This window comes from Mycobacterium sp. NGS63 (assembly GCF_059812295.1).
In genome coordinates this window covers 110,521-221,353 of the sequence record NZ_JCALCJ010000009.1, presented here as the reverse complement: position 1 = coordinate 221,353, position 110,833 = coordinate 110,521, and the positions used below count along the sequence as shown (strand labels likewise).

Annotated in this window: 109 protein-coding genes and 2 pseudogenes (2 of these 111 running past the window's edge); 62 read left to right on the top strand and 49 right to left on the bottom strand. The window is 69.8% G+C overall.

Annotated features, from left to right (window positions below; genetic code table 11):
• Positions 1–232: the 3' end of a type VII secretion protein EccB gene (gene eccB, locus AC5Y4Z_RS22225; protein WP_499967025.1), read on the top strand. 1,139 nt of this gene lie to the left of the window's left edge; only the last 232 of its 1,371 coding nucleotides appear in the window; its start codon lies beyond the left edge, outside the window; the stop codon is at positions 230–232.
• On the opposite strand, the gene mycP is transcribed toward eccB, so the two are convergent.
• Positions 197–1,477: a type VII secretion-associated serine protease mycosin gene (gene mycP / locus AC5Y4Z_RS22220; protein WP_499967023.1), complete on the bottom strand. Its 1,281-nt coding sequence runs from the start codon at positions 1,475–1,477 to the stop codon at positions 197–199. The genes eccB and mycP overlap by 36 nt on opposite strands.
• A 2-nt stretch (positions 1,478–1,479) precedes the next feature.
• Entirely contained in the window at positions 1,480–2,826 is a 1,347-nt protein-coding gene (gene eccD / locus AC5Y4Z_RS22215; protein ID WP_499967022.1) for a type VII secretion integral membrane protein EccD, read from the bottom strand.
• 133 nt (positions 2,827–2,959) lie between these two features.
• Between eccD and eccCb the strand changes: the two genes are divergently transcribed.
• The 9 genes from eccCb (at position 2,960) to AC5Y4Z_RS22170 (ending at position 12,742) form a co-directional block, all read left to right on the top strand.
• On the top strand, positions 2,960–6,568 hold the full coding sequence (eccCb, locus tag AC5Y4Z_RS22210) for a type VII secretion protein EccCb (protein WP_499967020.1): 3,609 nt from the start codon (positions 2,960–2,962) through the stop codon (positions 6,566–6,568).
• A complete protein-coding gene (locus tag AC5Y4Z_RS22205) occupies positions 6,565–7,830 on the top strand; it encodes a type VII secretion-associated protein (RefSeq protein WP_499967018.1) in 1,266 nt (421 codons plus the stop codon). Before eccCb ends, AC5Y4Z_RS22205 begins: the two co-directional genes overlap by 4 nt.
• 49 nt (positions 7,831–7,879) lie before the next feature.
• Positions 7,880–8,191, top strand: coding sequence for a WXG100 family type VII secretion target (locus AC5Y4Z_RS22200; protein ID WP_499967016.1), 312 nt, complete (start codon positions 7,880–7,882; stop codon positions 8,189–8,191).
• Between the two features lie 14 nt (positions 8,192–8,205).
• On the top strand, positions 8,206–8,502 hold the full coding sequence (locus AC5Y4Z_RS22195) for a WXG100 family type VII secretion target (RefSeq protein ID WP_499967015.1): 297 nt from the start codon (positions 8,206–8,208) through the stop codon (positions 8,500–8,502).
• Positions 8,503–8,720: 218 nt separating this feature from the next.
• Positions 8,721–9,164 carry a 50S ribosomal protein L13 gene (rplM, locus tag AC5Y4Z_RS22190; protein ID WP_499967014.1) on the top strand — a complete coding sequence of 148 codons (444 nt, stop codon included), beginning with the start codon at positions 8,721–8,723 and terminating at the stop codon, positions 9,162–9,164.
• Positions 9,161–9,643, top strand: a complete 483-nt coding sequence (gene rpsI, locus AC5Y4Z_RS22185; protein WP_499967013.1) for a 30S ribosomal protein S9 — start codon at positions 9,161–9,163, stop codon at positions 9,641–9,643. Before rplM ends, rpsI begins: the two co-directional genes overlap by 4 nt.
• Before the next feature lie 138 nt (positions 9,644–9,781).
• Positions 9,782–11,119: a phosphoglucosamine mutase gene (gene glmM / locus AC5Y4Z_RS22180; protein WP_499967012.1), complete on the top strand. Its 1,338-nt coding sequence runs from the start codon at positions 9,782–9,784 to the stop codon at positions 11,117–11,119.
• 46 nt (positions 11,120–11,165) lie between these two features.
• Positions 11,166–11,453: a hypothetical protein gene (locus tag AC5Y4Z_RS22175; RefSeq protein WP_499967011.1), complete on the top strand. Its 288-nt coding sequence runs from the start codon at positions 11,166–11,168 to the stop codon at positions 11,451–11,453.
• A gap of 2 nt (positions 11,454–11,455) precedes the next feature.
• On the top strand, positions 11,456–12,742 hold the full coding sequence (locus AC5Y4Z_RS22170) for a hypothetical protein (protein WP_499967010.1): 1,287 nt from the start codon (positions 11,456–11,458) through the stop codon (positions 12,740–12,742).
• A gap of 4 nt (positions 12,743–12,746) precedes the next feature.
• Here the strand turns inward: AC5Y4Z_RS22170 and AC5Y4Z_RS22165 are convergent, their stop codons facing one another.
• The 3 genes from AC5Y4Z_RS22165 to AC5Y4Z_RS22155 are packed head-to-tail and all read right to left on the bottom strand — an operon-like array spanning position 12,747 to position 14,912.
• Entirely contained in the window at positions 12,747–13,790 is a 1,044-nt protein-coding gene (locus AC5Y4Z_RS22165; protein ID WP_499967009.1) for an LLM class F420-dependent oxidoreductase, read from the bottom strand.
• A 46-nt stretch (positions 13,791–13,836) separates the two neighbouring features.
• Complete coding sequence (locus AC5Y4Z_RS22160) at positions 13,837–14,676, bottom strand: dienelactone hydrolase family protein (RefSeq protein WP_499967008.1); 840 nt, start codon at positions 14,674–14,676, stop codon at positions 13,837–13,839.
• Between the two features lie 59 nt (positions 14,677–14,735).
• Complete coding sequence (locus tag AC5Y4Z_RS22155; protein ID WP_499967006.1) at positions 14,736–14,912, bottom strand: Rv1535 domain-containing protein; 177 nt, start codon at positions 14,910–14,912, stop codon at positions 14,736–14,738.
• Positions 14,913–15,099: 187 nt separating this feature from the next.
• On the opposite strand from AC5Y4Z_RS22155, the gene glmS reads away from it, so the two are divergent.
• Both glmS and AC5Y4Z_RS22145 read left to right on the top strand, forming a co-directional pair.
• Positions 15,100–16,962: a glutamine--fructose-6-phosphate transaminase (isomerizing) gene (gene glmS, locus AC5Y4Z_RS22150; protein ID WP_499967004.1), complete on the top strand. Its 1,863-nt coding sequence runs from the start codon at positions 15,100–15,102 to the stop codon at positions 16,960–16,962.
• A gap of 12 nt (positions 16,963–16,974) precedes the next feature.
• A complete protein-coding gene (locus AC5Y4Z_RS22145; RefSeq protein ID WP_499967003.1) occupies positions 16,975–17,682 on the top strand; it encodes a rhomboid-like protein in 708 nt (235 codons plus the stop codon).
• On the opposite strand, the gene AC5Y4Z_RS22140 is transcribed toward AC5Y4Z_RS22145, so the two are convergent.
• Positions 17,683–18,603, bottom strand: coding sequence for a class I SAM-dependent methyltransferase (locus AC5Y4Z_RS22140; RefSeq protein WP_499967002.1), 921 nt, complete (start codon positions 18,601–18,603; stop codon positions 17,683–17,685).
• A 65-nt stretch (positions 18,604–18,668) separates the two neighbouring features.
• Here AC5Y4Z_RS22140 and AC5Y4Z_RS22135 point away from each other — a divergent pair, with 65 nt between their 5' ends.
• The 8 genes from AC5Y4Z_RS22135 to tsaD all read left to right on the top strand — a co-directional run bounded on the left by AC5Y4Z_RS22135 (position 18,669) and on the right by tsaD (position 26,403).
• Positions 18,669–20,084 (top strand): NAD(P)H-hydrate dehydratase, encoded by a 1,416-nt coding sequence (locus AC5Y4Z_RS22135; RefSeq protein ID WP_499967001.1) that lies wholly within the window; start codon positions 18,669–18,671, stop codon positions 20,082–20,084.
• 20 nt (positions 20,085–20,104) lie between these two features.
• On the top strand, positions 20,105–21,487 hold the full coding sequence (gene gad, locus AC5Y4Z_RS22130; RefSeq protein ID WP_499967000.1) for a glutamate decarboxylase: 1,383 nt from the start codon (positions 20,105–20,107) through the stop codon (positions 21,485–21,487).
• A gap of 105 nt (positions 21,488–21,592) precedes the next feature.
• Positions 21,593–22,759, top strand: a complete 1,167-nt coding sequence (alr, locus tag AC5Y4Z_RS22125) for an alanine racemase (protein ID WP_499966998.1) — start codon at positions 21,593–21,595, stop codon at positions 22,757–22,759.
• A 52-nt stretch (positions 22,760–22,811) separates the two neighbouring features.
• Complete coding sequence (locus tag AC5Y4Z_RS22120; protein WP_499966997.1) at positions 22,812–23,861, top strand: alpha/beta fold hydrolase; 1,050 nt, start codon at positions 22,812–22,814, stop codon at positions 23,859–23,861.
• Positions 23,854–24,315, top strand: coding sequence for a tRNA (adenosine(37)-N6)-threonylcarbamoyltransferase complex ATPase subunit type 1 TsaE (gene tsaE / locus AC5Y4Z_RS22115; protein WP_499966996.1), 462 nt, complete (start codon positions 23,854–23,856; stop codon positions 24,313–24,315). Before AC5Y4Z_RS22120 ends, tsaE begins: the two co-directional genes overlap by 8 nt.
• Positions 24,312–24,926: a tRNA (adenosine(37)-N6)-threonylcarbamoyltransferase complex dimerization subunit type 1 TsaB gene (tsaB, locus tag AC5Y4Z_RS22110; RefSeq protein ID WP_499966995.1), complete on the top strand. Its 615-nt coding sequence runs from the start codon at positions 24,312–24,314 to the stop codon at positions 24,924–24,926. Before tsaE ends, tsaB begins: the two co-directional genes overlap by 4 nt.
• Positions 24,923–25,381: a ribosomal protein S18-alanine N-acetyltransferase gene (rimI, locus tag AC5Y4Z_RS22105; protein ID WP_499966994.1), complete on the top strand. Its 459-nt coding sequence runs from the start codon at positions 24,923–24,925 to the stop codon at positions 25,379–25,381. Before tsaB ends, rimI begins: the two co-directional genes overlap by 4 nt.
• Entirely contained in the window at positions 25,378–26,403 is a 1,026-nt protein-coding gene (tsaD, locus tag AC5Y4Z_RS22100; RefSeq protein ID WP_499966993.1) for a tRNA (adenosine(37)-N6)-threonylcarbamoyltransferase complex transferase subunit TsaD, read from the top strand. The genes rimI and tsaD overlap by 4 nt, the downstream gene beginning before the upstream one ends.
• 8 nt (positions 26,404–26,411) lie before the next feature.
• Here the strand turns inward: tsaD and AC5Y4Z_RS22095 are convergent, their stop codons facing one another.
• Positions 26,412–27,056: a C39 family peptidase gene (locus AC5Y4Z_RS22095; RefSeq protein WP_499966992.1), complete on the bottom strand. Its 645-nt coding sequence runs from the start codon at positions 27,054–27,056 to the stop codon at positions 26,412–26,414.
• Between the two features lie 257 nt (positions 27,057–27,313).
• Between AC5Y4Z_RS22095 and groES the strand changes: the two genes are divergently transcribed.
• The 3 genes from groES (at position 27,314) to AC5Y4Z_RS22080 (ending at position 29,563) form a co-directional block, all read left to right on the top strand.
• On the top strand, positions 27,314–27,616 hold the full coding sequence (gene groES / locus AC5Y4Z_RS22090; protein ID WP_007167930.1) for a co-chaperone GroES: 303 nt from the start codon (positions 27,314–27,316) through the stop codon (positions 27,614–27,616).
• A gap of 80 nt (positions 27,617–27,696) precedes the next feature.
• Positions 27,697–29,340 (top strand): chaperonin GroEL, encoded by a 1,644-nt coding sequence (gene groL / locus AC5Y4Z_RS22085; protein ID WP_499966991.1) that lies wholly within the window; start codon positions 27,697–27,699, stop codon positions 29,338–29,340.
• Positions 29,312–29,563 (top strand): hypothetical protein, encoded by a 252-nt coding sequence (locus tag AC5Y4Z_RS22080; protein WP_499966990.1) that lies wholly within the window; start codon positions 29,312–29,314, stop codon positions 29,561–29,563. Before groL ends, AC5Y4Z_RS22080 begins: the two co-directional genes overlap by 29 nt.
• Here AC5Y4Z_RS22080 and AC5Y4Z_RS22075 read toward each other — a convergent pair.
• The 3 genes from AC5Y4Z_RS22075 to AC5Y4Z_RS22065 are packed head-to-tail and all read right to left on the bottom strand — an operon-like array spanning position 29,558 to position 30,528.
• On the bottom strand, positions 29,558–29,959 hold the full coding sequence (locus AC5Y4Z_RS22075) for a styrene oxide isomerase (protein ID WP_499966989.1): 402 nt from the start codon (positions 29,957–29,959) through the stop codon (positions 29,558–29,560). The genes AC5Y4Z_RS22080 and AC5Y4Z_RS22075 overlap by 6 nt on opposite strands.
• A gap of 42 nt (positions 29,960–30,001) precedes the next feature.
• Complete coding sequence (locus tag AC5Y4Z_RS22070; protein WP_499966987.1) at positions 30,002–30,304, bottom strand: toxin; 303 nt, start codon at positions 30,302–30,304, stop codon at positions 30,002–30,004.
• A complete protein-coding gene (locus tag AC5Y4Z_RS22065; protein ID WP_499967117.1) occupies positions 30,301–30,528 on the bottom strand; it encodes a ribbon-helix-helix protein, CopG family in 228 nt (75 codons plus the stop codon). The genes AC5Y4Z_RS22070 and AC5Y4Z_RS22065 overlap by 4 nt, the downstream gene beginning before the upstream one ends.
• A gap of 187 nt (positions 30,529–30,715) precedes the next feature.
• Between AC5Y4Z_RS22065 and AC5Y4Z_RS22060 the strand changes: the two genes are divergently transcribed.
• Positions 30,716–31,138: a Rid family hydrolase gene (locus AC5Y4Z_RS22060; protein ID WP_499966986.1), complete on the top strand. Its 423-nt coding sequence runs from the start codon at positions 30,716–30,718 to the stop codon at positions 31,136–31,138.
• A gap of 182 nt (positions 31,139–31,320) precedes the next feature.
• Positions 31,321–31,590 (top strand): hypothetical protein, encoded by a 270-nt coding sequence (locus AC5Y4Z_RS22055; RefSeq protein WP_499966985.1) that lies wholly within the window; start codon positions 31,321–31,323, stop codon positions 31,588–31,590.
• A 7-nt stretch (positions 31,591–31,597) separates the two neighbouring features.
• On the opposite strand, the gene AC5Y4Z_RS22050 is transcribed toward AC5Y4Z_RS22055, so the two are convergent.
• Positions 31,598–32,323: a superoxide dismutase family protein gene (locus tag AC5Y4Z_RS22050; protein WP_499967116.1), complete on the bottom strand. Its 726-nt coding sequence runs from the start codon at positions 32,321–32,323 to the stop codon at positions 31,598–31,600.
• 132 nt (positions 32,324–32,455) lie between these two features.
• Between AC5Y4Z_RS22050 and AC5Y4Z_RS22045 the strand changes: the two genes are divergently transcribed.
• Positions 32,456–32,869 (top strand): nuclear transport factor 2 family protein, encoded by a 414-nt coding sequence (locus AC5Y4Z_RS22045; protein ID WP_499966983.1) that lies wholly within the window; start codon positions 32,456–32,458, stop codon positions 32,867–32,869.
• Between the two features lie 30 nt (positions 32,870–32,899).
• On the opposite strand, the gene AC5Y4Z_RS22040 is transcribed toward AC5Y4Z_RS22045, so the two are convergent.
• From AC5Y4Z_RS22040 to AC5Y4Z_RS22030, 3 genes are all read right to left on the bottom strand, one after another.
• Positions 32,900–33,310, bottom strand: a complete 411-nt coding sequence (locus AC5Y4Z_RS22040) for a PIN domain-containing protein (protein WP_499966981.1) — start codon at positions 33,308–33,310, stop codon at positions 32,900–32,902.
• Entirely contained in the window at positions 33,307–33,561 is a 255-nt protein-coding gene (locus AC5Y4Z_RS22035; RefSeq protein WP_499966980.1) for an AbrB/MazE/SpoVT family DNA-binding domain-containing protein, read from the bottom strand. The genes AC5Y4Z_RS22040 and AC5Y4Z_RS22035 overlap by 4 nt, the downstream gene beginning before the upstream one ends.
• Before the next feature lie 173 nt (positions 33,562–33,734).
• Positions 33,735–34,043, bottom strand: coding sequence for a WhiB family transcriptional regulator (locus AC5Y4Z_RS22030; RefSeq protein WP_499966978.1), 309 nt, complete (start codon positions 34,041–34,043; stop codon positions 33,735–33,737).
• A gap of 365 nt (positions 34,044–34,408) precedes the next feature.
• Here AC5Y4Z_RS22030 and AC5Y4Z_RS22025 point away from each other — a divergent pair, with 365 nt between their 5' ends.
• The 3 genes from AC5Y4Z_RS22025 (at position 34,409) to AC5Y4Z_RS22015 (ending at position 36,682) form a co-directional block, all read left to right on the top strand.
• The gene (locus AC5Y4Z_RS22025; protein WP_499966977.1) at positions 34,409–35,218 is read left to right on the top strand and encodes a hypothetical protein; all 810 of its coding nucleotides are present in this window, start codon (positions 34,409–34,411) and stop codon (positions 35,216–35,218) included.
• 92 nt (positions 35,219–35,310) lie between these two features.
• The gene (locus AC5Y4Z_RS22020; RefSeq protein WP_499966976.1) at positions 35,311–35,886 is read left to right on the top strand and encodes a sigma-70 family RNA polymerase sigma factor; all 576 of its coding nucleotides are present in this window, start codon (positions 35,311–35,313) and stop codon (positions 35,884–35,886) included.
• On the top strand, positions 35,873–36,682 hold the full coding sequence (locus AC5Y4Z_RS22015; RefSeq protein ID WP_499966975.1) for an anti-sigma-D factor RsdA: 810 nt from the start codon (positions 35,873–35,875) through the stop codon (positions 36,680–36,682). The genes AC5Y4Z_RS22020 and AC5Y4Z_RS22015 overlap by 14 nt, the downstream gene beginning before the upstream one ends.
• A 1-nt stretch (position 36,683) precedes the next feature.
• Here the strand turns inward: AC5Y4Z_RS22015 and AC5Y4Z_RS22010 are convergent, their stop codons facing one another.
• Positions 36,684–37,094, bottom strand: a complete 411-nt coding sequence (locus AC5Y4Z_RS22010; protein WP_067323130.1) for a DUF5319 domain-containing protein — start codon at positions 37,092–37,094, stop codon at positions 36,684–36,686.
• A 161-nt stretch (positions 37,095–37,255) separates the two neighbouring features.
• Between AC5Y4Z_RS22010 and guaB the strand changes: the two genes are divergently transcribed.
• From guaB to AC5Y4Z_RS21995, 3 genes are all read left to right on the top strand, one after another.
• Positions 37,256–38,860: an IMP dehydrogenase gene (guaB, locus tag AC5Y4Z_RS22005; RefSeq protein WP_499966973.1), complete on the top strand. Its 1,605-nt coding sequence runs from the start codon at positions 37,256–37,258 to the stop codon at positions 38,858–38,860.
• Between the two features lie 14 nt (positions 38,861–38,874).
• On the top strand, positions 38,875–40,002 hold the full coding sequence (locus AC5Y4Z_RS22000; RefSeq protein WP_499967115.1) for a GuaB3 family IMP dehydrogenase-related protein: 1,128 nt from the start codon (positions 38,875–38,877) through the stop codon (positions 40,000–40,002).
• Positions 40,003–40,109: 107 nt separating this feature from the next.
• Complete coding sequence (locus tag AC5Y4Z_RS21995) at positions 40,110–40,322, top strand: type II toxin-antitoxin system CcdA family antitoxin (RefSeq protein ID WP_499966972.1); 213 nt, start codon at positions 40,110–40,112, stop codon at positions 40,320–40,322.
• Between the two features lie 26 nt (positions 40,323–40,348).
• Here AC5Y4Z_RS21995 and AC5Y4Z_RS21990 read toward each other — a convergent pair whose 3' ends face one another.
• Entirely contained in the window at positions 40,349–40,765 is a 417-nt protein-coding gene (locus AC5Y4Z_RS21990) for a TA system VapC family ribonuclease toxin (protein ID WP_499967114.1), read from the bottom strand.
• Positions 40,766–40,772: 7 nt separating this feature from the next.
• Positions 40,773–40,994 carry an antitoxin gene (locus AC5Y4Z_RS21985; protein ID WP_499966971.1) on the bottom strand — a complete coding sequence of 74 codons (222 nt, stop codon included), beginning with the start codon at positions 40,992–40,994 and terminating at the stop codon, positions 40,773–40,775.
• Between the two features lie 192 nt (positions 40,995–41,186).
• Here AC5Y4Z_RS21985 and AC5Y4Z_RS21980 point away from each other — a divergent pair, with 192 nt between their 5' ends.
• A complete protein-coding gene (locus AC5Y4Z_RS21980) occupies positions 41,187–42,923 on the top strand; it encodes a GMC oxidoreductase (RefSeq protein ID WP_499966970.1) in 1,737 nt (578 codons plus the stop codon).
• Between the two features lie 7 nt (positions 42,924–42,930).
• Here AC5Y4Z_RS21980 and AC5Y4Z_RS21975 read toward each other — a convergent pair whose 3' ends face one another.
• Positions 42,931–43,830, bottom strand: coding sequence for a TauD/TfdA dioxygenase family protein (locus AC5Y4Z_RS21975; RefSeq protein ID WP_499966969.1), 900 nt, complete (start codon positions 43,828–43,830; stop codon positions 42,931–42,933).
• A gap of 63 nt (positions 43,831–43,893) precedes the next feature.
• Between AC5Y4Z_RS21975 and AC5Y4Z_RS21970 the strand changes: the two genes are divergently transcribed.
• Positions 43,894–44,460 carry a TetR/AcrR family transcriptional regulator gene (locus AC5Y4Z_RS21970; protein ID WP_499966968.1) on the top strand — a complete coding sequence of 189 codons (567 nt, stop codon included), beginning with the start codon at positions 43,894–43,896 and terminating at the stop codon, positions 44,458–44,460.
• Here AC5Y4Z_RS21970 and AC5Y4Z_RS21965 read toward each other — a convergent pair.
• From AC5Y4Z_RS21965 to AC5Y4Z_RS21945, 5 genes and pseudogenes are all read right to left on the bottom strand, one after another.
• Complete coding sequence (locus tag AC5Y4Z_RS21965; RefSeq protein WP_499966967.1) at positions 44,454–46,820, bottom strand: glycoside hydrolase family 65 protein; 2,367 nt, start codon at positions 46,818–46,820, stop codon at positions 44,454–44,456. The genes AC5Y4Z_RS21970 and AC5Y4Z_RS21965 overlap by 7 nt on opposite strands.
• Positions 46,817–47,612, bottom strand: a pseudogene (locus AC5Y4Z_RS21960) (beta-phosphoglucomutase family hydrolase). The gene AC5Y4Z_RS21965 and the pseudogene AC5Y4Z_RS21960 overlap by 4 nt, the downstream one beginning before the upstream one ends.
• A 23-nt stretch (positions 47,613–47,635) precedes the next feature.
• Entirely contained in the window at positions 47,636–48,457 is an 822-nt protein-coding gene (locus AC5Y4Z_RS21955; protein WP_499966966.1) for a class I SAM-dependent methyltransferase, read from the bottom strand.
• Positions 48,454–49,266 carry a class I SAM-dependent methyltransferase gene (locus AC5Y4Z_RS21950; RefSeq protein ID WP_499966964.1) on the bottom strand — a complete coding sequence of 271 codons (813 nt, stop codon included), beginning with the start codon at positions 49,264–49,266 and terminating at the stop codon, positions 48,454–48,456. Before AC5Y4Z_RS21950 ends, AC5Y4Z_RS21955 begins: the two co-directional genes overlap by 4 nt.
• Positions 49,263–50,780 carry an MFS transporter gene (locus tag AC5Y4Z_RS21945; RefSeq protein WP_499966963.1) on the bottom strand — a complete coding sequence of 506 codons (1,518 nt, stop codon included), beginning with the start codon at positions 50,778–50,780 and terminating at the stop codon, positions 49,263–49,265. Before AC5Y4Z_RS21945 ends, AC5Y4Z_RS21950 begins: the two co-directional genes overlap by 4 nt.
• An 80-nt stretch (positions 50,781–50,860) precedes the next feature.
• On the opposite strand from AC5Y4Z_RS21945, the gene AC5Y4Z_RS21940 reads away from it, so the two are divergent.
• On the top strand, positions 50,861–51,502 hold the full coding sequence (locus AC5Y4Z_RS21940; protein ID WP_499966961.1) for a winged helix-turn-helix transcriptional regulator: 642 nt from the start codon (positions 50,861–50,863) through the stop codon (positions 51,500–51,502).
• Between the two features lie 7 nt (positions 51,503–51,509).
• Here the strand turns inward: AC5Y4Z_RS21940 and AC5Y4Z_RS21935 are convergent, their stop codons facing one another.
• The 3 genes from AC5Y4Z_RS21935 to AC5Y4Z_RS21925 are packed head-to-tail and all read right to left on the bottom strand — an operon-like array spanning position 51,510 to position 53,751.
• Complete coding sequence (locus AC5Y4Z_RS21935) at positions 51,510–52,109, bottom strand: TetR/AcrR family transcriptional regulator (RefSeq protein ID WP_499966959.1); 600 nt, start codon at positions 52,107–52,109, stop codon at positions 51,510–51,512.
• Positions 52,110–52,121: 12 nt separating this feature from the next.
• Positions 52,122–52,958, bottom strand: coding sequence for an SDR family oxidoreductase (locus AC5Y4Z_RS21930; RefSeq protein WP_499966958.1), 837 nt, complete (start codon positions 52,956–52,958; stop codon positions 52,122–52,124).
• Positions 52,951–53,751 (bottom strand): SDR family NAD(P)-dependent oxidoreductase, encoded by an 801-nt coding sequence (locus AC5Y4Z_RS21925; RefSeq protein ID WP_499966956.1) that lies wholly within the window; start codon positions 53,749–53,751, stop codon positions 52,951–52,953. Before AC5Y4Z_RS21925 ends, AC5Y4Z_RS21930 begins: the two co-directional genes overlap by 8 nt.
• 206 nt (positions 53,752–53,957) lie before the next feature.
• Between AC5Y4Z_RS21925 and AC5Y4Z_RS21920 the strand changes: the two genes are divergently transcribed.
• The 4 genes and pseudogenes from AC5Y4Z_RS21920 (at position 53,958) to guaA (ending at position 59,195) form a co-directional block, all read left to right on the top strand.
• Positions 53,958–54,386, top strand: a complete 429-nt coding sequence (locus AC5Y4Z_RS21920) for an MmpS family transport accessory protein (RefSeq protein ID WP_499966954.1) — start codon at positions 53,958–53,960, stop codon at positions 54,384–54,386.
• Positions 54,365–57,222, top strand: a pseudogene (locus tag AC5Y4Z_RS21915) (MMPL/RND family transporter). Before AC5Y4Z_RS21920 ends, AC5Y4Z_RS21915 begins: the two are co-directional and overlap by 22 nt.
• Positions 57,219–57,608: an SRPBCC family protein gene (locus tag AC5Y4Z_RS21910; RefSeq protein ID WP_499966952.1), complete on the top strand. Its 390-nt coding sequence runs from the start codon at positions 57,219–57,221 to the stop codon at positions 57,606–57,608. The pseudogene AC5Y4Z_RS21915 and the gene AC5Y4Z_RS21910 overlap by 4 nt, the downstream one beginning before the upstream one ends.
• A gap of 9 nt (positions 57,609–57,617) precedes the next feature.
• The gene (guaA, locus tag AC5Y4Z_RS21905) at positions 57,618–59,195 is read left to right on the top strand and encodes a glutamine-hydrolyzing GMP synthase (RefSeq protein ID WP_499966951.1); all 1,578 of its coding nucleotides are present in this window, start codon (positions 57,618–57,620) and stop codon (positions 59,193–59,195) included.
• Between the two features lie 10 nt (positions 59,196–59,205).
• Here the strand turns inward: guaA and AC5Y4Z_RS21900 are convergent, their stop codons facing one another.
• Together AC5Y4Z_RS21900 and AC5Y4Z_RS21895 are read right to left on the bottom strand one after the other, a co-directional pair.
• Positions 59,206–59,619: a type II toxin-antitoxin system VapC family toxin gene (locus AC5Y4Z_RS21900; protein ID WP_499966950.1), complete on the bottom strand. Its 414-nt coding sequence runs from the start codon at positions 59,617–59,619 to the stop codon at positions 59,206–59,208.
• Positions 59,604–59,849, bottom strand: coding sequence for an antitoxin VapB family protein (locus tag AC5Y4Z_RS21895; RefSeq protein ID WP_499966949.1), 246 nt, complete (start codon positions 59,847–59,849; stop codon positions 59,604–59,606). Before AC5Y4Z_RS21895 ends, AC5Y4Z_RS21900 begins: the two co-directional genes overlap by 16 nt.
• A gap of 169 nt (positions 59,850–60,018) precedes the next feature.
• Between AC5Y4Z_RS21895 and AC5Y4Z_RS21890 the strand changes: the two genes are divergently transcribed.
• Genes AC5Y4Z_RS21890 through AC5Y4Z_RS21880 form a run of 3 tightly spaced genes read left to right on the top strand, consistent with a single transcriptional unit; the run spans position 60,019 to position 63,051 of the window.
• Positions 60,019–61,218, top strand: a complete 1,200-nt coding sequence (locus AC5Y4Z_RS21890; RefSeq protein ID WP_499967113.1) for a DUF1214 domain-containing protein — start codon at positions 60,019–60,021, stop codon at positions 61,216–61,218.
• Positions 61,215–62,360 carry a sulfotransferase family protein gene (locus AC5Y4Z_RS21885; RefSeq protein WP_499966948.1) on the top strand — a complete coding sequence of 382 codons (1,146 nt, stop codon included), beginning with the start codon at positions 61,215–61,217 and terminating at the stop codon, positions 62,358–62,360. The genes AC5Y4Z_RS21890 and AC5Y4Z_RS21885 overlap by 4 nt, the downstream gene beginning before the upstream one ends.
• A gap of 55 nt (positions 62,361–62,415) precedes the next feature.
• Positions 62,416–63,051 (top strand): TetR/AcrR family transcriptional regulator, encoded by a 636-nt coding sequence (locus AC5Y4Z_RS21880; RefSeq protein ID WP_499966947.1) that lies wholly within the window; start codon positions 62,416–62,418, stop codon positions 63,049–63,051.
• Here the strand turns inward: AC5Y4Z_RS21880 and AC5Y4Z_RS21875 are convergent.
• Positions 63,011–63,571 carry a carboxymuconolactone decarboxylase family protein gene (locus AC5Y4Z_RS21875; RefSeq protein WP_499966946.1) on the bottom strand — a complete coding sequence of 187 codons (561 nt, stop codon included), beginning with the start codon at positions 63,569–63,571 and terminating at the stop codon, positions 63,011–63,013. The genes AC5Y4Z_RS21880 and AC5Y4Z_RS21875 overlap by 41 nt on opposite strands.
• 4 nt (positions 63,572–63,575) lie before the next feature.
• Positions 63,576–64,388 carry an SDR family NAD(P)-dependent oxidoreductase gene (locus tag AC5Y4Z_RS21870; RefSeq protein ID WP_499966945.1) on the bottom strand — a complete coding sequence of 271 codons (813 nt, stop codon included), beginning with the start codon at positions 64,386–64,388 and terminating at the stop codon, positions 63,576–63,578.
• An 83-nt stretch (positions 64,389–64,471) separates the two neighbouring features.
• Here AC5Y4Z_RS21870 and AC5Y4Z_RS21865 point away from each other — a divergent pair, with 83 nt between their 5' ends.
• The 5 genes from AC5Y4Z_RS21865 (at position 64,472) to AC5Y4Z_RS21845 (ending at position 69,777) form a co-directional block, all read left to right on the top strand.
• Positions 64,472–65,476 carry an NAD-dependent epimerase/dehydratase family protein gene (locus AC5Y4Z_RS21865; RefSeq protein ID WP_499966943.1) on the top strand — a complete coding sequence of 335 codons (1,005 nt, stop codon included), beginning with the start codon at positions 64,472–64,474 and terminating at the stop codon, positions 65,474–65,476.
• Complete coding sequence (locus AC5Y4Z_RS21860; protein ID WP_499966941.1) at positions 65,442–66,089, top strand: TetR/AcrR family transcriptional regulator; 648 nt, start codon at positions 65,442–65,444, stop codon at positions 66,087–66,089. Before AC5Y4Z_RS21865 ends, AC5Y4Z_RS21860 begins: the two co-directional genes overlap by 35 nt.
• Positions 66,086–67,285: a cytochrome P450 gene (locus AC5Y4Z_RS21855; protein ID WP_499966940.1), complete on the top strand. Its 1,200-nt coding sequence runs from the start codon at positions 66,086–66,088 to the stop codon at positions 67,283–67,285. The genes AC5Y4Z_RS21860 and AC5Y4Z_RS21855 overlap by 4 nt, the downstream gene beginning before the upstream one ends.
• A 254-nt stretch (positions 67,286–67,539) precedes the next feature.
• The gene (imuA', locus tag AC5Y4Z_RS21850) at positions 67,540–68,211 is read left to right on the top strand and encodes a DnaE2-dependent mutagenesis accessory factor ImuA' (RefSeq protein ID WP_499966939.1); all 672 of its coding nucleotides are present in this window, start codon (positions 67,540–67,542) and stop codon (positions 68,209–68,211) included.
• Positions 68,212–68,250: 39 nt separating this feature from the next.
• The gene (locus tag AC5Y4Z_RS21845) at positions 68,251–69,777 is read left to right on the top strand and encodes a DNA polymerase Y family protein (RefSeq protein WP_499966938.1); all 1,527 of its coding nucleotides are present in this window, start codon (positions 68,251–68,253) and stop codon (positions 69,775–69,777) included.
• Here the strand turns inward: AC5Y4Z_RS21845 and AC5Y4Z_RS21840 are convergent.
• The 6 genes from AC5Y4Z_RS21840 to kasB form a co-directional block, all read right to left on the bottom strand.
• Entirely contained in the window at positions 69,768–70,925 is a 1,158-nt protein-coding gene (locus AC5Y4Z_RS21840; RefSeq protein WP_499966937.1) for an alpha-hydroxy-acid oxidizing protein, read from the bottom strand. The two genes, AC5Y4Z_RS21845 and AC5Y4Z_RS21840, sit on opposite strands and share 10 nt — an antisense overlap.
• Positions 70,926–70,935: 10 nt before the next feature.
• Positions 70,936–74,019, bottom strand: coding sequence for an FAD-binding and (Fe-S)-binding domain-containing protein (locus tag AC5Y4Z_RS21835; RefSeq protein ID WP_499966936.1), 3,084 nt, complete (start codon positions 74,017–74,019; stop codon positions 70,936–70,938).
• 65 nt (positions 74,020–74,084) lie between these two features.
• Positions 74,085–75,896: a thiamine pyrophosphate-requiring protein gene (locus tag AC5Y4Z_RS21830; protein WP_499966935.1), complete on the bottom strand. Its 1,812-nt coding sequence runs from the start codon at positions 75,894–75,896 to the stop codon at positions 74,085–74,087.
• A gap of 128 nt (positions 75,897–76,024) precedes the next feature.
• The gene (locus AC5Y4Z_RS21825; protein WP_499966933.1) at positions 76,025–77,809 is read right to left on the bottom strand and encodes a glycoside hydrolase family 15 protein; all 1,785 of its coding nucleotides are present in this window, start codon (positions 77,807–77,809) and stop codon (positions 76,025–76,027) included.
• Positions 77,810–77,826: 17 nt separating this feature from the next.
• The gene (locus AC5Y4Z_RS21820; RefSeq protein ID WP_499966931.1) at positions 77,827–78,564 is read right to left on the bottom strand and encodes a cutinase family protein; all 738 of its coding nucleotides are present in this window, start codon (positions 78,562–78,564) and stop codon (positions 77,827–77,829) included.
• A gap of 122 nt (positions 78,565–78,686) precedes the next feature.
• Positions 78,687–79,940 carry a 3-oxoacyl-ACP synthase KasB gene (kasB, locus tag AC5Y4Z_RS21815; RefSeq protein WP_499966929.1) on the bottom strand — a complete coding sequence of 418 codons (1,254 nt, stop codon included), beginning with the start codon at positions 79,938–79,940 and terminating at the stop codon, positions 78,687–78,689.
• Between the two features lie 229 nt (positions 79,941–80,169).
• Here kasB and AC5Y4Z_RS21810 point away from each other — a divergent pair, with 229 nt between their 5' ends.
• Positions 80,170–81,030, top strand: coding sequence for a cyclopropane mycolic acid synthase family methyltransferase (locus AC5Y4Z_RS21810; protein ID WP_499966927.1), 861 nt, complete (start codon positions 80,170–80,172; stop codon positions 81,028–81,030).
• Here AC5Y4Z_RS21810 and hadA read toward each other — a convergent pair.
• The gene (hadA, locus tag AC5Y4Z_RS21805; RefSeq protein ID WP_499966926.1) at positions 81,023–81,556 is read right to left on the bottom strand and encodes a (3R)-hydroxyacyl-ACP dehydratase subunit HadA; all 534 of its coding nucleotides are present in this window, start codon (positions 81,554–81,556) and stop codon (positions 81,023–81,025) included. The genes AC5Y4Z_RS21810 and hadA overlap by 8 nt on opposite strands.
• A 144-nt stretch (positions 81,557–81,700) precedes the next feature.
• On the opposite strand from hadA, the gene AC5Y4Z_RS21800 reads away from it, so the two are divergent.
• The gene (locus AC5Y4Z_RS21800) at positions 81,701–82,810 is read left to right on the top strand and encodes an enolase C-terminal domain-like protein (protein WP_499966924.1); all 1,110 of its coding nucleotides are present in this window, start codon (positions 81,701–81,703) and stop codon (positions 82,808–82,810) included.
• Here AC5Y4Z_RS21800 and AC5Y4Z_RS21795 read toward each other — a convergent pair.
• The 3 genes from AC5Y4Z_RS21795 to AC5Y4Z_RS21785 are packed head-to-tail and all read right to left on the bottom strand — an operon-like array spanning position 82,773 to position 86,526.
• A complete protein-coding gene (locus AC5Y4Z_RS21795; RefSeq protein WP_499966923.1) occupies positions 82,773–83,762 on the bottom strand; it encodes a nucleoside hydrolase in 990 nt (329 codons plus the stop codon). The genes AC5Y4Z_RS21800 and AC5Y4Z_RS21795 overlap by 38 nt on opposite strands.
• Positions 83,763–83,769: 7 nt before the next feature.
• Positions 83,770–85,776: an SDR family oxidoreductase gene (locus AC5Y4Z_RS21790; RefSeq protein WP_499966921.1), complete on the bottom strand. Its 2,007-nt coding sequence runs from the start codon at positions 85,774–85,776 to the stop codon at positions 83,770–83,772.
• A gap of 45 nt (positions 85,777–85,821) precedes the next feature.
• A complete protein-coding gene (locus AC5Y4Z_RS21785; protein WP_499966919.1) occupies positions 85,822–86,526 on the bottom strand; it encodes a histidine phosphatase family protein in 705 nt (234 codons plus the stop codon).
• Positions 86,527–86,618: 92 nt separating this feature from the next.
• On the opposite strand from AC5Y4Z_RS21785, the gene AC5Y4Z_RS21780 reads away from it, so the two are divergent.
• Genes AC5Y4Z_RS21780 through AC5Y4Z_RS21770 form a run of 3 tightly spaced genes read left to right on the top strand, consistent with a single transcriptional unit; the run spans position 86,619 to position 88,199 of the window.
• Positions 86,619–87,491 carry a MaoC family dehydratase gene (locus tag AC5Y4Z_RS21780; protein ID WP_499966918.1) on the top strand — a complete coding sequence of 291 codons (873 nt, stop codon included), beginning with the start codon at positions 86,619–86,621 and terminating at the stop codon, positions 87,489–87,491.
• A 40-nt stretch (positions 87,492–87,531) separates the two neighbouring features.
• Positions 87,532–87,807: a type II toxin-antitoxin system Phd/YefM family antitoxin gene (locus tag AC5Y4Z_RS21775; protein ID WP_499966917.1), complete on the top strand. Its 276-nt coding sequence runs from the start codon at positions 87,532–87,534 to the stop codon at positions 87,805–87,807.
• Positions 87,807–88,199 (top strand): type II toxin-antitoxin system VapC family toxin, encoded by a 393-nt coding sequence (locus AC5Y4Z_RS21770; protein WP_499966916.1) that lies wholly within the window; start codon positions 87,807–87,809, stop codon positions 88,197–88,199. The genes AC5Y4Z_RS21775 and AC5Y4Z_RS21770 overlap by 1 nt, the downstream gene beginning before the upstream one ends.
• Before the next feature lie 20 nt (positions 88,200–88,219).
• On the opposite strand, the gene AC5Y4Z_RS21765 is transcribed toward AC5Y4Z_RS21770, so the two are convergent.
• From AC5Y4Z_RS21765 to AC5Y4Z_RS21750, 4 genes are all read right to left on the bottom strand, one after another.
• A complete protein-coding gene (locus AC5Y4Z_RS21765; protein WP_499966915.1) occupies positions 88,220–90,661 on the bottom strand; it encodes a PE family protein in 2,442 nt (813 codons plus the stop codon).
• A gap of 107 nt (positions 90,662–90,768) precedes the next feature.
• The gene (gene otsB, locus AC5Y4Z_RS21760) at positions 90,769–91,845 is read right to left on the bottom strand and encodes a trehalose-phosphatase (protein WP_499966913.1); all 1,077 of its coding nucleotides are present in this window, start codon (positions 91,843–91,845) and stop codon (positions 90,769–90,771) included.
• A 53-nt stretch (positions 91,846–91,898) separates the two neighbouring features.
• Positions 91,899–92,204, bottom strand: coding sequence for a type II toxin-antitoxin system PemK/MazF family toxin (locus AC5Y4Z_RS21755; RefSeq protein WP_499966912.1), 306 nt, complete (start codon positions 92,202–92,204; stop codon positions 91,899–91,901).
• Entirely contained in the window at positions 92,201–92,431 is a 231-nt protein-coding gene (locus tag AC5Y4Z_RS21750; RefSeq protein ID WP_499966910.1) for a hypothetical protein, read from the bottom strand. Before AC5Y4Z_RS21750 ends, AC5Y4Z_RS21755 begins: the two co-directional genes overlap by 4 nt.
• A gap of 85 nt (positions 92,432–92,516) precedes the next feature.
• Between AC5Y4Z_RS21750 and AC5Y4Z_RS21745 the strand changes: the two genes are divergently transcribed.
• From AC5Y4Z_RS21745 to AC5Y4Z_RS21735, 3 genes are all read left to right on the top strand, one after another.
• On the top strand, positions 92,517–95,801 hold the full coding sequence (locus tag AC5Y4Z_RS21745; protein WP_499966909.1) for an error-prone DNA polymerase: 3,285 nt from the start codon (positions 92,517–92,519) through the stop codon (positions 95,799–95,801).
• Positions 95,802–95,934: 133 nt separating this feature from the next.
• Entirely contained in the window at positions 95,935–96,282 is a 348-nt protein-coding gene (locus AC5Y4Z_RS21740; protein ID WP_499966908.1) for a hypothetical protein, read from the top strand.
• Between the two features lie 101 nt (positions 96,283–96,383).
• Complete coding sequence (locus AC5Y4Z_RS21735) at positions 96,384–97,028, top strand: nitroreductase family protein (RefSeq protein ID WP_499966907.1); 645 nt, start codon at positions 96,384–96,386, stop codon at positions 97,026–97,028.
• Between the two features lie 3 nt (positions 97,029–97,031).
• On the opposite strand, the gene AC5Y4Z_RS21730 is transcribed toward AC5Y4Z_RS21735, so the two are convergent.
• A complete protein-coding gene (locus AC5Y4Z_RS21730) occupies positions 97,032–97,496 on the bottom strand; it encodes a tRNA (cytidine(34)-2'-O)-methyltransferase (protein WP_499966906.1) in 465 nt (154 codons plus the stop codon).
• 254 nt (positions 97,497–97,750) lie between these two features.
• Between AC5Y4Z_RS21730 and AC5Y4Z_RS21725 the strand changes: the two genes are divergently transcribed.
• The 4 genes from AC5Y4Z_RS21725 to AC5Y4Z_RS21710 are packed head-to-tail and all read left to right on the top strand — an operon-like array spanning position 97,751 to position 101,932.
• A complete protein-coding gene (locus tag AC5Y4Z_RS21725) occupies positions 97,751–100,564 on the top strand; it encodes a sensor histidine kinase (protein WP_499966905.1) in 2,814 nt (937 codons plus the stop codon).
• Complete coding sequence (locus tag AC5Y4Z_RS21720) at positions 100,561–100,986, top strand: roadblock/LC7 domain-containing protein (protein ID WP_499966904.1); 426 nt, start codon at positions 100,561–100,563, stop codon at positions 100,984–100,986. Before AC5Y4Z_RS21725 ends, AC5Y4Z_RS21720 begins: the two co-directional genes overlap by 4 nt.
• Positions 100,987–100,992: 6 nt before the next feature.
• On the top strand, positions 100,993–101,367 hold the full coding sequence (locus tag AC5Y4Z_RS21715; RefSeq protein WP_499966902.1) for a DUF742 domain-containing protein: 375 nt from the start codon (positions 100,993–100,995) through the stop codon (positions 101,365–101,367).
• Complete coding sequence (locus AC5Y4Z_RS21710) at positions 101,348–101,932, top strand: GTP-binding protein (protein ID WP_499966901.1); 585 nt, start codon at positions 101,348–101,350, stop codon at positions 101,930–101,932. Before AC5Y4Z_RS21715 ends, AC5Y4Z_RS21710 begins: the two co-directional genes overlap by 20 nt.
• On the opposite strand, the gene AC5Y4Z_RS21705 is transcribed toward AC5Y4Z_RS21710, so the two are convergent.
• The 3 genes from AC5Y4Z_RS21705 to AC5Y4Z_RS21695 all read right to left on the bottom strand — a co-directional run bounded on the left by AC5Y4Z_RS21705 (position 101,929) and on the right by AC5Y4Z_RS21695 (position 108,429).
• Positions 101,929–104,442: an ATP-binding cassette domain-containing protein gene (locus AC5Y4Z_RS21705; protein WP_499966899.1), complete on the bottom strand. Its 2,514-nt coding sequence runs from the start codon at positions 104,440–104,442 to the stop codon at positions 101,929–101,931. The genes AC5Y4Z_RS21710 and AC5Y4Z_RS21705 overlap by 4 nt on opposite strands.
• A 58-nt stretch (positions 104,443–104,500) precedes the next feature.
• Positions 104,501–107,125, bottom strand: coding sequence for an ATP-binding cassette domain-containing protein (locus AC5Y4Z_RS21700; RefSeq protein ID WP_499966898.1), 2,625 nt, complete (start codon positions 107,123–107,125; stop codon positions 104,501–104,503).
• 95 nt (positions 107,126–107,220) lie between these two features.
• Positions 107,221–108,429 (bottom strand): NADH:flavin oxidoreductase, encoded by a 1,209-nt coding sequence (locus AC5Y4Z_RS21695; protein WP_499966897.1) that lies wholly within the window; start codon positions 108,427–108,429, stop codon positions 107,221–107,223.
• Between the two features lie 25 nt (positions 108,430–108,454).
• Between AC5Y4Z_RS21695 and AC5Y4Z_RS21690 the strand changes: the two genes are divergently transcribed.
• Entirely contained in the window at positions 108,455–109,303 is an 849-nt protein-coding gene (locus AC5Y4Z_RS21690) for a bifunctional methylenetetrahydrofolate dehydrogenase/methenyltetrahydrofolate cyclohydrolase (RefSeq protein WP_499966895.1), read from the top strand.
• A gap of 3 nt (positions 109,304–109,306) precedes the next feature.
• The gene (locus tag AC5Y4Z_RS21685) at positions 109,307–109,582 is read left to right on the top strand and encodes a DUF3017 domain-containing protein (protein WP_499966894.1); all 276 of its coding nucleotides are present in this window, start codon (positions 109,307–109,309) and stop codon (positions 109,580–109,582) included.
• Here the strand turns inward: AC5Y4Z_RS21685 and AC5Y4Z_RS21680 are convergent.
• On the bottom strand, positions 109,579–110,061 hold the full coding sequence (locus AC5Y4Z_RS21680) for a DUF732 domain-containing protein (protein WP_499966893.1): 483 nt from the start codon (positions 110,059–110,061) through the stop codon (positions 109,579–109,581). The genes AC5Y4Z_RS21685 and AC5Y4Z_RS21680 overlap by 4 nt on opposite strands.
• A 280-nt stretch (positions 110,062–110,341) precedes the next feature.
• Between AC5Y4Z_RS21680 and AC5Y4Z_RS21675 the strand changes: the two genes are divergently transcribed.
• Positions 110,342–110,833, top strand: partial view of an FAD-dependent oxidoreductase gene (locus AC5Y4Z_RS21675; RefSeq protein ID WP_499967111.1) — the 5' end (the start) only. The gene runs 942 nt beyond the window's last position; 492 of the gene's 1,434 nt are visible here — the first part of the coding sequence; it begins with the start codon at positions 110,342–110,344; the stop codon falls past the right edge of the window.

The window sequence follows — 110,833 nt, the reverse complement described above, 5'->3', positions numbered from 1 at the left end:
GCCCCCCGGGCGCAGCGCCTACGCTCGCGGCAACGGCCGGGTCGGCACGCGCTACCTCGTCACCGACACCGGAGTGCGGTTCGCGGTCCGCGACGACGACGCCGCGCACGATCTGGGTCTTCCCGCGCCGATCCCGGGCCCGTGGCCGCTGCTGGCGGTGCTCCCGTCGGGACCCGAACTGAGCAGACAGAACGCGTCAGCCGCCCGGGACACGGTCCCGGGCACCCCGTAACCGGCCGGCCCCCCAGACGGCCGCCAACGCGAGGAGGCAGATGCCTGCGCCGCGCAACGCCATGGCGCGGGCGTGCGAATCGGGCGGCTTCAAGGGCGGCGCCGTGCCGATCGGCAGGGGCACCGGTTTGGAGGTGGTGGGCGGGACGGGGTCGGTGCTGACCGCGGCCAGCGCATCCACGGCGCCGTTGCCGACGAGCGGATCCCATCCGGCGGGCGGGTGGTGCGCGGTCGACTCGATGCGCTGCATCACCTGCCGCGCGGTGAGGGCCGGGAACCGGGCCCGGATCAGCGCGGCCAGCCCGCTGACGACGGGCGCGGCGTAACTGGTGCCGGAGACCGGCTGCGAACCCAGCGCCGTCACCGCCTCGCCGGTGGCCGCGACATCCACCCAGGGTCCGGCCAGGGTGAAAGCCGACGGCGTCTCGTCAGCGTTGACCGAACCGACCGTCAGCACATAGTCGTCGTACCAGGCCGGGCTGGCGACGACCGTGATCGTCTGCCAGGACGCGTCGGCGCGCTGCGGCGGGCACCGCCCGGCGCCGCCGGTGTTGCCCGCCGCGGCCACCACGACCGCATTCTTGACGTCCACCGCGTACGCGAGCGCCGCCCCCAGCGCGCGGTCGTCGGGCGCCGACGCGATTGGAACGCAGGCCACGGACGACACGTTGATCACCGACGCGCCGAGATCGGCCGCCGTCCGGATGGCCTTCGCCATGGTGTCGACGTCCCCGACCCCGCCGCCGGAGCGGTTCGCGGCGGGCGAGAATTTGGCGCTGGACTGGCGGATCGCGATCACCGTGGCCTCGGGCGCCACCCCGGCGAGGCCAGCGGCGCTTGAATCGGCTGCGGCAGCGATGATTCCGGCCACCAGGGTGCCGTGCGCGTCGCAGTCCTGGGTGCCGTCGCCGCCGGACACGTAATCCCCTCCCGGCACTACATCGGGCAGCCTGGGATGGCGCGCGACGCCGGTGTCGATGACCGCGACCCGCTGCCCGGCACCGCGGGTCAGCTGCCAGATCCGGGGCAGGTCGGCGAGGCGGGGTGTCCGGTCGCGGCCCGGCGCCGGGTCCGCCGTCAGCGTCGCGCAAACCTCGCGTTGCAGCGTGGGCCACGGCGGCGCCGGCAACGCCGGTGTGGGCAGCCATTTGTCGTCGACCTGGGGCGGCGAAACCGCCTGTGCCGCCGGTGTTCCCAGCTGGACCGCCACCGCGAGCGCCGCCAGTACGCGCGTTAGGCTGGCCACGCTCACCTGAACGTCAACCCGCGGACCGCGCCGTAGAGGCCGCACACCCAGCAGGCCATCGGGACCAGCGCGACCAGCGCCGCGCGCTCCAGCGCCGTTACGGCGCGGCCCCACAGCGGTGACAGCGACATCCGCGGGGCGACGAAACCCAGGTAAACCGCCGCGGCCACCAGGGCTGCCGTCATCGCGGCCACCCACGCGTCCTGCTGGGACAGGTTTAGGGCGATGACACCGAAAGTCGTTGCAATGGCGGTGATTCCGCCAGCGACCAATGCGGGCGTCGCCCGCCCGCCCGTCGACCGAGCGCGCAGCAGCAGCAGCGCGCCGGTCAGGGCGCCGAACGCGACGCAGCACGGGCGATGTGCACCGGCCAGCACGGTGACGACGGCACCGACCGCGGCCGTGCAGGAGAACCCCGCGCGCAGGCTGGTCAACCATTCCTCGGCGCGGGTCGCCTTGCTGTCCAGGTCCGGTGCCGGCGGCAGCTGCGGCGATAAGCGCGCCAGCGCGATCGAGACGCGGGGCGCCCCCTCGAGCAGGCCGACCGAGATCAGCGCCGCTACCGCGCCGATGGCGCGCACCGGTGCCGCGGTGACGACGCCCACCAACGCGCCGCCCCCGACGACCGCCGCCGCGCACGCCAGCGCGGTCAACGACACGACGCCGCAACCGGATACGCGCATCGCCAGCACCGCGGTCACGACCGCGGCCGCCGCGGCCAGCACCAGGTGCGGCAGGCCGGGGATGCCGGGCACCGATAGGCAGCCGGCTACCGCCGCGAACGCGGTCGCGATCAGGCCCAGCGCCAGCCCGGCGGTCGCATCCCCATACGTGCGGCGTGCGGCCGCCGCAAGAAGCAGGGCCGCCAATCCGGCCGAGGCCACGACGGCGACGGTGACATCGGTGACCCCGGTGCTGAACGCATGCCGGACAAGCGCCGCGGCACCGATCGCGGTGAGGCAGCCCGCCGAGGCCCCGCCGGCAAGCCGGGCCCCGTGCCGGCGGTTGCGGGCCCAGCTGCGGCTCGTCGCGGCCAGCGTCGCCGCCACGGCCTCCGCGACGTCGTCGTGCCGGGGCGTGGACGGCGGTATGACGTCCTGCGTCAGCACGAGAACGGTGCCGTCCCGGATCCCGTTCTGCGCCAATGTGGCCGATGCGCTCAGCGGGGCCGCTCCGGGCAGCGCCAGCCGGTAGTGCCTCGCCTCGCCCGAGCCGCCGGTGGCGCCGAGGATGTCGATGATCGACGGAATCAGCACCGCGACGGGAACGCCGGCGGGCAGGGCCAAATCGGTGACCGCGCCAGCGGCATGGACCGCCACGCGACGCAATCCCGGATCGGAGACAGGCATCAACGGCGACCCCCTTGAGTCGGATTGCCGCCACGCTAGCCAGCTTTCGGCCCTCCCGTGTCCGGTTGTCCACAGGTGAGTTGCCGCCGTTTCCGAGCGCTGCTTACCGTCTCCTCCCTGTAGGAGGGACGAGATGACTGAGTGCGTCGTGCCCGCGGTACGGCGGTCGCCGCCGACGTTCGCAACCGCGGACATCGCCGTCGAGGCACCGCAGGGCCTGCCGCCGCCGAGGTCATCACGGTGGGTGCCGGTTGCCGTGTCGGTCGTGACGCTCGGGGTGATGGCGGCGGTCTTCTTCTCCGGGTCGCCCGTGCCCCGCAACCCGATGTTCCTGGCATTCCCCGCGATGACCCTGGTTTCGATGGTGGTGACGCTGGCCGGGCATGGTCGGAGCTCACACCGCGGCATCGACGCCGACCGGGCCGACTACTTCGGATACCTCGGCCGGCTTCGCGCCGTCGCCACCGAAACGGCGGCCGCGCAGCGGCTTTCCCTCACCTGGACCCACCCCGATCCGGACACGCTGTGGACGTTGATCGGCGGCCCGCGAATGTGGGAGCGGCGAGCGTCCGACCCCGACTTCTGCCTGGTTCGTGTCGGCGTCGGGACGCAGCCGCTTGCCACGCGCCTGGTGCTCCCGGACCTCTCGTCCTCCGTGCGTCCGGATCCGGTCACCACGACGGCGCTGCATCGCTTCGTGGGCGCGCATTCGGTTGTTGCCGACGTGCCCGTCGCCATCGGCCTGCGCGGCGCCGGGCGGGTAACCGTCGGCGGAGATCCGGCGTCGGTCCGCGCCCTGCTGCGCGCGATGATCTGCCAACTGGCCGTGCTGCACCCTCCCGACCAATTGTTGATCGTCGGCGCGATTAGCGACGAGAATCGAGGCCATTGGGATTGGCTGAAGTGGTTGCCGCACAACCAACATCCGATCGCGGCCGATGCGGTGGGCCCCGCCCGCCTGGTGTATCGCAGCTTGGCGGAGGCGCGGCGCGCCCTCGCCGGCGTGCAGCCGGACGTGATCGCGCTCGCCGACCTGCACGACCGCGCCGCCTGCGGTGACTTCCCCGGTGCGACCCTCCTCGAGATCGGCGCTTGTGCCGACGGCGCGCCGGTGACGGTGGCTTGGCCCGACGAAACTCGACCCTTGGCGCGTCCCGACCGGATGGAACCGGTCGACGCGTTGGTGTGCGCCCGCCGGCTGGCCGGCTACCGCGTCGTCGGCGCGGCCGGTGCATCGGGCGGGTGGCCGGAACTGGCGGGGCTGGGTGGTCTCGCCGACTTCGACCCAATCGCCTTGTGGCGCGGCCGAGACCACCGCGACCGGCTGCGCGTTCCCCTCGGGACCGCGGCCGACGGCACGCCGCTGCATCTGGACATCAAGGAGGCCGCCCATGGCGGGATGGGTCCGCACGGGCTCTGCGTCGGCGCCACCGGATCGGGGAAGTCGGAGCTGTTGCGCACCATCGCCCTGGGGATGATGGCACGGAACTCCCCCGAGGCGCTCAACCTCTTGCTCATCGACTTCAAAGGCGGCGCAACGTTTCTCGACCTGGCGGCGGCGCCGCACGTGGCCGCCGTCGTCACCAACCTCGCCGACGAAGCGCCGCTGGTGGCCCGGATGAGCGACGCGCTGGCCGGGGAGATGGACCGGCGGCAAGGGCTACTGCGAAGGGCGCGCTGCGCCGGCGTCACGGCCTACGAAAGCGCGCGCCGGGCGGGCGCCCGGCTGGTCGCGCTGCCGACACTGCTGATCGTCGTGGACGAGTTTTCCGAAATGCTCAGCCAGCACCCGGAGTTCGCCGACGTGTTCGTCGCGATCGGCCGGTTGGGCCGGTCGCTGGGCATGCACTTGTTGCTGGCCAGCCAGCGGCTCGAGGAGGGCCGGCTGCGCGGGCTGGACGCCCACCTCTCCTATCGGATCTGCCTGAAGACGCTGTCCGCCGCCGAATCGCGGGCCGCCCTGGGAACGCCCGACGCCTATGAGTTGCCGAATACCCCCGGCGCCGGCTACCTGCGGCCGAACAGTGGTGAGCCGGTTCGCTTTCAGTCCGCGTTCGTGTCGGGACCGCAGCCGGCTGGCGGGCCCGCGGGTGGGCCGTCGCTAGCGGTGCGGGCTTTCGACACCGAAGTGGCCGGGCCGGTCGCCGGGGCGGGTGGCCAGCCGGCCGGGACCATCCTGCAGGCCGCCCTGGACCGGCTGGCCCGGCACGGACCGCCGGCGCACCAGGTCTGGCTGCCGCCACTGGGCGCGTCACCCGCGCTGGACACCCTGCTCGGCGATGCCGCGCCGGGCGACCTGAGCGTGCCGATCGGTGTCGTCGATCGTCCGTTCGAACAATGCCGCACGCCGTTGATGGTCGACTTGTCCGGAGCCGCAGGCAATGTCGCGGTCGTCGGAGCCCCACGATCGGGCAAGTCGACCGCGCTGCGCACCGTCGTCACCGCTTTGGGGGCCACCCACGATCCCGGGCGGGTGCAGTTCTACTGCCTGGACTTCGGTGGCGGGGCGCTGGGCGCGCTGCGGGCCCTGCCGCACGTGGGCGCCGTCGCCGGCCGAGCCGAGCCGGAGCTGGTCCGGCGCCTGGTCGCCGAGGTGGGATCCATCGTCCGGGCCCGGGAGGCCGACCGGTCCCAGGCGGGGCGCGCTGACGTCTTCCTCGTCGTCGACGGCTGGGCAAACCTGCGCCAGGAGTTCGAGGAACTCGACGCGCCGATCACGGCCCTGGCGGCACAAGGGCTTTCGTTCGGCGTGCATGTGGTGCTGTCGGCGTCGCGGTGGGCGGAGATCAGGCCGTCGCTCAAGGACCAGATCGGCACCCGCATCGAGTTACGGCTGGGCGACCCCGCGGACTCCGAGACCGACCGCAAGCGGGCGCACCAGGTGCCCCGCGACCGGCCGGGGCGCGGGCTGTCCTGCGACGGGCTGCATATGGTCGTCGCCCTGCCCACCGACCGGGTCGCCCCTGGCGAAAAGGTCGCACCGCCGATCCGGCTGCTTCCCGCGCGCGTAGACCACGAGGAGGTCGTGAACCGGGCGGGGCGGCTCGGCGCGCGCATCCTGCTCGGTCTGGGGGAGCGCCGCCTGCAGCCTGTCGCAGTCGAATTCGACCAACATCCGCACCTGTTGGTGCTCGGGGACAACGAGTGCGGAAAGACCGCCACGCTGCGCACCCTGTGCCGCGAGATCGTCCGGACGAAGAACGCCGCGGAGGCCCGACTGCTGATCGTCGACTTCCGCCGCAGCCTGCTCGGTGTCATCGAGTCGGAACACCTTGGCGGCTACACCATGTCGCCCGCCACGGTGGACGCTCTGCTGGCGGGTCTCCTCGACACCCTGCGGCGGCGAATCCCGCCGCCGGACCTGAGCCAGGCACAGCTGAAAGCCGGGTCGTGGTGGTCCGGGCCGGACATCTACCTGCTGATCGACGACTACGACCTGGTGGTCACACCCGCGGGCAATCCGTTGGCGGCCGTCGTCGAATTCCTGCCTTACGCCAGGGAACTGGGGCTGCACGTGGTCGTCGCTCGGCGCAGCGGGGGCGCCGAGCGCGCCTTGTTCGAGCCGCTGCTGGCGGGCCTGCGCGACCTCGGCTGCTTGACACTGACGATGAGCGGGCGCCCGGGCGAGGGCGCGCCGTGGGACTCGCGGCGCGCGGCGCGCTTGCCGCCGGGCCGCGGCCTCCTGGTCACGCGCGCCGGCGACGAAGAGCTGGTGCAGGTGGCGTGGAGCCCGCCGCCGTGATCAGGCACCGAGCCATCCTCGAGGCCGGCCCCGGCACGATCCGCCGATTGTGTTGCGGCACAGGCGTGGTTGCAGATGGCGACACATTTGAGATCGTGCGGGAGGCGCTGGGCGCGATCGACGATCCGGTGGCTTTGGTCGGAGGCCGCCCGGTGGCCGTCGACTCGCTGTGGTGCACGGCGCTGCGATCAGTGACCTGCGCGGACTGCGCGGGTCTGATCGTCGTGCATCCGTCGTGGTGGTCACCCGCGCGCGTCGGCGTGGTGACCGCGGCGGCCAGGTCCCTGGCCGGCGACGTGGCGACGCGTCCCCGATCGAGGCTGCTGAGCCAGGCCTGGGATGGCGGCGCGGCGGTGGTGGTGGAGATCGCCGAGCGGTTGGTCGCGGTCACCGAGGACTGTGCGGTCGCGGCGATCCCGCGCGGCGTGGAACCGGATTCCACAGCCGGGGACGCCGAGGAGGTCGCACGGGTCATCGCCGGGATGACGCGGCAGGCGGCGGCGCTCGTCGTGATCGACGCGCCCAGCGGAGTCGTCGGGGCGCCACAGCTGGCGGCGTCGCTCGCCGGGAACCTGCGCGGCAGCGGCCGGGCGGCGGTCGAGATCGGCGACGCCCGGCTGGCCGCCCTGGCGCGGTCGGCCCTGTCGGTGCCCGACGAACCCCCCGAGCCGCCGCTCGGCACCGATCATCGATCCCGCGCGCGCCTCACCACGGCTGCGCTCGCGGGCGTCGCCGCCGCGCTGACCGCGCTGCCCCTGGCGTTATCGGCCGTGGCTCCGTCCGGCCGCCATCACGCGCCGGCCCCGGCGGCGCTGCAAACGGCGGCGCCGGCCCCACCGACCTTTCTGGTCGAGGGCCGGGTCGCGTTGACGGTGCCCGCGGGCTGGGCCACCCAGCGCGTGGTCACCGGGCCCGGGTCGGCGCGAGTGCAGGTGACGTCGCCGTCGGATCCCGAACTGGCGCTGCACATCACGCAGTCGCCGGTGGCCGGCGAGACGCTCGGTGACACCGCCGAGCGGCTGAAACGGGCGATCGGCGCCGAGGCGGCGGGCGTATTCGTCGACTTCGACCCGGCGGCGATCAGCGCCGGGCGGCCCGCGGTGACCTACCGCGAAGTGCGCGCCGCGCACCACGTGCGATGGACGATCCTGCTGGACGGGCCGGTGCGGATCAGCATCGGGTGCCAAAGCCGTCCCGGCGACGACGAGTCCATCCGGGGGGCGTGCGAACAGGCGGTGCGTTCCGCGCACGCGATCGGGTGAGCCCCGAATCGGGCGGAACCAAACGGGGATCGGCACGGTCCAACTTCATATGGCGAACATCCTGAGCACCGACTTCGAGCTGATGCGTTCGGTCGCGGCCACGACGGACGCCCGCAACGACGAGATCCGGGCGATGCTGCAGGCCTTCATCGGCCGCATGGGCAGTGTCCCGCGCTCGGTGTGGGGTGGGCTCGCCGTCGCGCGCTTCAACGATGTCGTGGATCGCTGGAACGCCGAGTCGACGCGGCTGTATCACGCCCTGCACGCGATCGCCGAGACCATTCGGCACAACGAGGCCGCGCTGTCGGGGGCCGGCCAGGACCACGCGCGGCAGATCGCCGCCGCCGGCGGGAACCTGTGAGCGGGGGATCCAGGGTGGACCCGGTCCTGTCGTACAACTTCGGCGAAATCGAGTACTCGGTACGCCAGGAGATCCACACCACGGCGGCCCGTTTCAACGCGGCGCTCGACGAGCTCAGATCGCAGATCGCCCCGCTGCGGGAGGGTTGGACCAGCGAGGCGGCGGCCGCCTACCAGGCCGAACAGCTCAGATGGCACCAGTCGGCCACCGCGCTCAACCAGATACTGGTCGACTTGGGCAACGCGGTGCGCGACGGCGCCGACGAGGTGGCCGACGCCGACCGGCGGGCGGCGGGCAGCTGGGGACGTTAGGACGCAATGGCCCCTGTGTGGTCCCGGCGGGGGAGAGCCGCCGGGACCACACAGTCATTTTGACCTGCGGGGACGCGCATCGGTAAGCTGCTCGGTTGGCGTGCGGTACGCCGGGGCCTCGGGTCAATGTCGGTCGCCGAGATTCAGCCCCACCGCAGACCGCCTGACCGGCACCCGGCTCGACCCGGGATCCACCTCGAGAAGAGAAGGTAAGCGCTGTGCCCACCTACGCGCCAAAGGCGGGTGACACCACGCGGTCGTGGTACGTCATCGACGCCACGGACGTGGTGCTTGGCCGCCTTGCCGTCGCGGCAGCCAACCTGCTGCGCGGCAAGCACAAGCCGACGTTCGCCCCCAATGTCGACGGCGGTGACTTCGTCATCGTCATCAACGCCGACAAGGTCGCCCTCTCCGGCGACAAGCTGCAAAGCAAGCTGGCCTACCGCCACTCGGGGTATCCCGGCGGGCTGCACAAGCGCACGATCGGCGAGCTGATGGAAAAGCACCCGACCCGTGTCGTGGAGAAGGCGATCGTCGGCATGCTGCCCAAGAACAAGCTCAGCCGTCAGATTCAGCGCAAGCTCCGCGTCTACGCAGGTCCGGAGCACCCCCACACCGCTCAACAGCCGGTTCCGTACGAGATCAAGCAGGTGGCCCAGTGACCGAGACAACCGAGGCTGTAGACACCCCGGAGACCGCGGCGGTCCCGGAGGCCGAGGCCGCGCCCGCGCGTCCCGCCGAGTCGTTCGTGTTCGACCGGCCCATCCAGACCGTCGGCCGCCGCAAGGAGGCCGTGGTGCGGGTGCGCATCGTGCCCGGCACCGGCAAGTTCGACCTCAACGGCCGCAGCCTGGAGGACTACTTCCCCAACAAGGTCCACCAGCAGCTCATCAAGGCCCCGCTGGTCACCGTCGACCGGGTGGAAAGCTTCGACATCTTCGCCCTGCTGCACGGCGGTGGCCCCTCGGGTCAGGCCGGCGCGCTGCGGCTGGGCATCGCCCGGGCGCTGATCCTGGCCTCGCCCGAGGACCGGCCCGCGTTGAAGAAGGCCGGGTTCCTCACGCGTGACCCGCGTGCCACCGAGCGCAAGAAGTACGGGCTGAAGAAGGCGCGCAAGGCGCCGCAGTACAGCAAGCGCTGATCCGCATTACTTTCTGGCCGCAGCGTCGCATCTTTGTGCACAGTCTGCGGCGTGTCTGCGCACGATCACGCATGGTTTCGGTCAGAAAAGAACGGGCACGTTAGGTGTCAGACCGCCAACTGTGAGAGGTTTGTCCGCATGGGTCGACTATTCGGCACCGACGGTGTTCGCGGGGTCGCCAATCGCGAGTTGACCGCCGAGCTGGCGTTGGCCCTGGGCGCCGCCGCGGCCCGGCTGCTGGCCAGCCCGGACCGGCCCGGCCGGCGCGTCGCCGTGATCGGCCGCGACCCGCGGGCCAGCGGCGAAATGCTGGAGGCCGCGGTGATCGCGGGGTTGACCAGCGAGGGCGTCGACGCGTTGCGGGTGGGGGTGCTGCCCACCCCGGCGGTGGCCTACCTGACCGGCGCCTACGATGCCGACTTCGGGGTGATGATCTCCGCGTCGCACAACCCGATGCCCGACAACGGCATCAAGATCTTCGGTCCCGGCGGCCACAAGCTGGACGACGATACCGAGGACCAGATCGAGGAACTGGTGGCGGCCGGGCCGGGGTTGCGCCCGGTCGGCGCCGGGATCGGCCGCCGCATCGACGCCGAGGACGCCGCCGACCGCTATCTGCGCCACCTGTCGAAGGCCTGCACGCTGCGCCTGGACGGCCTGACCGTGGTGGTCGACTGCGCCCACGGCGCGGCCTCGTCGGTGGCGCCGCGCGCCTACCGCGCGGCCGGCGCCCGGGTCATCGCGATCAACGCCGATCCCAACGGGCTGAACATCAACGACGGTTGCGGCTCCACGCACCTGGATTCGCTGCGGGCGGCGGTCGTCGAGCACCGCGCCGACCTGGGCCTGGCGCACGACGGGGACGCCGACCGTTGCCTGGCCATCGACGCCAACGGGGAGCTGGTCGACGGCGACGCGATCATGGTCGTGCTCGCGCTGGCGATGCGCGACGCCGGCGAACTGGCGTCCGACACGCTGGTGACCACCGTGATGAGCAACCTCGGCCTGCACCTGGCCATGCGGAAGGCCGGCATCGCCGTGCGCACCACTGGCGTCGGCGACCGCTACGTCCTCGAGGAGCTGCGGGCCGGCGACTACAGCCTCGGCGGCGAACAGTCCGGGCACATCGTGATGCCCGCGGTGGGTTCCACCGGCGACGGCATCGTCACCGGGCTGCGGTTGATGACCCGCATGATGCAGACCGGTTCGTCGCTGGCCGACCTTGCCACCGCGATGCGCGCGCTGCCGCAGGTGTTGATCAACGTCAGGGTCGCCGACAAGGCCACCGCCGCCGCGTCCGCTTCGGTGCGGGCCGCGGTCGAACAGGCCGAGGCCGAGCTGGGTGATACCGGCCGGATCCTGTTGCGCCCCTCGGGAACCGAACCGATGATCCGCGTCATGGTGGAGGCGCCCGAGGAGGGCCTCGCGCAGCGGGTGGCCTCGCGCGTCGCCGAGGCGGTCAGCGCCGCGCGCTGATCGTTCCGCCTGGAACCCCGTCGCGGCGTCCCGCGTCGGACTAGGCATGAGATTCGACAGCTCGGGTGCCCACAAGGCCGCCGTTCAGCTGGGCGCGGCCGCCGACCTCCTCGACCGCGCGATCGCAGATCACCTGGGGCGGTTGGCGTTTGGCGGGTCCAGCGCCGGCCGGGCGCACGCGGCACGGGGCGACGCGCTGCGCGTGGAGTTGCAGCGGTTGACGGCCGAGGTGACGCGCTGGGCGCGGGCGGTCGCCGAGGCCGCCGCCGCGCTGCGCGCCGCCGCCGACCGCTACGCCGACGCGGAGCTGTCCGCCGCGGCGCGGATCGCCTGAGGATGGCCGAGCGGTTGGACGTCGCCGAGCGCCTCGCGGAGGGCCGGCCCGCCCTCGAGCGCACCGAGACCTACGTGGCCGCCTGCCACACGCTCGGCTACCAACATCCCGACCTGACGGCGCATCCCGCCCAGCTGCGCGACTGGTACGGCAGCGAAGACGGCCTCGACCTGCGCGCGCTTGATCGCGACTGCGCGGAACTGCGGGCCGCGGGCGCCGCGGTCGTCGACGCGCTGCGCATGCAGCGCGCCGGGCTTGCCGAGCTGACCGCGGCATGGACGGGCCAGGGCGGGGACGCCGCGATCCGGTTCCTGGAACGCCAGTGCGACGCCGCGAACACGGTGGCCGCCGAGGTCCGCGCGACCGCCCAGCGGTGCGAGTCGCTGCGCGACAACCTGTGGTACCTGGTCGATTCCAAGGTCGCGACCACGATCGCCATCGACGAGCGCACCCGGGCACAGCGCCCGGCGTGGTTGGCCGCGGCGACGGCGGTCACCACCGGGGTCGGGGATCGGACGGGCGCCGAAGAGGTTGTGCGGCAGCAGGTTATTCCCTATGTGGACAACGAGATTCGCGAGGACTGGCTGACGACGATGCGGTCCACGGTGGAGGGGGTCGACACGGCCTACGACATGGTGATTGACCGCATGGCCGCCGCGCCGGCGGTGAGCTTCGAGGTTCCCGGTGATCTCGGGCCGGGCTATCGGCCGCTTCCGCCCGCCGCCACGGCGGCGCCCGCGCCGGTGTCGCCCGCCGCGGTGGCCGGTCACCCGGCGGATACCGTTGCGCCCCCGGCGGCCGCCCCGCCGGCCGCCGCGCCGACGGCGCCCGCCGCGTTTCCCGCGGCGCCGCTGCCCGACCTGGGCGGCGTGGGGGCGATGCCTGGCGCCGACGCCGGCGGCGGAATGGGTGGACTGGGTGGTCTCGGTCTCGGCGGCCTGGCCGGCCGCATCGTCGACGCGATGGGATCCCTGCTGGGTTCGGCGGGTGACCGGGCGGATACCGAGGACGCCTTCGATGACGAGGACCCGTTCCACCCGGACGACGCCGACGACGAGGCCGACGAGCCGGACGAGGCCAAGGAGGTGGAGAAGTCCCCCGACACCGAGACGGCCAAGCCCGCCGAAGAGGCCCGACCGGTTGACGCGCCGCCGGAACCAGCGCCCGCGCCACACGTTGCGCCCGCACCCGTCGCCGCGCAGCCGCCCGCCGAGCCGGCGCCCCCGGCCGACCCGCACGCGACGCCGTGCGAAATCGCCGCCGACCAGCTTCCGCAGGCCGGGCAGTGACGGCTCAGGCGGGCCGCAGCGCCAACACGTCCTCGACGAAGCGCACGGCCTCGGCGGGGTCGGCGGACAGGGGATTGACCAACAGCGTCGTCACGCCCGCCTCGGCGAAGGCGGCCAGGCGTTCGGCGACGTAGCTGCGGGGGCCCACCAGCGACATCCCGCGCACCAATTCGTCGGGCACCAAGTCGATGGCCTCGTTCTTGCGGCCCGACAGGTACAGCTCCTGGATGCGGTCCGCGACTTCGCCGAACCCGTAGCGCGTGGCCAGGTCGTGATAGAAGTTGCGGCCCTTGGCGCCCATCCCGCCGATGTAGAGGGCCAGGTTGGGCTTGACCCAGGCGAGGCGGTCCTGCACGCCGTCGCCGATGGCCAGCGACGCGTGCACCATGACGTCGAGCGGGCCCAGCGCGGGATCCCGTTTGGCCATGCCGGCGGCCAGCGCATCACCCCACACCAGATGGGCCTTCTCCGGAAGGTAGAAGACCGGCTGCCAGCCCTCGGCGATCTCGGCGGTCAGCTCCACGTTCTTGGGGCCCAGCGCCGCGATCATGATCGGAATGCGTTCGCGCACAGGGTGATTGATCAAATGCAGTGCTTTACCCAGGCCGGTGCCGCGCCCGGCGGGCAACGGGATTTGGTAGTGCTTCCCGTCGAACTGCACCCGCTCGCGCCGCCAGACCTGGCGGCAGATCTCCACGACCTCGCGGGTGCGCCCGAGCGGGGCGTCGAACGCCACGCCGTGAAAACCCTCCATCACCTGGGGGCCGGACGTGCCGATCCCAAGGCGAAACCGCCCGTCGGACACGTAGTCCAGGCCCGCGGCCGTCATCGCCAGCAGCGACGGCGTGCGGACGTAGATGGGGACCACCCCGGAGGCCAGCTCCACCCTGCTGGTCTTGGCGGCCAGATACCCGAGCTGGCTGATCGCGTCGTAGGAATAGGCCTCGGCCACCACCGCGACGTCGATGCCGGACTTCTCGAGTTCGACGACGCGGTCGACGGCCTCGTGAAAGCCGCCCGAGTAATTGAGAGCGATCCCGATTCGCATCAACGACAGATACCACGGTGAGCGCGCCGCTCGGCCACGGGGCGCGTCACTTCAGCAGCGCGACGACCTTCTCTTCCAGCGCGATCGGGTCGGCCTCGGGATCCACCGGGTCCGTCCCGGGCAGCTTCACCTCCGGGTCGGCGAAGTCGCGGTAGGTCTTGTCGCCACCCAGGGCGTAGAGCAGGTAGCCGGTCAGCAGCGCCCGCACCGAGCGCTGGGTGCGCCGGTGCGGGCCGGCCAGCCCGAACACCTTCGCCAGCCGCCGGCCCTCGACCAGCCCGTCGGGTTCGGCCTTGTGCACGATGCGCAACGTCGCGGCATCCCAGGACTCGGCCAGCGCCAGCGCGTGGGAGTTCAGCGACTTCGGGTCCCCCGGCGCGGTCAGGATCAACCCCGGGACCTGCAGCGTCGCGGCGGGCTGGGCGGCCGGGGGGCTGGTGACCGTCGGAAAGAGCGCCGCCACGGCCGCGGGCTTCTCGCGCATCCCGGCCGCGGCGAACACGGCGGCCGAGCCGCCGAAGCCGTGGCCCACGACACCGAGTTTGGCCGGGTGCACGCTGACGTTCCCCGGCCCCAGGCGCACCCCCGACACGATGTCGAGGGCGGTGCCGAGGTCGAAGGCGAAGTTCAGCACCGAGGGCGCCAGGGCGCGCTGGGTGTCGGGCGCCCCGGCCACGATGCCCCACGACGCCAGATGCTCGAGCAGGCCCGCGTAGCGCGCGGCGCCGGCGAGCCAGTCGTGGCCGAACGCGACCCCCGGCAGGTTCAGCCCGGACTCCGGGGTGTACACCACCCCCGGCAAACCGGCGAAGGCCAGGTCACCGCGCAAAACCCGGTGCGGGCCACGGCGGTGCAGGGCTGCGACGAGCTTGCGGATCCGGGGCACGGAACGACGTTAGCGCATCTCGGCTGCGCGTCGGGTTGGCAGACGACCGCCGGGCGGGCTCAGGCCGTCACCTCCACCAGACCCACCCGCCAGCACACCGCGTACACCTCGCGAACCGCGACGCTCAGCAAACGGGTGGCCGCGTCGAGCATCGGATCGCCCCCGGCGCCGATCGGCGGGCGGGAACCCCGGGCGCGCGGCGTCGCGATCATTTCGTCGTGCAGGACTGCGGTCATGGTGATTCCCTCCTCGCAAACGGCTCGATGTCGATGAACACAGCGTCGGGCCGGCCCCTTGGCGGATCCTCCACAAGTTCTTGGATCGGGCCCCACGGCACCCAGCGCACAGGCGTGAGACGCGTATTTGCGCAGGTCGGCGCCGCGCTGGCGATCTTGGGGCGGGCGCTGCACTACCCTGATCAGGATGTGCGGAATTGTCGGCTACGTCGGGCAGCGCCCGGCCTGCGAGGTCGTCATGGACGCGCTGCGCCGGATGGAGTACCGCGGCTACGACTCGTCGGGAATCGCGCTGGTCGACGGGAAAGGCAAGCTCACCGTGCGGCGCCGCGCGGGCCGGCTGGCCAACCTGGAGGAGGCGCTGGCCGAGACGCCGGAGCTGTCCGGCACCACCGGCTTGGGCCACACCCGCTGGGCCACCCACGGTCGCCCCACCGACCGCAACGCGCACCCGCACCGCGACGCCGCCGGCAAGATCGCCGTCGTCCACAACGGCATCATCGAGAACTTCCCGGCCCTGCGCCACGAGCTGGAGGCCGCGGGCGTCGAGTTCGCCAGCGACACCGACACCGAGGTGGCGGTACACCTGGTGGCGCAGGCCTACCGGCACGGCGCGACCGCCGGTGATTTCCCGGCCTCGGTGCTGGCGGTGCTGCGCCGGCTCGAGGGCCACTTCACCCTGGTGTTCACCAACGCCGACGAGCCGGGAACCATCGTGGCCGCCCGCCGCTCGACACCGCTGGTGCTCGGCATCGGCGACGGCGAGATGTTCGTCGGCTCGGACGTGGCGGCGTTCATCGAACACACCCGCGACGCCGTCGAACTCGGCCAGGACCAGGCCGTGGTGATCACCGCGGACGGCTACCGCATCCTGGATTTCCACGGCAGCGACGACGCCGCCAACGCCCGCGAGTTCCACATCGACTGGGACCTGGCAGCGGCCGAAAAGGGCGGCTACCCCTACTTCATGCTCAAGGAGATCGCCGAGCAGCCCACCGCGGTGGCCGACACCCTGCTCGGGCACTTCGTCAACGGCCGGATCGTCCTCGACGAGCAGCGCCTGTCCGACCAGGAACTGCGCGAGATCGACAAGGTGTTCGTGGTCGCCTGCGGCACCGCGTATCACTCCGGGCTGCTGGCCAAGTACGCGATCGAGCACTGGACCCGGCTGCCGGTGGAGGTCGAGCTGGCCAGCGAATTCCGCTACCGCGACCCGGTTTTGGACCGCAGCACGCTCGTCGTCGCCATCTCGCAGTCCGGCGAGACCGCCGACACCCTGGAGGCGGTCCGGCACGCCAAGGAGCAGAAGGCCAAGGTGCTGGCGATCTGCAACACGAACGGCTCGCAGATCCCGCGTGAGTGTGACGCGGTGCTCTACACCCGCGCCGGGCCGGAGATCGGCGTCGCGTCCACCAAGACCTTCCTGGCGCAGATCGCCGCCAACTACCTCGTCGGGCTGGCGCTGGCGCAGGCCCGCGGCACCAAGTATCCCGACGAGGTACAGCGCGAGTACCGCGAGCTGGAGGCGATGCCGGACCTGGTGGCCCGGGTGCTCACGATGATCGAGCCGGTGACCGCCCTGGCGCACCGGTTCGCCCAGTCCTCGACCGTGCTGTTTCTGGGTCGCCACGTCGGCTACCCGGTGGCCCTGGAAGGCGCGCTGAAACTCAAGGAACTGGCCTACATGCACGCCGAGGGGTTCGCCGCCGGCGAGCTCAAGCACGGCCCGATCGCGCTGATCGAAGACGGCCTGCCGGTCATCGTCGTCATGCCCTCGCCCAAGGGCTCGGCCACGCTGCACGCCAAGCTGCTGTCCAACATCCGCGAGATCCAGACCCGCGGCGCGGTCACCATCGTGATCGCCGAGGAGGGCGACGACACCGTGCGCCCCTATGCCGATCACCTGATCGAAATCCCCTCGGTGTCAACCCTTCTGCAGCCGCTGCTCTCGACCATCCCGCTGCAGGTGTTCGCCGCGTCGGTCGCGCAGGCCCGCGGCTACGACGTCGACAAGCCACGAAACCTGGCCAAGTCCGTCACCGTCGAATAAAGGGTGGGCGTCGTGGCGAACGCATCGGTGGGGACGCGGCTGCGGAACATCTGGCTCGCGGTGTGGCATTTCGTCACCGGCGCTCCGCTGACCTACATCTGGCTGTTCGTGCTGATGATCACGACGATCATCCAGAACGAACTGCCCGGGCGGCAGCTGCACGGGGTGCTGTTACACCGGTCGACCAACATTCACGCGCTGGGCACCGATCCGCTCGATGTGCTGTTCTCCAGCCTGCTGTGGATCGACGGCAAGAACCTCGAACCGTATCTGCTGCTGTTCACCTTGTTCCTCGCGCCTGCCGAGCACTGGCTCGGCCACTTGCGTTGGCTCACCGTCGGATTGACCTCCCACATCCTGGCCACCTACATCAGCGAGGGCATCCTGTACTACGCGATCGAGGAACACGAGGCGTCGGAGAGGCTGGTGCACGCCCGCGACATCGGGGTCAGCTACTTCCTCGTCGGCGTGATGGCCGTGCTGGCCTATCACATCGCGCGGCCGTGGCGCTGGGGCTACCTGGGTGTGCTGTTCGTCATTTTCGGTTTCCCGTTGCTGATGATGAACCGCCACGAGCTCAACTTCACCGCGATCGGTCACTTCGCCGCGATCCTCATCGGGCTCTGCTTCTATCCGATGGCGCGGGAGCGCCGGCGGCCGCCGCTGAATCCCGCGCGACTCAAAACGGCCTTCCGGCGGATCGGTACCCGCGAGGCTTAGCTAGGTTCGCCGGGCAATGACATACTGCAGCCCGGAAAGCCTGCTCTGATCGGCGTCGACAGGCGCCGGAATCCCGTGCGCGGCAAGCAGTTCCGGAATCCCGCTGGTGGCCGTCGACCAGCCGTGGGCGCCGAGGTAGTCGACCACGTCGTTGCGTTCGCCGGCGTACCACAGGTCGGTCATCTCGATGTCGAAGCCGTGTTGGCGCCACTGGTCGGTCACCGCACCCATGCGGTCGGCCATCGCCTGCACGGCATCGCTTGGGCCCCTGAGGTTCTCGGTGGCCAGCTGACTGCCCGCGGGGCTCAGCGCGGTGATGTTGTCCAGCAACCGGTCTTGGGCCTCGGGCGGCAGGAACGGCATCAGGCCTTCGGCGCTCCACGCGGTCGGTCGGGCCGGGTCCAGGCCCGCCCCGCGCAGCGCCGCGGGCCAGTCGTGGCGAAGGTCCACCGCTACCGCGCGCCGGTCGGCGGTCGGGGTGGCGCCCAGCTCGGCCAGGGTCGCGGCCTTGAATTCGAGGACCCGCGCCTGGTCGATCTCGAACACGGTGGTCCCCGGCGGCCAGGGCAGCCGGTAGGCGCGGGCGTCGAGCCCCGACGCCAAAATCACCGCCTGGCGCACCCCGTCTTCGGCCGCGGCCAGAAAGAAGTCGTCGAAGAACCGGGTGCGAATGCCCATCATGGCGCCCATCCGTGCCATGCCCCAGTCGCCGTTGTCGTCGACCTGCGCGGCGTCCAGCTCGCCGCTGGCCACCCGGGTGAAAAAGTCCACGCCGACCGCGCGCACCAGCGGCTCGGCGAAGGGGTCGCTGATCAGTGCGTTCGGCCCGCGGCTGGCCAGCGCGCGGCCCACCGCCACGCCGGTGGCGGTGGCCCCCACGCCGTTGCTCAGGTCCCAGGTGTCGTCGTCGGTGCGTGCCATAAGCGCTCCCGTCTTTCGATCGAGCCGTGCGCGACTGTACGCCGGGGCATGGAATGCTTGCGTCGATGCGGCACTACTACTCCGTGAACGCGATCCGCGACGCCGAGGCGCCGCTGCTGGCCAGCCTCCCCGACGGCGCATTGATGCGACGCGCGGCCTTCGGCCTGGCCACGGAGATCATCGCCGAGCTGGCCGGCCGCACCGGCGGCGTGGCCGGCCGCCGGGTGTGCGCGGTCGTCGGGTCGGGCGACAACGGCGGCGACGCGCTGTGGGCGGCGACCTTCCTGCGCCGCCGCGGCGCGGCCGCCGACGCGGTGCTGCTCAACCCCGAACGCACCCACCGCAAGGGGCTGGCCGCCTTCCGCAAGGCCGGCGGCCATGTCGTCGAAAGTATCTCGCCCGCAACGGATCTCATCATCGACGGCGTCGTCGGCATCTCCGGCTCGGGACCGTTGCGACCGGCGGCGGCCGAGGTGTTCGCCGCAGCCGCCGGCATCCCGGTGGTCGCCGTCGACATCCCCAGCGGCATCGACGCGGCGACCGGCGCGATCACCGGCCCCGCGGTGCACGCCGCGCTGACCGTCACCTTCGGCGGGCTCAAACCCGTGCACGCGCTCGCCGACTGCGGCCGCGTCGAGTTGATCGACATCGGCCTCGACCTGCCGCGGACGGACGTGCTGGGTTTCGAGGCCGCCGAAGTCGCGGCGCGCTGGCCGGTGCCCGGCCCGCACGACGACAAGTACACCCAGGGCGTGACGGGCGTGATGGCCGGATCGTCCACCTACCCCGGCGCGGCCGTCCTGTGCACCGGCGCGGCCGTCGCGGCGACCTCCGGCATGGTCCGCTACGCCGGCAGCGCGCACGAACAGGTCCTCGCGCAGTGGCCGGAGGTGATCGCGTCGCCCACCCCGGCGGCGGCCGGGCGGGTGCAGGCCTGGGTCGTCGGGCCGGGATTGGGCACCGACGAAACCGGGGCCGCGGCGCTGTGGTTCGCGCTCGAGACCGACCTGCCGGTGATCGTCGACGCCGACGCGCTGACAATCCTGGCGGCCCACCCCGAATTGGTGGCAAATCGGGGGGCGCCGACGGTGCTGACCCCGCACGCGGGTGAATTCGCCCGCCTGGCGGGTAACCCACCCGGCGATGACCGCATCAAGGCATGCCGCACGCTGGCCGACACGTTCGGTGCCACCGTGCTGCTCAAGGGAAACGTCACGATCGTCGCCGATCCGGGCGGCCCGGTGTACCTCAACCCCGCCGGGCAGTCGTGGGCGGCCACCGCCGGGTCGGGCGACGTCCTGTCCGGAATGATCGGCGCGCTGCTGGCGTCCGGGCTGCCGGCCGCCGAGGCGGCCGCGGCCGCCGCCTTCGTACACGCGCGCGCGGCGGCCCTGTCGGCCGCCGACCCGGGCCCGGGAGAGGCGCCGACCTCGGCGTCGCGGATCGTCCCGCACATCCGGGCCGCCCTGGCCGCCATATAGACATATAGAGAGGATCCGTAGTGCCCCAACACCCGTCCGTGCCCGCGCACTCGCTCGCCCCCGCCTACACCACCCGCCTGTTCACCGCCCCCGTGCCCGCGCTGCGGCTGCCCGAGGAGTCGATGGACCCCGAGGCCGCCTACCGGTTCATCCACGACGAGTTGATGCTCGACGGCAGCTCGCGGCTGAACCTGGCCACGTTCGTCACCACGTGGATGGATCCCGAGGCCGGCAAGCTGATGGCCGAGACGTTCGACAAGAACATGATCGACAAGGACGAATACCCGGCCACCGCGGCCATCGAGCAGCGCTGTGTCTGCATGGTCGCCGACCTGTTCCACGCCGAACACCTCAAGGACGACGACCCCTCGAGCGCGATCGGGGTGTCCACCATCGGCTCGAGCGAGGCGGTGATGCTCGGCGGGCTGGCGCTGAAGTGGCGCTGGCGCCAGAAGGTCGGCTCTGATTGGAAGGGCCGCACGCCCAACCTGGTGATGGGTTCCAACGTCCAGGTGGTGTGGGAGAAGTTCTGCCGTTACTTCGACGTCGAGCCGCGGTATCTGCCCATGGAGGAGGGCCGCTACGTCATCACCCCCGAGCAGGTCGTCGACGCGGTCGACGAGGACACCATCGGCGTGGTGGCGATCCTGGGCACCACCTACACCGGGGAGCTCGAGCCCATCGCGCAGATCTGCAAGGCGCTGGACAAGCTGGCCGCCGGCGGGGGCGTGGACGTACCCGTGCACGTCGACGCCGCCAGCGGGGGCTTCGTGGTGCCGTTCCTGCACCCGGATCTGGCGTGGGATTTCCGGCTGCCCCGGGTGGTGTCGATCAACGTCAGCGGCCACAAGTACGGGCTGACCTACCCCGGCATCGGATTCGTGGTGTGGCGCAGCGCCGAGCACCTGCCCGAGGACCTGGTCTTCCGCGTCAACTACCTGGGTGGCGACATGCCGACCTTCACGCTGAACTTCTCGCGCCCGGGCAACCAGGTGGTCGCCCAGTACTACAACTTCCTGCGGCTGGGACGCGAGGGATACACGAAGGTGATGCAGAGCCTGTCGTCGACGGCGCGCTGGCTGGGCGAGCAGCTGCGCGAGGGCGAGCACTGCGAGCTGATCTCCGACGGTTCCGCGATCCCGGTCGTCAGCTTCCGGCTGTCCAAGGACCGCGGCTACACCGAGTTCGATGTGTCCCACGAGCTGCGCGGCTACGGGTGGCAGGTGCCCGCCTACACCATGCCCGACAACGCCACCGACGTGTCGGTGCTGCGCATCGTGGTGCGCGAGGGGTTCTCCGCCGACCTGGCCCGCGCGCTGCACGACGACGCCCGTACCGCGCTGGCATCGCTGGACAAGGTCAAGCCCGGCGGGCACTACGACTCCCAGCACTTCGCGCACTGAGGGACCGACGCGCCCAACGTCGACTTGTTGGGCTGACCAGGGCGAATCCTCGACAACAAGTCCACGTTCGGCGTCGGTTCCTGGGCCTCTGGGACAATAGCGGCCATGGCTGTAACGCCGATATCGCTGACGCCCGGCGTCCTCGCCGAGGCCGTCGTGGACTTGGGCGCCATCGCGCACAACGTGCGGGTGCTACGCGAGCACGCCGGCGCCGCGCAGGTCATGGCCGTCGTCAAAGCCGACGGCTACGGCCACGGGGCCACCCGGGTCGCCCGCGCGGCGCTGTCGGCCGGGGCGACCGAGCTGGGTGTCGCCACCGTCGACGAGGCGCTGGCGCTGCGCGCCGACGGCATCACCGCGCCGGTGCTGGCCTGGCTGCACCCTCCCGGCGCCGACTTCGGGCCGGCGCTGCTGGGCGACGTGCAGCTCGCCGTGTCCTCGGTGCGCCAGCTCGACGAGGTGCTCGACGCCGTGCGCCGCACCGGTCGGACGGCCACGGTGACCGTCAAGGTCGACACGGGCCTGAACCGCAACGGCGTCGCCCAAGCGCATTACCCGGCGCTGCTGGACGCCCTGCGCCGCGCCGCCGCCGAGGACGCCGTCCGGACGCGGGGCCTGATGTCGCACATGGTGTACGCCGACCAGCCCGGCAACCCCATCAACGACGTTCAGGCCCAGCGGTTTACCGACATGCTGGCGCAGGCGCGCGAGGCGGGGCTGCGCTTCGAGGTTGCGCACCTGGCGAATTCGTCGTCGACGATGTCGCGTCCCGACCTGGCCTTCGACCTGGTGCGGCCCGGCATCGCGGTGTACGGCCTGAGCCCAGTGCCCGAGCTCGGCGACATGGGGCTGGTCCCGGCGATGACGGTGAAATGCCCGGTGGCGCTGGTGAAGTCGATTCGCGCGGGGGAGAGCGTCTCCTACGGTCACACCTGGACCGCGCAACGCGACACCAACCTCGCGCTGCTGCCGATCGGCTACGCCGACGGCGTGTTCCGCTCGCTCGGCGGCCGGCTGGAGGTGCTGATCAACGGCAGGCGCCGCCCCGGCGCCGGGCGGATCTGCATGGACCAGTTCGTGGTCGACCTCGGTCCCGGGCCGGTCGATGTGGCCGAGGGCGACGAGGCGATCCTGTTCGGGCCCGGCACCCGGGGCGAACCCACCGCGCAAGACTGGGCGGATCTGCTCGGCACCATCCACTACGAAGTGGTCACCAGCCCTCGGGGGCGGATCACCCGAACCTATCGCGAGGCCGAAACCGTTGAGCCCTGACAGAACCCGCAGGCGCCACAGGCGCAGGGCCTGGCTTGCGGGAGGCGCCGGGGTGACCGCCGTCGCCACCATCGTCGGGGCCTCCGCCCGCCGATCGATCACGCAACGCGCCATCCCCGTCGAAGACCCTTATGCCGACGAGGATTTCGATACGATCGACAACGACCGCGCGTACGTGGTGACCACCCCCGACGGGGTGCCGCTGGCGGCCCGCGAAGCCGGCCCGGTGGATGCGCAGGTGACCATGGTCTTCGTCCACGGATTCTGCCTGCGCATGGGCGCCTTCCATTTTCAGCGGACCCGGCTGCCGGACCGGGTGAGTGAACGGGTCCGCATGGTGTTCTACGACCAGCGCGGGCACGGCCGCTCCGGCGCCGCCGCGCCCGAGACCTACACGCTCAACCAGCTGGGCCAGGACCTGGAGACCGTGCTGAACGAGGTGGCGCCCCGCGGCGTCGTGGTGCTGGTCGGCCATTCGATGGGCGGCATGACCGTGTTGTCGCACGCCCGCCAGTTCCCCGACGCCTATGGGAAGCGGATCGTCGGCGCCGCGCTGATTTCCTCTGCGGCCGAAGGGGTCACGCGCTCGCCGCTGGGCGAGATCCTGAAAAACCCCGCGCTGGAAGCGTTCCGGTTCACCGCCCGCTCGGCGCCCAAGCTGATGCACCGCGGCCGCAACGTGTCGCGTTCGCTGATCGGCCCGATCCTGCGCGCCGCGTCGTTCAGCGACCTGCAGGTCAGCCGCAGCCTGGACGCGTTTTCCCAGCGAATGATGAACGGCACTCCGATAGCCACGATGGTCGGCTTCCTCGATGCTCTGGAGAAACACGACGAGACCGCCGGGGTGTGGACGTTGCTCAAGGTCCCGACCCTGATCGCGTGCGGGGACCACGACCTGCTGACCCCCGACGAATACTCGCGCAAGATGGCGGACTCGCTGCCGCGCTCCGAACTGGTCATCGTCACCGGGGCCAGCCACCTGGCGCTGCTGGACAAGCCCGAGGCCATCAACGACGGGCTGGTGCGGCTCGTGCATCGGGCCGTTCCGGGCCCGATGACCCTGTGGTATAGGCGATTCCGCGAATGGTTGCGTCATGGCTGACTCCGGCTCGGCCACGCTCGAACGAGTCGAGGACACCGTCGCGCTGGGCTCGCGGCTGGGCCGCGGGCTGCGGGCGGGCGACGTGGTAGTGCTCTCCGGTCCACTCGGTGCGGGAAAAACTGTGCTGGCCAAGGGGATTGCCGCGGCGATGGACGTCGACGGTCCGGTGACGTCGCCGTCGTACGTGCTGGCGCGGGTGCACCCGGCGCGGCGACCCGGCGCGCCGGCGATGATCCACGTCGACATGTACCGGCTGCTGGACCAGCACGGCGCCGACCTGCTGGGCGAGCTCGACTCGCTCGACCTCGACACCGATCTCGACGACGCGGTCGTCGTGGTCGAGTGGGGCGAAGGGCTGGCCGAACGCCTCTCCGAGCGGCACCTCGACGTCCGGCTCGAGCGGGTCAGCCACTCCGATGTTCGAATCGCGACCTGGCAGTGGGGCCACGAGTGATCCTCGCCCTCGACACCTCCACGCCGGCCGTGACGGCGGGCTTGGTGCGGCGCGACGACTTGGCCGTGCTGGCCGAACGCGTCACGCTCGACGCCCGCGCGCACGCCGAGCGGCTAACCCCAAACGTGCTGGCCGCCCTCGCCGACGCCGCGCTGACCATCGCCGATCTCGACTCCGTCGTGGTGGGCTGCGGGCCCGGCCCGTTCACCGGGCTGCGGGCGGGGATGGCCACCGCCGCCGCATACGGCCACGCGCTCGGCATCCCGGTGCACGGCGTGTGCAGCCTGGACGCCATCGGGGTCCTCACCAGGGGCGAGGTCCTGGTGGTCACCGACGCGCGCCGGCGCGAGGTGTACTGGGCGCGCTACCGCGACGGGGCCCGCACACACGGCCCGGCCGTGGACGCGCCGGCCGACGTCGACCCCGGCGCCGCCCGGGCCGTCGCCGGATCGCCCGAGCACGCGGCGCTCTTCGGCCTGCCGGTATGCGAGCCGGTGCACCCGACGCCGGCCGGCCTGGTGCGCGCGGTGTCCGATTGGGACGACCCGGCACCCCTGGTCGCGTTGTATCTGCGGCGCCCCGACGCCAAGCCCCTGGCGGCATCGCGATGACCGAGCCGGTGGCCATCGGCGCGTTGACGCCCGCCGACGCGCCGCGATGCGCCGAGCTGGAGGCCCAACTGTTCCCCGGCGACGACCCGTGGCCCGCGGCGGCGTTCACCCGCGAATTGGCCAGCAAGCACAACCATTACGTCGGCGCGCGCCTCGGCGGCACGCTGGTCGGCTACGCCGGCATTTCGCGCCTGGGCCGCACCCCGCCGTTCGAGTACGAGGTGCACACCATCGGCGTGGACCCGCTCTATCAGGGCCGGGGCGTCGGCCGCCGGCTGCTCGGCGAGCTGCTTGGTTACGCCGCCGGCGGCGCCGTCTACCTCGAGGTGCGCACCGACAACGAGGCGGCCATCGCGCTGTACCGCAGCGCGGGATTCGCGCAAATCGGGCTGCGCAAGCGCTACTACCGGGTCAGCGGCGCCGACGCCTACACCATGCGGCGGGAGGCTATGTGACGATCATCCTGGCCATCGAAACCTCTTGCGACGAAACGGGAGTCGGCATCGCGCGACTGGACGACGACGGCACCGTCACCCTGCTGGCCGACGAGGTCGCCTCCAGCGTCGACGAACACGTCCGCTTCGGCGGCGTCGTCCCCGAGATCGCTTCGCGGGCGCACCTGGAGGCGCTGGGACCCACCATGCGCCGGGCGCTGTCGACGGCCGGCCTGGCCAAACCCGACGTCGTCGCGGCCACCATCGGCCCCGGGCTTGCCGGCGCCCTGCTGGTGGGAGTCGCTGCGGCCAAAGCGTATTCGGCCGCGTGGGACGTGCCCTTCTACGCCGTGAACCACCTCGGCGGACACCTGGCCGCCGACGTCTACGAGCACGGGCAGCTGCCCGAATGCGTGGCGCTGCTGGTCTCCGGCGGGCACACCCACCTGCTGCACGTGCGCTCGCTGGGCGAACCGATCGTCGAGCTGGGCAGCACCGTCGACGACGCCGCCGGCGAGGCCTACGACAAGGTGGCCCGGCTGCTGGGGCTGGGCTATCCCGGCGGCAAGGTGCTCGACGACCTCGCGCGCACCGGCGACCGCGACGCCATCACCTTCCCGCGCGGCATGACCGGCCCGGCCGACGACCCCTACGCGTTCAGCTTCTCCGGGCTCAAGACCGCCGTCGCCCGCTATGTGGAAAGCCATCCGGACGCGGCGACCCCCGATATCGCCGCCGGCTTCCAGGAAGCCGTCGCCGACGTGTTGACCCGCAAAGCGGTGCGCGCGGCGAGCGCGCTCGGCGTCTCGACCCTGCTGATCGCGGGGGGAGTGGCCGCAAATTCGCGGCTGCGCGAGCTGGCCACCGAGCGCTGCGCGGCGGCGGGCCTGACGCTGCGGATCCCCCCGCCCCGGCTGTGCACCGACAATGGCGCGATGATCGCGTCCTTCGCCGCCCACCTGGTGGGCGCAGGCGCGCCGCCGTCGCCGCTGGACGTGCCCAGCGACCCGGGACTGCCGGTGATAAAAGGGCAGCTGCCGTAGTCGCCAGGCTATCGGGTGACGATGAGCATGTCGTTGCCTGTTGCCCAGGCCTGGGTGAAGGTGGCCATCGGGATCTGCTCGTCGCGGCCGTTGGGCGTGCCGCTGTCGTTGAGGTGGACGACGTCGTCGCGGGTGTCGACGCCGGTAACGACGACGGCGTGGTCGGGCTCGGTCCGCTGCCCCTGGCCCCGCGGGTAGTTCCAGATGGTTTCGGCGTTGATCGCGGCGATCACCTTGTGACCGCCGGCGAGGTCCTGCTCCAGGCCGCCCATGGTGTTGCCGGCCGTGAGGTCGGACTGGATGCCATATCTGTTCAGCAACACGACCAGATCTTCGAAGGAGGTGCCGTCGAAGCGGTAGATGCCGCCACGATGAGTTTCGCTTTTGGTGAACACGCCCCGCAGCTCGATGCCGACCTGGCTGGGCTCTCTCCCCGTGACCTGGCCGACCACATCGGCGACGGCCATCAGGCCGCAATCTTGTTGGTGCTGGTAGCGCCAGTAGGGCGCAGCGGCCTGGGGGTCGCCGTACATCTGACCGTTGGGGTCGGCGGCCGCCAATCCGCTGCCGAGGCCGGCCCATCCGATGGCGACCGCGACGATCAGCGTGGATAGACCGGCGAGGCGGTTCGTTCTGGTCCTGGCGGTGCGCATCGTCCCATTATCAGCCCGCTGTGGCGGCGCCTGGCCGGGGAGCAACGGGCCCCCCTTGAGTGCTAGCACTCGCATGTATAGAGTGCTAGGTGGCAATCGGTCACGCCCTGTGTCGGCACCCGCGACGACGGCGCTCGGGCATGGCGGAATGCCGAACACCTGATAATTCGGCAGGTTCCGGGGCCCGCCCCGGACCGGCCGCCAACTCCGGTCCGGGCGCGTCCCGGACCCGATCCAAACACTGGAGGGCTCCAATCGTGGCGAAGGTGAACATCAAGCCACTCGAGGACAAGATTCTCGTGCAGGCCAACGAGGCCGAGACCACGACCGCGTCCGGTCTGGTCATTCCCGACACCGCCAAGGAGAAGCCGCAGGAAGGCACCGTCGTCGCAGTCGGCCCCGGCCGCTGGGACGAGGACGGCGAGAAGCGGATCCCGCTGGACGTCTCGGAGGGTGACACCGTCATCTACAGCAAGTACGGCGGCACCGAGATCAAGTACAACGGCGAGGAGTACCTGATCCTGTCCGCCCGCGACGTGCTGGCTGTCGTTTCCAAGTAAGGACCGTGTCCCGCCCCGGCGATCCCCGCGCACCCCGCGGGTGATTTCCGGGGCGGCATGCGTTCGGCTTAAGGAGCCTGATGAGCAAAGTTATCGAGTACGACGAAACCGCGCGCCGCGCCATGGAGGCGGGTGTGAACAAGCTCGCCGACGCGGTCCGGGTGACGCTGGGGCCGCGCGGCCGGCATGTGGTGCTGGCCAAGGCATTCGGCGGCCCGGCGGTGACCAACGACGGCGTCACCGTGGCGCGCGAGATCGACCTGGAGGACCCGTTCGAGAACCTGGGCGCCCAACTGGTGAAGTCGGTGGCCACCAAAACCAACGACGTCGCCGGTGACGGCACCACCACGGCTACCGTGCTGGCGCAGGCGCTGGTCAAGGACGGCCTGCGGATGGTCGCCGCCGGCGCCAACCCCATCGCGCTGGGCATCGGCATCGGCAAGGCCGGCGACGCGGTGTCCGAGGCGCTGCTCGCCGCGGCCACCCCCGTGTCGGGCAAGGAGTCGATCGCGCAGGTGGCCACGGTGTCGTCGCGCGACCAGCACATCGGCGAGCTGGTCGGCGAGGCGATGACCAAGGTCGGCGCCGACGGCGTCGTGTCCGTCGAGGAGTCCTCGACGCTGAACACCGAGCTGGAGTTCACCGAGGGCGTCGGCTTCGACAAGGGCTTCCTGTCGGCGTATTTCGTCACCGACTTCGACTCCCAGGAAGCCGTGCTCGAGGACCCGCTGATCCTGCTGCACCAGGAGAAGATCAGCTCGCTGCCCGACCTGCTGCCGATGCTGGAGAAGGTCGCCGAGTCCGGCAAGCCGCTGCTGATCATCGCCGAGGACGTCGAGGGCGAGGCGCTGGCGACGCTGGTGGTCAACTCGATTCGCAAGACGCTCAAGGCCGTTGCGGTCAAGGCGCCGTTCTTCGGTGACCGGCGCAAGGCCTTCCTCGAGGACCTGGCGATCGTCACGGGCGGTCAGGTGATCAACCCCGACGCGGGGCTGGTGCTGCGCGAGGTCGGCACCGACGTGCTGGGCTCGGCCCGCCGCGTGGTGGTCAGCAAGGACGACACCATCATCGTCGAGGGCGGCGGCGCCAAGGACGCGGTCGCCGGCCGCATCAAGCAGCTGCGCGCCGAGATCGAGACGAGCGACTCCGACTGGGACCGCGAGAAGCTGCAGGAGCGGCTGGCCAAGCTGGCCGGCGGAGTGGCCGTCATCAAGGTCGGCGCCGCGACCGAGACCGCCCTCAAGGAGCGCAAAGAAAGCGTCGAGGACGCCGTCGCGGCCGCCAAGGCCGCGGTGGAGGAGGGCATCGTCGCCGGCGGCGGAACCGCGCTCATCCACGCCCGCAAGGCGCTGGCGGAGCTGCGTTCGACGCTGACCGACGACGAGGCGCTCGGGGTCGACGTGTTCTCCGAGGCGCTGGCGGCGCCGCTGTACTGGATCGCCACCAACGCCGGGCTGGACGGCGCGGTCGCGGTCAGCAAGGTCGGTGAGCTGCCCGCCGGGCAGGGGCTGAACGCGGACACGCTCAGCTACGGCGACCTGGTCGGCGCCGGGGTCATCGACCCGGTCAAGGTCACCCGGTCGGCCGTCGTCAACGCGGCGTCGGTGGCCCGGATGGTCCTCACCACCGAGACCGCGGTCGTCGACAAGCCCGCCAACGCCGACGATGACCACGGCCACGGCCATAGCCACGGCCATGGGCATCACCACCATCACCACCACTGAGCGGATAGCGACGAACGCCCCCGGCCCTCAAGGCCGGGGGCGTTTTCGTTTCGAAGCCTCTACCGGCCTGGGCCGATTGCTGAGCTGGCCGCACCACGACGGGATCCCGCGGTCGGTCGACGCCCTGGCTTCTGAGCCAGTCGGACTGAGCGACACGGGATTTCACGCCGTGAAGGGCAAGTCGGTTTTCGGCCTGGGCGTGGCGCTTCGCATTTCGTCATAGCCCGGCGATCACGATGCCCACGCCGAGCACGATCGCCACGCTCAGGGAGATCAACAGAAAGCTGACGAGCCCTTCCTTCGCGGCGGCGGCCTCGTTCTCGCCAGCCGCGATGGGCGCGAACCGTCGCCCCGCGCCCCATGCCGCCGCGAGCAGCGTCGCCAGCCAGTTCGCGTAGCCGGCGTACACGATCAGCGCGACCGCCGTAACACCCCAGGCGTTCGGCAGGCGGATGTAGGGCCAAAGCAGCCCGAGTATCACCAAGAACATGCCGTTGAGGACGGCTTCGAGGTGGCTCGACAGCCCCATGCGCGGATTCTTCAGCGCCGGCACGACGAACCCGGTGAGCAGCCCGAGCAAAAACAGGACCAGGCCGAGCGTGAACAGCATCGTCTGCATGTCAGAACAGTAGGGGTGTGCGGCCGCGCGTGCCCGTAATTCCTATGAGATGAGCGACGCGATGATCTCTGAGGTTGCGCGCAGCGCGGCCGCACCGATGGTGCCGATCGGTTCGTCGAGAGCCGCGCTGGGCAGCCATTGCACTAGCTCGGGCAGCAGTATGCCTTGGGGCTGCTCGACGGCCACGACCATCGCCATGGTGCCGGCGGGCAAGGCGCCAGGGACGAACGGACAGGTGATAACGCGTCCGGTGTCGGCGGCAAGATGGTGTGCGTTTGAAAGGACCGCGACGTAGAGCTCGTGGTCGCTGTCGCGGCGCGGCGCAATGTCGCCGGGGTTGATCACAGATCCGCGGCCCGGTTGGCCCGGTACACCTTCTCGGCGTAGGCGTCGATGTCGAGGGCGGGCACGGTCTGGGTTGTGTAGGCGTGCAAGGCGATTCGCAGATGCTCGTTGCGCAGGGCCCGTTCGATCAGCTCCGAGCGGTTCAAACCAGCGGCCTTGGCGTCGAGATCGGCGGCGGCGAGCACGCCGGCATCGACCGTCACGGAAATCTTCTCCTTTGCCACGCCAGACATCCTACCAATCGTACTACCGACGGTCGGCTGCGTTTTCCGGCTCGAGCGGGAGGGCGTCGCTTCAGATGGCGAGCGGTACGAGTGGCGCCTTACGGTGGCCGAAATCCGCCTTCGCCCTCGCCGAGCAGCGGGCCCATTCGTAACCGGCAGTGCCGAGCAAACGGGCAACATTGCCCGCGTGAACAGTCCATCATTCTTTGTCACCCCCGGATATGGCGATCGCCAGCTTCGAAACTTCCACTATTCGCAGGCGGTTCGGCACGGCGACCGGGTCGAGACGTCGGGCCAGGGCGGTTGGGACGACGACTTTCGTTTTCCGGAGTCGGTGCGAGACGAAGTGATTCGGGCCTTCGACAATGTTGAGCGGACGCTGGCGACTGCCGGAGCGTCGTGGCGCGACGTGGTCAGCGTTCACTCCTACCATCGGCCGGACGCCGACGGCACGATCGGACAGGATCACCTTGCCACGATGGCCGAACAGTTCCGCCGACGAATGGGTGATCGCGCGCCGCTGTGGACGTGCATCGGCGTCGCGGCCCTCGCCAATCCGGCGATGCGGGTCGAGATTCAGGTGACTGCGATCATTGACCGCGAGGGATGACCACGCTCGGGCACCCGAGCTCGCCGAGTGTGCAGCTGTGGCGAAAAAATCGCGGAAATCGCCGAAAATCTCGCCACAGCTTCACGCTGGGCGACGTGACGCGCACGTCAAAAATATGAGACCTGTATGAGCCGGGTGGTTGCCGAACTCCTCACGCCGGGCCGTGTGCGAACGTGAGGCCCGTGGCCTCCGACTCGCAGGTAGCAGAAGCGCTCCGGCAGGCATCGACCTACCTGTGGCTGGCCGACGTAGTCGCCAAACGAAAACTGCCGGTCATCCAGTCGCTCTATAGCTTTGCCGCCCGGCAGATGGTCGCCTACACCGAGGACGGCGAGGACTGGCACATCCGGGCCGCGGCGGCCGCCGCGCACGACGCCACCGAGATGCACCAGCTGCTCACCGGCCGCGCGTCGAATGCCTCGGGCACGCTGGGCAAGCCGACGAATCTCTGAGCGGGCGTCAGCCGCCGGGCGGAAGGCTGGTGGTCGTCACCGTCTTCGGCGTGGTCGTGACGGCCGGGGTGCTGGTGACCGTGATGGTGCTCGTGCTGGTGCTCGTCGACGGCGAGGGCACCGCGGTGGTGGTGCTCGTGGTGACGGTCGTCGTGCTGGTGGTGGACGAGGTCGTCGTCGCCGACGCCGCCGAGATCACCCCGCACGCCACGCGCTTGCTCGCAACCTCGCTCGGAGCGGAGCCGAGGTTGTCCGCGTCCTGGTGGATGACCAGCGCGGTGCCGGAGCTGTTTTTCAGGTCCTCGGCGGTGAACGCGTTGCTGGTGGTGACCAGTTTCGCCGAGCCGTCCGAGCGCACCTGCAACGCCGTCAGCTCACCGCTGGCCGGGTAGCCCGTGTGACCCTGCGCCTGATAGACGGCCCCGGCGGAGCTGAAGTCGCCCTCGCACTTGCCCACCGAGTGGATCTGCAGCCCGTGGAAGCCGGGGCTCAAAACCTGGTTGGGGCCGGCCTCCACGGTCACCGTCGCGTAGCCGTTCGCGAAATCGAAGGTGGCGTTGGCGACCTGGCTTCCGTCGGTGCTCTTCACTTGCGTGGTCAACCGCTGCGCGCCCGACGGCGTACTGGACAGCGGTTCCGTGTTCGGCTGGGTCCCGCGCTGGTTCGCGCACGCGCCCAACGGTGCGACGGTCGCGGCAAGCGCCGCGATCGCCAAGGCAGTCTCCCTTTTCAGGCCCGTTTTCATGGGCTGGACCTACCCCAATTGGCCGACGTCAAAACGAGATCGCAGGCGAGTAGCCGAACACCCTATGCAACCGCGCCCGCTGGCGTAATGCTCGAAAAGCCACTACAGCAGGAGGACGATATGTCAGCACCAACGGCCGCGGAGATCCGCTCGGCGCTCGAGGCGCACGTGGAACTGTGGAACGCCGGCGACAAGGACGCGTGGCTCGCGCATTGGCAGCGCGTCGTGCCGGGCGAGGTCACGATGGAGGACCCGGTGGGCACGCCGGTCAAACGCGGCTGGGACGTCATGGCCGAGGTGTGGGACGCCTCGCCCAACGCCGACTGGAAGCTGGGCATCGACCTGCTCTACGTGTGCGGGACGACGGGTGCGGCCGTCATCCGCAACTCCGGCACCGTCAACGGCGCACCCGCGGTCATCCAGAGCATCGAGGTCTACCGGTTCGGTGACGACGGCTCGTTGCACACGTCGACGTTCTGGGACCTTGCGGCGGGCAACGAGTACGCGCAGTGGACGGCGGAAACCGGGGGTTAGTCCGTCACTGCACGCAGGGTCTGACCACGTCTACCTGGGCACAAGGCGGGCCGATGGCGCCTGACGAGCCAGTTTTTTATCGAAGGTCCACAACGGTTCGGCGTTCGAACATTCGGCGTATGCGGCAAGGCAGCAATCCTCGAACGAGAGTTTCGGATGATCGAGGAAAAGCGCACGCGCGCGCGTGAACACGACCCGGTTGCACTCGACCCCGGTTAACGACATCAGGCCCTCGATCGCCTCCGCTGCCGCGGCGCGGCTGAATTGGTAATGGCGGCAAAGCGCGAACACGGCCTCGGCAACGGCAATGTCCGAGACGACAAATGGCGCATCGGTACCGCTGACTAGAGCAACTGCGGCTGCATGTTGGTCCGGAACGTCGTTGAGCAATAGGCGAAGCACGACGTTGGCGTCCAGCGAACCGCCAAAGGTAGAGGTCACCCGCGCGACTCGCGCTCGGACTGGTAGAAATCATCGACGTTGAGCAGCGGACGGGTGCCTGGCTTGATGTGGCGACTCAAGCGTTCGCTCAGCTCGTCGGCACTCGGCGGTTTGGTAATGATGAGTTCGCCGGTGTCCTCGCGCAAGTGGGCGCGCAATACTCCACCCGAGTCGGCCAAACCTAGGCGGCGACGCACGGCGACCGGAAGCGTCGTCTGCCCCTTGCTGGTGATAGTAAGCGTAACGTCCATAGCATTACTTTAGCGGTTCTTCATTACCTAGGCGCAAAGGTAATGGCACCAGCTCGCGTAAGCAGGTCGCGATGCTGGGAGCCGTCGGGGCAGTCGGCTGGGTGGGCCGCGATGGGCGCGGAGGTATCGTCGGCGGCCCGTTGGCGCCGAGCGCTAGGCCGCGAAGGCGCCGCTCAGGCCGAGCGGCGGATGCCGCGCCCGCGGCCGAAGTCGCCCTTCAGCAGCAACTCGCGCTCGGTTTCCGACAGGCCGCCCCAAACGCCGTAGGGCTCACCGACTTCCAGCGCGTGTGATCGGCACTCCGCGATCACGGGGCATTGCCGGCACATCTCCTTGGCGCGCTGCTCGCGTTGCATGCGGGCGCGGCCGCGCTCGCCGTCGGGGTGGAAGAACATCGACGAGTCGACGCCGCGGCACAGGCCCTGCAGTTGCCAGTTCCAGATGTCGGCGTTGGGTCCAGGTAGCTGCTCCGGCTGTGGCATTGGTTCGTTCCCTCTCTGCACGGCACGCTCAGAAGGCGAGGTTCGCGAAGCGTGCGAAAAGCGATTGTGCAACCGATTTCGAGTGGAGTCACCGATGACTACCCGTCAAAGATAGAACTTAGGGGCGACGGCGAATTTCCGTCAATAGCCACTTAGGCTGCCAAAGTATGTGGGCGTTGGATCAAATTTAACTCGCCGTTCATGTGCTATGCATTTGCCGGCCAGGATGCGCGCTACCAGGCACTTGGCCCCGCGGAGATTCCCCAGCTCAGCGCGCGGCGGGCCGGAAACGGCAATTAGTACAGACCCGATTGTGTTTAACACTTCGGTAACGCAAGCAGCACGAAGTGTTTACTACTATCACCGTGATTGAAACTCCTCACACTTCGACGATCGAGCCGGAGCTGGCCGCCGCCGCCTTCGGCGACCGGCCCGGGCGCTGGCCGCTGCCCGCCGCGAGCACGCCCCGGCAGTTGTGGCTGCGGGCCGTCGCGGCGGGCGGGCAGGGGCGCTACGGCAGCGCCTACCGCGACCTGGCGGAGCTGCGCCGCGGCGCGCCCGACCGGTGGGTCTCGCTGGCCCACAGCGCGCAGGGATCGTTCCTGCGCCAGCTCGGCTGGCACGCGTTGGCGCGCGGCTGGGACGGTCGCGCGCTGGCGCTGGCCGGTGCGGATCCCGAGGCCCGCGCCGACGCCCTGATCGGGTTGGCGGCCGACGCGTTGGGCGTCGGGCGCTTCGCGGCCGCGGCGACGTTGTTGGCCCGCGCCGACGCACCGCGCGGCGTGATCCCCGACCGGCTCCCGGTGCGCCGGGGCTGGGTGTCCGCCGAGCTGGCGATGGCCACCGGCGATGGCACCGCGGCGGTGCGCCACGCCGAGGAGGCGGTGGAGTTGGCCGAGGCGATGGCCGTGCCGTCGGCGCGACATCGGGTCAAAAGCGACGTGGTGCTGGCCGCCGCGCTGTGCAGCTCCGGTGCCGTCGAGCGCGCCCGCGCGGTCGCCGACGCCGCGCTGGACGCCACCGGCCGGTTGCAGCTGATACCACTTCGGTGGGCGCTGACCTGCTTGCTGATCGATATCGAAAGCGCCTCGTTTTCAACACAAAAGCTGCACAAAATTCGCGATATCTGCGCAGGCCAGGTGCGGCGCGCCGGGGGCGCGTGGCGTTCCGCTTAAAACGGGCTTCCGCCCGTTATCGTCAATTCGACAGTTAGCCCGCCGTCAGCCCACGTTGTGTCCCGTTCGTAACGTTGGAGATACCGCCGTCGATGACAATTCAAGGGGAACGTCTCGACGCTGTGGTTGCGGAGGCCGTGGCGGGAGACCGGAACGCCCTACGGGAGGTGCTGGAGACCATCCGCCCGATCGTCGTGCGATATTGCCGCGCGCGAGTCGGCACGATCGAGCGGGGTGGCCTGTCGGCAGACGACGTGGCTCAGGAGGTGTGCTTGGCCACCATCACGGCGTTGCCGCGCTACCGCGAGCGCGGGCGGCCGTTCCTGGCTTTCCTGTACGGCATCGCGGCCCACAAGATCGCCGACGCGCACCGGGCCGCCGGCCGCGACCGCGCCTACCCCGCGGAGTCGGTGCCGGAGCGCTGGTCGCCGGAGGCGGGCCCGGAACAGCGTGCCATCGAAGCGGATTCGGTCAGCCGCATGAACGAGCTGCTGGAGATCCTGCCCGCCAAGCAGCGCGAGATCCTGATCCTGCGCGTGGTCGTCGGCCTGTCCGCCGAGGAGACCGCCGCCGCCGTCGGCAGCACCACCGGAGCCGTCCGCGTGGCCCAGCACCGGGCGCTGTCACGGCTCAAGTCCGAGATCGTCGCGGCAGGTGACTATGCCTGAATCACTGGATGAATTCGCCCACACCGATCTGCTGCTCGACGCGCTCGCCGATCGGCGGCCGCTCGACCTGGACGGGACCGACGACCCCGACTTCGAAGCGCTGGCCGTCCTGCTGGGGGATTGGCGCGACGACTTGCGGTGGCCCCCGGCCAGCGCGCTGGTGTCACCGGAGGAGGCCATCGAAGCGCTGCACACCGGGCTCGGCGAGCGCCGGCGTGCCCGGCGCGGGCTGGCCACGATCGGCTCCATTGCCGCGACGCTGTTGGTGCTCAGCGGGTTCGGCGGCATGGTGGTCGAGGCCCGGCCGGGCGACGCGCTCTACGGGCTGCACGCGATGTTCTTCGACCAGCCCCGGGTGAACGACGACCAGATCACGTTGTCCGCCAAGGCCGAACTGGTCAAGGTCCAGCAAATGATCGACCAGGGTCAGTGGGCCCAGGCCTCCGACCAGCTGGCCGAGGTCAGCAGCACCGTCCAATCCATGAACGACGGGGCCAGCCGGAATGACCTGCTGGATCAGGTGAACCTGCTGAACACCCGGGTGGAGTCGCGCAACCCGAACGCGACGCTGCCCCCCGCGTCGAAGCCGAGCGCGCCGGTGGCCTCGACCACCGCGCCGGTCTCGCCCAGCCCGACCACCAAACCACCCACGGTCGCCAGCACGACGGCCCCGTCAGCCAGCCCGTCGGACAGCGCTACTTCAAGCCCTCCGACGACCAGCCCGTCGTCGGGACGGCATCGGCATCACGGGCACAAGACCACGCCGTCGTCGGTGGCGCCGGACGACACGCCCTAGCTCAGTGGCGGTGGTGGAAATCGGCGTCTGACGTCGCTTCGTTGAGCGAGGCGTCGGCGTATCCCCGGCAGTAGTCCCACGTGACGTAGGAGTCCGGCTCGGGGTCGTAGGCGGGCTCGTGCGGGCGGACGGTGCCGTCGATCAGCAGCTGCAACAGGTTGGCCCGCAACATGTCCCAGTCGTGGTAGTGGTCTTGCTGACATTCGTCGCAGCACACCACGAGCCCGCGAATACCCTTGTGCGCCAACAGGGCCTCGTACACCGCCAGGTCGGCCAGGTCGGCCTCGACCGCCATCCGCTCCTGCTGGTCCAGCGGCTGGCCGGGCTCGACGGCGTCCAGCGCCGCCGACGGATCGCAGGGGTCGTCGGCGAACGGGTCGGGCGGCAAACCCGGCGGGAGGTGGTCACGCACGCCCCTAGCCTACGCAGGGGGGCCGTCATAACGCCAGCAGGGAGATCGCCGCCGGTCGGCGCGCACGCGGCGCCCGCGGCGCGCCCGGGCAAGGGGGTGCCCGGGGCGCGCGAGCCGATAGGATGGGCTTCTCACTCCGCGCGCGTATGGAGGGCCTCCCGATGACCCGTGGCATGTCCCACTTAGAAGAAAGCTCCGACTTGGTTGCCAGCCTGCGCGACACTCCCGTTCCGGGACTGGCCGACGATCCCGTGCCGACCGGCGGCGACAACCCGTTCAAAATCGCGATGCTCGGATTGACCTTCGACGACGTGTTGCTGTTGCCCGCGGCCTCCGACGTGGTTCCGGCGACCGCCGACACCTCCAGCCAGCTCACCCGCAAGATCAGGCTGAAGGTGCCGCTGGTCAGTTCGGCGATGGACACCGTGACCGAGTCGCGGATGGCCATCGCGATGGCCCGGGCCGGTGGCATGGGCGTACTGCACCGCAACCTGCCGGTCGCCGAGCAGGCCGGCCAGGTTGAGATGGTGAAGCGCTCGGAGGCCGGCATGGTCACCGATCCGGTCACCTGCCGGCCCGACAACATCCTGGCCCAGGTCGATGCGCTGTGCGCCAAGTTCCGCATCTCCGGGCTGCCGGTGGTCGACGAGTCCGGCGCGCTGGTCGGCATTATCACCAACCGCGACATGCGCTTCGAGGTGGACCAGACGCGGCCGGTCTCCGAGGTGATGACCAAGGCCCCGCTGATCACCGCGCAGGAGGGCGTCAGCGCCGACGCGGCCCTGGGGCTGTTGCGCCGCAACAAGATCGAGAAGCTGCCCGTCGTCGACGGCCACGGCCGGCTGACCGGGCTGATCACCGTCAAGGACTTCGTCAAGACCGAACAGCACCCGCTGGCCACCAAAGACAGCGACGGGCGGCTGCTCGTCGGCGCGGCCGTCGGCGTCGGCGGCGACGCCTGGGTCCGCGCGATGATGCTCGTCGACGCCGGGGTGGACGTGCTGATCGTGGACACCGCGCACGCGCACAACCGGCTGGTGCTCGACATGGTCGGCAAACTCAAGGCCGAGGTCGGCGACCGCGTCGAGGTGATCGGCGGCAACGTGGCCACCCGGGCCGCGGCCGCCGCCCTGGTCCACGCCGGGGCCGACGCGGTCAAGGTCGGCGTCGGGCCGGGATCGATCTGCACGACGCGCGTCGTGGCCGGGGTGGGCGCGCCCCAGATCACCGCGATCCTCGAGGCCGACGCGGCGTGCCGCCCGGCCGGCGTGCCCGTCATCGCCGACGGTGGCCTGCAGTACTCCGGCGACATCGCCAAGGCGCTGGCCGCCGGAGCGTCGACGGCCATGCTGGGCTCGCTGCTGGCCGGCACCGCCGAGGCGCCCGGCGAGCTGATCTTCGTCAACGGCAAGCAGTTCAAGAGTTACCGGGGCATGGGGTCGCTGGGCGCCATGGCCGGCCGGGGCTCCGGCGGCGGCCAGGCCAAGTCCTACTCCAAGGACCGCTACTTCGCCGACGATGCTTTGAGCGAGGACAAGCTGGTGCCCGAGGGGATCGAGGGCCGGGTGCCGTTCCGCGGACCGCTGTCGTCGGTGATCCACCAGCTGACCGGCGGCCTGCGCGCGGCGATGGGCTACACCGGCTCGCCCACCATCGAGGCGCTGCAGCAGGCGCAGTTCGTCCGCATCACCGCGGCCGGGTTGCGCGAGAGCCACCCCCATGACGTCGCCATGACCGTCGAAGCGCCCAACTACTTCGCGCGGTGAACAGCGAACTGAACATGGTCGAGATCGGGATGGGCCGCGCCGCCCGTCGCACCTATGAACTCAGCGAAATCAGCATCGTGCCGTCGCGGCGCACCCGCTCGTCGCAGGACGTGTCCACCGCGTGGCAGCTCGACGCCTACCGGTTCGAGATCCCGGTGCTGGCCCATCCGACCGACGCCTTGGTGTCCCCGGAGTTCGCGATCGAGCTGGGCCGCCTCGGCGGGCTGGGCGTGCTCAACGGCGAGGGCCTGATCGGCCGGCACGCCGACGTCGAGGCCAAGATCGCCCAGCTGGTCGAGGCCGCCGAAAAGGAGCCCGAACCCTCCGCGGCGATCCGGCTGCTGCAGGAGCTGCACGCCGCGCCGCTGGACCCCGAACTGCTGGGCTCGGCGGTGGCCCGCATCCGCGAGGCCGGGGTGACCACCGCGGTGCGGGTCAGCCCGCAAAACGCGCAGGCGCTGACGCCGGCGCTGCTGCAGGCCGGGATCGACTTGCTGGTCATCCAGGGCACGATCGTCTCGGCAGAACGGGTGGCCAGCGATGGCGAGCCGCTGAACCTGAAGACGTTCATCTCCGAGCTCGACGTGCCCGTGGTTGCCGGCGGCGTGCAGGACCACCGCACCGCGCTGCACCTGATGCGCACCGGCGCCGCCGGCGTCATCGTCGGCTACGGCTCCACCCGCGGGGTGACCACCACCGACGAGGTGCTGGGCATCAGCGTGCCGATGGCCACCGCGATCGCCGACGCCGCCGCCGCGCGCCGCGAATACCTCGACGAGACCGGCGGCCGCTACGTGCACGTGCTGGCCGACGGCGACATCCACACCTCGGGCGAGCTGGCCAAGGCCATCGCCTGCGGCGCCGACGCGGTGGTGCTGGGCACCCCGCTGGCCGAGTCCGCCGAGGCGCTGGGCGGCGGCTGGTTCTGGCCGGCCGCCGCGGCGCACCCGTCGCTGCCGCGCGGCGCGCTGCTGCAGATCGCCGTCGGCGAGCGCCCGCCGCTGGCGCGGGTGCTGGGCGGTCCGTCCGACGACCCGTTCGGCACGCTGAACCTGGTCGGCGGCCTGCGCCGCTCGATGGCCAAGGCCGGCTACTGCGACCTCAAGGAATTCCAGAAGGTCGGCCTGACCGTCGGGGCCTAGCGGCTGGCGCGGCTTTTCCGCGAGAAGACAGAGAATCGCACTGCCGAGGCGGCTTGCGTGCGAGTCTGCGTCTGCTCGGCCAGGTGGATGGGCGCATAGTGAGATGTATGGCTCGGTTCAACGTGTATGTGCCCGACGAGTTGCTGGAACGCGCCAAAGCGCGGCGCTTGAACATCTCCGCGCTGACCCAGGCCGCGATCACCGCCGAGTTGGAGAACTCCGCAACCGACGCATGGCTTGCCGGGTTGGAGGCCAGAAGCACGGGCGCTCGGCATGACGACGTGTTGGACGCGATTGACGCAGCGCGCGACATGACATGAGAGATTTTCGCCGCCATGCGGGGGCATTACAGCGCGGTCAGCAGCTCCACATCGGCCTTCTTCGCGAGCGGGACTATGGCGGTGTCGAACGTGACGAGGCGGACACCGCGGCGGCGCGCGAGCGTCAACAGGTGGGCGTCGGTGACCTGCCGATGGCCGACGATGGCGGGAAAGTCGTCATCAACTGGCGACACGTCATCGGACAGGAAGGAATGACCGGCGGCGGTCCTCATCGCAGCGAGCACCCGTCGCGCATCGGCAACGCCGATCGGGCTCGGCAGCACCTTCGGATTCGTTGACACGCGGACAAAGCCACTTTCGGTGATCGGGCACGTTGCCCACCCGTCGGGCGAATTTGCGGCAAACCATTCACGCATCCGCGCATGGTGAATGTGCGAATCCCATGCCAACGCCACCAGCGCGTTGACGTCCAGCAAGGCCACGGCGGAGTCAGTCTTCATCGAGCGCGCGCCGGACCATTTCGGGTGTGATCGGCGGCGTGCCGGCCGGAACCCGGATTACGGGCAAACCATCAGCGGCTTCCACCCGGGCCGGCGTTAGACCGCGCCGCGCCAGTTCGGAGATGACGGCGCCCAGCGACCGCCGCTCGCTCGCCGCGAGTTCACGGGCGGCGGCGACCACGTCTTCGTCGATATCGAGCGTCGTTCGCACTCAGTGATGATATCGCATCAACGCATCACCGGGTTTGCGTGTGAATCCTGGGCTTCGAAAGTGAAGCCCGGGCGGGAAAGCGGCGACGAAGTCCGCCTTGGGCTCCTCGGATTCAAAGCCCAGGCTTCACACTCAAGGGCCGGCGGCGGCCACCCTGGTTTATTACCGGCCGGTAAGTCCATACTGGTTGCCATGAAGCCGGATTACGACGTCCTGATCATCGGTTCGGGGTTCGGGGGCAGCGTCAGCGCGCTGCGCCTGACGGAGAAGGGCTACCGGGTGGGCGTGCTCGAGGCGGGCCGCCGCTTCGCCGACGAGGAGTTCGCCGAGACCTCCTGGGACCTGCGCAAGTTCCTGTGGGCACCCAGGCTCGGCTGCTTCGGCATCCAGCGCATCCACCCGTTGAAGAACGTGCTGATCCTGGCCGGCGCAGGGGTGGGCGGCGGTTCGCTCAACTACGCCAACACCCTCTACGTGCCGCCGGAGCCGTTCTTCAAAGACCGCCAGTGGTCGCACATCACCGACTGGCGTGACGAGCTGATGCCGCACTACGAACAGGCGCGCCGGATGCTGGGCGTGGTGGAGAACCCGACGTTCACCGACGCCGACCGCCTCGTCAAGGAGGTCGCCGACGAGATGGGCTGCGGCGACACCTTCGTGCCCACCCCGGTCGGCGTGTTCTTCGGCCCCGACGGCACCAAGACGCCGGGAAAGACCGTGCCCGACCCCTACTTCGGCGGCGCCGGGCCGGAGCGCACCGGCTGCCTGGAATGCGGCTGCTGCATGACCGGATGCCGCTACGGCGCCAAGAACACCCTGGTGAAGAACTACCTGGGGCTCGCGGAATCCAATGGGGCACAAGTCATTCCGATGACGACGGTGAAGGGCTTCGAGCAGCGCGCCGACGGCCTGTGGGAGGTCCACACGGTCCGCACCGGAAGCTGGCTGCGCCGGGACCGGCGCACCTACACCGCCGAGAACCTGATCCTGGCCGCGGGCACCTGGGGCACCCAGCACCTGCTGTTCAAGATGCGCGACCGGGGCAAGCTGCCCCGGTTGTCGAAACGGCTGGGAGTGCTGACCCGGACCAACTCCGAGTCGATCGTCGGCGCCGCGACGCTCGAGGTCCGGCCGGACCTGGACCTGACCCACGGCGTGGCGATCACATCGTCGATCCACCCGACGTCGGACACCCACGTCGAGCCCGTCCGCTACGGCAAAGGCTCCAACGCGATGGGGCTGCTGCAGACGCTGATGACCGACGGCCACGGTCCCGAGGGCACCGACACGCCGCGGTGGCGCCAGCTGCTGGACCAGGCCGGTGAGAACCCGAAGCTGATGTTGCGGCTGCTGAATCCCCGCCAGTGGAGCGAGCGCACGCTCATCGCGCTGGTGATGCAGCACCTGGACAACTCGATCACCACGTTCACCAAGCGCGGCAAGCTCGGCATCCGCTGGTATTCCAGCAAACAGGGCCACGGCGAGCCGAACCCGTCGTGGATCCCGGCCGGCAACGAGGTCACCCGCCGCATCGCCGCCAAGATCGACGGCGTGGCCGGGGGGACCTGGGGCGAGCTGTTCAACATCCCGCTGACCGCCCACTTCCTGGGTGGGGCGGTGATCGGCGACAACCCCGAACACGGCGTCATCGACCCCTATCACCGCGTGTACGGCTATCCGACGCTGTTCGTGGTGGACGGCGCGGCGATCTCGGCGAACCTGGGCGTCAACCCATCACTGTCCATCACGGCGCAGGCCGAGCGCGCCGCGTCGCTGTGGCCGAACAAGGGGGAGAACGACGAGCGGCCGCTGCAGGGCGACACCTACCGAAGGCTGAACCCCATCCCGCCCGCGCACCCGGTGGTACCCCTCGGCGCACCGGGTGCGCTGCGCTGGCTGCCGATCGATCCGATCAGCACCGCGGGCTGACCCCTCGTCAGCTCGCCACCTCGAGCGGGGCGCCGCTGATCACCCGGCTGCGTTCGCGGTGGATGTTGACGGGCACATCGCCCATCAACGTGACCCGGTGCATGAGCCGGGGCTGGTTGTCGTAGTCGTCGATCGCCCGGTGCTGGGTCGCCCGGTTGTCCCAGATGGCGACGTCGCCCGGCTCCCAGTTCCAGCGAACGGTGTTCTCGGGCATGGTGATTCGCCGCTGCAGCAATTCGAGCAACACGGTCGACTCGTAGCTGTCCAGGCCGACGAACCCGCGCACGAAGTCGCCCAACAGCAGCGTGCGTTCACCGGTCTCCGGGTGCACCCGTACGACGGGATGCTCGGTTTGGAACTCCTTTTTCTCGAACGCCGCACGGAAGGCCTTCTGTGCCTCGGTCATCGAGGCCACCGCCTCAGCGGTGATGTAGTCGAAGCGGTTGGTGTGCAGCGCCCACAGGTCGTCGACGAGCCATGTCAGCGGCTCGGGCAGGTCGTCGTAGGCCGCCGTGGTCGAGGCCCACAGCGTCGAGCCCCCATAGCTGGGCAGGGTGACCGCCCGCAGGATCGAGGCCGCCGGATAGTTGGCAACGAATGTGACATCCGTGTGCCAGCGCGTCGCCTTGCCGTATTCGGAGTTGATCGGCGTGATGACCGGCGCGTCCTTGGCGGCCAGCACGCCCGCCGCGGGGTGGCCGACCGGGGTGCCCAGCAGCCGGGCGAACGCCAGTTGCTCGCCGTCGTCGAGGTGGTGCTGCCCGCGGAAGAAGATCACCTTGTGGGCCAACAACGCTTGGTGGATCTCCTCAACGGTGGCCGGGTCGAGGTCGCCGCCCAGTCGGACGCCGTCGAGTCGGGCGCCGATGCGGCTGCCCAGCTTGGTCACGGTGATCGAGTCGGTCATTTCTTTCGTCCTTTTGCGATGAATACGGTGTAGTCAATTGACTACATGGGGTAGTGTAGTCACATGACTACACGTTCGGCAAGTACCCGCCGGAAAATGCCGACGGGACGCGAAGAGGTGGCCGCGGCGGTCTTGGAGGCGGCCACCGACCTGTTCGCCGAGCGCGGTCCGGCGGCGACGTCGATCCGCGACATCGCCGCCCGGTCGGGGGTCAACCACGGACTGGTGTTCCGCCACTTCGGCACCAAGGAGCAACTGGTCGGCGCGGTGCTCGATCACCTGGGCGCAACGACGACGGCGTTGCTGCAGAGCGAGCCGGACCCCGCCGAGGCGGAGCGGGCACTGGACCGGCATATGCGGGTCATGGCGCGCACGCTACTCGACGGGTACCCGGCGGGAAAGCTGCAATCCGAATTTCCCGGCGCCGCGCAGCTGCTTGACGGCGTCCGTGCGTCGCACAACGACGATCGCAGCGCGCGTCTTACGGTGGCGAATGCCTTTGCGTTGCAATTGGGTTGGCGGCTCTTCGCGCCCTTCCTGCGTTCGGCGGCCGGCCTCGACGGCCTGAGCGACGGCGACCTACGCGAGGCCGTCGCCGCCGAATTGGCCCGAATCCTTCAACCTCACTGACTGCGGGCCAGGGCGCGCCGGTGCAGCGGCTCGCGGCCCGGCGGCTGCTGCGGCGGCGGTAGCAGCGGCTTGCGGATGCGCACCGCGACGGTCGTCGGCGCCTCCGTGCTCAGGGTGAGCTGTTGGCCGGCGTGGCGGATGGTCAGGTGATGGTCGGGCCCGTCGTGCACGGTGTAGGTGACCTCCGAGTGGTTGACGTCGACGGTCAGCCGGAAGTCCCGCCAGCGCAGCCGGAAGCGAAGACGCGAAATGCCGTCGGGCAGAAGCGGATCCAGCGACAGGATGCCCTCGTCGTCGCGCAGGCCGCCGAATCCCACGACCAGCGTCATCCACGCCCCCGCCAGCGAGGCCATGTGCAGCCCGTCGCGGGTGTTGTGGTGCAGGTCGCGCAGGTCGATCAGCGCGGCCTCATACGCGTAGTCGTGGGCCAGCTCCAAATGCCCGACCTCCGCGCACATCACGGCCTGCGTGCACGCCGACAGCGACGAGTCGCGCACCATGCGCCGCTCGTAGTAGTCGACGTTGCGCGCCTTCTGCTCGGGGGTGAACGCGTGGCTTTGCCACTGCATGGCCAGCACCAGGTCGGCCTGCTTGATCACCTGGGCGGGGTAGAGCCGCACGTAGGCCTCGTGCAGCAGCAGCGGATAGGTCTGGTTGGTCTCGAAGTCCCATTCGGCGAAGGTGGTGAAGCCCTCGCACTGCTGGTGGACGCCCAGCTCGGCGTCGTAGGGAATGTTGACGGCGTCGGCCGCGTCGCGCCAGGCGGCGGTCTCCTCGGTGGTGACGTCCATCGCCGCCGCCTCCTCCGGGTGGCGGTTGCAGGCCTCGGCCGCGGTGACCAGGTTGTGCGCCGCCATCAGGTTGGTGAAGACGTTGTCGCGCACGATCGCCGTGTACTCGTCCGGGCCGGTGACCCCGTCGAGGTGCCACACGCCGTGCCGGTCGTGGTGCCCGATCGACATCCACAGCCGGGCGGTCTCGACCAGGACCTTCAGCCCGCACTCGCGCTCCAGGTCGTGGTCGCCGGTGACGACGCGGTAGCGCTCGAAGGCCATGGCGATGTCGGCGTTGATGTGCCAGGCCGCCGTGCCGGCCGGCCAATAGGCCGAGCACTCCTGCCCGCGGATGGTCCGCCAGGGAAAGCTGGCGCCGTCGAGGCCGAGTTCGGCCGCGCGCTCCCTGGCGAGGTCCAGCGTGGAGGCCCGCCAGCGCAGCGCGTCGGCCACGGTGTGCGGGGCGGTGTAGGTCAACACCGGCAGCACGTAGCCCTCGGTGTCCCAGAAGGCGTGACCGTCGTAGCCGGTTCCGGTGAGCCCCTTGGCGGCGATGGCGCGGCGTTCGGCGCGGGCGCTGGCCTGCAGCAGGTGGAACATTCCGAACCGGACGGCCTGCTGCGATTCGGGATCGCCCTCGACCTCGACGTCGGCGTTCTCCCAGAAGTCGTCGAGGTAGGCCCGCTGCGAGTCCAGCAGCCCCTGCCACCCGCTGTAGCGGGCGCTGTGGATCGCGGCGGCGGCCTGGTCGCGCAGCGCCGGACGGGAGCGCATGCTCGACCAGCCGTAGGCCAGATACTTGACGATGCGCAGCTTCTGGCCCGCGCGCAGCCCGCAGATCACCGTGGTGCGCGCCAGGTCCGGGCGCGCGTCGGTGCTGAACTCGACGCGCCCGGGGACGTCGATCTCGTGGTCCATCGCGGCCGACATCATCAGCGCGCTGCTTCGGGTCCGGTGCATGAGAAGCGCTCCGGTCTCGGTGTTTTCGTGGTCGACGGCTTCCAGCGGGTTCTCCAGGATGGCCGACACCCGCGGGTCGTCGGAGGTCTCCGGTTGGTCCTCGTTGGTGACCAGTTCGGACTGCACGGTCACCCGGACGAATTCCTCGACCGCCTCCACGACGTACTCGATGGCGGCCACCCCGCGGTGGGGCAGCGACACCAGCCGGGTGGACACCACCTTGATCTCCTTGCCGGCCGGCGAGCGCCAGTGCGCCCGACGACACAGGGTCCCGGCGCGCAGGTCGAGGATCCGCTCGTGGGAGATCAGCTCGCCGTAGCGGACGTCGAACGGCTCGTCCTCGACCAGCAGCCGGATGATCTTGCCGTTGGTGACGTCGACGAGCGTCTGGCCGGCCTCCGGGTAGCCGTAGCCGGCCTCGGCGTAGGGCAGCGGCCGGATTTCGTAGAAGGAGTTCAGGTAGGTGCCCGGCAGGCCGTGCGGCTCGCCCTCGTCGAGGTTGCCGCGCAACCCGATGTGCCCGTTGGACAGGGCGAACAGCGACTCCGACTGGGCCAGCAGGTTCAGGTCGAGGCGCGTCTCGCGCACCTGCCAGGGTTCGACGGGAAAGGCCTCTTCGGTGATCATGACAGCAGGTCGGCCAGGTCGGTGACCACCACGTCGGCGCCGTTGCGGCGCAGGTCGTCGGCCTGGCCCACCCGGTCGACGCCCACCACAAAGCCGAAGTTACCGGCCCGGCCGGCCTGCACGCCGGACAACGCGTCCTCGAAGACGGCCGCGGCGTCGGGGCCCACGTCGAGCAGCTCGGCCCCGCGCAGGTAGGAATCGGGGGCCGGCTTGCCGGCGATGTGCTCGTCGCGCAGCGTGATGCCGTCCACCCGCTGGTGGACGAACCGGTCGAGGCCGGTGACCTCCAGCACGTCGCGGGTGTTGGCGCTCGACGACACCACCGCGATGCCCAGCCCCGCCGCCGAGACCGCCTCCAGGTAGCGGCGCGAGCCCTCGAAGACCTTGACGCCGTCGTCGTGCAGGACCTTCTGGAACATGTCATTCTTGCGGTTGCCCAGGCCGTATACCGTCTCGGCGTCGTCCGGATCGTCCGGGCTCCCGTCGGGCAGCTCGATGTCGCGGCTGTCCAGGAACGACCGGACCCCGTCCTCGCGTTTCTTGCCGTCCACGTATTTGCGGTAGTCGGAGCCCGCGTCGAACGGGACGAACTTTTCGCCCGTCTTCTTGGCCCGTTCCGACAGATAGGCGTCGAACATGGCCTTCCAGGCCTTGGTGTGCACGCTCGCGGTATCGGTGAGCACGCCGTCAAGGTCGAAAAGACAGGCGCGCACCTTCTCGGGCAGACCCAGCGCTGAACTCACCGGGGGACCTCACTCTCGGGTAGCGGTCGGGCGATCTCCACTCCACCATGCTTACCCGAGTGCCGCCAGGGGTCATCGCGTCGCTACGGCCGTTGTTGTGGCCAAGGCCCGGATCGCTCTCAGCCGCCCGTCGGACAGGGCGCCGGTCAGGTTTTCGGCCTTGCGCGAGAAGTCGGCGACGAAGGCGTGCAGGCCCAGCGGGCCTGCGGGCTGGGCCAGCATGGCCCGCATGAGCGCGGCCGCCCGGTCGGTGAGGTCGTCGAAGTGTTCGACGGCGAAGCCCGCGGATTCGACGGCGGCGCGCAGCGCGTCGGGGGAGACGAGGTGGCTGCGGGCGGGGTGATCGGCCCACGGCAACGGATAGTCGAGCCGCCGGCCGTCGCCGATTGTGATGTCCCACAGGGCCAGCCGCCCGCCGTCCTTGAGGACGCGGCGCGCCTCGGAGTACAGGCGCGCCTTGCCGGCCACGTTCATCTGGACGTGCTGGCTGATGGCGACGTCGAAAGTGTTGTCGGCAAAGGGGAGTTCGGTGACGTCCGCCTGGCGAACGGAGATCAGGCCGTCGAGGCCGACGAGGCCGTTGAGCCAACGGCTGGTCGCGCAGTATTCGTCGGTGAGATCCACCGCCGCAACCGGGCATCCGTAGCGGTCGGCGACGTAGCGGGCGGTGCCGCCCACCCCGCTGCCGGCGTCGAGCACCGCGCTGTCACCGGTGATGCGCGCCAGGTCGACCAGCTCGGCGGTGGCGAAGCGCCCCATGGTGTGGAAGTCCTCCAGCAGTGCCAGGTCGGCGGGCACGAGGCGGTCGAGGTCCAGCCCCGCCGCGACCAGCGCGCGCTCGATGTTGTTGCGCGACAGGCCGGTCGAGTACTGGTTCGCGATGGTGGCGGTCATTTCTGCGCCCATGCGGTGATGAGGGGTGGCATCGTGACGAGGGCGCCGGCGGCCAGCGCCTCGTCGCGGAACCGCGGCACGAACTCGTCGAGGTCGGCGAGTTCGTCGATGGCGAAGCCGCCCTGCTCGGCGATGGGCGACACCAAGCGCCAGACTTCCGCGGCGTAGGCCAGCATGTCGTCGTCGGCGGCGGTGCCGATCGGCGTGCCGTGGATCAACCGCGGCGCGCCCAGGCCGGCGTCGGCGAAGACCGTGTGCAGCGTGGTGCCGAACCGCGCGGACAGCCCCATGGCCTCGAAGGCGCGCACGATTCCCGCCGTCACCCGCCCGAACAGCGGCAGGTCCGGGATGGCGCGCGCCCCGGTGATGTCGTTCTCGGAGAACGCGACGACGCCTCCCGGGCGCACGAACGAGCTGAGGTGCCGCAGGGTGGCGGCCGGGTCGCGCAGGTGCATCAGGATCAGCCGGCCGATGACCGCGTCCACCGGTTCGTCCAGGGTGAGGTCGTCGATCGCGGTCTGGGTGAAACGGGTTGTCCTGAAGCCCTTTTCGGTGGCGCGGGCGCTGGCCAGCTCGATCATCGCGGGCGCGGCGTCCACTCCCAGGACGCTTCCGGTCGGGCCGACCAGCCGGGCCGCGATGAACGACACGTCACCGGGTCCGCACCCGACGTCGAGCACCCGCATGCCCGGCCGCAGCCCGGCGAGCCGCAGGGCGTGCTCGGTGTAGTGGTCGTACAGCCTGCCCTGCAGGAGGAGCCGCTGCACCTCCACGTCGGCATGGCCGAGGACATAGGTGCTGTCGCTCATGAGATCACCCTTTCGGTTTGACGGGCCGGCAACAACCAGCCGACGACGATCGCGGCACCGAGCGCGATGCCCGCGCAGACCAGCGAGCTCACCTGCAGGCCGTCCAGGAATGCGTGGTTGACGGCGTCGCGGACGCTGCCGGCCCGCTGCGCCGGCAGCCCCTCGATCACCCTGTGCGCCAAGGCCATCGAGTGCCGCATCGATTCGGCGGGCAGGCCGGTGAGCGCGGCCGCGCCGAGGTGCCCGGAGTACACCGAGGCGAAGACGCTGCCGGCGATGGCCACTCCGAGGGTGCCGCCCAGCTCGCGGGTCGTGTCGTTGACGGCCGAGCCGACGCCGGCCTTGTCGGTGGGCAGCGATCCCATGATGGCCTCGGTGGCCGGTGAAACGGTGAGGCCGAGGCCGCCGCCGAGCAGCACCATCTGCGTCGCGATCTGGTCGTAGGGCGTGGCGGCGTCCGCCGTGGACGCCCACGCCAGCCCGGCGGCGAACACGGCGAGACCGGCGGCGACGACGGCCGTCGTGCCGACGCGTTCCACCAGCCGGGGACCGGCGATGCTGGCCAGCGCGATCGACGCGGCGACCGGCAGCAGGCGCACGCCGCTCTGAAATGCCGTGTATTCCTTGATGAATTGGAAGTACTGAGTGATGACGAAGATGAAACCGAACAATGTCAAGAAGCCCGCGGTCACCGCCAGGCTGCCGCCGGAGAACCGGCGGTCGAAGAACACCGAGACGTCCAGCATCGGATGGGTGCTGCGCCGCTCCCACAGCGCGAAGCCGGCGAGAACGGCTGCGGCCAAGGCGAATCCGGCGACGGTCCGGCCGTTTGTCCATCCCCAGGTGGGCGCCTCGATGACCGTGTACACCAAAGCGGTGACCCCGGCGGCGGACAGGATCAGACCGGGCGCGTCGACGGGCGGAGCCGCCGGGTCGCGCGACGTCGGAACGAACACGACTCCGCCGATGACGGCCAGGGCCGCGACGGGAATGTTCACCATGAAGATCGACCCCCACCAGAAGTGCTCGAGCAGCCAGCCGCCGCTGATCGGGCCGACGGCCACGCCGACGCCCACCATGGCCGCCCACAGTCCGATCGCCTTGGCGCGCGGTGCCGGCTCGGTGAAGATGTTGGTGATCAGGCCCAGCGTGGTCGGGAAGATGACCGCCGCGCCCACGCCCATGGCGGCGCGGGCCGCAATCAGCGCATCGGCCGAATTCGCCTGGGCCGCAACGGCGGAGGTGAGTGCGAACAGCGCGAGTCCGGCGTTGAGCCAGCCCCGCCTGCCGTAGCGGTCGCTCAGGCTGCCGGCCGACAGCAGCAATCCGGACATGACCAGGGTGTAGGCGTCGACGATCCATTGCAGCTGGGCGGTGTCGGCATCGAGGTCCCGCGACAGGGTGGGCAGCGCGACGTTGACGATGGTGGCGTCGACGCTGATGACGAAGACGCCGAGGCAGATGACGGCGAGCGCGGCGATGGGGCGGTTTGGGAGCAGCGGGGCGACGCGCATGAACAAGACGCTAAAGCGGATAGACAAATAAATCAAGTAAAGAGTTGAAAAAGATGTCTATTTGCCGGTAGCGTGGCATCGTGGCGCCCCGCCGGAACTACAACCAGAACTGCCCGATCGCGCGCGGGCTCGACGTGCTGGGCGAGCGGTGGACTTTGTTGATCCTGCGCGAGCTGGTCGGGGGGCAGCGCCGCTACGGCGACCTGCGCGCCCAGTTGCCCGGCATCGCAACCAATCTGCTGGCCGAGCGGCTCAAGGAACTGCAGGAGGCCGGGCTCGTCGACCGCGCCGACCTGCCGGCGCCGATCGGGCGCACCGTGTACACACTCAGCGACGACGGCTGGCGGCGCGCGCTGCCGGTCCTGCAGAGCATCGCCGTCTTCGGAATGGAGCTGATGGACCCCGTCGAGGGCGGCCGGGTCTCACCGCTGAACGGCTTTCTCGCCGGAATCCTGCTGGGCTTCGACTCCGGCCGGGCCACCGGCGCGGACGTGACGGTCCGCGCCGAGATCGACGGCCGCCGTTTCGAGTTCGCGGCGACGCAGGGCCGCCTGGGCGCGGCCCACGGCCCACCGGCGGTGACGATCACCGCGAGCGCCGCGGACCTGGTCGCCGCGCGCCTCGGGTCCAGCGACGCCAAGCGCACCGCGGCGCTGCGCCGGATCGACTTCGCCGGCGACCCCGATGCCGTTGCCGCGGTGCGTCAGGCGTTTTCGCTGTAACTCGCCGTCAGGCCCGCAGTGCGTTGATCCACTTTTCGAGGCGCCGGGCTTCGCGGGACATGACGTCGGGCTGCCCTAGGGCGTTGGTCAGCAGGGCGCTGCCCTGGTAGGCGATGACGAGTTGGTGCGCCAGGTCGTGGGCGTCGCGTCGGCCCATGGCACTGAATTGCTGCTCGGCCCAGTCCAGCAGGGTTTGCATGAGCGGAGCGGTCAACGAATGCGATTGGCCCGGCTGGTTTGCGAGTTCGGTGCACAGGGTTCCGTAGGGACAGCCATGGTCGGCGATCGTCGCGCGCGACTCGGCCAGGAGCCCGACGAGCGCCTTGAGCCGGGCCCTGGGGCTGCCGTGCCGGCGCTGCAGGGCCGCGGTGGCCGACCGGATTTCTTCGGTGCGGGCTTCGACGACGGCGGTGACGATGTCGTCCTTGGTCTTGAAGTAGTAGTACACGTTGCCCAGCGGGACCTCGGCGGCCTCGGCAATGTGCGCGAGTGTGGTGCCCGCGATGCCCCGGCGATAGAACAGGTCGCATGCCGCGGCGATCAGCCGCTCTCGCTTGCCGGCGGGCGGCGGTGCGGCGGCTTCCTCCGCGTCGGTTAAGTCAGCCATGTCACTCACGGACTATAGACGGCACGCGTCCATGCTCAGGTTCCACAACAGCTCCCTGTTCTCGGGTGTGTTGTGGGCGGTCTTGACCTTCCTCGGCTTGGCGCGGGTGAAGTAGTGTCCCGAAACCTGCATCGGGTCCGGAGACGAGGCTACGAACACCGAGGTGGCCGCGCCCTTGGCCGCGGACAGCGAAAACGGCAGAGCCGCATAGGAGATCGCCCGCAGGGCGCCGGGGGCTTCGCGCATCATCGGGGTCCTGACGATCCCCGGGTGCACCGCGTTCACGGTGACTCGCGTGGGTGCCAGCCGGTGCGCCAGCTCGATGGTGAACAGCAGCACGCAAAGTTTCGAGGCCGCGTAAGTGCCGATGGCGGAGAACCGGTTTCCGTTCGGCAGGTTGTCCGGGTCGAACTTGCCGGCGCGGTACACGCTCGAGCTCAGATTGACGATCCTGCCCTGAGCGCTCTCGCGCAGTTGGTCGAGCAGCAGGTGCGTGAGATAGAACTGCGCGAGGTAGTTCACCTGAAACGTCGTCTCGTAGCCGTCCCCGGTCAGCACACGCTGCGGCATGACGATGCCGGCGTTGTTGATCAGGACGTCGAGCCGCGGGTAGCGCGCCGCGAACGTTTCGGCCAGCCGGCGCAGTTGCGCGAGCGATTTGAGGTCGGCGGTGAGGTAATCGACGTCGTCGTTGCCGGTCGAGGCGGCGATTTCCCTTGCGACGCTTGCGGCCTTGGACGCGTTGCGCGCGGCCAGCACGACGGCATACCCCTTGCCGGCGAGGGCCGTCGCGGTCATCTTGCCGATGCCGTCCGTGGCACCGGTGATGAGGCAGATCGGCCTACCCATGGGCGTCGACCCGGGTGGGCCGCGACAGCATGCGCGCCATCATCGAGCGCGTGACGGCCGCCGGCACGAGCGCGGCGGTGACCCGGTTGGTCCGGCCCGGGATGCAGCGGGCCCGGTTGCGCGCCAGGGCGCGCAGCGCGTCACGCGCGCAAACGTCGGGGGCCAGGGGCGGGATCGGCATTTTGTCGGGGTCCAGGCCCAGTTCGGCGATCGCCGGCGTGCGGGTGGGACCGGGGTGCAGCACGGTGACGTGCACCCCGTGTTTGGCCAGTTCGCCGTGCAGGCCGGCACCGAGGCTGGTGATGTAGGCCTTGGTCGCCGCCGTGTGCGCCAGGTAGGGGACGCCGTGCACCGCCCCCAACGCGGAGACCAGCACGATGCCGCCGCGCCCGCGCCGCGCCAGCCGTTCGCCGAAGTGGTGTGTCAGGCCCAGGTGCGCCGCGGTGTTGAGCCGCAGGATCGCCCGCTGGGCCTGCAGGTCGGAATTCAGGAAGGGGCCCGGCAGGGCGGACCCCGCGTTCGACACCAGCAGGCCGACGTCGATGTCGTTGGTGGCCTCGGCAATTGGGGTCAGCGCGCCCGGGTCGGACAGGTCGGCGCCGACGGCGCGATAGTCGACGCCGTGGCTGCGGGCCAGGGCCGCGCCCAGGTCCTGCAGTGCGGCGAGGCGGCGTGCGACCAGGACCACGTTGATGCCCGCACCGGCGAGTTGGTGAGCGAATTCGCGGCCGATCCCCGATGACGCGCCGGTCACGACCGCCCAGGGTCCGAACTGATGTGCGTTGATGCTCATGACGGTGGCCCCTCTTCGTCGCGATACCAGTTAGTCGACCAACTTAGCGCCCGACGTTGACTGGCCGCAAGGCGGCGGCCAAACACCCATTTGATGCGGAGCTATTGACGCAGAGTCCCCAAGCATTCCGATTGCGCCGCCGCCGCGACCGGTCTACTGTGTTGGTCAGCTGACTAACTACGGACGCTGAAGACCGGGGGCACCGGATGATCGTCGTCAAACGCATGTGGATTCCGCTGCTCGTCGCGGCGGTGCTCGCCGTCGCAACTTTCGCCGTCTACCGCCTGCACGGCGTCTTCGGGATCGGCGGCACCACCCCGGCCGCCGGCGCCCATGCCGACGACATCAAGCCCTTCAACCCCAAGCACGTGACGCTCGAGGTCTTCGGCCCGGCGGGCGCGGTGGCCGACATCAACTATCTCGACGTCGACGCCGTACCGCAGCGGGCTGACGGCATGCGGCTGCCGTGGACGTACAGCGCGGCCACCATGGCCCCGGCGGTCAGCGTCAACGTGGTCGCTCAGGGTGACGGCGGGGTCATCGGCTGCCGCATCACGGTGAACGGCGACGTCAAGGAGCAGCGAACCGTGACGGGGTTTCATCCCCAAACCTTCTGCCTGGTGAAATCCGCGTGATCGCGCGGACGGTTCGCCGGCTTTCGGTGCCCATCCTGCTCTTCTGGCTGGGACTGGCCGCGGCCACCAACATCGCTGTGCCGCAACTGGAAGCGGTCGGGGAGGCGCACGCGGTGTCGATGAGCCCCGATGACGCCCCGGCGGTACGGGCCACGACGCGCGTCGGTCACGTGTTCGCGGAATTCGACTCCGACAGCGCGGTCATGGTCGTGCTGGAAGGCCAGGCACCGCTGGACGCCGCGGCACACCGGTTCTACGACGCCCTCATCCGCAGGCTCGGGCAGGACAACAAGCACGTCGAGCACGTCCAGGACTTCTGGGGCGACCCGCTCACCGCGGCCGGCTCCCAGAGCGCCGACGGCAAGGCCGCGTACGTTCAGGTGTTCCTCGCCGGTCGCCAGGGCGAGACGCTGGCCAACGAATCCGTCGACGCCGTCCGGCGCATCGTGTCAAGTGCGGTGGCGCCCAACGGCGTCAGAGCCTACGTCGCGGGCCCCGCCGCCGTCACCACCGATGAGCTCGAGTTCGGCGACAAGAGCGCCCGCAAGGTGATGGGGGTGACCGTCGGGGTCATCGTGCTGATGCTGCTGATCGTGTACCGCTCGGTGGTCACCGTACTGCTGACGCTGCTGATGGTCTTCGTCGAATTGCCCGCCGTGCAGGGGGTGATCGCCTTCCTCGGCGACCGCGGACTCATCGGGCTCTCGACTTTTGCGGTGCAGATCCTGCCGATACTCGCCATCGCCGCGGGCACCGACTACGCGATCTTCGTGGTCGGCCGATACCAGGAGGCGCGTCAGGCCGGCGAAGACCGGGAAGCGGCCTACTACACCATGTTTCGCGGCAGCGCGCACGTGGTCCTCGGCTCGGGCCTGACCATCGCCGGCGCGATGTTCTGCCTCAGTTTCACCAGGCTGCCGTATTTCCAAACCCTGGGCGCGCCGTGCGCGATCGGGATGCTCACGCTGGTGGCGGGCGCGCTCACGTTGGGTCCGGCCATCGTCACGCTGGGCAGTCGGTTCGGCCTGTTCGACCCGAAACGCAAATCAAGACACGGGGATGGCGGCGGGTGGGGACCGCCGTGGTGCGATGGCCCGCGCCCATCCTCGCGGCGACCGCCGCGACCGCCCTCGTCGGGCTGCTGGCCCTGCCGTCGTTCACGACGAGCTACAACGACCGCAACTACCTGCCCCGCACCACCCCGTCCAACATCGGATACGCCGCGGCCGACCGGCACTTTTCACCCGCCCGGTTGAACCCCGACCTGCTCTTGGTGGAAACCGACCACGACATGCGCAACCCCGCCGACATGCTGGTCCTGGACCGGGTCGCCAGGACCGTCTTCCAGGCCGACGGGGTGGCCCGCGTTCAGTCCATCACCAGACCACTGGGCGCCCCGATCACGCACACCTCCGTCCCGTTTCAGATCAGCATGCAGGGCACCACGCTGACCGAGAACATGAAGTACATGCACGACCGGATGGCCGACATGCGGGCCATTGCGGACCAGATGGGCGGAGTCATCGACACCATGCAACGCATGCTCGCCCTGCTGCGCGGACTCGCCGACACCACTCACGACGTTGCCGGTCAGACCAAACAGATCGTCGCCGACACGACCGACGTGCGCGATCGCATCGCCGATTTCGACGACTTCTTCCGGCCGCTGCGCGGCTACCTGCACTGGGAGCAACACTGCTTCGACATTCCCGCCTGCTGGGCGACCCGATCGGTATTCGACGCGCTCGACGGTGGCGACAAGCTCACCGACGACCTGCGCGGGCTGGTCTCCGACACCGACAGGCTGGATAGCCTGATGCCGCAGCTGATCTCGCTGCTACCGCCGATCATCGACGCCACCACCACGATGCGCACCATGACGATGACGATGTACAGCACCTTCGCGGGCCTGCTGGACCAGATGGACGCCGCACAGCAGAACGCGTCGGCGATGGGGCAGGCCTTCGACGCGGCCAAGAATGACGATTCCTTCTACCTTCCGCCGGAGGTCTTCGACAACCCCGACTTCAAACGCGGCCTGGCGATGTTCCTTTCGCCGGACGGCAAGGTCGCCCGCCTCTTCGTCACCCACGACGGGGATCCCGCTACCCCCGAAGGCATTTCGCACGTCGACGCGATCAAAAGGGCCGCACGCCACGCCGTCAAGGGCACTCCGCTGGAAGACGCGAGGATTGCCCTGGGCGGTACCGCCGCGACTTATAAGGACATGAGCGACGCGGCCAAATACGACCTGCTGATCGCGGGAATCGCCGCGGCCTGCCTGATCTTCATCATCATGCTGGTCATCACCGGAAGCGTCATCGCGGCGTTGGTCATCATCGGCACCGTCGTGCTGTCGTTGGGCGCCTCATTCGGGCTGTCGGTACTGGTGTGGCAACACATCCTGGGTATTCCGTTGCACTGGTTGGTCATCGCGATGGCCGTCATCATCCTGCTGGCCGTGGGATCGGACTACAACCTGTTGCTGGTGTCCCGATTCAAAGAGGAGATCGGCGCCGGCATCAAGACGGGAATCATCCGCGCCATGGGCGGAACGGGCGCGGTGGTGACCTCCGCCGGTCTGGTGTTCGCGTTCACCATGTCCTCCTTCGTGTTCAGCGATCTGCAGATCATCGGCCAGTTCGGCACGACCGTCGGCATCGGCCTGCTCTTCGACACGCTGGTCGTGCGGTCGTTGATGACCCCGTCGATCGCGGCCCTGCTCGGGCGCTGGTTCTGGTGGCCCCGGCGCGTGCGCGCCCGCCCTCTCGTGCGGCGGCCGCGCGTGCCCGGCACCGCTTCGACCCCGACACTTGCCGAAAGCCTGCACCCATGACCTTCCGCCGCGCCGAAACCCAGACGCTGTCCGAGTCGATACGCCTCGCCGCGCCGCCCGACCGGGTGTGGGACCTGATCACCACCGTCGCCGGCATCGCGCAGTGGTACGACACCTGGGACGCCGTCGAACACGTCGGCGACGACGAACGACTCCGGGTGGGCACGTCGTTTCGGCTGATCCGGCGCCGCCGCGGTGGCGACGACGCCGCGCTGTGCCGCGTGACCTCGGTGCAGCCGCGCCGGCGATTGTGCTGGGTGCAATACGCCCCCCACCTGCCCGCGGTGTCGGTCGAATTCCGGCTCGCACCCGACACCGACGAGGCCGCCGGCACCGTGCTGAGCCACACCAGGAGCTGGATCGAACCCGCGGATCACCGCTACTAAGCTTGCGGCGTGGCGAAACCTGGTGATTCCGACACGGCCGGGCCGGTCGACCGGCCCGTGCTGGTGGTGGACTTCGGCGCGCAGTACGCGCAGTTGATCGCCCGCCGGGTCCGGGAGGCCCGGGTCTTCTCCGAGGTCATCCCGCACACCGCCACGATCGAGGAAATCAAGGCCCGTAACCCGGTGGGCATCGTGCTGTCCGGCGGCCCGGCCAGCGTCTACGCCGACGGCGCACCGCAACTCGACCCCGCGCTGTTCGACCTCGGGCTGCCGGTATTCGGCATCTGCTACGGCTTTCAGGCGATGGCGCAGGCCCTCGGCGGCACGGTCGCGCACACCGGCACCAGCGAGTACGGGCGCACCGAACTGAAAGTGCTTGGCGGCGAACTCCATTCGGACCTGCCGAGCACCCAGCCCGTGTGGATGAGCCATGGTGATGCCGTGACCGCCGCCCCGGACGGGTTCGAGGTGGTGGCCAGCAGCGCGGGCGCGGCGGTGGCCGCGTTCGAGAACCGCGAGCGGCGCCTGGCCGGCGTGCAGTACCACCCGGAGGTGATGCACACCCCGCACGGCCAGCAGGTGCTCGGCCGGTTCCTGCACGACTTCGCCGGCCTGGGCACCGAGTGGACCCCGGCCAACATCGCCACCGCGCTGGTGGAGCAGGTGCGCGCGCAGATTGGTGACGGCCACGCGATCTGCGGGCTGTCCGGGGGCGTGGATTCCGCGGTGGCCGCGGCGCTGGTGCAGCGCGCCATCGGCGACAAGCTGACGTGTGTCTTCGTCGACCACGGATTGTTGCGCGCGGGCGAGCGCGCCCAGGTGCAGCGCGACTTCGTCGCCGCCACCGGCGCCAACCTGGTCACCGTCGACGCGGCGGACACCTTCCTGCAGGCGCTGTCGGGCGTGACGAACCCCGAAGGCAAACGCAAGATCATCGGGCGGCAGTTCATCCGGGCGTTCGAGGGCGCCGTGCGGGACGTGGTGGGAAGCAACGAGATTGAGTTCTTGGTGCAGGGCACCCTGTACCCGGACGTGGTGGAGTCCGGTGGGGGCAGCGGCACCGCGAACATCAAGAGCCACCACAACGTCGGCGGCCTGCCCGACGACCTGAAGTTCAAGCTCGTCGAGCCGCTGCGGCTGCTGTTCAAGGACGAGGTGCGCGCGGTCGGGCGCGAGCTGGGCCTGCCGGAGGAAATCGTTGCGCGCCAGCCTTTTCCGGGGCCGGGTCTGGGCATCCGCATCGTGGGCGAGGTCACCGCAGGGCGTTTGGAGACGTTGCGGCGCGCAGACTCGATCGCACGCGAGGAGCTGACCGCCGCCGGCCTCGACAATCAGATCTGGCAGTGCCCGGTGGTGCTGCTGGGCGACGTCCGCTCGGTCGGGGTGCAGGGTGACAACCGCACCTACGGGCACCCGATCGTGCTGCGCCCGGTGTCCAGTGAGGACGCCATGACCGCCGACTGGACCCGGGTGCCCTACGAGGTGCTGGAGCGCATCTCGACGCGGATCACCAACGAGGTGCCCGAGGTCAACCGCGTGGTGCTGGACATCACCAGCAAGCCGCCCGGCACCATCGAATGGGAGTGAGAAACCGCGATCAGCGGTACTGCACAATGCCGAGTCCGTCGATGCGCCGAAAGTGCTCCACGTTCGCGGTGACGATCGGGACGCCCAGCCGTAAGCTTGTGCAGCCGATCCAAAGATCGTTACTCCCAATGAGTTCGCCGCGACGTCGAAGTTCGCGGGCCACCCTGGCGTAGACGAATGCGATCTGGTCATCCACCGGAATGAGGGTGTGCCCATCGCGCATGGCTGCCACGACAGGGTGCTCGGCCCGGTCAAACCCCTCGGCGAACTCGCCGAGAGCGATTGTGGAGAGCAGCAATTCGGCGTCCGGCGACCGTTTCAAGAATTGGTGCGCGGCGCCCGAGGCAATGCCGTCGTCACCCGCGGACCGCTCCCGATGTAGGTCGATGAGGAACGTCGTATCAATGCTCAGCTGAAGCGCCATCGATCCTCGGGCGGCGTGTCCGTCTGCTGGGCCATGTCAAGACGCGCGAGGGTCTCATCGTCGACCGTCGGTAGCTCGGTGAGTGTTTCGAGCAGAGCTGCGGCCGTGTGAGCGTCGTTGCGCCAGTGCGCACGTCTGATGACCTGAGAGAACGATTCAGTCGGCGAGCGCCGAGCGGCGCGCAGTCGCTCGTACGCCTCGAGATCGATGGATATCGTCTTGGTCGCCATGATGCATGTATACATGCATGGATCCATGCATGCAACGCGGCGTTGACAGTCGCCGCTTCCCGGTGATAGTCATTGAGCAATCGAAAACGCGATTCTCAATTGCCCGACGAGGCCTGGCTGGAGGACACGGGTGGCCGATGAACAGGCGCAGCCCGCCTGGAAGAACCCGATGGCGTGGCTGCCGCACTCGATCGCGGAGGCGGCGCTGTCGACGGGGGATGGGCCCGAGCTCTCCGAGGCGTGGGCGCACCTGCAGGAGCGGCTGAACGCGGCCGAGCAGCTCGTCCGGTCCACGCCGGTCAACAAGAACCGGCTCGACTACGGGTCGGGGATGCGCCACCTGATGGTGTTGCTGGCGGTCGGCACCGACATGGCGCTGCGGGCCGACCCCGACCCGGTGCTCGCCGTCAACCGCGCCAGCATGGACGACATCGTCACCTGGGGCCTGGAATGCCCGGACTGCGTGTACCTGAATGCGAGCCTGCGCCGGGGCGAGACCTACCGGCTCTTCGGCAGCCGGGGGACGGCCCGTTACGTCGGCCTGCAGACGATGGACGGGATCGCGGCGACCGCCAATTGCCTCGTGGACGATCTCGACGTCGACGCGGACGGGCGCTTCGAAGCGATCCTCTCGGCGGACGAGCACGAGGGCAACTGGCTGCGGCTGGCCGGTGATCACCCGACGCTGACCGTACGGAACTTCTTCTACGACTGGGACACCGAGATTCCCGCGTCACTAGAGATCGAGCGGATCGGCGACGAAGTGGTGCCCGGAACCCGTTCCGTCGACCCGGATGCCTCGGTGTCGCGCCAGCTTTACGCGCTGGGAGACTTCGTCTACGACAACCTCAAATTCTTCCTCGACTTCGGTGCGATGCCGCCGGCCAACGGCTTCATCCCGCCGATGGACATGACCGAGATGGGTGCGGCGGCCGAAAACCGGCCCGTCATCGGACGATTCGAGCTCGAACCCGACGAGGCGCTGATCCTCGAGGTGCGACCGCCCAACGGCGTCTACTGGAGCATCTCGCTGGGCAATCCGTGGTTGGAGACGATCCACTACGGGCGCCATCAATCCAGCCTCAACGGACATCAGGCGGTCGTCGACTCCGACGGGATCTTCCGCGCCGTCTTGTGTGCGACCGATCCCGGGGTCGCCAACTGGCTGGACACCGCGGGACACAGCAACGGCGCCATGCTGTTGCGCTGCGTCCGAACGGAATCCGCGCCGGTCCCCAGCACCCGCGTCGTGAAGGCCGGCGACGTCGTGGCGGCGTTGCCGGCCGACACCACGATGACCGCCCCGGACGAACGCGCGAGAGTCATCGAGGCCCGCCGCCGCGCCGTACACGAAAGGTTCTCCCGGTGAGTTTCTCCGCTGACGACCTCGAAGACGGCGCGCGCGCCGCCACCGGCCTCGACGACTTCGGCTCGTCCTACTATCGCGAGGGCCTGGAACGGACCGTCGACGCGTTGAACAGCGAGGCCGAACTCAACGACCTCGGCCGCGTCATGCAGCACGCGACCATCAGCAACGCCCTGATCCAGCGGCTGAGGATCGTGGAAACCTACAAGCAACACCCCGAGATCGCCGACGAGGTGGTCGAGGGCCCGGTCGTCGTCCTCGGTCTGCCGCGCACGGGCACCACCGCGCTGAGCCAATTGGTCTCCGCCGACCCACAATTCAGGTCGCTGCGCACCTGGGAATCCCAGGCGCCCACCCCGCCACCCGAGGCCGCCACCCAACACACTGACGCGCGAATCGCGCAGTGCGCCGAGGGCATCGGGATGATCGAGCAGATGTTTCCCGAGTTCCGGGCGATGAACAATTCCGAGCCCGAAGCCGCGACCGAATGCCAGGACCTGATGGGTATGAGCTTTCGTACCTTCCACTTCGACGGCGTGGTGCGCGTTCCCGGCTACGTGGAATGGTTGCTGGGAAGCGACATGCGCGAAACCTACGTGTTCCACCGGGACGTGCTCAAGTTGCTGCAGTGGCATTGCAAGCCGAGCCTGTGGCACCTCCGTACGCCGGTGCACATGTTCGCCCTCGACGCGTTCGTCGACGCCTATCCGGATGCGAAATTCCTCTGGAGCCATCGTGATCCGGCGAAGGTCCTGGGATCGGTCTGCAGCCTCATCGCCTACGTCCGCAGCTGGAGCAGCGATCGGCGGAATCCGACAGAACTCGGCGCCGAACAGCTGGCCTGGTGGGCCGAGGGCATGCGGCGTGCCACGGAATTTCGCAGGAAATTCGGGGACGACCGGTTTGTCGACGTGTCGTTTGCCGCGCTGCAAACCGACCCTGTCAGCACCGTCGCCGACAGCTACGAAAAGCTCGGCCTGACATTCACCGAGGCGGCGCGGGCCAAGGTCCGCCAATGGGCGGACGAACACCGGCCCGGTCACCGCGGCACCCACAGCTACGACCTGGCGGACTACGGGTTGACCCCGGAACAGGTGCACGAGGCTTTCAGTGACTACATCGCCACCTACGATGCCTCGGGCTGAGCGGGCCGGAGGGCGTCAAAAGCTCGAACGAGACCCGCAGATACACGCCGCGATCGTGTCGGCGGCCACCGACATCGTCCGGACCGAGGGAGTCCAGGCGCTGTCGATTGCCCAGATGCTCGGCAGAACGCAGTTGAGCACCCGGGCGTTCTACCGCCACTTCGACTCCAAGGATGAGTTGGTCACGGCGGTGTTCCTGGAGATGGCCCGCGCCGAGATGCTGCGCCTGGTGCAGCGGATGTCGCTACACTCCGACCCGGTCCGTGCCGTGGCGGCCTGGATCGACGGGCGGCTGGACCTGGCGTTCAATAACCAGATCCGCTCCGATCTGCATCGCATGTCCCTAGAGGCGCAGAACCAGATGTTCGTCGCGCCTCGGCTCGTGGCCCCCGCCTACCGGGAAATCTTGCGGCCGCTGGTCGAACAACTCACGCGGGGAAGGGATTTGGGATTGTTCGGCGAAATCGATCCCGACAATGAGGCGCTGTCCATCCAGGGCGTCGTATGGGCCAACATCGAACGGTACTGGGCGACGGGCGATCGCGATCCCCGCGAAATCCGTCAGCGCGTGCAGCATTTCTGTTTGGGGGGCCTGCGCGTGGCCCCCGAAACGATCGACGCCGTTCTGACCGAAGCGCCGGGCGAACACCTCACCTCGCCGAATCGACCTCGTCGGGGGAGTAGCCGATGACCGGCTTCGAATCGCCGTAGACGTCGAGGGTGTGCAGGAATCGGTGCAGTCCCATCGTCGAGGCGCACGTGAAGCCCAGTTCGACGATCTGGGCGGCGGTGAAATGCTCACCCAGCCGCCGATAGAACTCGTCGTCGATCGAATGATGATCTCCGGACAGCCGGTCCAAAAATTCCACGGCCAGCCGCTCCTGCGGCGTCAACGAGTCGTGCTCCGGCGCCAGCAGGCACGCCACGTCATCCTCGGTGATCGAATCGTGCTTGCGTGATTGACTGCACGGCTCGCACTCGCCCAGCTGGGCGCTGCGGATACGCAGCAATTCCACGATCCGTCCGCCCAGTAGAGTGTCCGCTCCCAGCTGTGTTCTGGCCATGTCCACCTGCGCCAGTTGTGCACTGCGGTAAGCGAATATCTGCAACGGCACCGGTGTGGCATAGCGGCCGTCGGCCACACCGGCCTCCACGATCTGTCGTGAATGGGTGCTCAATTGATCCAACGGGATCGGTGCGATGCGTGGCATGGTGCTAGATGCTACTCGGGCCGAGCGCGTAGGCGCCGGTTTCCGGATGGTGATACCAACCGCCGGCAGCGTGGGTGCCGCCGTCGACATGGATCGTCTGCCCCGTGATGTAGCTGGACATGTCGGAAGCGAGAAAGACTGCGGCGCCCGCCATCTCGTCGACTCGGCCCGCGCGTCCCATCGGAACCGTGTGCCCGAACCGCTCTTCGGAGCCTGGAGGTGCCACTTGCATGATCCCTTCCGTCAAGGTGATATCGGGGGCCAGGGCGTTGACCCGGATGCCATGCGGCGCGAGTTCGAGGGCCGCGGTCTTGGTGTAGTTGATGACCCCGGCTTTGGCCGCCGCGTAGGTGGCGTAACCCGGTGCCGCGCGCACGCCTTCGATCGACGTGACGCTGATGATGCTGCCCGCCAACCCCCGCTCGACCAGGTCGCGGGCGACCCGCTGGGTGCACAGGTAGACGTGGCGCAGATTGGACTTGTACAGCGCATCCCAGCCGTTCTCGCTGGTGTCGAGGATCCCGGACCAGAAAACCCCGCCGGCGTTGTTGACCAGAATCGTGACCGGCCCGAGCTCGGCCGCGGTCCGCGCGAGTGCGGCGTCGACCGCGGCGCTGTCCCGCACGTCGGTGGGGATGCCCAGCGCGCCGATCTCGGCCGCGGCCGCCCCGCACGATTCCGGGTTGTGCTCCCAGATCGCCACCTTCGCGCCGAATGCCGTCAATCCCGCGGCGATGCCGCGGCCGATGCCTGCGCCGCCTCCGGTCACCACCGCCACACGGTCGGTCAGCAGGATGCTTGCCGGATCGAGCGTCATGGACTAATCATAGAGTAATAGCAAGTCACGCGTTACGATATTGACCGAATCTGTCAAATCTGTAACCAGGAAGGGCTCGGATCATGGCCAGCACCATCTTCGTCACCGGCGCCACCGGTCAGACCGGCGGCAACGTGTGTGAACAGCTGATCGCGCGTGGTGACCACGTCCGCGCCCTGGTTCGCAACCCGGACGAGGCGACGGCGCTGTCCGGCATCGGCGTCGAATTGGTCAAGGGCGACATCAGCGACGCCGACGACGTGCTGCGCGCGGCCAAGGGCGCCGAGGCGGCGATCCACTGCGCAGCGCTGCTGGGCGGGGCCAGTCAGGACCTCGAAGACTTCAAAGCGGTCAATATGGTCGGCACCACCCACGTGCTCGACGCGGCGCAACGCCACGGCATGCGTCGGGTCGTCGCGCTGAGCACCGCCACGTTCTTCGATCTGAGCACCGACGCCGACTTCGAAGAGGCCCCCGTCCTCGAGAACCCACCGGACGACCCGTATACGGTCACCAAGCTCGCCGCATTCCTCGAGGCGCACCAACGCGCCGCCGCCGGCCAGGACGTGCTGACCTGCCACCCGGGCGCGATCTTCGGCCCGGCCCCGGTGGTGGAACGGGCTCTGCATCGCACCAGCTTCAACCGGGTGTTGTTGGCCGGCATGCGCGGAAAGATCAAGCGCTACCTTGCGTTTCCCGTGACGTGGGTGGCCGGCAAGGACGTCGCGGCGGGCTCGATTGCGGCACTGGACCGCGGTGTGGCCGGTGAGCGCTACCTGCTGATCGGCCAGCCGCAAGACACCATCAGCACCGCGGCCGGCATCAATCGGGCCTGCGAGATCGCCGAAATCGACCACCGCGTCGAAGATCTCGACTATCGGTCCGATCCGGAGGCGCTGACGGCCGAGTTCGGGCCCACCTTGATGGCGATCGCGGCGGCCGCGGCCAAGCACGTCCGCAAGCCGAGGGCCGAAGACAACCTGACCCGCCGGCGGCTGGGCTATGACCCGATGTCGTTCGACGACGGGCTGCGCCTGCTGATCCCCTGGCTGCGTGAACTCGGTCGGCTCGATCCGGTGGCCGCCTGACGTGTCGATAGCCGAGACGCACCAACCGGGTTCGGAGCACGGCGATCTGGCCGATCGGATACTCGACGCTGCCCGACGGCTCGTCCTGAGGACCGGCGCGCGGAGATTGTCGTTGTCGGATGTGGCGGCCCTGGCGGGGGTGTCGCGGCCGACGATCTATCGCTACTTCGGCTCCAAGGAAGATCTCATCGATGCGCTGGGAAAGCAGGAATACCGGCGCTTCAGTACCGCAATGGAGAGGGCGATGAACGGCGTAACCGGACTCGCGCGACTGGAAGCCGCGATCGACGTCGTGGCGACGTTCGTCGAGGAGCAGCCGCCCGGGCGCCAGCTCGACCTGGAGCCGGGCTTCGCCCATGAACAGGTGGCCCGGGCATTACCCATGATCATCGAGGGATTGCTTCCGGTCCTGGAGCAATGCGCTCGCGAGGACGGCTTCGATGCCGCGATCAACAGCCGGAACCTGGCCGGCGCGATCGCGCGAATCGCATTGAGCCACTACGTCTTCCCGGATATGGACCCGGCGGTGGCCCGCCGCGAGATCCGCGCCGCGGCCGGTCTGCCCGAGGTTCGGGCGTCCCGTTCGGAATTGCAGCGCAGGAGGGCGCGTTGACCACGTCGAAGGTTGTCTTTGATCCGTTTTCGAATGATTTCTTCGACGCCCCGTACGCCACCTACCGGCGCATGCGTGACGAGGAGCCGGTCTATTACAACGAGAACTACGATTTCTACGCGCTGACCCGTCATGCCGATGTCGTGGCGGCCATCAAGGACTTCGACACCTTCTCGTCGGCGCGCGGGGTCGATCTCGAGATGGTGCAGTCCGGTAATCCCGTGCCGCCGTTGATCATCATGATGGATCCGCCCCAGCACCGCCGGATGCGCAATCTGGTGAACAAAGTGTTCACCCCGCGCGCCATCGAGCGCCAACGACAGCTGGTCGTCGAACAGATCGATCGATTTCTCGGCGCGGCGAATCCCGTTGAGTTCGATGTCGTGCAGGACTTTTCGGCGTTGTTTCCCGTGGAAGTGATCACCCGGATGCTCGGCGTGCCCGCCGAACTCCGCCAGCGGGTCCGGCTTCTCCTGGACAAGCAGCTCGAGCGGGAGTACGGCAACGTCGCGACGCCCGAGGAGGGTGTACAGGCCGGCATCGAGACCGGATTGCTCTACTACAACATCATCCAGGAACGGCGCGCCAGTCCACAGGACGACATGATCAGCGACCTGATTGCCGTCGAGGTCGAACGCGACGGCGTGGCAACCAAGCTCGATGACCTCGAGATCGCCGGATTCGCCTCGATGTTGGGCGGCGCCGGCGCCGAGACGGTCACCAAGTTGATGGGCAACGCGGTGGTCACGTTCGCCGAGCATCCGGATCAATGGCAGATGTTGCTCGACGACCGCAGCCGGATTCCCGCCGCCGTCGAGGAGTTGCTGCGGTGGGAGGCGCCCGCCCAGTACCTGGTGCGGTACAGCATGAAAGACGTTGAGCTGCACGGCGTGACGATTCCCGCCGGTAACCCTGTCCTGCTGTGTCTGGGCTCGGCCAACCGGGACGAGCGGGCGTTCAGCGATGCGGATACCTTCGACATCACCCGGGACCGCAGCCAGGCGCAGAACCTGGGGTTGGGTTACGGGGTGCACAGCTGCCTGGGCGCCGCGCTGGCCCGAATGGAGAGCGCCGTCGCGTTGGACAGGCTGCTGGATCACATGCCGCGCTACGCGATCGTGCAAGAGGGACTGCGGCGGGTGGCCATGACCAACGTCATCGGCTGGAACAACGTGCCGGTGCGGGTGCTGGGCTGAGCCGCCGCCTCGCGGCCGTCGCCGGCTCGGCGGCCGTCGCCGGCTCGTGTCGCGAGGGTGCAGCTACCGACGCTGCTACTCGGGCGATGTCTCGCTAGTTGCACTTTCACGTGGGCTCTGAAGCATCATTTGCCACACCCGCACCGGCCGCATAAAGCCGCCTCTCGCGTTTCTTGACGGTTGTCGGAGGGCGGGTGTTTACTCGCAAATGTATCGAACATAGGTTCGAAAACCGTCATCGGAGGAGGCTGATCATGACCGCGGCTTTTGCCTCCGATCACCGCGCTGACCAGCTGGAATCGCTGCGTCGGCGGATGGCCGAGGTGTCCGGGAAGATGTCCCGGGCCGGCGCCGCCGCCCCCGCCGACGGCCTGCTGCCGGATTCGCAGTCCCGGCTGGAGCTCCCGCCGTGGCTTGCCCGGGCGCTGCCGGTGCCGTTGCCGCGGGGAACGGTGGCGGTGTTGTCGGGGGCGCGGTCGCTGCTGTTGAGCATGGTGGCCGCGGTGACGGCGGCCGGCGGCAACGTCGCCATCGTCGGCCAGCCGGACATCGGGCTGCTGGCCGCCGCGGAGATGGGGGCGGATCTGAGCCGGCTCGCCGTGATCCCGGATCCCGGCACCGATCCGGTCGAGGTGGCCGCGGTGCTCATCGACGGCATGGACCTGGTGGTGCTCGGCCTGGGTGGGCGTCGGGTGCCGCAGTCGCGGGCGCGCGCGGTGGTGGCGCGGGCCCGCACCAAGGGGTGCACCCTGCTGGTCACCGACGGTGACTGGCAGGGGGCGCCGACGCGGCTTGCGGCCCGGGTCTGCGGCTACGAGATCACGGGGGACGGCCATCAGGGGTTCGGCCGAATCGGCAAGGTGCGGTTGCAGGTCAGCGGGGTGTGCGCGGGCCGACGGGTGAACGGCCGGGCGCGAGCCGGGTGATGTCGGGTGGTTTCCTCACGCGCGCTGGCGATTTGGTGCATGGACTGGCCCGCGGTCGCCGCGGCGGCCGCGGCGGACCTGCCCGCGACGGCCCCCATCGCGGTCACGTTGGCCAACCGGGTGATCGCCTGCTCGTCGGCCGCCCGTGCGGCGGGGGTGCGGCGGGGGCTGCGGCGACGGGAGGCGGCGGCGCGGTGCCCGCGGCTGCACGTCACGACCGCCGACGCCGACCGCGACGCCCGCTTCTTCGAAGGGGTGATCGCCGCGGTGGACGACCTGGTGCCCCGCGCCGAGGTGCTGCGGCCCGGGCTATTGGTGTTGCCGGTGCGCGGGGCGGCCCGCTATTTCGGGTCCGAGGAGCGGGCCGCCGAGCGACTGGTCGACGCGGTGGCCGTGGCCGGCGCCGAGTGTCAGGTCGGGATCGCCGACCGGTTGTCCACCGCGGTCTTCGCCGCGCGGGCGGGCCGGATCATCGAGGCGGGGGGCGACGCGAGGTTCCTGTCGGCGCTGTCGATCCGGCAGCTTGCCACCGAGCCGAGCCTGTCCGGCCCGGGCCGTGAGGAGCTGACGGACCTGTTGTGGCGGATGGGAATTCGCACCATCGGGCAGTTCGCCGCGCTGCCGGCCACCGACGTGGCCTCCAGGTTCGGCGCCGACGGGGTGGCCGCGCACCGGTTCGCCCGCGGTCAACCCGAGCGGGGACCGTCCGGACGCGAGCCGCCGCCGGAACTCGAGGCCGTGCTGGACTGCGACCCGCCGGTCGACCGCGTCGACGCCGCGGCCTTCGCCGGGCGCTCGCTGGCCGGCACGCTGCACCAGACGCTGATGGCCGCCGGGGTGGGCTGCACCCGGCTGGCCATTCACGCCGTCACCGCCAACGGCGAAGAGCTGCAACGGGTGTGGCGGTGCGCCGAGCCGTTGACCGAGGACGCCACCGCCGACCGGGTGCGCTGGCAACTGGACGGGTGGCTGAGCAACCGGCGGGCTCAAGACCGTCCCACGTCGCCGATAACGCTGCTGCGGCTGAAGGCGGTCGAGGTGGTGTCGGCCGGGGCGCTGCAGTTGCCGCTCTGGGGCGGGCTGGGGGAGGAGGACCGGCTGCGGGCCCGTCGCGCGCTGGTGCGGGTGCAGGGCCTGCTCGGGCCGGAGGCGGTGCGGGTGCCGGTGCTGTCCGGCGGTCGCGGGCCCGCCGAACGCATCACGCTGACCCCGCTGGGCGACGAGCCGGTGCCGCGGGCCGACCCGGGCCTGCCGTGGCCCGGCCAACTGCCGGAGCCGTCACCGGCGGTGTTGCTCGACGACCCGGTGGAACTGGTTGACGCCCAAGGCAATCCGATACGAGTGACCAACCGGGGGATGTTCTCGGCCGACCCGGCCCGGCTGACCGCGCACGGTCGAGACGAGCGGCTGCGCTGGTGGGCGGGGCCGTGGCCGGTTGACGAGCGGTGGTGGGATCTTGACGCCAAGGGCCGCAGCGCCCGCGCCCAGGTCCTGCTGACCGACGAGCGGGCGTATCTGCTGTGCTACCGCCAGCGGCGCTGGTATCTCGAGGGGAGCTACGAGTGAGTGGGCCGCAGCGCGTCGGGCGTCAGGTCCTTGAGCGTGGCGTACCCGTCGACGGCCATGATCAGGTCGGCCTCGGCCAGGATCGAGCGCAGCACGTGCACGATGCCGTCGACGCCGCCGAGCGCCAGGCCGTAGGCATACGGGCGGCCGATGCCCACCGCGGTGGCCCCCAACGCCAGCGCCTTGATGACGTCGGCGCCGCTGCGCACGCCCGAGTCGAACAGCACCGGCATCCCGTCGGCGGCCTCGAGGACCCCGGGCAGGCAATCCAGGCAGGGCAGCCCGCCGTTGGCCTGGCGGCCGCCGTGGTTGGAGCAGTAAATGCCGTCCACGCCAATGTCTTTGGCGCGGCGCACGTCGTCGGGGTGGCAGATGCCCTTGACCAGCAGCGGCAGGCTGGTCTGCTCGCGCAGCCACTCCAGGTCGGTCCACCGGAACGGGCCACCGAAGATCGGCAACTTGCGCACCGCCGCCTCGGTGGCGTCCTCACCCGGTTGCAGGCCGGCGCGAAAAACCGGATCGCTGGTGTAGGTGGCCAGGCATCCGCTGGGCACCTGGGGGTAGTTCCCGCCGCTCAGGTCGCGCGGGCGCCACCCGGTGACCCAGGTGTCGAGGGTGACCGCGATGCCCTTGAACCCGCATGCCTCGGCGCGCTGCACCAGGCTGGCGGCCATCTCGCGGTCGGGCGGCGTGTACAGCTGGAAGAAGCCCGGCGTATCGCCGAGTTGGGCGGCGACGTCCTCCATCGGGTCGGAGGTGAGCGTGCCCACGAAGAACGGCACGCCCGTGCGGGCCGACGCGCGCGCCGCGGCCAAATCGCCGTGGCCGTCCTGGGCGCACACGCCGATCACCCCGATGGGGGCCATGAAGATCGGTGACGGCAGCGTGATGCCGAACAGCTCGACGGACATGTCGCGCTGCTCGGGGGCGATGCCCATGCGCGGATACAGGCCCCAGCGCTTGAAGGCGTCGCAGTTGGCCCGCTGGGTGTGCTCGTCGCCGGCGCCGCCCGCGACGTAGTCCAACACCTTGGGCGGCATCGCCGCGGCCGCCTTGGCCTCCAGGTCGGCGAACTTGATCGGGTAGGGCGGCTGGCGTCCGGCCTGACCCTGCTCGTAGAGCTCGTTTTGGTACTGGGCAAAGGGCATGGGTTCCCTCCTAGTCGCTTGTGGTTGGCCAGAGCTTTCGCGCCGCGACCGCGCCGGCCAGTGCGGTCGCCGCCAAGCCCGCCGCCGGAACGGCCACGCGGGCAACGCGTTTGCGCGGGGTGGGTTCGGGCCGGCTGGGCGCCGACGCGGATCCGAGGTCGGCCGAGCTTTTCGCCATGGCCATGATCTGTCCCAGGTGCAGCGCGTCCGCCGAGCCGGAGTGGCTGATCTGCGTCTGGCAGGAGAACCCGTTGGCCACGACCAGCGCGTCGGGATCCTTCCGGATCGCCGGCAGCAGGGCCTGCTCGCCGCAGTCGAGCGAAAGCTGGTACTTGCCCTGCTCGAATCCCCACGAGCCGGCCAGCCCGCAGCACCCGCCGGAAACCGGTTCCACGTCGATGCCCATCTTCTTCAGGACCTTCTGGTCGGCGTCGACACCGCCGGTGGCCCGCTGGTGGCAGTGACCCCACAGCAGCGCCCGCGCCGCCGATACCTTGGGCACCTCGACGTCGAATTCCGTGAAGAACTGCGCGAAGTGGTAGCTGTTGCGCACCAGGCGGTCCGCGTCGTCGTCGTGCGGCAGCAGCTTCTTGAGCTCGTCCTTGAAGACGGCCAGGCAGCTCGGCTCCATCCCGACGACCGGTGTGCCCGCGCGTATTTCGCTGCGCAGCTGGCCCAGAACGTCGTGCAGGTAGTGCTCGGCGACGTCGAGAAAGCCGTAGTCATACAGCGGGCGACCGCAACAGATGTGCCCGGTGGGCATGATCACCCGCCAGCCGGCCGCCTCGATCGCCTCGACGCAGGCGACGCCGACGTCGGTGTGCAGGCGGTTGTTGAAGGTGTCGGGGAACAGGATCACCCGCGGCCCGGAGGCGTTGACGACCGGGCGCGCGGCAAACCACTGTTGCAGCGTCATCGGCGCGAAGGTCGGCAGCGGCCGGCGCCGGTCAATCCCGCCGAGGGCCTTGGCGATTCGCGAAATCCCGCGCGTCTGGGTCGCGAAATTCGCCAGCTCCGGCACCGCGCTGGCCAGCCGGGCGGCCTGGTCGATGAACCCGAACGCGTAGGCGAATCGCGGCCGCCAGCGGCGTAACGACCGAAAGTGGTGGTAGAGGAACTCCGCCTTGTAGGTGGGGATGTCCACCTCGACCGGGCAGTCGCTGGTGCAGCCCTTGCAGGCCAGGCACAAATCCAGCGCCTCGGCGACCTCGTTCGACTGCCAGCCGTCGGTGATCACCTCGCCGCGCAGCATCTCGAACAGCAGCCGCGCCCGCCCGCGGGTGGAGTGCATCTCCTCCTTGGTCACCTGGTAGCTCGGACACATGGTGTTGTCCGCCTCGGGCACCCGGCACTTGCCGACCCCGACGCAGCGCAGCGCCGCGTGGGAGAAGTCGCCGTGGTCCTCGCTGTAGGCGAACTTCACCTTCGGCCGCGGCGGGTTGTAGTCGGTGCCCAGCTTGAGGTTCTCGTCGAAGCGATACGGATCGATCACCTTGCCGGGGTTCATCTTCCACTCGGGATCCCAGATCAGCTTGAACTTGCGCATGGCTTCCATCACGCGCGGTCCGTACTGCTTGTGCAGCAACTCGGCGCGCTGCTGGCCGTCGCCGTGCTCGCCGGACATCGACCCGCCGTAGGACGCGACCAGATCGCCGGCCTCCTCCATGAAGCTGCGGTAGTTGGCCAGCCCGTCCTTGTGGCGCAGATCGAATCCGACGCGGGAGTGGATGCAGCCCTCCCCGAGGTGGCCGTACATGGCGCCGCGCAGGTTGTGCCTGGCGTACAGCTGCTGCAGGTCGCGCACGTAGTCGCCGACGCGGCGCCACGGGACCGCGGAGTCCTCCCAGCCCGGCCAGTGGTTGCCGCTGTCGACCGGGAACGCGGTCGAGCCCAGCCCGGCCTCGCGGATGGACCACAGCTCGGCGCTGTTGCCGCCGTCCTGCTTGGCACGGGCCAGCACGATGCGGTCGTCCTCGATGCGCTTCTTTCTTTTCAGCCAGCGCACGAATTCCTCGGCGCGCTCCAGGGATTCGCGCGGCTCATCCGAGCCGAACTGGATCATCAGCCAGGCCCCGGTCGACTTCGGTCGCGGCAGCGCGGCCCGGCCCGTGGCGTTGGAGCCGGTCAACTCCTGGTCGTGGACCAGCACGTGGTCGACGGCCTCCAAGCCGATCGGCTTCCACTCCATCATCTCCGGGGCCAGGTCGCCGGCCTCGCCGAGGGAGTCGAACTGCACCACGACCACGGTGCGATGCAACATCGCCGGGGTGAGCATCACCGTCGCGGTCAGCGCCACCGCGCAGGTGCTCTCGGTCCCGACCAGGGCGCGGGCGACGTTGAACCCCCGCTCGGGCAGCAGCTCGTCGAGGTTGTAACCGGACACTCGCCGCGGCACCTCTTCGACGTCGGCGAAACCCTTGCGGATGTCGTCGGCGTACTCGTCGCGCAAATCCCGTAGCGCGGCATAGATTTCGCCCTTGCGCCCGCCCGCGGCGATGATGGTGTCGAGGTCCGTCTCCTCGTTGACGCCGACGGTGAACCGGGCACCGTCGTAGGTCACGATGTCGAGCTCGTGGGTGTTGTCCGAGGTGCGCGGTCCCGGCCCGTAGAAGCGCGACTGGACCGAGTGCACGCCGCAGGAGTTGTTGCCGATGTTGCCGCCCAGGGTGCACCGCGAATGCGACGACGGGTCGGGCCCGAACACCAACCCGTGCTCGCCGGTGGCCTTGTTGAGTTGCTCGTTGATCACCCCCGTTTCCACGGTGGCCATGCGCCGCTGCGGGTCGATGTCGATGATGCCGGTGAGATACTTCGAAAAGTCGATCACCACCGCCACGTTGACGGTTTCCCCGGACAGGCTCGTGCCCCCGCCCCGGCACAGGACCGGGGCGTGGTAGGCGTGGCAGGCCCGCACCGTCTGCACCACGTCCTCGATCGTTTTGGGGATCACCACGCCGATCGGAACCTGCCGGAAGTTCGACGCATCGTTGGCGTACATCGCCAAAGTCGCGGTGTCGAACCGCACTTCGCCGCTGACGTGGCGGCGCAGCTGCTTTTCCAGGCCGGTGACGTTGACCTTGTCGACGGTGGCCATCCCGGCCGTGAAACGTGTGTCGGGACGGGCCGGAACGGTTCGTTCTTCCGGACGAACGTGCAGGCTCATTCGTCGTCGTCCTTGCCAACCGTTTGTTTGACCGCCTCGGCGAACTCGTGCATCTTCTGCTTGGCGCCCTTTTTGGTGACGCTGACCCGGTCGGGATCCTTGACGATTGCCTTGGCCGTCTTCTTGGCCATCGTCATCTTGATGTGCGGCGGCACCGGCGGGATGTCCTTGTCGACGACCACCTCCAGCACCACCGGACCGTTGGCGGCCAACGCCTGGTCCCACGCCTGCCCGATCTTTGCCGGGTCGTCGCAGCGGATGCCGGTCAGCCCGAGCAGCTTGGCGAACTCCGCATAGGGGACGTCCGGAATGTACTGTGAGCCTTCGAACTTCGGTTCTCCGCCCATGGCCCGCTGCTCGAAAGTCACCTGGTTGAGGTCCTGGTTGTTGAACACGCAGAAAATCAGTGGGCCATCGGAGAGCCGATCCTTGTAGCGCTTGACGGTGATCATCTCGGCCATCCCGTTCATCTGGAACACGCCGTCGCCCACCATCGCGATCACCGGCCGGCCCGGATGGGCGAATTTGGCGCTGATCGCGTACGGCGTGCCCGGGCCCATGGTGGCCAGGTTCCCGGCCAGCGAGGCGGCCATCCCTTGGCGCATCCGCAGGTGCCGGGCCCACCAGTTTGCGGCCGAGCCCGCGTCGGTGGTCAGGATCGCGTTGTCGGGCAGGCGCTTGGACAGCTCGTGTGCCACCAGCTCGGGGTTGAGCGGGTCCGCCTTGTCGTGTGCCCGCTTGTCAAGCGTTGCCCACCACTTCTTGACTTCTTTTTCGATCTTTTCCTGCCACGAGCGGTCCTCTTTGCGTTTCAGCAGCGGAATCAGTTCGCGCAGGGAGTCTTTGGAGTCGCCGACGAGGTTGGCCTCCATCGGATATCTGGTGCCGATCATCCGGCCGTCGGCGTTGATCTCCACGCCGCGGCACTGCCCCTCTTCGGGCAGCCACTCCGCGTACGGGAAGGTGGTGCCGATGTAGAACAAGGTGTCGGCCCCCGACATCATGTGCTGGCTTGCCGTGGAACCCAGCAGGCCGATCGGGCCGGTCACAAATGGCAGATCGTCGGGCAGGACCGCGCGCCCCAGCGAGGCCTTGGCCACCCCGGCCCCCAGCAGCTCCGCCACCTGGACCACCTCGTCGGCGGCCTCGGCGGCGCCTTGGCCGATGACGATCGCCACCTTCTTGCCCTCGTTGAGAATATCGGCCGCCTTCTTCAGCTCCGGCTCCCGCGGAATCATCCTGGGCCGGCTCCAGCCCACGCTGGAGAACACCGCGCCGTGCATCCGCGGGGGCGAGGGCACCGCGTCGGCCATCGCCACGTCCTCGGGCAGGATGATCGTGGCGACCGTGCGGTTGGTCAGCGCCACCTTGCAGGCCCTGTCGACGAGGTGACGCGCCTGCACCGGCGCCATGCAGGTCTGCACGAAATCCGAGGAGACGTCCTTGAACAGGGTGTTCGGGTCGATCTCCTGCTGGAACGCCGCGCCCAGCGACATCCGTTTCTGCTGGCCGACGATGGCGACCACCGGCTGGTGATCCAGCTTGGCGTCGTAAAGACCGTTGAGCAGATGAATCGCGCCGCCGCCCGAGGTGGCCATGCAGCAGCCGATCTCACCGGTGAACTTGGCGTGGGCGGTGGCCATGAAAGCGCCCATCTCCTCGTGTCGCGGCTGGATCAGTTCCGGGTCGCCGGCGGCGCGATCCAGCGCGCCCAACATCGACAGGATGCCATCCCCGGGATAGCCGTAGATGCGGTGAATCCCCCACTGCCGCAAGCGGTCCAGGATAAAGTCGGCAGTTTTCGGCATGATGCTCCTTCAATCCGGCCAGCGGCCACGTCGCTATCGATTCACAACTGCCCGGGGCAACGATTGCCGAGGGCCATGATCGGTGACTTACCCGGCGCCAGGTTCGCCAAACAGCCCAAACTCGGGGATTAGCCGGTGCCGGTGCCGACGGGGGGGCCGCTCGCGTCCGCGAGTCGATGCGCCGCTTCGAACAACAGCGCGTGCACGAAGGCCTGGGGCAGGTTGCCGCGCAGCTGCCGCTGCCCGACGTCGAATTCCTCGGCGAACAACCCGGGCGGGCCGCAGGCGGTGCGATTGCGCTCGAACCAGCGCACGGCCGCCAGGTCGTTGCCCTGCTGGTGATCGGCCAGCGCCATCAAAAAGCCGCACAACAAAAAGGCGCCCTCGGCCTCGCCGAGCGGCCGCTCGTCCGGGCGGAACCGGTACACGAACCCGTGCCGGCCGAGGTCGCCCCGCACCGCCTCGAGCGTGGCGACGCTGCGCGGATCGTCGGACGGCACGGCGCCGCGGATCGCCGGCAGCAGCAGCGCGGCGTCGATGCGCGAATCATCTGGTGCGCGTTGCCATCTCCCCGAAGGGTGCAGGCAATCCGAATTCGCGTCGGCCACCAGAACGTCCGCCAGCCCGCCCCACTCGGCGCGCTCCCGCGCCGGCGCCAGCTCCGCGATGCGCCGCAGCCCGGCCGCGCAGATCAGCCGCGATTCGGCCCAGCGCCGGTTGTCGACCTCCCACACCCCGGCGTCCGGTTCGCGCCACCGCTGCCCGATAGCCCGGGCCAGCGTTTGGACGGCGCGCCAATGCGTGCCGTCGAGGCGGTCGCGGCGCCCCGCGGCGGCCAGCAACAGCAGCGCCTCGCCGTACACGTCCAGCTGGAACTGGTCGGTCACCGAGTTGCCGAGCTTGGCGACCGCGCCGGGATAGCCGGGCAGGTCGACCTCGCTCTCCTCCGGCAGTTGCTCGCCGGCGACCGTGTAGGCCGGGCTCAGGTCCGGACCGTCGGCGAGGACCCGCTCGGTGACGAAGCGGACCGTGTCGTCGAGCACCGCGTGGTCGCCGGCGGCCGCGATGGCCTGCCCGGTGTAACACTGGTCGCGGATCCAGCAGTACCGATAGTCGTAGTTGCGGCCCTGCTCGGCCCGCTCCGGCAGCGACATCGTCGCCGCCGCGACCATCCCGCCGCCGCCGCTGGTCAATCCGCGCAGTACGGCGTACGCGGTGCGCACGTCGACGTCGGCCAGGGTGCCGGAGAACTCGGGAACGGCTGCCGCCCAAGCCCGTTCGGTGTCGCGCCACGCGTCGTCGGCCCGCGGCGGCCGCGCGCCGAGTTCGCGGTCGGAGAGCTCCAGGACCAGGTCGTGCTCGGAGCCGGGGGCGACGTCGACGAATCCCTGCAGCGAGCCCTCGTCGCAGCGGTGGGCGTCGCCGGCGCCGACCCAGCGGAATCTCACCGGGCCGGACCGGCCCGTCCACGTCGCGTCGTCGCGGGACAGCTCGCGCATGGTTTCGGCGCCGTAGCCCGCGCGGACGTCGAGCGCGACCCGGACGCGGGCGGGCCCGTCTAGCGCGCGGATGCGGCGCAGCACCACGGCGGTGTGCGGGTCGCCGGGAAAAGCCAGCGCCTCGCGGCATTCGACGACGCCGTCGGTGGTCACCCAGCGCGAGCGCCAGATCAAGGACCGGTGTTCGTAGCGCCCGCCCCAGACGAAGCGCGGTTGGTCGGGGGACACGGCGTACACCCCGGGGCCGCCGAGCAGCGAGTTGAAGACGGCCGGACTGTCCCAGCGCGGCAAACAGATCCAGCAGAAGTCGCCGCGCGGGCCGACCACGATTCCGCGTTCGCCGTCGGCGAGCAGGCTGTACTGGCGAAGCACCTGCGGCGGGAACTGCCGGGCCAGCGGGGCGATGTCGCTCATCCGTATGTCCGGCCCGCTCAGCCCCCGAAGCCGACGCCGGGCGCCCCGACCGTCGTGGCTCCCGAGCCTCCCTCGAGGCGGCTGGCCGCGAAGGCCGCGCCCTTGTCCACCATGCTCGCGTCGTCGGCGTAGGTGCGGTGGGCGGCGAAGTTCATCCCGTCGGAGCAGACCGGGTCCTCGGGGGCGCAGACCTTGATGGTCTTGGCCTCGTATAGGGGCCCGACGACGACCGGCGGTTCGCCGAGGAAGTTCATGGCGCGCACGTTGGGCATCCCGAACAGCACGACGGAGGAAACGTGGTTGGCCACCGAGGGGGCCATCGGTTTGGGCACGGTCGCGGGATCGACCCCGTCCGGCACCGCGGCGGAGGTGACGAAGCCCATCACGGCCGCGCCCTGCGAATAGCCGCCGAGCACCATCTTGGTAGTGGGGCAGTCGCGCGCCATGGACTCGACGTGGAAGCCCGCGTCCTTGATGCCGTCCAGGCCGGTATCCCACTGATCGGTGGCGGGGTAGTTGACGGGATAGACGTCGAACGACCTGTCGCCGACACGCGAGCGCAGGGAGTCGACGAACGCCTGTCCGGTCGGGCCGACACCGGGCGGCTCACCGGTGCCGCGGGCAAAAACGACCTGGACCGCCGGACATGGCTCGGCGAGGGCCGAGGGGATGGCGGGCGCGAGAACGGAACCGCTGAGGCCCGACGCTGCCACTACGGCAGATCGGAGGAGGTAGGTAACACGACGGGTGATCATGTTCGCAGATGCTTCCCGCGTGAATAGGGTCCAAAACAACAAATTTTCTTGCCGCCGTGGCGCGGCACGCGCCGCGAAGCCAATTGGCCTGAGCGGGTGGATCTTTCAGGCCGGCAGGTGTGTCAGTAGCGCCCGAAGGCCATGGCGACGTTGTGGCCGCCGAACCCGAACGAGTTGTTGATCGCGTATTGGTAATCACCCGGGCGTGGTTTGTCGGCGACCACGTCCAAGTCGATCTCCGGGTCGAGGTTTTCCAGGTTGAGGGTCGGCGGGACCACTTGGTCGCGCAGCGCCAGCACGGTCAGGATCGACTCCACCGCGCCCACGGCGCCCACCGAGTGGCCCAGCGCCGCCTTGGGCGCGTACACCGCCGGCCTATTGGCGCCCAGCGCGTTGTTGATGGCCTTGCCCTCGGCCACATCGCCGACCGAGGTTCCGGTGGCGTGCGCGTTGACGTGGTCGATATCGCCCGGGGTCAGGCCGGCGAGCTGGATCGCCCGGCTCATCGCGTGCCCGGCGCGCGCCCCGTTGGGGTCGGGCGCCACCATGTGGTAGCCGTCGGAGGTGACGGCCGCGCCCATCAGGCGGGCCAGGATGGTGGCCCCGCGCGCCTTGGCGTGCTCCTCGGTCTCGATGACCATGAGCGCGCCGGCCTCGCCGAACACGAAGCCGTCGCGGTCCTTGTCGAACGGGCGGCAGGCCCCCTCGGGATCGTCGTTGTTGGTGGACATCACGATGCGCATCTTGGCGAACGCGGCGATGGGCACCGCCTCGATCTTGGTCTCCACGCCCCCGCAGATCGCGACGTCGGCCTCGCCGAGCGCCAGGTATTGCCACGCCCGGGCGATGCCCTCCGACCCCGACGCGCAGGCCGACACCGTGGTGAGCACCCCGGCGCGCGCGTGCCGCTCCAGGGCGATGGCAGCGGCGGCGCCGTTGGGCATGTACTTCTGCACGGCCAACGGCGAGACCGCCTTCGCCCCGCGGGCGCGCATGTCGTCATAGCTGAACACCAGTTCTTCGGCCGCACCCAAACCGGTTCCGAGCGACACCATCAGCCGGTTCGGGTCGGTCTCGGGCGAGCCCGCGTTCTCCCAGACCCGCCGGCCCAGCACGGTCGACATCCTCGACACGTAGCCCGTCCTCTTGTTTTCGACGGGCGTCAGCTGGTTGTCGAAGTCCTCCAGCAGATGCCCACCGATGCGCACGGGCAGGTCGAACTCCTCGACGAAGCCATCCTCGAGCGCCCGGATGCCACTGCGGCCGTCCAGCAACAACTTCCACGTGCCGTCCGCGTCAGGGGCGAGGGCGGTCGACATGGCGATGCCCGTAACCACCACATTCCGAAGCGCCTTTCCCGTGCTCATTTCCGTCATGACTGTCGCGAAACCTTCCCAGAAAGCTAGTGAACGGTACGGGGAGTCTTCCGCGCCGAGGTGCGCGTCAAAAGCTCACGGGCGCAGCGGGTTAAAGTTTTCGTTTTTTGGCTAGTTCTTCGCTCTGGCGAAGCCGCCGACCACGAACGTCTCACCGACGGGTATGTTGGAAACGAGTCAGGCTGGTTTTTTGAAGACTGCAGGCGACATCTATCCTCGGGGATCCGAAATGACTGCGCTCAAGCCGTTCTACGAAGACTCGCAGTCGACCTACGACATCTCCGACGAATTCTTCTCGTTATTCTTAGACCCCTCAATGACTTACACGTGCGCGTACTTCAAGCGTGACGGCATGACACTCGAAGAGGCCCAGCTGGCCAAGTTGGACCTGGCGCTGGACAAGCTGAAACTCGAACCGGGGATGCGGGTGCTCGACATCGGCTGCGGGTGGGGCTCGGCCCTGGTCCGCGCCGTGGAGAAGTACGACGTCGAGGTCATCGGAATCACGCTGAGCCGCAACCACTACGAGCGCAGCAAGGCCAGGCTGGCCGAGATCCCGACGGTGCGCCACGTCGAGGCTCGGCTGCAGGGCTGGGAGGAGTTCGACGAGAAGGTCGACCGGATCGTCACCATCGAGGCATTCGACGCGTTCAAGAAGTCCCGCTACCCCGCGTTCTTCGAGCGTGCGTACGACATCCTTCCCGCGGATGGCCGGATGTTGTTGCACAGCATTTTCACCCATCCGCAGAGCTACATGCACGAGCACGGCATCAAGTTGACCATGGGTGATTTGCGCTTCTTCCGCTTCCTGCGCACCGAGATATTCCCGGGCGGGGAGATGCCCGGCGAGGACGACATCCTGGAATACTCGCGGGCGGGCGGCTTTTCACTCGAAGAGGTCGAATTGCTGCAGCCGCACTACATACGCACGCTGGACACTTGGGCGGCCAACCTGCGGGCCAACCGCGAACGCGCCATCGCGATCCAGTCCGAAGAGGTCTACGACCGCTACCTGCGCTACCTGACCGGCTGCGCGCACCTGTTCCGCGAAGGCATCTCCAACGTGGGGCAATTCACGCTGGTCAAATAGGCGCCAACGCCTCCGTCGTCAGTCGGTCGGTCTCGGCGATCTCGTCGTGCCCGGCGCCGTCGGAAAAGCCCTCCCGTCCGTACTCGCCGGCGCGGCCCGCCAGCGTGGTGTAGGTCTCCTGGACGACGTCGCCGGCGTCGTCGGTGACGACGCTCTTGATCACGATGATGTCGGTGCCGTGCGCCTCGCGGACCGAATCGACATACACGTCGCAGTACAGGCGGTCACCGGCCTTGATCGGCCTGAAGTAATGCAGTGTTTGGTCCACCTGGACGATTCGCGCCTCCTGGATGGCGATGTTCGCCTGGTCGAAGAACGCCGACTGCGCTTTGTAGCCGAACACCGAGGTGAACGTCAGCGACGCCGGCAGGCCGTCGTAGCCGAGTTCGGCGGCGGCCGCCTCCGAGGAGAAGGCCGGGTGGTCGTCCTGGACGGCCGTGGCGTACTCGCGGATCTTTTCCCGCTCCACCTCGTAGTGATCCGGATACCGGTAATGCATGCCGACCATGCGGGAAGACAGCGACACGATCCGGCACTACCCGGGAGGGATCTGCGGTAATCGCGTCCCCGGCGGGGGTTTCGCTTTCCGGACAAGTTCGTCGGCGCGGAACCCGTTGGGCCAGTGGCCCGTCCGGCGCTTAGCCCGCGCGCCGGCGGGTAGTCACCCGCAATGGCATTGCGTGCAAGCGATCCGATCGCGATCGAATCCGTGGAGGCTTCGGCCTACTCCATCCCGACCGACGCACCGGAGTCGGACGGCACGCTGGAGTGGGACTCGACGACCTTCGTCCTGGTGAGCGTGCGGGCCGGCGGCCACCTCGGGGTCGGCTACACCTACGGCGGGACGGCCGTCGTCACCGTCGTGCAGTCCAAGCTGGCCGACCTGCTCAAGGGCGCCGACGCGCTGCAACCGCCGGCGCGCTGGGCCCAAATGCAGCGCGCGGTCCGCAACCTGGGCAAGCCCGGGTTGGCCGCCGAGGCGATTTCGGCGGTCGACATCGCGCTGTGGGACCTGCGGGCCCGGCTGATGGACGAGCCGTTGGTCATCGCGCTGGGGGCCATCCACGACGCCACCCCGATCTACGGCAGCGGCGGGTTCACCTCGTACGACAACGACACCCTGCGCGCGCAGCTGTGCGGCTGGGTCGAGGCCGGCATTCCCCGGGTCAAGATGAAGGTGGGCCGCGACCCCGACGCCGACACCGGCCGGGTCGCGGCCGCCCGCTCGGCGATCGGGGACACCGCGTTGTTCGTCGACGCCAACGGCGCCTACACCCGCAAGCAGGCCCTGCTGTGGGCGCAGCGCTTCGCCGAGTACGACGTGGGCTGGTTCGAGGAGCCGGTGACTTCCGACGACCTCGACGGGTTGCACCAGCTGTGCGAGCAGGGCCCGCCCGGAATGGACATCGCCGCAGGCGAATACGGGTATCACCTGCCCTACTTCCACCGCATGCTCGCCGCGGGCGCGGTGGACTGCCTGCAGGTCGACGTCACCCGGGCGCTGGGCATCACCGGCGCTTTGAAGGTCGCCGCGCTGTGCGACGCCCGCGGCATGGACGTCTCGCTGCACTGCGCGCCGCAGATCAGCGGCCAGGTCGGCACCGCGATCTGGCACCTGCGCCACCTGGAGTACTTCCACGACCACGTGCGGATCGAAGGGCTGGCGTTCGACGGCACCCTCGATCCCGAGCCGGGCGGCGTGCTACGACCGGACCGGTCGGCGCCCGGGCACGGGCTGACCGTCAAGCACGCGGATCTCGAGCAGTACCGGGTCGCGTGAGCCCACTCAGCCGGCGCGCGAACGGCGCGACGCGCTCGATGAACCGGTCGAAGAACGCCGCCGGATCCACGTCAACGCCGATCAGCGCGTTGGCTTTTCGGCCATCCGGCTCGACGGCCGCCGTCACCCCGCGGGTCGGGGTGTCGGCGAGCTCGATGGCCACCGTCGCGCGCCGGGTCGCCACCAGCCGCGGGTCCAGCGCCACCGCCGCGGCCAACGGGTCGTGCATGAACGCGACGTAGCCGTGCCCGCGTTCGGCGTGGGACTCGAAGTAGAACCGCATCGCGTCCTCGATCACCGGGATCAGCGGGGACGGGCCCGACTCTGCCGCGAGCCGGGCCAGGATGGCCGGTGTCATGGCGACGCGGCGGGTGAGGTCCAGGCCGCAGACGATCGGAAGTTGTTGCCGCCCAGCCCAGCCGGCGAAGACCTCGCTCGCCGCCTCGGGATCCACCCGGATGTTCCACTCGGCCATCGGGTTGGTGTCGTCACCGAACGCGCCGCCCATGATCACCAGCCGGCGCAGCAGGGTCGGCAGCGCGGGTTCGGCGCGCAGCGCGAGCGCCAGGTTGGTCAGCGGTCCGGTGACGATGCCGACGAGCTCCCCGGGGTGATCGTGCGCCGCGGCCACCCACGCCGCGGTGGCGTCGTGGCCGGCGAGAGCGCGGTCGGTGCGGGGGAGCTCGGCATAGCCCAAACCCTTGGGGCCGTGGAACTTCGAGTGATGCGGCCACCGCCCGCTTAGCGGCTCGTCGGCGCCTTTGGACACGGGTATGGCTGGGGCCCGGCACAATTCGAGCAGTCCCAGGTTGTTGGCGCAGACCTGTTCGACGTGAATGTTGCCGCCGGTCGAGGCGATGCCGACGACGTCGGCGTCGGAACTGGCCAGCAGGTAGATCAACGCCATCGCGTCGTCGATCCCGGTGTCGACGTCGACGAAAACGGCGCTCACGGAGGCCTTACCAGTGCACGCCGGGCACCAGTCGCACCAGGCGCTTGACCGGCCGGGGGGTGCGGATGCCTCCGGTGACGGCGCGGACCGGGCGCTTGGGCCGGCGTTTCGGCGGCCGGGCCGCCACCGGTTCCGGCGGCGGAAGCCCGCGCGCCGCGGCGGAGTCGGGGTAGCCCAGGTACAGCTGGTGCAGGATGCGCCGCGACGTGCGCGGCGCGAAGTAGTTGCCGACCTCGGCGAGCGTGCCCAGTGGGGTGTCGATGCGCGCCGGCTTCTCGACGAGGCCGCGCACCACCATCGCGGCCGCGCGCTCGGGGCTGATCGCGGGCACCGGGTTGAGCCGGTGCGACGGCGCGATCATGGGCGTGCGGACCAGTGGCATATGGACATTGGTGAACGTGATGTGGTCGGACAGCGTCTCCGACCCGACGACGTCGGCGAACGCGTCGAGCGCGGCCTTGGTGGGCAGGTACGAGCTGTACTTGGGGTTGCGGGCCTGCACGCCGGCGCTGGAGACGTTGACCACGTGCCCGAACCGGCGTTCGCGCCAGTGGGGCAGCAGCGCCAGCACCATCCGCACCGCGCCGAAGTAATTGACCGCCATCACCCGTTCGTAGTCGTGCAGCCGGTCGGTGGAGTTGACCACCGAGCGGCGGATCGACCGGCCCGCGTTGTTCACCAGGTAGTCGACGTGGCCGAAGCGGCCCACGATGTCCTTGACGGTGTGGTCCACCGACGTGGAGTCGGTCACGTCGCACGTGAACGCGTGCGCGTCACCGCCGTTGGCGCGGATCTCGGCGACCAGCGCATCGAGCGCGTCGGCGTTGCGGGCCAGCGCGAACACCGTCGCGCCTTTTTCCGCGACCGCGATCGCCGAGGCCCGCCCGATCCCGCTGGACGCGCCGGTGATGATGACGTGGCGGCCCCGCAGTGGGCCCTTCGGGTCGTCGCGGCGCGCGCGATCGGGGTCGAGGTGCTCCGCCCAGTACCGCCACAGCCGGGGCGCGTAGGTCGCGAACTCGGGGACTTCGATACCCGTGCCCCGCAACGCTTTTCGTGTCTCGTCGCTGACGAACTGGGGCGCCAGGTCGACGACGTCGAAAATCTCGGCGGGAATCCCCAGCTGGGTCGCCCCCATGTTGCGCAGCACCCTGGCGCGCCCGCGCGCCTTGAGCACCGGCACGGCCGCCGAGCGGGGCAGCGAGCCGCGCAGCGGCGGCAGCCCGGCCGCCTTGGCGACGCCGCGGTAAATGCCGCGCAGCCCAATGGTTTTGGGCGCGGTGAGGTGAAACGTTCGCCCGTCTGCTCCGTCGGCGTGCATGAGGGCGACGAGCGCGTCGGCGACGTAGTCGACCGGGACGATGTTGGTGCGCCCGGTGTCGGGCAGCAGCATCGGGGTGAGCCTGGGCAACACCGCCAGCTTGGCCAGCACGCCGAAGAAGTAGTACGGCCCGTCGACCTTGTCCATCTCCCCGGTGACCGAATCGCCCACCACCACCGCGGGGCGGTAGACGCGGTAGCGCAGCCCCGGCGTCGACCGCACCAGCGACTCGGCCTCGAACTTCGTCCGGTGATAGGGCGTCGGCAGCTGCTGTCCGACGTCGAAGTCGTCCTCGGTGTACTCGCCGGGGAAGTCGCCGGCCACGGCGATCGACGACACGTGGTGCAACGTGGCGTCGAGCCGCCGCGCCAGGTCGATGACGGATCGGGTCCCCTCGACGTTGACGGCGCGTTGCTCGGCGTCCCCGGCGGTGAGGTCGTAGATCGCCGCGCAGTGCACGAGGTGATCGACGCCGCCCAGCTCGGCGAGGGTCTGGCCGGTCAGGTCGAGCTCGGGCAGCTCGCCGACCAGGGGTTTCGCCCGCTCGCCCCACTGCGCGGCGAGGCGTTCGAAGCGGCCCAGCGACGCGCGGTGCACCAGCACCCACACCTGCGCGTCGGGGCGGGATTCCAACAGACGGGACACGACGCGGCGACCAATAAACCCGGTACCGCCGGTAACGACATACCGCATGCAAGCCATCGTGGCGGCTGGCGGCCGCGCGCGTCAACCGTGGGATCAGCCGCTGAAGTCGCGGATGCCGTCCCAGTCCTCCAGCGTCCAGCCCGTCAGGGGGTTGCCGCTGATCACCACGCGGCCGGCGTTGGGCAGGGGATGGCTGGTCCGCAGGCTGTCCTTGGCGTTCTTCACGTTCATCAGCGTCCAGTACTCGATGGCGAACTTGTGCGAGAACACCACCGGCTTGCCGTGGTTGCCGTCGTAGACCTTCTGGATCGCCGCGGTGAACCGGTCGTTGAACTCCTTGCCGCTGACCGAGCCGGGGATGCTGTTTTGGACGTCGCCGTTGAGCCAGTCCGCCGGGGCCAGCAGGTAGGTCGACTGGTTCATCGAGGAGGGCTTGCCCTCAAACCAGCCGGCGTCGATCTCCTGGATGCCCTGCAGCGTTTCCACCTGCTTGTGCAGTTCGGAGGCCAACGGCTCGGCGGTCTGCTGGGCTCGCGTCATGGTGGAGGCGTAGACGGCGTCGTATTTGTTGTGGGCGAGCTGGTGCGCGATCTGCTCCGCCTGGGCCTTGCCCTCCGGGGTCAGTCCCGGGCCCGGCACCGTGGTGTCGGTGATCCCGTTGGCGTTGGCCTCCGACTCGGCGTGCCGGATGAACGTCAACGTGATGCTGCGCTGCTGCGGCGTTCCGCCACAGGCGCCGACGATCAGCGCCGCGGCCATCACGGCTAGTGCCTTGGCGACCATGCTCCCCTTGCCCATGGCGATAGCCTGCCCTGCCGATAGTGCCGGTGGGAAGGGTTTGCGATGGTTAGGTGGAGAAAATCGACGATATCGATGGACAGGAGACTCGCATGGCCATTGACCCGAGCGCGGTCGGCGCGGTGACCGAGCCGATGCCGTTCGAGTGGACCGACCGGGACACGTTGCTGTATGCCCTCGGCGTGGGTTGCGGGCTCGACGACCTGTCGTTCACCACCGAGAACAGCCACGACATCACCCAGCAGGTGCTGCCCACCTACGCGGTGATCTGCTGCCCGGCCTTCGGGGCGGCCGCGAAGATCGGAACGTTCAACTGGGCCATGCTCTTACACGGCTCCCAGGGCGTGCGGTTGCATGCGCCGCTGCCGCCGGCCGGCAAGCTGTCGGTGGTCACCGAGGTCGCCGACATCCAGGACAAGGGCGAGGGCAAGAACGCGGTCGTGATGCTGCGCGGCCGCGGCACGGACCCGGACTCCGGGAAGTTGATCGCCGAGACGTCGACCACCTTTGTCGTCCGCGGCGCGGGCGGCTTCGGCGGGCAGCCGGGGCAGCGCCCCACCGCCCCCGAGTTTCCGGATCGCGAGCCCGACGCCCGGATCCCGCTGCCCACCCGCGAGGACCAGGCGCTGATCTATCGGCTCTCCGGCGACCGCAACCCGCTGCACAGCGACCCGTGGTTCGCCCGCGAGCTGGCCGGGTTCCCGAAGCCGATCCTGCACGGGCTGTGCAGCTACGGCGTGGCGGGCCGCGCGCTGGTCGCCGAGCTGGGCAAGGACGTGGCCGCCAACGTCACCTCGATCGCGGCGCGGTTTTCCTCGCCGGTGTTTCCCGGCGAGACGCTCACGACGCTGATCTGGCGCACCGGGGCGGGCAAGGCGGTGTTCCGCACCGAGGCGTCGGGGTCCGATGGCGCCGAGTCCCGGGTGGTGCTCGACGACGGGGCCGTGGAGTACATCGAGGGTTAGCTGGACCAACGGAGCGCATCCGATGTGCTACAGTTAGCACATGCCGTCGGTGGGTGTGCGGGAGTTGCGGCAACGGGCCAGCGAACTCCTCCGCCGTGTCGAAGCCGGTGAGACGATCGAAATCACCGACCGGGGTCGGCCCGTCGCGTTGCTCTCGCCGGTGCCGGGTGGAGGTCCCTACGAGCAGATGGTGGCCAGCGGCGAAATACAGTGTGCCACTGCGGATTTCGATGATCTCCCCGAGCCGATAGAACTCGAACCGGGTGGCGAGCCGCCGTCGGTGACGCTTGCGCGTCTGCGCGAGCATGAGCGCTGATGGCGGGCATCTACCTCGACTCGTCTGCAATCGTCAAACTCGCAGTGCGTGAACCGGAGTCCGACGCGCTGCGTCGATACCTTCGCGCCCGCCGCCCGCTGGTGTCGAGTGCGCTGGCGCGCGCGGAAGTCATGCGGGCTTTGCTGCCGCACGGTGAATCAGCCAGGAAAGCCGGACGCCGAGCGCTCGCCAACGTGGACCTGCTTCGGGTCGACAACCGGGTGCTCGATGTAGCCGGCGGCCTGTTGCCGTTCGAACTGCGCACGCTCGACGCCATTCACCTGGCGACGGCGCAGCGGCTCGGTATTGATCTTGGTCGGCTTTGTACGTACGACGACCGTATGCGCGACGCCGCCGAGGTCCTGGGCCTCCCAGTGATCGCGCCGTCCTGATCGGGCGGGGCGACAGAACGTTAGGTCCCGTCGGCGCCGTGGGTGCCGGCGGCGCCGAACAGCTTGCCGCCGCTGCCGCCGGGCGCGCCGGCGCCGGGGGTGCCGGGATTGGTGCCAATTCCGCCGTTGCCGCCGCTACCGCCGTTGCCGCCGTTGCCGACGTACTGGGCGCTGCCGCCGGGTCCGCCGGCCCCGCCGGCGCTGCCGTTGCCGGTGCTGCCGGCGGTCCCGCCGCCCGATCCGGAGCCGGGGTTGCCGCCGTTGCCGCCGGTCCCGCCATTGCCACCGCCGCCGCCGTTGCCGTACAGCAACGCGCCGTTGGCACCGGTCCCGCCGCTGCCGCCGATGCCACCGTCCCCGCCGTTGCCGCCGTTGCCACCGCCGGCGCCCCCGTTACTGCCGCCCTTGCCACCGGTTCCGCCATTACCGCCGATACCGCCGGCGCCGGCGCTTCCGCCATTGCCTATCAGCAACCCGCTTTGGCCCCCAGCTCCGCCGGCACCGCCCGCGCCCCCGGCACCGCCCGCGCCGCCGGTGCCGCCGGGGGTAGTGCCATCGCCATTCGTGCCGAGTTGCCCGACGCCACCATTGCCGCCGGTACCGCCGCCGCCGGCGGCACCCCCGTTGCCGAACAGCCCGGCGTTGCCGCCACTACCCCCGTCGCCGCCTTTGCCGCCCCCGCCGCCACTGACGCCATCGTGGTTCGAGCCGCTGGACGTTTGGGTGTTGCTCCCGCCGTACCCGCCGTTTCCACCGGCTCCGGCGTCGCCGAACAGTGACCCGGCGTTGCCGCCGGCCCCGCCGTGGCCACCGGCGCCGCCGAAGGCGCCGGATTCCCGGCCCTTGGTGGACCCGCCAAGGCCACCGTCGCCGCCGTGACCGCCGGCTCCGATCAGCCGGGCGCTCCCGCCGGCTCCACCGTCGCCGCCCGCGCCCCCAGCGGAGTTAGTGCCACCGGCGCTGTTCGATCCGCCGTTTCCGCCGGCCCCGCCGTCGCCGCCGTTGCCATAGAGCCACCCGCCGTTCCCGCCGGCGCCGCCATTGCCGGCGGCACCGCCCGCGCCCTGGCCGCCGATCTGGTTGCCGCCCGCACCACCGGCGCCGCCCTGCCCGCCAGCGCCGATCAGCCCGGCATTACCCCCGGCCCCGCCACCGCCACCGGTGCCACCGGCCCCGCTCGCCGCGTTTTGGCCGCCGGCCCCGCCGGCTCCGGCGCTGCCGCCGTTGCCGTACAGCCACGCACCTGACCCGCCGTCGCCGCCGATGCCGCCGGTGCCGCCGGTGCCTTGGGCGTTGGTCGACCCGCCGGCTCCCGCGGTGCCCCCGGCGCCGCCGTTGCCGAACAGCAACCCGGCCGCCCCGCCGGCCCCGCCGGCCCCTCCGGTGCCGCCGGTGAGGCCGGCGCCTCCGCTTTGGTTTTGTCCGCCCGCCCCGCCGGCGCCGCCGGTGCCGCCGTCGCCGACCAGGTATCCGCCACCCCCGCCGGTGCCGCCGGCGCCCCCGGCCCCGCTGGAGGAGCCGGTCTGGGTATTCGCCCCACCGATGCCGCCGGCCCCGCCGCTCCCGCCGGGGCCGAACATCCCGGCGTGACCGCCGGCCCCGCCCGGACCGCCGACCGAACTGGTCGCGCTGTTGAGGCCGCTGCCCGCGTTGCCGCCGTTTCCGCCGGCGCCTGCGGTGCCCGCCAGCAACCCGGCATTGCCGCCGTTGCCACCGGCCCCGCCGCTGCCCCCGGGGGTGGTGGGGTCACCGTTGGCTCCCGCGGCGCCGGTTCCGGCGGCTCCGCCGTTACCCCACAGCCAGGCGTTGCCGCCCGCCCCGCCGCTGCCGCCGCTGCCGCCCACCGCGGTGGCCGCCCCGCCGTTGCCACCGAATCCGCCGCTGCCGTAAAGCCATCCGCCGTTGCCGCCCGCGCCGCCGTTGGCACCGGCACCGCCATTGCCGCCGTTGCCGCCGTTACCGATCAACCCGGCGGAGCCGCCGTTGCCGCCGGCCGGTCCGGAGCCCGTTTGTGAATAGCCGTTGCCGCCGTTGCCGTAGAGCAGGCCGCCGGCGCCGCCGTTGGGGCTGGCGGCCGTCCCGTCGGCGCCGTTGCCGATCAGCGGACGCCCGAGCAGCGCCTCGGTGGGCCCGTTGATCGCATTGAGGGCCTGCTGCTCAAGGGTCTGCAAGGGCGAAGCGTTGGCGGCTTCGGCTACGGCATAGGAAAGGCCGGCGCCGTTCAGGGCCTGCACGAACTGGTCGTGAAACGCCGACGCCTGCCTGATGAGCGTTTGGTAGGCCAGGCCGTACTCGCCGAACAGCGTCGAGATCGCCGTCGACACCTCGTCGGCGGCCGCCGCCTGGATCTGGGCCGTCGGGGTCAGGGCCGCCGCGTTCGCCGCGGAAAGCGCCGAGCGGATGCCGACCAAGTCCGTGGCCGCCGACGCCACGGTATCAGGCGACGCGATGACAAAAGACACCTCTGACCTCCCAACAATTTGGCGCGAAGCTTAGCCTTGCTTTCTTCCCGGTGTTCGGGCTTTCGCGAAGCTGCCAGCGCATTCGCAGGAACACCAAGGGTCATAGGCTAATTCGCGGCGGGGTCGCCCAACTGCCGCGCCAGCCGCGCGGTGAACTCGGCGGCCCGCGCGGGGCTGTCCAGCGCGAACCGCGCGGCGGTGGCGCGATCGCCGTCCTCGTTGTGCCGCACCAGGATCGGGACGCCGTCGTCGGCGATCGCGTCGAACGCGTCCTCGTCGGTGATGTCGTCGCCGAGATAGACGGGCAGCAGGGCATCGGCGCCGGCCTCGTGCAGGTGGTCGATCACCCAGCGCAGGGTTTTGCCCTTGTCCCAGTCCAGATCCGGGCGCAGCTCGATGACTTCGCGGCCCGTCGTCACCCGAAGCGCGTCGCGTCGGCCCGCCGCGCGCACCGCCGCGGCCACCGCGCCGACCCGATCGCGGGCGGCGTTGCGGTAATGCACGGCGACGCCAAATCGCTTGTGCTCCACGACGACCCCGTCAATCGGGCCGAGCCGGTCGCGCAGCTCGGCGGCGGCCTGTTCCAGCACCGGGATGGCCGCCGCCGCGTCCTCGTTTTGGTGGTGGGTCCCGTCGGGCGCGGTCAGCTCGAAACCGTGGCTGCCGGCATACCAGATGCCGGGGACGCCGAGACGCGTTGTCACGTCGGCGAGGTCGCGTCCGGACAGCACCGCGACCGGGCATTGGGCGGCCAGGTTCCGCAGCGCCTCGATCGCCCCGGCGACGGGCCGCGCCGCGTCGGGGTCGTCGACGATGTCGGACAGCGTGCCGTCGAAGTCGTAGAACACCGCGGGTTTCCGGCCGGCCAGGAGGGCCAGCGCCTGCGCGGCGTCCGGCAGCTCGGACATGCGACGGTCCCCGGTGCGCACCGCGACGTCGCCCGCGTCGGTGACGACCAACGCGAAGCCTTGGTCCCGCGCGGCCCGAGCGGCCGCCTCGTCGTCGGTGACGACGACACAGCGGCCGGGCCACACCGAGAGCGCGTCGGCCGCCTCGTGCAGGTTGCCGAAGGTGGCGGTGGCGACGCCGGCGTCGCGTAGTTGCGTGATGAGGGTCTCAGGGGACTTCAGTGCAGCGTCGAACAGGACCGCGTCGTGGCGGCGCGGGTCGATGGTGACCGGCATGAGCCCACCTTCTCACGGTGGTCAGTTGCTGGCCGGCGCGGTCTCAGTCTCAGCTACCGGTCGGGAGTCGCGAGAATCTTGAACAGCATGTTGTTGACGTCGGTGAGGGCTTGCACCCCAATCTGACGGTGATACTCACTCAGTCGTGCTTTCCGGAGGCTTGTGATCAGTCCCGGTGCGGCCCAATCATTTTCACCGAGATCCACTCCGAATCCGGCGTCGGGTTCGGAGTCGAACACCGGCACCGCGACGATGGTGGGTTCGCTCGGTATCTCGTTGTACACCGTGGAGGAAATCACAAGTACTTTGTTGCCGGTATCGGTCGTCCAGACGTCGCCTCGGCGCGGGGTTTGAGTCAAGGCGCGGTGAGTTCGTCGAGATTGCGGTCGGCCCAGGCTTCGCTGAACGCGGTGGCATCGGGGTGCGTCAGCATCCACTGGTGGTGTGCGGCGCAGCGCCGCCGCATGTCCTCGATATCGAGAAGGTTTTCGATCCATGAGTTCATCGACTGCTGATCGGACTCGGCGTAGCTTTTAACGGCCTCGTACGCGGCATCCGACAGGCGCAAAGTGATCGTTCGTGCCATCGTTTGATGCTAGCAAAGATTGCCGGTACCCAGTGCAGGGTCAATGATCGAACAAACTTTCGATAGACTCGCCATGTGGGCTGGTATGGGTTGGTTTAACGGGCCGCCGAGCTGGGCGGAAATGGAGCGGGTGCTCGACGGCAAGCCGCGCCATGCCGGCGCGCCGCCGGAGCTCCCGGAGGACGCCCCCCTGTCGCGCAAGCGCGGCGCGTACCGGCCGCCGGGCGACACGCGCCCGGCCCACACCTGCATCCCCTACGCCGAGCTGCATGCGCATTCGGCGTTCAGCTTCCTCGACGGGGCCAGCACCCCGGAGGAGCTGGTGGAGGAGGCCTCCCGGCTGGGCCTGCGCGCGCTGGCGCTGACCGACCACGACGGCCTGTACGGGGCGGTGCGGTTCGCCGAGGCCGCCGCCGAACTCGAGCTGCGCACCGTGTTCGGCGCCGAGCTGTCGCTGGGTGGCGAGGCCCGCACCGAGACGCCGGACCCGGCCGGCCCGCACCTGCTGGTGCTCGCGCGCGGCCCGGAAGGCTACCGGCGGCTGTCGCGGCAGCTGGCCGCCGCGCACCTGGCCGGCGGGGAGAAGGGCAAGCCGCGCTACCATCTCGACGCACTGACCGAGGCCGCCGGCGGGCACTGGCACATCCTGACCGGGTGCCGCAAAGGCCATGTGCGCCAGGCGCTTTCCGACGGTGGGCCGGACGCCGCGGCGCGGGCGCTGGCCGATCTGGTGGACCGGTTCGGCGCGCACCGGGTCAGTGTCGAGCTGACCCATCACGGTCACCCGCTCGACGACGAACGCAACGCGACGCTGGCCGGGTTGGCGCCGCGCTTCGGCGTCGGGGTCGTCGCCACCACCGGCGCGCATTTCGCCGACCCGTCGCGAGGGCGGCTGGCGATGGCGATGGGCGCCATCCGCGCGAGGCAGTCCCTGGATGCCGCCGCCGGGTGGCTGGCCCCGCTGGGCGGCTCACACCTGCGGTCCGGGGAGGAGATGGCGCGGCTGTTCGGCCGGCGGCCCGACGTGGTGACCGCGGCCGCCGAGCTCGGCGAGCAGTGCGCGTTCGGGCTGGCGCTGATCGCCCCGCAGCTGCCGCCGTTCCCGGATGTACCCGCGGGCTCCACCGAGGACAGCTGGCTGCGGCAGCTGACCATGGCGGGGGCGCGCGACCGCTACGGGCTCCCCGACGCCGCGCCGCGCGCCTACGCGCAGATCGAGCACGAGCTCAAAGTCATTGCACAGCTGCAGTTTCCGGGCTACTTCCTGGTGGTGCACGACATCGCCCGGTTCTGCCGGGACAACAACATCCTGTGCCAGGGCAGGGGATCGGCGGCCAACTCCGCGGTCTGTTACGCCCTGGGCGTCACCGCGGTCGACCCGGTGGCCAACGAGCTGCTGTTCGAGCGCTTTTTGTCGCCGGCGCGCGACGGGCCGCCCGACATCGACATGGACATCGAGTCCGACCAGCGCGAGAAGGTCATCCAGTACGTCTACGACAAATACGGCCGCGACTACGCCGCCCAGGTCGCCAACGTCATCACCTACCGAGGCCGGATCGCGGTGCGCGACATGGCCCGCGCGCTGGGCTTCTCGCAGGGGCAGCAGGACGCGTGGAGCAAGCAGATCAGCACCTGGAACGGGGTGGCGGATTCACCCGATATCGAGGACATCCCCGAGCCGGTGATCGACCTGGCCACCCAGATCCGGAACCTGCCGCGGCACATGGGCATTCACTCCGGCGGCATGGTGATCTGCGACCGCCCGATCGCCGACGTGTGCCCGGTGGAGTGGGCGCGCATGGAGAACCGCAGCGTCCTGCAGTGGGACAAGGACGACTGCGCCGCAATCGGTTTGGTGAAGTTCGATTTGCTCGGGCTGGGCATGCTCTCGGCGCTGCACTACGCCATCGACCTGGTGGCCGAGCACAAGGGGATCGATGTGGACCTGGCCCGCCTCGACCTGACCGAGCCGGCGGTGTACGAGATGCTGTCGCGCGCCGATTCCGTCGGCGTGTTCCAGGTGGAGTCGCGCGCGCAGATGGCCACCCTGCCGCGGCTGCGGCCGCGGACCTTCTACGACCTGGTGGTCGAGGTCGCGCTGATCCGCCCCGGGCCCATCCAGGGCGGGTCGGTGCATCCCTACATCCGGCGGCGCAACGGCGTCGACCCCGTCGTCTACGACCACCCGTCCATGGAATCGGCGCTGCGAAAGACGCTGGGGGTGCCGCTTTTCCAGGAGCAGTTGATGCAGCTCGCCGTCGATTGCGCCGGGTTTTCCGCCGCCGAGGCCGACCAGCTGCGCCGCGCGATGGGCTCCAAGCGCTCGACCGAACGCATGCGACGGCTGCGCGGGCGGTTCTACGAAGGCATGCGCGCGCTGCACGGCGCCGCCGACGACGTGATCGACCGCACCTACGAAAAGCTGGAAGCCTTCGCCAATTTCGGCTTCCCCGAAAGCCACGCGTTGAGCTTCGCGTCGCTGGTGTTCTACTCGTCGTGGTTCAAGCTGCACCACCCGGCGGCGTTCTGCGCGGCGCTGCTGCGCGCGCAGCCGATGGGTTTTTACTCGCCCCAGTCGCTGGTGGCCGACGCGCGCCGGCACGGCGTGGTGGTGCACGGCCCGGACGTCAACGCCAGCCTGGCGCACGCCACCCTCGAGAACGCCGGGCTGGAGGTCCGTCTCGGCCTGGGCGCGGTCCGCCACATCGGCGACGACCTCGCCGAACGGCTGGTCGAGGAGCGAAAAGCCAACGGCCCGTTCGCTTCCCTGCTGGATTTGACGTCGCGGCTGCAATTGAGCGTGCCGCAGACCGAGGCGCTGGCCACCGCCGGTGCGCTGGCCTGCTTCGGCATGTCCCGGCGGGAGGCGTTGTGGGCGGCCGGGGCCGCGGCCACCCAGCGCCCCGACCGGCTGCCGGGGGTGGGGTCGTCGTCGCACATCCCGGCGCTGCCGGGGATGAGCGAGCTGGAGCTGGCCGCCGCCGACGTGTGGGCCATCGGCGTCTCACCGGACAGCTATCCCACGCAGTTCCTGCGCGACGACCTCGACGCGATGGGCGTGGTGCCCGCCGCGGCGCTGGGATCGGTGCCCGACGGCGACCGCGTGCTGATCGCCGGCGCGGTGACCCACCGGCAGCGGCCCGGGACGGCCCAGGGGGTGACGTTTCTCAACCTCGAGGACGAGACCGGGATGGTCAACGTGCTCTGCACGCCGGGGGTGTGGGAGCGGCATCGCAAGCTGGCCAACACGGCGCCGGCGCTGTTGGTGCGCGGCCAGGTCCAAAACGCCAGCGGCGCAATCACCGTCGTCGCCGAGCGGCTGGGCCGCATCACCCTGGCGGTCGGCTCGCGCTCGCGCGACTTCCGCTAGAAATCCCGAAAATCGCGAAAGCTGACATCGCCGATCCGCCGCATCGTAAACTCTTTCGAAAGCGCGTCATCGACCATTCGAAATGCGGAAAGGATTGTCCCCCTACGCCTCATTGCTTGGAATCGGGAGTCGAATGAAGTTCAAGCTTGCCCGCCACGGCGCTGCGATATTGAGTTGCGCTGCGGCGCTTGTTCTTTCTCCTGCGGTTGCCAGCGCTGATCCGCCCGACCCGCACCAGCCGGACATGACGAAGGGCTTCTGTCCGGGAGGTCGCTGGGGTTACGGCAATTTGGCCGTGTGCGACGGGGAGAAGTACCCCGACGGATCGTTCTGGCATCAGTGGATGAAGACCTGGCTGGTCGGCCCCCAGTTCTATTACGACTGCGTCGGCGGCGACGAACCCCTCCCGGGGCCGCCGCCGCCCGGTGGCTGCGGTGGGGCGATCCCGCCCGACCAGCCCGCCCCGCCACCGCCGCCCTAGTTGCCGCGAGAGTCCCCAAACTGCCAATGGTGGCCGGCGCGTCGTGTGCAGACACGCGCGCTCGCGGGAGGAGGGGCGCCGCCGAAGGTAGCCTCCACGTCATGACCCTGAACCTGTCCGTCGACGAAGTCCTCACCACCACCCGCTCGGTGCGCAAGCGCCTCGATTTCGACCGGCCGGTGAGCCGCGAGGTGCTCATGGAATGCCTCGACCTGGCGCTGCAGGCGCCGACGGGTTCCAACTCACAGGGCTGGCAGTGGGTGTTCGTCGAGGACGCCGACAAGAAGAAGGCGATCGGCGAGATCTACCTGGCAAACGCCCGCGGCTACCTCAGCGCGCCCGGGGCTCAGTACGCCGACGGCGACATCCGCGGCGAGCGGATGGGCAAGGTCCGCGATTCTGCGACCTACCTCGCCGAGCACATGCACGAGGCGCCCGTCCTGCTGATCCCCTGCATCGAAGGCCGGGAAGACAAGACGCCGCTGGGCGGGGTGTCGTTCTGGGCGTCGCTGTTCCCGGCCGTGTGGAGCTTCTGCCTGGCGCTGCGCTCGCGGGGGCTGGGCTCGTGCTGGACGACGCTGCACCTACTGCGCGACGGCGAAAAGCAGGCCGCCGAGGTGCTCGGCATCCCCCACGAGAACTACAGCCAGGGCGGGCTGTTCCCGATCGCCTACACCAAGGGCACCGACTTCCGCCCGGCCAAGAGGCTGCCCGCCGAGCAGCTGACCCACTGGAACGCTTGGTAGGCGCTACACCGCCCCGGCGTAGCCGTGCTGTCGCCAGGCCTCGTAGACCGCGATCGCCGCGGCGTTGGACAGGTTCAGCGAGCGCCGGCCCGCCAGCATCGGGATGCGCACCTGGCCGGTGATGTGCGCGTCGGCCAGGGTCGCCGCGTCCAGCCCGTCGGGTTCCGGGCCGAACATCAGCACGTCGCCGGCCCGGTAGCCGACCTCGGCGAACGACGTGGTGGCGTGCGCGGTGAAGGCGAACACCCGCGCCGCGCCCAGCGCGTCCCAGGCGGCGGCCAGCGACGCGTGCACGGTGACCGAGGCGAGGTCGTGATAGTCCAGGCCGGCGCGCCGCAGCTTGGGTTCGGACAGGTCGAAGCCCAGCGGCTCGACCAGATGCAACTCGGCGCCGGTGGCCGCCGCCGTCCGGATGGCGTTGCCGGTATTCGGCGCGATGCGCGGGGAGTAGAACAGCAGCCGGAACATCAGCCGATCATGACAAACAGATTTGTTTGCCAGACTTGCGCACCCGCGCACGGCCAGACCTGAGAGAGCTCTGCGTACTCAGTAAGAATTGTGGAGACCTGGGCCGCGGGCTGTCATACTCGTCGGATTGCCAGGCGTTATCGCCCGCGCCCATCTGCGGGGTACAGGCGGAATAAAGCAGGAAGTCCCATGAGCCTCTCGTTTCTGGACGCGCTGAGAATCGGCGCGCCGGCCGGTCGCGCGGCCGCCAGCACATGACCATGTTCACCCGCCCGGCCCACGCGGCCGAGGCGGCCCCGGCCCCGTCCCGGCAGCCCGCGGCGCCGCGGGCCAAACGCCCGCCGTCCTGGTCGCCGAGCAACTGGCCCGTCCGCTACAAGGTCCTGGCGATCGTGCTGGTCCCGCTGGTTTTGGCGACGGCTTTCGGGGGGCTGCGCATCAAGGACGCGATGGCCAATTCCGGCGGCCTGAAGCTGGCCGCCGCCCGCGCCGACGTGCTGCCGGCGATCACCAAGTACATGTCGGCGCTGGACGTGGCGCTGCTGGCGAGCTCCACCGGACGCGACGTCGAGGGCGCCAAGAAGAACTACGAGGCGCGCCGCTACGAGCTGCAGCAGCGGCTGGCGCACACCGACGTCACCGCCGACGTCCGGTCCGGAGTGAACACCCTGCTGAACGGCGGCCAGGGGCTGCTGGACAAGGTGGCCGACAACAGCATCGGTTTGCGGGACCGCGTCACCACCTACGCCCCGCTCCTGCTGACCGCCGAGGACGTCATCAACGCGTCGGTGCGCGTCGACAACGAACGGATCCGCGCGGAGGCGCAGGGCCTGAGCCGCGCCGTCGGCGCGCGCGGGCAGATGACGATGCAGGAAATCCTGGTGACGCGCGGCTCTGACCTGCCCGAGCCACAGCTGCGGACGTCCATGATCACCCTGGCCGGCACCGAGCCGTCGACGCTGTTCGGGATGAGCGAGGTGCTGGGCGCCGGCTCGCCCGAGGCCCACACGCTGCAGCAGCAGATGGTGACCCGGATGGCGATCATGTCGGACCCGGCCAGCGTGCTCGTCGACAACCCCGAGCTGCTGCGCTCGATCCACACCACCGACGGGATCGCCGAGCAGGTCATCACCGACGCGACCGCGTCGGTGACCAAGTCCGTGCACGCCGAGGCCGCCGACCGCCGCAACTCCGCGGTCCTCGACACCGTGCTGGTGCTGGCCGCGATCGTGATCGCGCTGATCGTCGTGTTGCTGGTGGCCCGCGCCCTGGTGCGGCCGCTGCGCGTCCTGCGTGACGGCGCGCTCAAGGTCGCCCACACCGACCTCGAGGAAGAGGTGGCCCGGGTCAAAGCCGGTGGCGCCGAACCGATTCCGCAGCCGCTGCCGGTGTACACCACCGAGGAGATCGGCCAGGTCGCCCACGCGGTCGACGAGCTGCACACCCAGGCCCTGCTGCTCGCCGGTGACGAGGCGCGCCTGCGGCTTCTGGTCAACGACATGTTCGAGACCATGTCGCGGCGCAGCCGTTCGCTGGTCGACCAGCAGCTGGCGCTGATCGACCGGTTGGAGCGCAACGAGGAGGATCCCGAACGCCTGGACAGCCTGTTCCGGCTCGATCACCTGGCGGCCAGGCTGCGCCGCAACAGCGCCAACCTGCTGGTGCTGGCGGGCGCCCAGCTGGCGCGGGACCAGCGCGACCCGGTGCCGCTGTCGACGGTGATCAACGCCGCGGTGTCCGAAGTCGAGGACTACCGCCGCGTCGAGGTGACCGGCCTGCCCGACTGCGCGCTGGTCGGTGCGGCCGCCGGTGGGGTCATCCACCTGTTCGCCGAGCTGATCGACAACGCCCTGCGCTACTCGCCGCCGACGACGACGGTCCGGATCTCCGCGTCGCTGGGGGGCAACGGGGCCCGCGGCGGGGTCATGCTGCGGATCTCCGACTCCGGCCTGGGCATGAACGACGCCGATCGGCGCATGGCCAACATGCGGCTGCAGTCCGGCGGCGAGGACACCGCGGACCCCACGCCCGACAACGCCCGCCACATGGGCCTGTTCGTGGTGGGCCGCATCGCCGCCCGGCACGGCATCCGGGTGGGGCTGCGCGGCCCGTCCGGGCACGAGGCCGGCGCCGGCACGACGGCGGAGATCTACCTGCCGCCCGGGGTGCTCGAGGGCCTGGCGGCGCCCCCGGGCGCGGCCCCCGGCGGCCGGGGACGGGCGGTCTCCTCGCCCAGCGCCAAACTCGCCACCGCGATCGAGGCGCCCGCCGAACCGTCCGCGCCGGAGCCGGTGAACCAGAACGGCGCCGAGCCGTCGGTCACGTTGCTGCCGCGACGCAGCCCGGGCTCGAGCGGGATAGCCGATGTCCCCGCGTCCCCGGCCCCCGAGTTGCCCCGCCGGCAGCGGCGCGAACTCGCCACGCCGTGGTGGGAGGGCGGTCAGCAGGCCCAGCCGGAGCCGGCACAGCCCGAGCCGGCGCCGGAGCCGAAACCCGCCCCGGCCAAATCGGTGTCGGACACGTCGGCGTTCTTCGCCGCGCGTTCCCCAAGCGTTCGGGCAGAGCCGGAAGACGTGTCGCCGCCGCCCGCCACGCAGGAACGCCCGTCGATCCCGAAAGTCCCGAAGGCCCCGGCGCCCCCCGCCGACGACGACGTCATCTACCGTCGGATGCTGGCGGAGATGCTGGGCGATCCGCACGACCTGGTCAACAGCCCCGACCTGGATTGGGAGTCGGTGTGGGACCGGGGCTGGACGTTGGCGGCCGCGGCCGAGGACAAGCCGGTCGAGTCGCAAACCGAGCACGGGCTACCGATCCGCAAGCCCGGTGCCCGGCTGGTGCCGGGCACGGCGAACGGGACCGGCGCGACGGAAGGGGACCAGCCGGACGACGACCAGGGCTCCCTGGTCGGATCCAACGGCCGAACCGCGCCCGCGCGGCGGCCGCAGCATGCGGCCGCGGGGCGCGACCCGGAGGCGGTTCGGGCCTCGTTCAGCAGCCATTTCGGCGGCGTGCGCTCGGGACGGTCGCACGCGCGCGAGACGAACGAAGGGTCTGATCAGGAATGACGTCGGCTGGCAATCCCCCGCAAGCGGGCGGTGCCCCCACGCTGGACTGGCTGGTGACGAAGTTCGCCCGCGAGGTTCCCGGGGTCGCGCACGCGTTGCTGGTGTCCGTCGACGGGCTGCCGGTCGCCGCCAGCGAACATCTCCCGCGCGAACGCGCCGACCAGCTGGCGGCCGTCGCCTCGGGGCTGGCCAGCCTCGCGACGGGCGCCGCGCAGCTGTTCGAGGGCGGCCCGGTGTTGCAGTCGGTGGTCGAGATGGCCAACGGCTATTTGTTGCTGATGCGGGTCGGCGACGGTTCGCATCTGGCCACGCTGGCGGTGAGTTCCTGCGACATCGGCCAGATCGGCTACGAGATGGCCATCCTCGTCGAACGGGTGGGCGGCGTGGTCCAGTCCACCCGCCGGACCGCTACGCACTCGTGAGCCGCCATGGACAGACGCGAGACCTGGCCGCCGTCCCGTGAGGCGAACCTGGTCCGTCCGTACACCCTGACGTCCGGGCGGACCGGCACCGACGTCGACCTTCCGCTGGAAGCGCCGATAGAGACGTTGGGGGCGGGCCTGGCCCACCCGTGGCCGCCCAACGACGCGAGAGGCAAGATCATTCAGCTGTGCACCAGCAGCCCGTCGGTCGCGGAGATCTCGGCCCGGCTGGATTTACCGGTCGGTGTCGCGCGCGTCCTGGTCGGCGATCTGGTGCTGTCCGGCTACCTTCGGGTGCATAGGACTTTGACCGAGCGTTCCACCCGCGACGAGCGCCACGAACTCATAGGAAGGACCCTGCGTGGCCTTAAGGCACTCTGACGCGCACCCCGCCAGTGCCCACGCGTCGACGAAGATCGTGGTCGCCGGCGGCTTCGGGGTCGGCAAGACCACGTTCGTCGGGGCGGTGTCGGAGATCATGCCGTTGCGCACCGAGGCGATGCTGACCGACGCGTCCACCGGCGTCGACATGCTCGAGGCCACCCCAGACAAGCGGACCACCACCGTCGCGATGGACTTCGGCCGCATCACCCTGGACGAGGAGCTGGTGCTCTACCTCTTCGGGACTCCGGGGCAGCGGCGGTTCTGGTTCATGTGGGACGACCTGGTGCGCGGCGCGATCGGGGCGATCGTCCTGGTCGACTGCCGGCGCCTGCAGGACAGCTTCGCCGCCGTCGACTTCTTCGAACACCGCAACCTGCCGTTCCTGATCGCGGTCAACGAATTCGACGGCGCGCCACGCTATCCCGTCGAGGCGGTGCGCGAGGCGCTCACCCTGCCCAAGGGCATCCCGGTGATCACCGTCGACGCCCGGGACCGCAGGTCGGCGACCGACGCGCTGATCGCCGTCAGCGAGTACGCACTGGAAACCCTGGCCGCGAGCTAGCGCCGCAGCCGGATTCGCCACCACACGATCGCCGAGTAGACCACCGACAGCACCAGCAGCATGGCCATGTCCAGGGACCACGCACCCGCCGTGTGGTTCCAGTGGCTGTCCTTCGGGCTGAACGGGCTGGGCTCCACCTGGTTCAGGTCGATCGTCGACGCGCATGCCGCGAAACCCCATCGCGCGGGCGTCAACCAGGACAGCTGGTCGATCAAAAGCCGGTTGGTCACCGGGATCACCCCGCTGGAGAACACCAGCTGCGCCATGATCGCCACGACCAGCAACGGCAGGATGTGGTCGCTGGTGCGGGCCAGCGCCGACAACACCATGCCGATGATCGCCGCGACGATGCAGGTTCCCGCGGTCGCGACGTACAGCTCGACGGTGGGACTTCCCAGCAGCACGGCCCCCCGGGTCGGCGTGCCCTTGCCCAGGATGGTGATGGTGGTGGCGCACGCCGCCTGGGCGATGGCGAAGACGCAGAACACGGCGATCTTCGCCAGCAGGTAGGCGGAGGTCGACAATCCGAACGCCTGTTCCCGGCGGAAGATGGGGCGCTCACCGACCAGATCGCGGATCGTCAGCGCGGTGCCCATGAAGACCGCGCCCACACAGAGCAGGACCAGTATCTGTGCGGGCTCGGCGGGCGTCTTGCCGTGCGGATCGGCCAGGCCGAACCCGGTATTCCCCGGGACGGTCAGCGCCAGCAACCCGATGACGAACGGCAGGGTCGCCAGGAACACCGTGTACCAGCTGTCGGAGACCACCAGCCGAACCTGGCGGCGCGCGATCGTCGAAAACTGGCGTCGCACATCGATGTTGACCGGCTCACCCAGGTCCCGCGGCTGGGCCCGCGGCGGCTCGGGCTTCGGCCGCTTCTGCGCCAAAAAGCGCCGCTTGGCCTCGTCGGGGTCGGCGCCCACCTTGACGAAGATCTCGGCCCAGACCGTGGTGCCCATGACCGACGAGATCTCGCCCGGCGGTCCGAAGTACGCCGTCTTGCCGCCGGGCGCCAGCAGCAACAGCTGGTCGCAGAGGTCGAGGTGGGCCACCGAATGCGTCACCACCAGCACCGTGCGGCCGGCGTCGGCGAGCTGGCGCAGCATCATCATGACCTGGGAATCCAGCGCCGGGTCCAGGCCGGTGGTCGGCTCGTCGAGGATCAGCAGCGACGGCCCGGTCAGCAGCTCGAGGGCCACCGAGGCGCGCTTGCGCTGGCCTCCGGACAGATTGTCGACCCGGGTGTCGGCGTGCTCGGTCAGGTTCAGCTCGTCGAGCACCCGCGCGACGGCCTGCTCGCGGTCGGCCTTGCTGGTGTCCGGCGGCAGGCGCAGCTCGGCGGCATAGCCCAGCGCCTGGTTGACGGTCAGCTGGCGGTGCACGACGTCGTCCTGCGGGACCATCCCGATCCGGGTCCGCAGCGTGGCGTACTCGGCGTGGATGTCGTGTCCTTCGAACGTGACGGACCCGCCGCTGGGGCGCGTGTATCCGGCGATCAGCCTGGCCAGCGTGGTCTTGCCCGCGCCCGACCCACCGATGATGGCGGTCAGGGTGCCGGGCCGGGCGGTCAGCGAGATGTTGTCGAGCAGTTCCTTGCCGTCGATCTGGAACTGGACACCGTCGACCTCGAGGCCGCCCGTACCCGCCGCGTCCGCGGTCCGGTGGACCAAATCGTTGCCGGTGAACAGCAGGTCGACGTTGCCGATGGTGACGACATCGCCCTCGTTGAGCAGCGCCGACCCGACCCTGACTCCGTTGACGAACGTTCCGTTGACGCTGCGGGCATCCCGAATTTCGGTGCCCTGCGGGCTGGGGACCATGATGGCGTGATGTCGCGACGCCATGACGTCGTAGACGACGATGTCGTTGGACGTCGCGCGACCGATCGTCGCGAAACCCTCTGGCTTTTCCGGGTCGCCGGCCGAGCGCTGTACGACGGGCTCTTCCGGGGCAACGGGCGGTACAACGGGCGCCGGCTGCGTCGCGTTGACCGGACCCGTCCGGGGCTCCGGGGCGGGCCGGCTCGGACGCGGGGCCGGCGCCGGCGACGGAAGGGTGGGGGGATCAGGGGTCGGGCGCGGCGGCGAGGACGTATCCCGTTCCCCGCGGACCCGCCTCGGGGGGCGGGGCAGCCGGCGGTTTCGTGGCGGCGGAACTGCGCGGATCGGATCCGTTGCCGGTGGTGCGCCGCCGGTAGCCACGTCCGGCCCGATCTCGAAGACCAGGGCCGGTCCGTCGGGGTTGCCGATGTTGATGCGCCGGCCGTCGCAGATGTCGATCACCCGCGCGCGCCGCCGGTCGACGAACGTGCCGCGGGGCGATCCGTTGTCGATCGCCATCCACCTGCCCTTGTCGAAGCGCAGCAACAGGTGCGTGCGGGAGATCAGGGGGTGGCTGATGCGCACGTCCGCACGCAGGTCGCTGCCGACGACGACATCGTGACCTGCACGGAAGGTGTGTTTCGACCCGTTGCCCAACACGGTGAGGACGGGCGGCGCAATCGTATTCATCCCAGCCAGAGGGATATCCGGTGGCGGGGGCCCCAAACCCTGCGTTCGGTCTAATAACTCAGTGGCGCTTGAGCCGGATCTTCCACCACGTGATGGCGCTGTAGACCACCGACAACACCCCGAGCATGAACATGTCGAACAGCCATGCGCTGGCCTTGTGGTCCCAGTGCTGGTCTTTGGGGTCGGTGGGGCCCGGTATCAGCCGGTGGGTGTCGATCGTGGACGCCGACGCCGCGAAGCCCCACCGCGCGGGCGTGCCCCACGACAACTGGTCGAGCACGATCCGGTCGGTGACCCAGATCATGCCGCCGGAGAACACCAGCTGCGACATGATCGACACCACCAGCATCGGCATGATCTGGTCCTGCGAGGTGGCGATCGCCGACAGCGCCAGACCGAGCAGCGCCGACACCACACAGGTCGCGGCCACGTCGACGAACAGCTCGAACCTGACGTCTCCCAGGAGCACGGCACCGGAAATCGGCTTGCCCCAGCCGATTACGGAGATCGTCGTGGCGATCGCCGCCTGAAAGATCGCGAACACGCTGAACACCACGATCTTGGCGGCCATGTAGGCCGCCGTCGACAGGCCGACGGCCTGCTCGCGCTTGAAGATGGGGCGCTCGTTGACCAGGTCGCGGATCGTCAGCGCGGTCCCCATGAACACCGCGCCGACGTTGAGCATGACCAGGATCTGGTCGGGCTGCGCGGGGTTGTTGCCCATCGGGTCCGACATGCCGAAGCCGGTCTTGCCGCGAACCGTGAGGCTCAGCACGCCGATGAGGAACGGCAACAACGCCAGGAACACCGTGTAGCCGCGGTCGGAGACCACCAGCCGCACCTGGCGGCGTGCGACCGTGGAGAACTGGCGAAACAGGTCGGTGTGTACGGGTTCGCCCAGATCGCCCGGCCGGGAATCCGATGGCTTCTCGGCCAGGTGCTTGTTCTCGGCGAGGAAGCGGCGGTTGGCCTCGTCGGGGTCGGCGCCCACCTTGGCGAAGATGTCGGCCCAGTTGGTGGTGCCCATGGCCGCGCCGATCTGGCTGGGCGGGCCCAAAAAGGCCGTCTTGCCGCCGGGCGCCACCAACAGCAACTGGTCGCAGACGTCGAGGTAGGACACCGAGTGGGTGACCACCAGCACCGTGCGCCCGGCGTCGGCGAGTTGGCGCAGCATCATCATCACCTGACGGTCCAGCGCGGGGTCCAGGCCGGTGGTGGGCTCGTCGAGGATCAGCAGCGACGGGCCGGTCAGCAGTTCGAGCGCGACGGAGGCGCGCTTGCGCTGGCCGCCGGAGAGCTTGTCGACGCGGGTGTCGGCGTGCTTGGTCAGCTCGAGTTCCTCGAGCACCTGCGCGACGGCCTGTTCCCGGTCGGCCTTGCTGGTGTCGGGGGGCAACCGCAGTTCGGCCGCGTAGCCCAGGGCCTGGTTGACGGTCAGCTGGCGGTGCACCACGTCGTCCTGGGGCACCATCCCGATCCGGCTGCGCATCGACGCGTATTCGGTGTGGATGTTGTGGCCCTCGAACGTCACTGTGCCCGACGTGGGGCTGGTGTACCCGGCGATGAGCCGCGACAGCGTGGTCTTCCCGGCGCCCGACCCGCCGATGATGGCGGTCAGCGTGCCGGGGCGGCAGGTCAGCGAGATGTGGTCAAGCAGTTGCTTCCCGTGGTCGACGGTGAAGCAGACGGCGTTGACCTCGAGGCCGCCGGTGCGCGTCGCCGCCTCGGTGCGGCGGACCAGGGTGTCGCCGGTGAAGACCAGGTCGACGTTGCCGATCGTCACCACGTCGCCCTCGGTCAGCACGGCGGACCCGACCCGGACGCCGTTGACGAAGGTGCCGTTGACGCTGTGCGCGTCGCGGATCTCGGTGCCCAGCGGCGTCTGCGTCAAAAACGCGTGATGGCGCGACGCCAGGACGTCCTGGATGACGATGTCGTTGTCGGTGGCGCGCCCGATCGTCTGCGCCCCGCTCGGCTTCTGCATCGCCCCGGACCGCGACGGCAACAACGCCTGGAACATCTTGGTCGCCAGGTTGGCGACCTCCGGCGGCTTGGCGGCCGTCGGCGACATCTGCGTGTGCGGCGCCGCCGGCGAGGACATCTGCGGGTGGGCCTGGAAACTGGCCGGCGCCGGCGCGGCGCCCGGGTGCACGGGTGGGCGGCCGCCCGGATAGCCGCCCGGGCCCGGCGGGTGCGGGGGGGCGACGTGGTGGGGTCGCCGCGCCACCGACGCGGCCCAGCCGGGCGGCCGGCCGCCCGGTCCGGGCGGGGGACCGGGCGGGCCAGCCTGGCCCGGCCGCGCCGAGCCCCCTTGGTGGGCCGGCACCGCGATGCCCATCGACTCGGTCCGGGGCGGACGCCCGGCCAGGCCCTGGTGGCGCCCGACCTCGAAGGTCAGCTGCGGGCCGTCGGGGTTCCCGATGTTGATGGATTGACCGTCGTGGATGTCGACCACCGGCACCCGACGCCCGTTGACGAAAGTCCCGTTGAGCGAGCCGTTGTCGATGGCCAGCCACCGGCCCTGGTCGAAGCGCAGCAACAGGTGGGCGCGCGAGATCAGCGGGTGGGTGATGCGCATGTCGGCCCGCAGGTCCCGCCCGACCACCACGTCGTGGCCCGCTGCGAACGTGCGTTCCGATCCGTCGTGACGAACGGTTAGCGCTGGCGGGGCTGCTGCAGTCATCGCCACAACTCTAGCGGGTGCTGCTGTTTTCACCCCGTGGGCGTGAGCGCACGCACCGGCCGTGAGCTCACCCTCGCGACCGGAAGTTCACCCCGTCAGCGCGCCAAGGCGTCGGGCGCGCCCGTCACCACGCAGTGGGTGCGGGTGTAGATCGTCGGCATGCACCGATTGCAGTGCGTGCACGCCGAATGCACGCTGTGCGCGGCGCCGTCGGCGGCGATCCGATTGATCAGGTCCGGCTCGGCCAGCAGCGCCCGGCCCATCGCGACGAAGTCGAATCCCTCGGCCATCGCCAGATCCATCGTCTCGCGGTTGGTGATGCCGCCGAGCAGGATCAGCGGCATCTTCAGCTCGGCGCGGAACAGCTTGGCGTCGCGCAGCAGATAGGCCTCGCGGTAGGGGTACTCGCGCAGGAACTTCTTGCCCGTCATCCGCATGCCCCAGCGCAGCGGCGGCTTGAACGCGCCCGCGAACTCCTTGAGCGGGGCGTCGCCGCGGAACAGGTACATCGGGTTGACCAGCGAGCTGCCCGCGGTGAGTTCGATGGCGTCCAGCCCGCCGTCTTCCTCCAGCCACTTCGCGGTCGTCAGCGATTCCTCGGTGCTGATGCCGCCGCGCACGCCGTCGGCCATGTTGAGCTTGGCCGTGACCGCGATCGGCGTGCCCTCCTTTTCCACCGCGCGCCGAACCGCCAGCACCATGCCGCGGGCGACCTTGGCGCGGTTTTCCAGCGAGCCGCCGAACTCGTCGTCGCGGCGGTTGATCAGCGGGGACAAAAACGAACTCGCCAAGTAGTTGTGGCCCAGATGGATTTCGACGGCGTCGAAGCCGGCTTCGATGGCCAGCCGGGCGGCGTTGGCGTGCCCTTCGATCACCTCGTCGATGTCCTGGCGGGTCGCCTTCTTGGCGAAGCGCATCCCGATCGGGTTGAAGAACCGGACCGGCGCCAGGGCCTTGGCCTTGTTGGACTTGGCGTTGGCCACCGGTCCGGCATGGCCGATCTGCGCGCTGACCGCCGCGCCCTCGGCGTGGATGGCGTCGGTGAGCCGCCGGAAGCCGGGCACCGCCTCGGGCCGCATCCAGATGCCGTTGCCCTCGGTGCGCCCGCCGGGGGAGACGGCGCAGTAGGCGACGGTCGTCATTCCGACCCCGCCCGCGGCCGGCAGCCGGTGGTACTCGATGAGGTCGTCGGTCACCAGAGCGTTGGGCGTGCGCGCCTCGAACGTCGCCGACTTGATGGTGCGGTTGCGCAGCGTGATCGGACCGAGCCTGGCGAGGCTGAACACGTCCGGAGGGGTAGACATACGGGGAGCGTGCCAGACTGTCGGCGTGGGAGCAATCACGCTGGACGGCAAGGCCACCCGGGACGAGATCTTCGTCGACCTCAAGCAGCGGGTGGCCACACTGACCGCATCGGGCCGCACCCCCGGATTGGGCACCATCCTGGTCGGCGACGACCCGGGTTCGCAGGCCTACGTCCGCGGCAAGCACGCGGACTGCGCCAAGGTCGGCATCACGTCTATCCGCCGCGACCTGCCCGCCGACATCAGCACCGCCACCCTGAACGAGACCATCGACGAACTCAACGCCAACCCCGAGTGCACCGGCTACATCGTGCAGCTGCCGCTACCCAAGCACCTGGACGAGAACGCGGCGCTGGAGCGCATTGACCCCGGCAAGGACGCCGACGGCCTGCACCCGACCAACCTCGGCCGGCTGGTGCTCAACAACCCGGCCCCGCTGCCGTGCACGCCGCGCGGCATCGTGCACCTGCTGCGCCGCTACGACGTCGAGATCGCCGGGGCGCACGTGGTCGTCATCGGCCGCGGCGTGACGGTCGGTCGGCCGCTCGGGCTGCTGCTGACCCGGCGCTCGGAGAACGCGACGGTCACGTTGTGCCACACCGGAACTCGCGACCTGCCCGCGCTGACCCGGCAGGCCGACGTCATCGTCGCGGCCGTGGGGGTCCCGCACCTGCTGACGCCCGACATGGTGCGTCCGGGCGCCGCGGTGCTCGACGTGGGGGTCAGCCGCACGGACGACGGCCTCGTCGGCGACGTGCACCCGGACGTGTGGGACGTCGCCGGCCACGTGTCACCGAATCCCGGTGGGGTGGGCCCACTTACCCGCGCGTTCCTGTTGACCAACGTCGTCGAGCTGGCCGAGGGACGGCAGTAAGACGTGCGCGCCATCTTGAGGGCCCAGTGGCCGATCCTGTTGGTCGAGCTGATCTTCTCCGCCGCGTTCGTGTTGGTGGCGGCCAACTTCTGGCGTCGCGGCGCCCTGCTGATCGGCATCGGGGTCGGCGTGGCGGCACTGCTGCGGTTGCTGCTATCCGACGAGCGCGCCGGCCTGCTGGTGGTCCGCGGCAAGGGCCTGGACTTTGTGACCACCGCGGCCGTCGCGGCGGCGATGGCCTACATCGCGTGGACCATCGACCCGCTGGGGACGCGTTAAATGCCTGGCACGCCGGGGATTTGACCGAGGGCGCCGGGCAGGTTGGCGGGCAGGCCGCCGGCCAGGTTGCCGGGCACGCCGGGCAGGCCCGCGGTCGGGTTGCCGCTGGCGATGTTGGCGATCTCCTGCGGGCAGTACATCTGGATGGCGATGGTGGTGAACATCTGCGCCATCTGCGGCGACATGCCCCGGTGGCTGACGCTCGCCACGGCCCCCGCGAAATTCCCGCCCGGCTGCGCGAGCATCGGGCAGATGGACTCACCCACCGACATCGCGTTCCCCGGTTCGCCGAAGTCGACCCCGGCGTGGTTGAGCGCGTCGATGAAGGCGTCGTCGGTGGCTGGGTCCGCCTCGGCCGGCGCGGCGAAGGCGGCGGCCACGGTGAGCAGGCCGGCCGCCACGGCCAGCAGGCGGATGGTCAGGGGCTGGTGGCGAAACGACCAGATCCAACGCTGAGTTTCCGCCGCCAGTGCCTTCATGCCAGTCCCCATCCGTCGCGGAGTGCACTGAGGGCACTCGAGTCACTTCAGGAACTCTGATCTATCACTGTCACGTTTACAACACGGTGCGGTAAAGGTTTGCACAATAAGCGTTTTGTGAGCGCCGCGCGGCCGTGACGTCGCTTATTGGGCCGACTCACGGGCGGGCAGCCGCCACGCGATCGAGGCCACACTGTTACCTGACACTCGCGCGGGCGCCGGATTTTCGGGTGCCGATTGGACCAGAATCCGGCCCATGACGACGAATCACGGCCGTCCGCTGGCCCATGCGATCTCGCGCCAGACGTTTCTTCGCGGCGCCGTCGGAATGCTCGCCACCGGAGCGGCATTCGGGGGCGCCCGCGCGGCCGCGGACCCCGCCACCGGCTGGGGCGGCTTGGCCTCCTCCATCGGCGGCAGCGTGGTGCTGCCCGGCAACGGCGCTCAATTCGCCACGGGCAAGCAAGTTTTCAACTCGCTGTACAACAACTCCAACCCGGCGGCGGTGATCACCGTGTCGTCGCAGTCCGACGTGCAGAAGGCGGTCTCGTTCGCGACGGCCAACGGGCTCAAGGTCGCCCCGCGCGGCGGTGGTCATTCCTACATCGGCGCGTCGAGCGCCAACGGGACGATGGTGCTCGACCTGCGCGGGCTGCCCGGCGGCGCGAACGTGGACGGCGCCGGCAACGCGACGGTCACGCCGGCGACCACCCTGTACGCCGTGCACCAGGCGCTGGCCGGAGCCGGCCGCGCGATCCCCACCGCCACCTAC

Bases quoted from the DNA above. Each gene is read 5' to 3' on its own strand.
- eccD (WP_499967022.1), bottom strand. From the start codon at position 2,826: ATGCCTGTCTCCGATCCGGGATTGCGTCGCGTGGCGGTCCATGCCGCT.
- eccCb (WP_499967020.1), top strand. From the start codon at position 2,960: ATGACTGAGTGCGTCGTGCCCGCGGTACGGCGGTCGCCGCCGACGTTC.
- AC5Y4Z_RS22200 (WP_499967016.1), top strand. From the start codon at position 7,880: ATGGCGAACATCCTGAGCACCGACTTCGAGCTGATGCGTTCGGTCGCG.
- glmM (WP_499967012.1), top strand. From the start codon at position 9,782: ATGGGTCGACTATTCGGCACCGACGGTGTTCGCGGGGTCGCCAATCGC.
- AC5Y4Z_RS22175 (WP_499967011.1), top strand. From the start codon at position 11,166: ATGAGATTCGACAGCTCGGGTGCCCACAAGGCCGCCGTTCAGCTGGGC.
- AC5Y4Z_RS22170 (WP_499967010.1), top strand. From the start codon at position 11,456: ATGGCCGAGCGGTTGGACGTCGCCGAGCGCCTCGCGGAGGGCCGGCCC.
- AC5Y4Z_RS22165 (WP_499967009.1), bottom strand. From the start codon at position 13,790: ATGCGAATCGGGATCGCTCTCAATTACTCGGGCGGCTTTCACGAGGCC.
- AC5Y4Z_RS22155 (WP_499967006.1), bottom strand. From the start codon at position 14,912: ATGACCGCAGTCCTGCACGACGAAATGATCGCGACGCCGCGCGCCCGG.
- glmS (WP_499967004.1), top strand. From the start codon at position 15,100: ATGTGCGGAATTGTCGGCTACGTCGGGCAGCGCCCGGCCTGCGAGGTC.
- AC5Y4Z_RS22140 (WP_499967002.1), bottom strand. From the start codon at position 18,603: ATGGCACGCACCGACGACGACACCTGGGACCTGAGCAACGGCGTGGGG.
- AC5Y4Z_RS22135 (WP_499967001.1), top strand. From the start codon at position 18,669: ATGCGGCACTACTACTCCGTGAACGCGATCCGCGACGCCGAGGCGCCG.
- alr (WP_499966998.1), top strand. From the start codon at position 21,593: ATGGCTGTAACGCCGATATCGCTGACGCCCGGCGTCCTCGCCGAGGCC.
- tsaE (WP_499966996.1), top strand. From the start codon at position 23,854: ATGGCTGACTCCGGCTCGGCCACGCTCGAACGAGTCGAGGACACCGTC.
- rimI (WP_499966994.1), top strand. From the start codon at position 24,923: ATGACCGAGCCGGTGGCCATCGGCGCGTTGACGCCCGCCGACGCGCCG.
- AC5Y4Z_RS22095 (WP_499966992.1), bottom strand. From the start codon at position 27,056: ATGCGCACCGCCAGGACCAGAACGAACCGCCTCGCCGGTCTATCCACG.
- groL (WP_499966991.1), top strand. From the start codon at position 27,697: ATGAGCAAAGTTATCGAGTACGACGAAACCGCGCGCCGCGCCATGGAG.
- AC5Y4Z_RS22080 (WP_499966990.1), top strand. From the start codon at position 29,312: ATGGGCATCACCACCATCACCACCACTGAGCGGATAGCGACGAACGCC.
- AC5Y4Z_RS22075 (WP_499966989.1), bottom strand. From the start codon at position 29,959: ATGCAGACGATGCTGTTCACGCTCGGCCTGGTCCTGTTTTTGCTCGGG.
- AC5Y4Z_RS22045 (WP_499966983.1), top strand. From the start codon at position 32,456: ATGTCAGCACCAACGGCCGCGGAGATCCGCTCGGCGCTCGAGGCGCAC.
- AC5Y4Z_RS22035 (WP_499966980.1), bottom strand. From the start codon at position 33,561: ATGGACGTTACGCTTACTATCACCAGCAAGGGGCAGACGACGCTTCCG.
- AC5Y4Z_RS22030 (WP_499966978.1), bottom strand. From the start codon at position 34,043: ATGCCACAGCCGGAGCAGCTACCTGGACCCAACGCCGACATCTGGAAC.
- AC5Y4Z_RS22020 (WP_499966976.1), top strand. From the start codon at position 35,311: ATGACAATTCAAGGGGAACGTCTCGACGCTGTGGTTGCGGAGGCCGTG.
- guaB (WP_499966973.1), top strand. From the start codon at position 37,256: ATGACCCGTGGCATGTCCCACTTAGAAGAAAGCTCCGACTTGGTTGCC.
- AC5Y4Z_RS22000 (WP_499967115.1), top strand. From the start codon at position 38,875: ATGGTCGAGATCGGGATGGGCCGCGCCGCCCGTCGCACCTATGAACTC.
- AC5Y4Z_RS21995 (WP_499966972.1), top strand. From the start codon at position 40,110: ATGGCTCGGTTCAACGTGTATGTGCCCGACGAGTTGCTGGAACGCGCC.
- AC5Y4Z_RS21980 (WP_499966970.1), top strand. From the start codon at position 41,187: ATGAAGCCGGATTACGACGTCCTGATCATCGGTTCGGGGTTCGGGGGC.
- AC5Y4Z_RS21975 (WP_499966969.1), bottom strand. From the start codon at position 43,830: ATGACCGACTCGATCACCGTGACCAAGCTGGGCAGCCGCATCGGCGCC.
- AC5Y4Z_RS21970 (WP_499966968.1), top strand. From the start codon at position 43,894: ATGACTACACGTTCGGCAAGTACCCGCCGGAAAATGCCGACGGGACGC.
- AC5Y4Z_RS21965 (WP_499966967.1), bottom strand. From the start codon at position 46,820: ATGATCACCGAAGAGGCCTTTCCCGTCGAACCCTGGCAGGTGCGCGAG.
- AC5Y4Z_RS21955 (WP_499966966.1), bottom strand. From the start codon at position 48,457: ATGACCGCCACCATCGCGAACCAGTACTCGACCGGCCTGTCGCGCAAC.
- AC5Y4Z_RS21950 (WP_499966964.1), bottom strand. From the start codon at position 49,266: ATGAGCGACAGCACCTATGTCCTCGGCCATGCCGACGTGGAGGTGCAG.
- AC5Y4Z_RS21945 (WP_499966963.1), bottom strand. From the start codon at position 50,780: ATGCGCGTCGCCCCGCTGCTCCCAAACCGCCCCATCGCCGCGCTCGCC.
- AC5Y4Z_RS21935 (WP_499966959.1), bottom strand. From the start codon at position 52,109: ATGGCTGACTTAACCGACGCGGAGGAAGCCGCCGCACCGCCGCCCGCC.
- AC5Y4Z_RS21930 (WP_499966958.1), bottom strand. From the start codon at position 52,958: ATGGGTAGGCCGATCTGCCTCATCACCGGTGCCACGGACGGCATCGGC.
- AC5Y4Z_RS21925 (WP_499966956.1), bottom strand. From the start codon at position 53,751: ATGAGCATCAACGCACATCAGTTCGGACCCTGGGCGGTCGTGACCGGC.
- AC5Y4Z_RS21920 (WP_499966954.1), top strand. From the start codon at position 53,958: ATGATCGTCGTCAAACGCATGTGGATTCCGCTGCTCGTCGCGGCGGTG.
- AC5Y4Z_RS21910 (WP_499966952.1), top strand. From the start codon at position 57,219: ATGACCTTCCGCCGCGCCGAAACCCAGACGCTGTCCGAGTCGATACGC.
- AC5Y4Z_RS21900 (WP_499966950.1), bottom strand. From the start codon at position 59,619: ATGGCGCTTCAGCTGAGCATTGATACGACGTTCCTCATCGACCTACAT.
- AC5Y4Z_RS21895 (WP_499966949.1), bottom strand. From the start codon at position 59,849: ATGGCGACCAAGACGATATCCATCGATCTCGAGGCGTACGAGCGACTG.
- AC5Y4Z_RS21890 (WP_499967113.1), top strand. From the start codon at position 60,019: ATGGCGTGGCTGCCGCACTCGATCGCGGAGGCGGCGCTGTCGACGGGG.
- AC5Y4Z_RS21875 (WP_499966946.1), bottom strand. From the start codon at position 63,571: ATGCCACGCATCGCACCGATCCCGTTGGATCAATTGAGCACCCATTCA.
- AC5Y4Z_RS21870 (WP_499966945.1), bottom strand. From the start codon at position 64,388: ATGACGCTCGATCCGGCAAGCATCCTGCTGACCGACCGTGTGGCGGTG.
- AC5Y4Z_RS21865 (WP_499966943.1), top strand. From the start codon at position 64,472: ATGGCCAGCACCATCTTCGTCACCGGCGCCACCGGTCAGACCGGCGGC.
- imuA' (WP_499966939.1), top strand. From the start codon at position 67,540: ATGACCGCGGCTTTTGCCTCCGATCACCGCGCTGACCAGCTGGAATCG.
- AC5Y4Z_RS21845 (WP_499966938.1), top strand. From the start codon at position 68,251: ATGGACTGGCCCGCGGTCGCCGCGGCGGCCGCGGCGGACCTGCCCGCG.
- AC5Y4Z_RS21840 (WP_499966937.1), bottom strand. From the start codon at position 70,925: ATGCCCTTTGCCCAGTACCAAAACGAGCTCTACGAGCAGGGTCAGGCC.
- AC5Y4Z_RS21835 (WP_499966936.1), bottom strand. From the start codon at position 74,019: ATGGCCACCGTCGACAAGGTCAACGTCACCGGCCTGGAAAAGCAGCTG.
- AC5Y4Z_RS21830 (WP_499966935.1), bottom strand. From the start codon at position 75,896: ATGCCGAAAACTGCCGACTTTATCCTGGACCGCTTGCGGCAGTGGGGG.
- AC5Y4Z_RS21825 (WP_499966933.1), bottom strand. From the start codon at position 77,809: ATGAGCGACATCGCCCCGCTGGCCCGGCAGTTCCCGCCGCAGGTGCTT.
- AC5Y4Z_RS21820 (WP_499966931.1), bottom strand. From the start codon at position 78,564: ATGATCACCCGTCGTGTTACCTACCTCCTCCGATCTGCCGTAGTGGCA.
- kasB (WP_499966929.1), bottom strand. From the start codon at position 79,940: ATGACGGAAATGAGCACGGGAAAGGCGCTTCGGAATGTGGTGGTTACG.
- AC5Y4Z_RS21810 (WP_499966927.1), top strand. From the start codon at position 80,170: ATGACTGCGCTCAAGCCGTTCTACGAAGACTCGCAGTCGACCTACGAC.
- AC5Y4Z_RS21800 (WP_499966924.1), top strand. From the start codon at position 81,701: ATGGCATTGCGTGCAAGCGATCCGATCGCGATCGAATCCGTGGAGGCT.
- AC5Y4Z_RS21790 (WP_499966921.1), bottom strand. From the start codon at position 85,776: ATGCGGTATGTCGTTACCGGCGGTACCGGGTTTATTGGTCGCCGCGTC.
- AC5Y4Z_RS21785 (WP_499966919.1), bottom strand. From the start codon at position 86,526: ATGGGCAAGGGGAGCATGGTCGCCAAGGCACTAGCCGTGATGGCCGCG.
- AC5Y4Z_RS21780 (WP_499966918.1), top strand. From the start codon at position 86,619: ATGGCCATTGACCCGAGCGCGGTCGGCGCGGTGACCGAGCCGATGCCG.
- AC5Y4Z_RS21775 (WP_499966917.1), top strand. From the start codon at position 87,532: ATGCCGTCGGTGGGTGTGCGGGAGTTGCGGCAACGGGCCAGCGAACTC.
- AC5Y4Z_RS21770 (WP_499966916.1), top strand. From the start codon at position 87,807: ATGGCGGGCATCTACCTCGACTCGTCTGCAATCGTCAAACTCGCAGTG.
- otsB (WP_499966913.1), bottom strand. From the start codon at position 91,845: ATGCCGGTCACCATCGACCCGCGCCGCCACGACGCGGTCCTGTTCGAC.
- AC5Y4Z_RS21750 (WP_499966910.1), bottom strand. From the start codon at position 92,431: ATGGCACGAACGATCACTTTGCGCCTGTCGGATGCCGCGTACGAGGCC.
- AC5Y4Z_RS21745 (WP_499966909.1), top strand. From the start codon at position 92,517: ATGGGTTGGTTTAACGGGCCGCCGAGCTGGGCGGAAATGGAGCGGGTG.
- AC5Y4Z_RS21740 (WP_499966908.1), top strand. From the start codon at position 95,935: ATGAAGTTCAAGCTTGCCCGCCACGGCGCTGCGATATTGAGTTGCGCT.
- AC5Y4Z_RS21735 (WP_499966907.1), top strand. From the start codon at position 96,384: ATGACCCTGAACCTGTCCGTCGACGAAGTCCTCACCACCACCCGCTCG.
- AC5Y4Z_RS21730 (WP_499966906.1), bottom strand. From the start codon at position 97,496: ATGTTCCGGCTGCTGTTCTACTCCCCGCGCATCGCGCCGAATACCGGC.
- AC5Y4Z_RS21725 (WP_499966905.1), top strand. From the start codon at position 97,751: ATGACCATGTTCACCCGCCCGGCCCACGCGGCCGAGGCGGCCCCGGCC.
- AC5Y4Z_RS21720 (WP_499966904.1), top strand. From the start codon at position 100,561: ATGACGTCGGCTGGCAATCCCCCGCAAGCGGGCGGTGCCCCCACGCTG.
- AC5Y4Z_RS21715 (WP_499966902.1), top strand. From the start codon at position 100,993: ATGGACAGACGCGAGACCTGGCCGCCGTCCCGTGAGGCGAACCTGGTC.
- AC5Y4Z_RS21705 (WP_499966899.1), bottom strand. From the start codon at position 104,442: ATGAATACGATTGCGCCGCCCGTCCTCACCGTGTTGGGCAACGGGTCG.
- AC5Y4Z_RS21700 (WP_499966898.1), bottom strand. From the start codon at position 107,125: ATGACTGCAGCAGCCCCGCCAGCGCTAACCGTTCGTCACGACGGATCG.
- AC5Y4Z_RS21695 (WP_499966897.1), bottom strand. From the start codon at position 108,429: ATGTCTACCCCTCCGGACGTGTTCAGCCTCGCCAGGCTCGGTCCGATC.
- AC5Y4Z_RS21680 (WP_499966893.1), bottom strand. From the start codon at position 110,061: ATGAAGGCACTGGCGGCGGAAACTCAGCGTTGGATCTGGTCGTTTCGC.